Origin of the sequence: Clostridium chromiireducens, assembly GCF_003575225.1 — a bacterium.
In the GTDB taxonomy this organism is placed as follows: domain Bacteria; phylum Bacillota; class Clostridia; order Clostridiales; family Clostridiaceae; genus Clostridium; species Clostridium chromiireducens.
In genome coordinates, this window is record NZ_QXDJ01000007.1 from 173015 (window position 1) to 257118 (window position 84104).

Genomic DNA, 84104 nt, shown 5'->3' on the forward strand with positions numbered 1-84104 from the left:
TTGCTTGTAATGAAGTGATTTTTTTATCTGTTTCAACTTTCTTAGCTAAAGCTCTTTTAGCTAAATCTTCATTCCCTTTACTTAATGCTAATTTAACTTTTTGATCATAATCTTCAGATTCTTTTTTTGCAAGGATTAATTTTTTTTCGATTTCATGAGCGTTACCTAATATTTGAGCCGAGCTTAATTTAGCTTTGTTAAACTGCTCGTCCATATCTCTTAATTTTTGATCTAATAATTCAATTGGATTCTCCATTTCGTCCAAAGTGCTATTGACCTTTCCTTTTATCATATTTGACATTCTTGTAAAAATTCCCATATTAATACCTCCGAGTTTTTTATTATTTTCTTTTATTATTTAAATATTTTTTTATTATTATAATAGCTAGGATGAATATTCCAGCTAAAATTAAAGCATTTATTATAGAACTTGCCATGGAACCAAAATAAAATGGTCTATAAAAATATCCGCCTCCTCCACCGAAGAATGGCCAGAAAGAACTTCTGGATGAACCGGTATTATTATATGTTTGAGTAGTATTATTATTATTATTATTATTATCTTTTGTATTTGAAGAGTCATCAGTTTTGCTCTTATCGGTCGAAGAATACGAACCACTACTAAATCCTTTTGCAGCACCATTACTTGTGGACGATGTACTTGAATCAGATTTACTAGAGGTGCTATCACTACTGCTTGAAAAGTTTCCAGATTTAAAGCCCTCGCCACTTTTTGAACTAGTAGAATCTTTAGTTGTACTTGTAGAGGATTTGCCAGATGAACTAGAACCACTAAAAGATCCTGAACTAAATCCGCTACTCGATTTTGAACTGCTAGAACTAGATTTGCTACTACTAGAACTTGATTTACTGCTAGATTTAGCAAAAGCAATTGTATTATTAGTTGGTATATTCATGCCCATAAATGATAAGGCATCTAATGGTAAATTAGAAAATGTAAATATAAATGTTAGAAAAATAGTTAAAACATATTTTCTAGTAATCTTATGAATAGTGATCACCCCTTTAAAGATTATGTATTTATTATATTAAAAAGCGTCCTTATACACAATATGGAATAAGAACGAAAAAAGACTAAAAAAGATTACTAGAGTTATATATCCTTGCTAAAGGTTATAATATCTCTTCAATAATAGTTTTTTTAAACTTTTTAAAAGGTATTTAATACTATTTGTGTTTTGATATGATTAAATATATATCATAATTATATTCTAAGTAAAAGAACTATACTTGTATATTATTTTTTATTAGGCTAATATTGTAAGTAGAGTAAATTATATATTAAGGAGTGATTGTTAATGGCTAATGAAGAAATGAGCATGAGTGAACTTTTGAATAATTATGATGTAAAAAGGCTAAACAAAGGGGACATTTTAAAGGGAAAAGTCATCGATGTAAATGATAAGGAAGTTTCAGTTAATATAAACTATGCATTTGATGGATTGATATCTAAAGAAGAGTTGTCAGTAGATGAAAAAGATCCTAGAGAAGTAGTTAATAAGGATGATGAAATCGATGTATATGTATTATCCCCTAATGATGGAGAGGGATACGTTGAACTTTCATTAATAAGAGCAAGACAAATTAAAGAAAAAGAAGAATTGGTAAAATATTTCAAAGATCAAAAAAATATTACTGTTAAAATCAAGGAAGAAACTAAAGGTGGAGTAATTGCCTACTATGGAAATGTTAGAATTTTTATTCCTGGATCACTTGCAAGTAGAGAAAGAATTGAACTCAGCACTTTAATTGGAAAAGAACTTGATGTTAAAATTACAGAATTAGATTTCAGAAATAACAAGGTAGTAGCTTCGAGAAGAATAATTGAAGAAGAAGAATATAATAAAAATAAAAAAGTTGTTTGGGATAGCTTAGTTGAGGGCGAAAAGAAAAATGGTGTTGTTAAGAAGTTGGTTAAGTTTGGTGCATTTGTAGATATTGGAGGGTTAGAAGGTCTAATTCATATTTCAGATTTATCTTGGGAAAGAGTTAACAAGCCAGAAGATGTTGTTAAGGAAGGTGACAAAGTAGAAGTATTTATAGGTAAGGTAGATAAAAAGAATGAAAGATTATCATTAATATTAAAGGACGTAAATAAAGAGCCATGGACAGTGCATAGCAGCGATATAAAAGTAGGGGATATACTAGAAGGTAAAGTTGTACGTTTAACATCATTTGGCGCATTTATAGAATTATTTGATGGAGTAGAAGGTTTAGTACATATAACAGAGATAACTGACGACCATATTGCAAAATCTTCCGATGTTCTAGAGCTTAACCAAAAAGTAAAGGTTAAAGTATTAAACTTTAATAAAGAAGATAAAAGGATATCTTTAAGTATAAAAGAGGCTGTTGAAACTAATAATGAATATCTTAATTATGTTGATAATGCTGATAATTCAGGAACATCTCTTGGAGATTTACTTAAAGGATTTAAATTTGAATAATTATTTTGAACTATGTCATTTTTGTAATCAATAAAAAATAAGTATGGAAAAATCCATACTTATTTTCTATTACAAGATAGTTAAAAATTAAAGTTTTTCAATCTTTAACATATTAGTTCCACCTGTTTGAGTTGTTGGCATTCCAGCAGCAACAATAATATCATCTCCAGGCTGTGTGAAGTTTAAATCAAATACAGTATTTTTAGCTTCAGTTAATATTTCATCTGTAGAGTTAAACATTTTACAAGGCATTGGGAATATACCGAAGTTTAGGCTTAAGCTCTTACGTACTTGCTCGTAAGGTGTTATAGCTATGATCGGAGCTTTAGATCTATATCTTGAAAGTAATCTTGCTGTAGCTCCACTCTTAGTAGCAGCAACGATAGCTTTTGCGTGTAAAATGTTCGCAGTTCTACATGCAGAATAACTTATTGCAGCAGCATAATCAGTAAGAGAAGGTTCCCTTAATCTTGCTGTTAAATGATCGTAATCTAAATATTCTTCAGCCTCTTGAGCTATTTTAGACATTGTTTTTGCAGCTTCTATAGGGAAGCTTCCAGAAGCACTTTCACCACTTAGCATTATTGCATCAGTACCATCAAAGATAGCATTACAAACGTCACTTGCTTCAGCTCTAGTTGGAAGTGAATTTCTAATCATTGAATCAAGCATTTGAGTTGCAGTTATAACAACTTTACCTGCTTCATTACATTTTTTAATTATCATTTTTTGGATTATAGGAACTCTTTGAATTGGAATTTCAACTCCCATATCTCCTCTGGCAACCATTACAGCATCAGTAACATCGATGATTGAATCTATGTTATCCACACCTTCTTGGTTTTCTATCTTAGCAATTACTTTTATATGCTCACCATGATTTTCTTTTAAAACTTTTTTTACATCTAGTATGTCACTAGACTTTCTTATAAAAGAAGCAGCTATAAAGTCAACGCCCATTTTGCATCCGAATTTAATATCTTCAACATCTTTCTCAGTAATAGATGGTAATTTAATTACTACATTAGGAACATTAACGCCCTTATGATTTTTTATTTCTCCACCAACTACAACTTTAGTGTGAATTGTTTTACCCTCAACTCCAGTAACTTTAAACTTTAAAAGTCCATCATCAACTAGAATTTTTCCGCCAACTTTGATGTCTTGATAAAGAACATCATATGAAATAGAGCATCTTTTTTCATCTCCAAGGATTTCTTTCCCACAGATAAACTCAAAATCATCACCTTCGTGAAGAGTTACGCCATCATTTACGAAATTATGTGTTCTGATTTTAGGTCCTTTTATATCAAGAACTATAGCAGTTGCAGATTTCATTTCTTTACTTAAACGTTGGATTAATTCTATTTTCTCTTTGTGTGATTCATGTGTACCATGAGAGAAATTTAATCTTGCAGCGCTCATCCCGATTTCAATAAATTTTCTTAATGTTTCTTCGTTATCACTAGCTGGACCAATAGTAAAAATCATTTTTGTTTTTTGCATATAAACACCTCACATTAAAATTTTATACATTATACTTATAGTGTGTGAAATAATAAATCATAAAATAATAATAATATAAATATAGCAATATTTTATGATAAACTAAGAAAAAAGATATGTATAATGATATTTTATCACATAATTGGAGAAAGGAAGAGCAAAGTATGAAAATTTTAGAGAATATTACAGATGAGAGGATCTTCTATCACTTTAAGGAGATAAATAAAATACCTAGGGGATCGGGGAACGAAGAGCAAATAAGTAATTATTTAATTGAGTTTGGAAAGAAATTAGGATTAGAATGTATTCAGGATAAAGCTTTAAATGTCATTATAAAAAAGCCGGCTTCAAAGGGATATGAAAATTCACCAACGGTAATAATTCAAGGTCATATGGATATGGTATGTGAAAAGAATAATGATAAAGTTCATGATTTCACAAAAGATCCAATAGGTTTTATCGTTAAGGATGATTATATATATGCTGACAATACTACCCTTGGTGGAGATGACGGAATTGCGGTTGCATATGCAATGGCAATATTAGAAGATAATACAATAGAGCATCCATCCATTGAAGTATTAATAACTACAGATGAAGAATCTGGAATGAGTGGAGCTAGAGCTGTACAAAGTGAACATCTTAATGGAAAGATTGTATTAAACTTAGATTCAGAAGAGGAAGGAATGCTTTGGGTTAGTTGTGCAGGTGGAATCAGGACTCAATCTACATTACCAATTGAGTGGATAAATAAAAAAGGAAGCACAAAAGAATTTGTTCTTGAAGTTAAGGGATTAAAAGGTGGCCATTCAGGAGCAGAGATTCATTTAGGAAGAGGAAATGCTAATAAGATAATAGGAAGACTATTAAGAGAAATATCCAAAGAAGTTGATTTGAATTTAATTTCCTTAAATGGAGGGGCTAAAGATAATGCTATTCCAAGAGAGGCCACTGCTGTTCTTTCAATTGATGAATCAAAAGAAAAAGAATTAGTTGAAATCAAAACACGGGTATATGAAGAGCTTAAAAATGAATTTGGTAAAAAGGATCCAGGTTTGGAAGTAGTATTATTAGAAACTGATGTAAAGGCAGAAAAAGTATTTTCAGATGATACTACAAGTAAGGCAATCAGCCTATCTTATTTATATCCAAATGGAATAAATACAATTAGTGCTGAAATAGAAGGATTAACCGAAAGTTCAACTAATCTTGGAGTAGTTATAACCAATGATAATGATATAGAATATCACAGTGCAGTAAGAAGTTCTGTACTCTCGTTAAAAGCAGAGATAGTTGAAAGGAATAAATGTTTGACTGAAGTTTTAGGGGGAACATTTACATCTAGTTCAAGTTATCCGGAATGGCCATATAAAGCAGATTCAAAAATAAGAGATATATGTAAAGAAGTATATTCAAGAATGTATGGAAAAGAACCGGAGGTTGTTGCTATTCATGCTGGACTAGAATGCGGGATACTTAAAGAAAGATTAGGAGACCTTGACATGATTAGTTTTGGGCCAGATATATTCGATATTCATACACCAAATGAACATATGAGTATATCATCTGCTCTTAGATGCTTTGAATACTTGTTAGAGGTTCTAAAAGAAATAAGAGAATAAAATAGTCATATAGTGTATAAGAGTGTTATGGAATAAGAAAATGGTAATAAAGCTAACTATTGATTTTATCTATTAAGATAAGATTTATGGTTAGCTTATTATTTTGTGTGGAAGTACCATATAAAAGATATAAGGAATAGAAGAAAATATAGGGAAATGAACGAATTATGCATGGCAAAAAATAAACTAAAAAGTCTGAAAATTATAAATTTACAGTAAATTGGCATTATTAAGAGAAATAATGAGAATGATGAAGATAATTTATTGTAAATAAAGATAAAAAAGTGTTAATAATTTGACCTATATCCAACTTATTAATATACTAAGAACATGTTTGAAAAATTAGAGGCGATATATAAACAAAAATGAAAATGTTTTCTAAATAATATAAATTAGGTCATGGAGAGGAAATAGAGATGAAAAATAAAAAATATGTTCTTAAAAAATGCATGATTACAGCTTTTGTTTTTTTAGGATTTTGTTTTATTAACACTCAAAATGCTAAAGCGGATACTACGCTAACTACTAGCAAAGGAATTACTCTTAAGACTAGCGAACTTAAAACAACTAAAGTGATTCAAGCACCTTCTGATTCAGGAGTAACGTCAGATGATAATGATAAGGTTTCAAGGGGCGCTATTAGCAAAGGAACTGAGGTTGTTAATTATGCATATAAGTTTTTAGGAAAGCCATATGTTTATGGAGCGGCTGGCCCAAATGCTTTTGATTGTTCGGGATTAACGCAATTTATATATAATAAGTTTGGAGTTAACATATCTCGAACTACATATACTCAAGTAAATGAAGGAATTAAGGTTAATAGGAATGAACTTAGAGCAGGGGATTTAGTATTCTTCAATACAGAAGGGTCTATCAGTCATGTGGGAATTTATATTGGGAACGGGGAATTCATACATGCACCGAGATCTGGAAAGCCAGTAATGGTAAGCTCGTTATCTGATGGGTATTACTCTCAAAGGTACGCAACAGCAAGAAGAATATTAAATTAATCTATTAATAAATAATATTTTATATGAAGAGCAGATACTTGTATGTATTTGCTTTTTTTATTGATTATAAAAAGTACAATTTAGTAATAAATCTTAAATTATTTAACATAACTCATATATGTGTAACTTTTCGAATAAATATATTGTATAAGAGTATAAGAAGGAGGGATACTATGAGATACACAAGATATGAGTATAAAAGATCTAATAAGATAAAGTTTTTATGTAGTATTGCACTTATTGCGGGGGTATCAATAGGTGGCGGATTATATTTAAGTAACGTTATTTTTAATGGAAAAGAAATTCAAAGTAATAGTAGTAATTCAGGGTATTCAACTGATGTGAATTATGAAAGTAATATTCAAAATATTGTAGTATTACAATGTGGGTATTACTCTAAGGAGGAAAATGCCAAGGAATTAGTTAATTCAATTTCGAAATATTGTCAACCGTTTATAGTCGAGGAAGATGGAAAGTTTAGAGTGCTTGCAGGTATATATAAGGAAGATGATGGATTAAAAAAAATTGAAGAATTTAAAAATAATAATATTGATGTTGCTAAAGTGAGTTTAAATATATCCAAGGATAATGTTGATAATAAAAAAATACTTGAAATCATAGATGGCTTTCTTACAGTTAGAAATAAACTACAAGATAATGGGGTAAAAAGTATAAAAACAGCAGAATTTAAAGAATGGGCAGATAAAATTTTAAATGATAATGGTAGCAATAAATCTGAAAAGTTAAACTATATTGAGAGTTATATAAAGAATTTACCAGATGAAATAGATAAAACAAATAGTGACACTAACATTCAGCAATTATATAAATTAATTAAAAATTAAAGAAATAGATAAGAATTATTACAACTAAATTACATTTATATAAAAAAACTTATAACTTGGTGTAACACACTTGTTTAAGAACATCTTAAATGATAAACTATATGGTGTAGAAATGATTTATTTCAGTATGATTATTTCTATGCCTTTTTAATTAAATAAGTTTTTTAGTTAAAAAATTAACATGTCTATAATACATATAATTTGTCAATAATATATGTATATTCTTTATTTTAGGATGTGAATTTATGAAAATAGTATTAGCTTCTGCGTCTGAACGAAGAGTAGAACTTTTAAATAGGTTAATTAAAGAATTTGATATAATCGTTAGTGATTTCGATGAAGATAAGGTTCTTTTTGAAGGATCAATAGATAGATATGTTAAAGAGATAGCTTTAGGAAAGGCAATGCATGTTAAGAAGAAACTAAATGAGGATGCAATAATAATAGCTGCAGATACAATAGTTACACTAGATAATAAGTTACTTGGTAAACCAAAGGACGAAGAAGATGCCTTTAATATTATAAAATCACTCCAAGGCAGAAAACATTTAGTTTATTCAGGAATTGTTGTCATGAACACAGCTAAAAATGTAATCAAGGAGGAAAGTTTAGCTACTGAGGTTACTTTTTCTGAGATAAGTGATAATGAAATATTAGAATACATAAAAACAGGTGAGCCTTTAGATAAGGCAGGGGCTTATGGGATTCAAGGTATAGGTGGAATATTTGTTGAGGAAATAAAAGGATGTTATTATAATGTTGTTGGGCTTCCATTAAACAAATTAAAGTCTATGCTAAAAGCAGTACAATAAAGTTTAGGGGATAGGGTATCATATATGTGGAGGTAGTATATTAATGAATAATAGCCTTAAGATTAAGGATATACCACAACATGAAAGACCTAAGGAAAAATTATTAACATACGGGGCAGAGAGTTTAAGTAATTCTGAATTGCTAGCAATTATACTTAGAACTGGTACTCAAGGAGAAAATGTACTTCAATTAAGCAGCAGACTTTTATCGGAGCTAGAAGGATTAGATGGAATTTTAAATTCAAGCATTAATGATATTACATCAATTAAAGGAATTAAGGGAGGAAAAGCTTCACAAATTTTAGCTTTATCTGAACTGTTTAAAAGATTTAGAACATTAAAGGCGATTAAAAATGATATTAAGATTACATCACCGAAAGAACTAGCGGACCTTATTATGGGAGAAATGAACGATTTGACTCAGGAAGTATTAAAAGTTGTACTCCTAAATACAAAAAATGTGATTATTGGAACTAAGGATGTTTTCAAAGGCAGCTTAAATACATCGGTTGTTCATCCAAGAGAAATCTTCAAACAAGCAATAAATAAAAACAGTGCATCTATAATTATATGCCACAACCATCCATCAGGTGATCCAACACCTAGTAAAGAAGATATAAATATTACATTAAGAATTAAAGAATGTGGAAATATTATAGGAATTCAACTAATAGACCATATTATAATAGGAAATAATAAATTTGTTAGTCTCAAAGAACGAGGACTAATATAGAATTGGAAGGGGAAAAAAATAAATGGGATTTTTTGGATCAGGAAAAGATATGGGGATAGATTTAGGAACAGCAAATACTTTAGTGTTTGTAAAAGGTAAAGGAATAGTTTTAAGAGAACCATCTGTTGTTGCAATGAACACTATGACTAAAAAGACACTAGCAGTTGGATCAGAAGCTAAACTTATGATAGGTAGAACTCCTGGAAATATAGTAGCTATAAGGCCGTTAAAAGATGGAGTAATTGCAGATTTTGATACAGCTCAAACAATGATGAAGAGTCTAATAGAAAAAGTATCAACTAAAAATGCATTTAAAAATCCGAGAATAATAGTTTGTTATCCATCAGGAGTTACAGAAGTTGAGAAAAGAGCTATTGAAGAAGCTACAAAACTTTCAGGAGCTAGAGATGTTATTTTAATGGAAGAACCAATGGCAGCAGCTATTGGAGCTGGACTCCCAGTAAGTGAACCAACAGGAAGTATGATAGTTGATATTGGTGGTGGTACTACTGAAGTGGCTATTATTTCTTTAGGCGGTATAGTAACTAGTAAATCACTTAGAATAGCTGGCGATGAATTAGATCAATCTATAATATCTTATATTAAGAAGGAATTTAACTTAATGGTTGGAGAAAGAACCGCTGAGCAAGTTAAAATGGAGATTGGATCAGCTTATAGAACGTCAGAAGAGGAAATGGTTATGGAGATAAAAGGAAGAGATATGATAACAGGGCTTCCAAAAATCGTTGAAATATCAGAAACTCAAGTTAGAGAAGCGTTAAAAGAGCCTGTGTATGCTATTATAGAATCAATTAAGACTACATTGGAAAAAACACCACCAGAACTTGCGGCAGATATAATGGAAAAAGGAATTATGCTTGCGGGCGGTGGAGCTTATCTTAGAGGATTAGACGTATTAATAAACAAAGAAACAAACATGCCTGTACATATTGCGGAGGCACCTCTTGATTGCGTAGTACTTGGAGCAGGGAAGGCACTAGAAGATTTTGATAAAATTAGCAGAGATCAAAGAGGTTAGTATATGAAGCTTCTTAGAAATAAACTGGCAGTAACTATTATAGTACTGTCAGTTAGCTTTTTGGGATTAATAGTTTATACTGTAAAGAAAGAAAATAGAAGTATTATTGAAAGTGGTGCCGGTAGTACTTTAAACCCTGTACAAAGTCTACTATATAGTGGAACAAATAGAATAAAAGAAACCTTGGATTTTTTCTTAAACTTTTCAGAAGTGAAAGCTCAAAATAAAGAATTAATTGAAAAAAATCAAGAGCTTGAAAGTAAGTTAAGTACTTATTCAGATTTAAAAGAAGAAAATGATAGGCTAAGAGGAATACTAAATTTTACAGAAGAAAGAAACAATTATAATTATATACCATGTGACATTATAGGATACAGTGGCGGAAACTTTTTGGATGGGTATATAGTTAATAAGGGTAAAAATGCTAATATACAAAAAGGTATGATTGTTATAGCGGCACAAGGTCTGGTGGGACAAGTAACCAGTGTAGGAGAAAATTGGAGTATAGTTCAATCTTTGGTTAACGAGAATATAGCAGTAAGTGTTATGGTTGAAAGTACTAGAGATGCAACTGGTTATTTAAAGGGCTTTAAAGACAGTAAAAATAGAAACTTAGCCAAAGTATATGATTTACCAATGGATTCAGAAGTTAAAGAAGGCGACGTGATAATGACTTCTGGAGTAGGTATGCTTTATCCAAAAGAAATTAGAATTGGAGAAGTAATTTCGGTTGAAGAAGATAAGGTAAAAGTAATGAAGAGTGCAGTTGTAAAGCCATATGTTGATTTTAATAAATTAGAAGAATTATTTATTGTCTCTCCGAAAGATACGAGAGAAATTAAGTATAATTAGAGGTTTATAAATGGAAAAATTAATTATTATTTTAGTTTCTATTGGGTTAGTTATATTAGATAATTCTTTAGTTCCCTTTTTTTCAATTAAGGGCGCATATCCAAGCCTACTATTTACATTTGCTATCGCTTTTTCATTAATAAATGGTAAAGAAAAGGCAGTTTTTATAGGGGTTATAAGTGGAGTGCTTCAAGATATTTTCTTTTTCAATGGATTTGGGGTTAACTCTTTGCTAAATTTATTTTTATGTTTATTAGCGAGTCTTATTGGAGCGGGAATAATAAAGAATAAGAGATTGATACCTGTTGTTTCTATTTTTTTTATTACAATAATCAAATATATGGGTATACTCACAATATTTTATATATTAAGAATTAATATAGAATTCAGCAGATCTATAGCTATGGGTATATATAATTCAGTAGTAATGTTTTTTGTTTACAAGTTAGTAATGAATATTTATGATGATGAATATTCAAAACAAAGGTGGAGGTTTAAATGATAGTAAATAAACCAACAAATAAAAAGAAAAAGAAAATCTCTAGATATACTGTTTTATGTATTATTATGGGTATTATATTTGGAGCTATCACTTTACGGTTAGTATATATCCAAGTGTTTAATTATGAAGAATATAAGGAAAAGGCTAACGTAACATCAACAAGATTTGCAGCAGATAAAGCTCCACGTGGAAAAATATATGATGACAAAGGTAATATATTGGCGACCAATATTCAAACCTATACTCTTACATATACAAAGACAGATGATGCAGAAAAACAATTTTATACAACAATGAAAGAACTCTTTAAAATATTAGATGAGAATGGAGAAAAGATTCAAGATACATTACCATTAAAAATTGATAGCAATAATAATGTATATATTGAGTATAAAACTAACGATAAAGATTCCCAAAATGCAGAGGAGTTAAGGTTCAAAAAAGATAGAGGATTAAATGATACGCTAAAGAATAAAATGTTTAAGGATGTTGAAGAGCTATCTGATACTCAAAGTACAAAGTTAGATGAGGCGCTTTTAAAAATTACACCAGAAGAAGCATTTTATGAGCTAGTTAAAACCTATAATTTAATTGGGCTTGTTGACCCAGATTATAATGGGAAGGATAAAAAGAAGATCTATTTGAATATGTCTGGTAAAGAATTAACTGATCTGATTATAAAAGGTGGATATTCTTTAAATGATATTAGAGAATTTATGGTAATAAAAGATTCCATAAAAATGCAAAGTTTTAAAGGTTTTAGGACTGCTACAATTGCAGGAAATATTAAGAGAGATACATCACTGGTTGTAAGGCAAAAGCTTAGTGATTTTCCAGGAATAGATGTTAGTTTATCACCAATAAGATATTATCCATATAATAATTTAGCATCTTCTGTTTTAGGGTATGTAACTTCAATTAATGATACTCAAAAAGAAAAATATGAACTTAAAGGATATGATATTTCATCAGATCTAATAGGGGCGACTGGTATAGAATCAGCATTTGAAGAGCAGTTAAAGGGAGTTAAAGGTGGAACAACTGTTAAAGTTAACTCTCAAGGAAGAGTAACTCAGGAATTGTTTAAACTTGAATCTTACCCAGGAAATGATGTTCATCTTACAATAGATAGGGATGTCCAATATGCAGCAGAACAAGCTTTAGTTGATGGAATTACAAATATAAAAAATAATGTGATAGATGAGAATGGAAATAGGTTTTTAAATGCAACAAGAGGAGCTTTAGTTGCCGTTGAAGTTAAGACGGGAAGAATATTATCTTTAGTAAGTTATCCAAATTTTAATCCAAATTTATTTACTGTTCCGGGTCAATTAACGCCAGAAGAAAATAGGCAATATTTTAATCCTGACCTAGATTCATTTGGAAAAGAATTTATACAAAGGATGGGATTAAATAAGACTGTTGATGATTTATTTCCTCTAACTAAAAATGGTTCTAGAACAGACCAATATGATTTATATCCAAGTCAGTTTTATAATTATGCAACTATGTCACTAATTCCACCAGGTTCTACATTTAAACCACTTACTGCAGTTGCAGGAATAGAATCAGGTGCAATAGATGGTGGCACAGTCATTGTGGATAGAGGTAAGTTTACTGAACATCCAGAGGTTTTTGGTAAGAGTTTCGCACCAGGAGGGATAGAAGCTGCCACTGGGCCAACAACTTTAACAAGAGCCATAGCGGAATCAATTAACTATTATTTTTATGAAACTGCGTATAGGATGTATATGCAAAATGGCGGATTAGGTAGTATCGGAGCATTAGATTCTATTGCAAAGTATGCCTGGCAGTTTGGTCTTGGCGTTGATCCTAATAGTAAAGAAAAGGCTTCAACGGGTATAGAAACTGGAGAAAATTTTGGGCAGACTTATAATTTTAAGTCATGGAAAGATAAATCGATAGCATTTTCTAAATTCAATTTAGTAGATTTTTTAGAAAAAGGGAATTATAATGGTGCAACTTTTATACCATTTGATATAAGAACTTCAGATGATGATAATGAAGAAGTAAAAAAATCGAAACAAGCAATTAAAGATAAGGTTATTGAAAATCTGAATAAGGTTGGTACTGAAGAAAAGTTAACTGGTCATGACGCATTTGCCAAGGAAATTAAGGCAGATGTAAAAAATATAATGGAGCATTCTGAAAAATACAAAAAGAATGTTGCAGATTCAGGGCGTAATTTTAATATAGAAAATCAGATATCTATGGTAGCAGAAGTTATAGCTCAATTTACAATTAATGACCAACCAGGAGAAATAAAGTCACCTGCTCAACTTGTTTATGCATCAATAGGGCAAGGTATGAATAACTTTACACCATTACAGTTAGTATCATATATTTCAACACTTGCTAATGGAGGAACAAGATACAAACTTCATTTAGTTGATAAAATTACAGATAATGATGGAAAAGTAATACAAGAATTTAAACCAGAAGTATTAAATTCTGTATCAATTTCAAATGCAGCTCAAGAGGCAGTTAAGCAAGGTATGACAGCTGTTAATAATGAAGAAGGTGGTACGGCTAGTACTGCTTTTGCAGGATTTCCAATTAAGACAGCAGGTAAGACTGGTACAGCTGACTTTTCTACAGATCAAAGAGAAAAAGGGCGATCACCGTATGCAACATATGTGAGTTATGCTCCCGCTGATAATCCAGAAATAGCTGTGGTTGCTGTAGTATTTGATGGAGGACATGGAAGTGGTATTGCTTCTGCGGTAAAAGCTGTTTACGATGCTTATTTTAAGGATAAGTTATTAAAAGAGTATCCTAATTATACATCAGCATCAGAATCATTTAAAAAGTATGTTGTAGATAATCCATATAATAAAAATACAACTGGTTCTCAAGGAAATACTCAAACTGAAAAAGATGTAAATACAAGTGCCAATACTGGGATTAAAACAAACTAGAAATGAAATAATAAAAATATGGTTTATGTTAATTAGTAAAAGGTTAATAAATAATTAAATAGATATCTCTATTAGGCATACAACGAGTAAATGTTGTACAAATTAAGCCTGATAGAGATATTTTTATGAATAAAATTAGTTTAGTGGGAGGGAAGTAATGAAATACAATAACATTCTAAAAGGAAAATTTATATCAAGGCCCAATAGATTCATTGCTAACGTAGAAGTTAATGGGATAGTTGAAGTTTGTCATGTTAAAAATACGGGCAGGTGCAAAGAACTACTAACTCCTAATGCAACAGTTTTTGTACAGGAACATAACAGTGTTAAGAGGAAAACTAAGTTTTCTCTTATAGGAGTAATAAAAGAGAACAGAATAATTAATATGGATTCTCAGGTAACAAATAAGGTTGTTCATGAGTGGATATTAAAAGGCAATTTATTTTCAGAGGTTACTTTAATAAAACCAGAAGCTAAGTATGGTAACTCAAGGTTTGATTTTTATGTTGAAACGGAAACCCAAAAAGCTTTTATTGAGGTAAAAGGAGTGACGTTAGAAAATCGGGGGATTGTTAAATTTCCAGATGCACCTACAGAAAGAGGTGTTAAACATATTAAAGAACTTTGTGAGTGCATGACCGAAGGATATGAAGCTTATGTCATATTTGTAATACAAATGAAGGATGTTTTGCATTTTGAACCTAATGATGATACTCATAAAGAATTTGCAGAAGTGCTAAAATATGCAAAGGGATATGGTGTTAATATAATCGCTGTTGATTGCGATGTAGAAGAAGATAGCATTAATATAAGAGATTATGTTGAAGTTATTATATAGTTGTCCCAGGAATGGTATACATGGTTATCATATTGTTAGTTATTTATCTTCTTTTGTAAAATTTAATCAAAAATTATTGAAAGATATATACAAAAATAGTCAGTATAATGATATAATTTTAAAGAGGTTGCCATTTTCAAAAGAATTAACTATTTTAACCTGCAAAATTCATTGGAGGTAATCAATGTATAATAATGATGGTATTTTAATAAAAGGAAATAAAGATGGAATAAATACAACCATTAACATGAATAAATTTGCTTGCTTTGAAGATATGATGTTAGTGTTAATCAAAAAGCTTTCCAAAGGAAAGCATTTTTATAAAGGAACAACATTAATTTTAAGGATAGATTTAAAATCAATTAACAAGAAAGAAGTAGAAGTTCTTAAACAAGAATTGTTAACTAAAATAGGATTAAAAGATATTGTTTTGGAAGATTTAGAAAAAGAAATTGAACAAGTAGGCGAAAAAGAGGCTAGAGTATTTTTGGGAGTATATGAAGGAAAAACAAAATTTATAAGAAAAACAGTTAGAGGCGGAGAATGCATAAACTATCAAGGTAACATAGTTATTGTGGGAGATATAAATAGCGGGGCAGAAGTCTATGCCGCAGGAAATGTAATTGTTTTAGGACGTATAAAAGGCAAGGTAAGTGCAGGAACTAATGGAAATGCAAAAGCTGTAATAGCAGCATTTTTGTTACAGCCGGAAATGTTACGGATTGCTGATATTATAGCAATGCCTCCAGATGATATTGAAAAGCCAAGCTATCCAGAATTAGCAAAAATAAAGGATGGATTAATAATAGTTGAACCGTATTTGCCAAATAAATATATATATTAGAATGTCGGAGGGATTTATAAATGGGAGTATCTATTGTAGTAACGTCAGGTAAAGGTGGTGTTGGAAAAACAACTACTACAGCTAACATAGGAACAGCTTTAGCATCATTAGGAAAAAAAGTAGTTGTTATTGATGGTGATACAGGACTAAGAAATTTAGATGTATTACTAGGATTAGAGAATAGAATAGTTTATACAATAATTGATATTATAGAAGGAAGATGTAGATTAAAACAAGGGCTTATAAAAGATAAAAGAATTTCTAATCTATTTCTTTTACCTACTGCGCAAACTAAAGACAAAGATGATATAAGTGCTCAAGATATGCTAAAAATAGTGAATGAATTAAAAGAAGAATTCGATTATGTACTGATAGACTCGCCTGCTGGTATTGAGCAAGGATTTGAGAATGCTGTAATTGGTGCAGAAAAAGCAATAATAGTAGTAAATCCAGAAATCACATCGGTAAGAGACGCGGATAGAGTTATTGGCAAACTTGATGCAAAAGGGTTAGAAGATCATTCAGTAATTGTTAATAGATTAAATTATGAAATGACTAAAAATGGAGATATGCTTGATGTATCGGATATTATTGAAACTCTTTCAATAGAATTACTTGGAGTAGTACCAGATGATAAGAATGTAACTGTTTCAACGAACAAAGGGGAGCCAATCGTATTAGAGGAAGGGGCTTTTGCTGGACAGGCATTTAAAAATATTGCCAGAAGAATCATAGGAGAAGAAGTTCCTTTAATGAATTTACATATAGAAGATCATCAAGGATTTTTTAGCTCCTTAAAAAAGCTATTTAAGCGCAATTAGAGGAGGATAATAAGATGGGGTTTTTTAAAAGTTTAAATAGTAAGCCAACACCTAAAGAAGTTGCTAAAGATAGGTTGAAATTAATTCTTATTCATGATAGGGGAGAAATAGCTCCGGAAATTATTGAGAAGATAAGGGAAGAAATCCTTGAAGTTATTTCCAAGTATATTGATATACAGGTTGATGACGTTGAAATATCTGTAAATAAGAATGGCGATGAAGAGGGAGAAAATACGTCTGCACTTATTGCTAATATACCTATTAAAAACATTAGAGGAAGATAAGGTAGATTTACATAATATAAAGGTATTGAGAAGAACTTAAAGTGAGGTAATGAACAAAGAAAGAGAATACATATATGTATTCTCTTTCTTTGTTTGCTAGCGATTTCTTTAAGTGTTTCACAGATACACCTAAAGAATATATGAGCATTTCAGTATAAAGATGTAAATTATATTTCGGATGTTTTGCAACACATTTAAAAAGAAATATTTTGATGGATAATGATACTAGTATATTGCGAAATTATTACAAAATTATTATGTTTTATTTGTTATAAGTATTTGTTATGGAGAATGTAGTAATAATAATGTATAATTAAGATGAATTAAGTTATATAAAAATGTACTTTTAAATAATTCTTGGATATATAACTTGGAGGTGAGGTATTGTGTTTAGGCAGTTAAAATTGGATATTAGATTAATTAAGGAAATTGATAAAGGCATATTAATTTCTTTAATTCTGTTGATTTTATATGGTACATTAAATATATATCTGTGTACAAAGGGGGAATATGGATTAGCTTTTGCAGAAAAACAATTTTCTTGGTTTATGATATCTATGGTTGCTCTCTATTTTTTTATTGCTGTGGATTATGGAATTATATATAATTATGTGCCAATATTTTATTGGGGAATAGTTATACTACTTATATTAACTAAGGTACCTGGAATTGGTATTGTTGTCAATGGTGCCAGAGGATGGATTAACTTGGGAATAGGTAATATGCAACCATCAGAGTTTGCTAAACTTGGAATTATATTTATGATAGCTAAAACCCTTGAGGAGATGGACGGAAAGATAAATGAGGTGAAAAACTTCTTTATTTTAGCCTTTTATGCGATAGTGCCAGTAATATTTATTGTAACCCAACCTGATATGGGGATGAGTATGGTGTGTTTCTTTATAGTCTTGGGAATCTTTTTTACAATGGGACTGGATATGAAAATTATCGGTGGAGGACTAATGTCTTTAGTTCTAGCTATAGTAATAGTTTGGAACTCAGGACTTATAGAACCTTATCAGAAGGCAAGATTCACAGGATTCTTAAATCCAGCTGCTGATGATGCTAAGACAGGTTATCACTTAACTCAATCATTAATAGGAATAGGTTCAGGAGGGATTTTAGGAAGCAGACCATCATTAATGCTTGATGGGAATACAGGTTATGCATCACAAAATGTACCAGAAGTTCAGACAGATTTTATTTTTGCAGCAATAGCAGAACAATGGGGATTGTTAGGAGCGATATTGCTATTGGTTCTTTATGGATTTCTTATATATAGGATGATCTCTATAGCAAGAACTTCAAAAGATATTTTTGGATCAGTTATATGTACCGGAATAGTCTCATATTTTCTTTTTGCTATAATTCAGAATATAGGAATGACAATAGGCTTAGTTCCGATTACAGGTATAACATTGCCACTTATAAGTTATGGCGGCAGCTCGTTATTAACAACAGTTATTTCAATTGGATTTGTAATAAACATAGGAATGAGAAGAAAAAAAATAAATTTCTAGAATATCAGCAGCTTTTATTAAAGGCAGGATTGGAGAATTAATATATACTATGAAAAGTGTAAAGTAGAATTTCATAGTATGATGTTAAATACCAAGCCTGCTTTTATGCTTTTTATCATGCCATTTGTCACAATTTTACTCTCATAAATTTACTAGGCATAAAATATACTTTAATGATAATGAATTTAAAGGAGTGTATTATGAGCAGTTACAGAACAGCCTATGAAAATTATTATAAGAATATTAATAATACTTCAAAAGGAAAAAAAGATAAAAATAATAATAAACTTATGGGAAAAAAAGCTGATAATTATTTGGGGCCAAGATACGGCAATAGGATAAAAAATGATGAGCCATTTTCAAATATTATTATAAAAAGAGTGACTAGAGAATTAACAGGTGCTACAATCCTACTATTTTTTTTTGTGGGATTAAAATATGTTCCATCAGACCAAGTTAGAGATATGCATACTAAGTGTAAGCAATTATTGAGCCATAATTCTAACTATAATGAATATATTGAAGCATTTAATTCAGTACAAATAGGAAATATAAAAGGAAAAGATTTAAAGGTTGGAAGTCTCACTACAGAAGATTTGAAAATAGAAAATTTGAAAATAAAAGCTCAGAATTTTGTTGAGTATTTGAAAAATAATAATGATGATATATCTTAGTGAAAATCTTAAATTGTATATAAGTATTATAAGTTAATACATATAAATTAAATACTTTTAAAGAAAATCTTTGTTTTGATTTCCATTTTTACTTGTAAATTGCAAATTGTTTTTATAAAGCAATATTATAGGGGTTAAGAATGAAAAAATGGTATATAGTATTAGTCTTAGAATTATCAATATTGATGTGGCTTGGAGATTTCAGCAGCTATATAGCTATAAGTTTCCTATGGGTAATATTGCATGAATTTGCACATATAGTGGTTGCAAGTAAATTTGGGTGCAAATTTAGCAGTGTAAATATTAGCATATTAGGTGCTAAAGCTGAATTAAGCGATATTGATGAATTAAATGAGAAGAAAAAATTGATTTTATATTTAGCTGGACCGTTTTTCAATATTTTTATGGCTATAGTTGCAAATTTTTTCTACAACTATTTTAGTTATGAGTATATAAAAGATAGTATAGTTATAAATTTATGCTTAGGTACATTTAATTTGTTTCCAGCGTATCCTTTAGATGGATCAAGGGTGTGTGAAATTTTATTATCTAGGAAATTTTTATATAAAAAATCAAAGAAGATTACAGGAATATTTAGTTTCATCATTTCGGGAGTATTATTATTAATATTTATTATAATGATGTTGTTACATAAGGTGAATATAAGTTTGTTTCTTGCATCACTATTAATCATATACGCCACAATTCTCGAAGGGCAAAAAACCATGTATATAATAATGGGAGATATGATTAAGAAGGTAAGAAGGTTAAAAAAACATAATTACATAGAAAATAAATCTATTTCTGTGTATTATAAAAAAGGTTTAGTGAATGTATTAACATTAGTTGATAAGAATAAATTTAATAGTTTTTATGCTCTTAATGATGATATGGAACTACTCGGAATAATTCACGAGGATGAACTTATTAAAGCGTTAAAGGACTATGGAAATATAACACTCGAAGAATATATTAAAATAAGAAATATCGATAAGAAGAAAAACTTTTAGCTTTTAATTTTTTTATATATTGAGAAATATCAATATATTTTAATTTAGGCAGTATTTAAAAACAACTGAAAGACTATATAAATTACTTATAAAAGATAGAGTTAATAGTTATTATAAAAACGCCATTAACTCTATTTTTATTATATGGAAATCTATATATTTTTTATCAAAATTCAAGGAAAAATAATATCTTTATTACTATTTTAATCTGTATATAATCTGAAATATTTTAAGTATATTTTTAATTCAGTATTTCTATGATGGATAAGTAAACTGCATAATTTCCTTAATATTGTTTTTTTTGATAACATCCATGGTTTATCTCTGCCAGTAAAGTGAACTACTTTGATTAGGTTTCCTTTTTTATTATTAATATTTTTATTTGATAACTTAAAACCTAATTTTTTTACGTAATAATCCGTGTATATTGCAAACATATTGTATTGAGGATTAAGATGTAAGTTATACTTATACTTCCAATCACTATAGAATGAATTTAAGATATCTTGATCACCAAAAGAAGCTTTTTCTTTTGATACTTTTTCAATATGTTTTTCTATACCTATTAAAGCGTCTTTTTTTGGCTCTATTACCATTAAGCCTGAATTGAATTCTTCCCACTGCTCATTTCCCTTATATTCTTTTCCTGCGACAACAGCTGATATATGAGGTTTGTCAAATAACTCATCTATATTTTCAAAAATCATCATATCGGAATCTAAGTAAACAAGTTTTTCGAATTCTATAAGTTTAAATAAATCCAATTTTATAAATGTATTAGTCCAGTGAGATACACCATTTTTAGTATTACTTTCAAGTATGTTATTAGGTAATTCTATTTTATTTTTTTGAATTATATATTCTATATTATACTGTTGTAGTTTATCAAATGTTTCTTTTTTTAGGAATCTATCAACGTAAACGAATAAAGGATACTTGCTATTGACTGCCATTAAAGTTTTTTTTAGGTTAATTACTCCGGTAACGTAATTATCTGTGCTTAATGTTGTAATATATGCTTTCATAAAGAGTTCTCCTTTATCTAAATAAAAATATATAGTGAGAGATTATAAAGCAATGTTGATATTATTAACAGATATTTTATTTAAAAAATTATTATTATATCAATATTTTTATCTTAGTTATATATTTTATTCATGGCGGATTTACCCAACAAGGATTATAAATTCAAACTAGTTAATAAGCTTTATAATAAGAAACTTATCCCATAACTTTAGAATAAAAATAGCTATTTAAGGTATTTAATTTAATTAGGTTTTTTATGAACGAGCATTTAGGTGTAAATTAAAAGCTTATAATTTAGATTAAGTATAAATTTAAAAAATATATATATTAATGCAAAGTTTTCCTAATATAAATCGTATTAGTATTAGAAGGGGGATAGAGGAATAAAGTAAATTTTTTTTCAAGACAATTATGATGTGATTGATGTAAAATATAGGTAGAATAATATAAAGGCAGGTGTGCATTATGAAAAAACAGGGAACCTTAAGTTTAATACTGACAATTTGTTTAATGCTATCTAATATCTCTATTCAGGCTTTTGGAGCAGAAGAAGATAGTAAGGGGCTTGAAAAGGCAATAGTGGCGGCAAAAAATATTGTAACAGTACCGGATACTTATACTGAATTTACACATAGTTCGAGCGAACGTGAAACAAGCACTGGTAAAATGAGATTATGGAGACTTAACTGGACGGAAAAAGAAGGAAAGAATGGTTACGTAGCCGCATCTGTTGGAGAAGACGGTTTTTTATATGAATATAACAAGTATACAGGTATTGATAATAATTCGGGATTGGCTAAAGTTACGAAAGACCAAGCACAGATTTTAGCGGAAGAGTTTTTGAAGAAAGTAACTCCTAAATATGCAGCCCAAATGAAAAAAGTTGATAATAATAACAATATTATTTCAGGTGAAGAGTATAATTTTTCTTATCAAGAGTTCATGAATGAAGTTCCTGTTAATTTTATTAATATAAATATAGGTGTAAATAAATATAGTGGTGAAATCACTTATTTTAATGGAGAGAATCCAGAAATTAATGGAACTGAATATCCATCTTTAGAGGGAATAATTGATTCGGCAACAGCTGAAAAATCTTATTTAGAAAAGTTAGGAGTTAATTTAAAATACTACTCTTACTATGATTATAAAGAAAAGAAAATGAAGATTTTTGCTGGATATTCAATTGATAGCAATGTAAATAGTGCTATTGATGCAAAAACAGGACAGGCTATATCTCTTGTAAGAGGAAGTTTATTTCCAAATGGCAAAGGTGATTATGCAGGGATAGCTGCTTCAGATAATAATGTTATGAAAACAAATCAAGAATTAACTAAGGAAGAAACAGAAGCAGTTAATAATGTAGCAAATCTTATTTCAAAAGAGAAAGCAGAAAGTATCCTTAGAGGAACATCTGATATAATAACATCTGATATGAAAGTAAGGGATATATCTTTAAATAAAAATGAGATTAATCAAGGATATATATGGTATATTTCTCTTGATAATGCTTATGGTGCGGTAGATGCTAAATCCGGTGAAGTAATCTCAATACACTCATATAATCTTGAAAGTTCAAGTAATAAAGATATGACTAAAGACGAAGCGAAAAATATAGCAGAAAGCTTTTTAAAGAAAGTTACACCAGATAAATTTGCAAAAACAAAATATGAAGATATTGAAAATCCAATTTTAAAAATTAATGTTATTCAAGATGGAAATATTTATTCTTTAAATTATGTTCGTCTAGTAAACGGGATAGAGTTTTCAGGTAATTCATTGCGTGTTGAAGTTGATAAAACAAAAGGAAAAATTATTGGATATGATAGTAACTGGTATGATGACGCTTCGTTCCCAGATATAAGCCAAGCTATCAGTAAAGAACAAGCTTTTAACAAGATAAAGAATATCTCAGGTTTCTCATTACAATATACTATGATAGATAAAAACAAAATTGGATTAGTGTATAATTTCACTAGGTTAAATGAAGGCTATATCATAGATCCGATAAATGGCACAAGATTAGATTTCACAGGACAAGTATACAAGGAAAATAAAGTACCAAGTTATTCTGATATAGGTAGACATTGGTGCGAAAAAACAGTAAAAGAACTATTGGATAATGGATATTATCTTGAAGGAGATAAATTTAATCCTGATATGAATATCAATCAAATTAATTTTCTAAAATATTTATATTCTTCTTCGGTAAGTAATTTGAATGATGATGAATTTTACGATATGCTTATGCAAAGCGGTATAATAAAAAAAGAGGAAAAGTCTCCTAGTTCATTTGTTTCTAATCAAGATGCTGCAAAATATATAGTGAGGTTCCTCGGATATGATAAAGTAGCAGCTCATCCAGAAGTATTTATCAACCCATTTAAGGACAATGTACAAGAACAATATAAGGGTTATGCAGCAATGTGCTATGGACTTAATATAATTAGGGGAGATAATAATGGAAACTTTAATGGAACTCGAAATATAACTAACGCTCAAGCGGCCACAATTATATATAACCTAATAAAAAGTAACTCAAAATAAAGGTATCATGTATAACTGGAATATAAAAATACTGCAGTAAGAGATTGATTTAAGTTTACTGCTAAATAACCGAAAGTGACCATATGTGTTTACTCCGGTTCCTTGAAGATTTTGCTGGATGATTCTAAGAATATAAGTTGTGCCCAAAGTGCTTGCCTCAAAGACTACGCTTTGAACAAGCACATTTGGAACAACTTACATTCTAAGAATCATAGCCAGCAAAATCGTCTAATGAACGCTGCGTAAAAACATATAGTCACTTTCTTTATTTAGTAGAAAGCTTAAAGTAAGGCTATATTCATGCAAGTATTCTATTTCGGTTGTTCATTGCTTCACTTTAAGTTCTTCACAATACCTTTAATTTGTTAGTATGTAATTCTATATGATTGATTGGCTATACTATAGGTGTGGAAATAAAATTCATAAATTAGTATAATTATGATTAAAAGAAAAAATCAATTTGATATATTTAAAAAAATTAAATCATAATTGAGTAAACAAGGAGAGAGTAGTTCATGTTGACATCAATTTTACTATTAATCTTTCAAGGATTTTCAGGGGGAGTAGCAGGATATATTACTAATAAGTATGCTGTAGATATGCTATTTAAAGAGTATACTCCTTTAAAATTAGGGGGAGTAATTAAAAAGAAGAAAGAAAAATTCATAGAAGAAATCAGCGAGTTAGTGGAAAGAGATATAATAAATGCGGGAACTTTAAAAGCTGAAATTTTGAATAAAAATCTAAATCCGTATATTGAGCAGATCGCAGCAGTTTTTTTTGAAAGAGACTTAAAAGAGAGTTTTGGTAATACAAAGTTATATGAAATAGGTGATTTTTCAAATAGTATATTTAAGAGTGAAGAATTTGTAAGAAATAATTTAAATGAAGTTTTGCCGGAATTGTTAGAAAATTTAATGATGAATATTAATTTGAATGACATCCTAAGCGAAAATCAAATTTCTAAAATAGTAAATTCAAGTTATGATTTATTGGTTAATGAACTAGATAATACTAATTCATTAGATGATTTCATTTCTAATCTTTATAACGAAAATTCCAATATGACTTTAGCTGATATTTTTCCAGAGGAAGTTCAAAACAAATTAATTAATAATATTAGAGAATGCATTATAAAAATTATTAATGATGACATATTAGCAGATGACGAAGCGTGCAAGATATTTTTAGATAAGATTTTTTCGGCAATAAATATTGATTTGACTCTTACTAAATTGCAAGGTTTGCTTGGAGATTATGAAATTAATCAATTTATTTCTAGTGATGAACAAGATAAAATAGCTTTAAAATTATCTAATAAGGTTAGTGATTTCATCGATTCATCAAAAGGCAGGGAATTAATACTAAATATTATTAATGAGATTGTCTTAATTGGAAAAGGCATTGATTTTACAATTTATGAAATGCTTCCAGAAGAAACAGAAAAGTCACTTACCCATTTCATAAAAACAATCGTTCCGAAGGTTATGCCTTACATTTCAGAATGGATTTCAAGCAATAAGGAATCTTTTGATGAAATGATCGAGTCTGCTATTGACGAAGCAATTGATAATATGGATGAAAATATTAAGAAGCTTATAGTTTCAAAAGTTAGAGGCGCACTTATGGGAGATATCTCATCTAAAAATAATATTGTTAATAAAATTATAAGTTATATTAACAATAGTGTAGATGATGATTCATATGGTAAATTGGCTAATTCTATTATTGACTACTTAAAGAATAAAAAAGTTAAAGATATAGTAGAATCGTTGGAAAAACAAAGTTTATTAACATCTGAAGAAATAATTGAAATTATAGCTAAGCAATTTGCATCTCATGGAAAAGATATCTTAAGAGCTATAATAAAAGTCCAATTCTCAAAGAAAATACATAAGGTTGTTAATTTTGATTTAGTAGAATTATTTCATAGTAACTTTAAACCAAAGCTTTATAAAAATATTATTAAAAATAGAAATAAGCTTGGAGAAAAGCTCAATAATTTAGTTGCAGAATTTATAAATTCAAAAGTTAATGAATTATTTAGTAAAAAGCTATCTCAATTATTTACATACAACAATGTTTCTGGTTTTTCTCAAACATTTGGAAGAGTAACTAGTAAACTACTTAAAAAGAATAAAGATATATATAGTGAAAGCATAATAGAAACTATAGCTTTAAATATTAAAAATGTAAATTTAACAAGTGCATTAGCAAGTTATAAAGGGGATATATTAGAACTCTTTGTGGATAATTCGATATGTCTTTATAACGAATCTGTGGATAAATATAAAAATTATGAAGTTATAGAGTTAGTTAATAAGTATTTTAGTAGAGATCAACTAGCTGATATTTTAATTAATAAAGGCTATCCTATGTTGATTTCAAAGCTTCCAAATTTGTTAAATGGAAATATTAAAAAGTTTGCGAAGAATAATTTGAGTAAGTACGATGAAGATGAAATTTGTGATATTGTTCAAGATTTTATGGGAAATCAGCTTAAACCTCTTTCTGTTTTTGGAGCTGTTCTTGGAACAGTAGTAGGAGTAATATATCAATTAGCATTTCCAAATTCTATTGGAAGATATGGGTTTCCAAGTGACTTCTTTAATGGTGCATTATCACTTGCAGTTATGGCTTTTATAGGGTATATAACAAATGTGGTAGCTCTATGGATGATATTCCATCCATACAAAGAAAATAAAATTATAGCCAAAATACCATTCTTTAAGAAGTTCGCTTTAGGATATATACCTGCACATAAAAACCAATTTGCTATGGGAATGGCTAAATTAATTGATGAAGAATTATTAAACAGAGAAGAAATTAATAAAAGCTTTAATGCCCATAAAAATAATACTCAATCAGCATTAATGACTTTAGTTGCAAATAATAATTATCAGATTCTAATCAATTTTGTTAGAAGTAAGAAGGAAGATTTAACGAAATATATTTATGAGAAGATACTAAAATATTGTGATGATAGTTCAGAAGTGTCTAAAAGAATTTCAAGTAAATTATCGGAAAGTAAAGTTAATACTTTCATTAAGAAGGACTATATTTTGAATATGGTACCTAAGTTAATTGGCAGCATTAATAATACTATAACTCATTTTACACAGCTTGCACAAAGCAAACTCGCTTCAAATTATAAAGTTAATACTATTGTGCCAGAAGGAGCAGCTATCGAGATAAAAAAATATATTATAAAGGAAAATGATAAGCTGCTTCAAGATAAGCTCAATGATATTAGAAATATAGATTTTATTGATTTAATTATTCAGAGGTATGAAGAAGGTTATGCCCAAGGGATAAAGAAATCACTAAGCGAAATTTTTTGCGAAGATTCAATTAGAAAAATAAAATTTAATACTGAAGAGAAAGCTTATAGATATTTTTCTAATGACTTCAAAATGTATTTAAGTAACTTAATAAAAAAATCGTTACATGACCAATTAAATGAAGAGAATGACATTGGTTCAATGTTTAATGGAAAAGTTAAAAGAATTATTGACGATAATTTACATGTGCTAACAGCTTACCTTACAAAGAAACTAATAGTTTATTTACAAAATAAGCAGGATATCATTGCTGAAAATGTGCAAGAAACAATTAAAAGTGAACTTAATTTCTTTGAAAAGATAGCTTATTCAACTTTTGGTGGAGACGATATAGCCTATAAGGCTGTTGCTATTGTTCTAAATAAAAAGCTGCCAGCAATGCTTAATGATGAGACAGAGAAGGTTGTTAGTGCAGCAAGAGTAACGTTAAATGAAAGCATCTATCCTGTGAAGGTAAGTAATTTAAAGATAAAAGCAGAAGAAATTGATGTAGCAATGCTAATAGATAATATATTCGAAAAATTAAGTAAAAGCATGGATTCTAAAAGGTATATTTGCAATGCAAGTAATTTAATCTTAGATTCATTAATGGGAGCTCCGCTTATAGAATACCTTGAATTATGTAATTTAAGCAGCTTAAATTTGGTTCATAAAAAATTCTACAATGAGGTTAATAGTGTAAAGGAGGACATTTATAATAATATAAATGTCAATAGAGATGCTTTATCAAAAACTATAGGAGAGTTTTTAGATGAAAGAGTGATAAGCAAATTACTTGATTCATACAATTCTGTTATGTTTAAAGGAATTACTTGTGCAGAAATTGAAGCAAGCGTAAGTAACATATTAAATATAATTTCCAAAAGTGAAGAAACTGAAAAATATCTATCTTTATTCTTAGGAAGTTTTTATGATAATACACTTTCAGAATTGAAAGTTGAACAAATCTCTGATGAAAATATATTAAATCAAGATATCGATAGAATTATAAAATACACGCTTGCAAATGTAGAGTTTAATGAGAGAAATAGAAAATTAATTGCAAAAGTATTGGAAAATGCAATTAACAGTAACTTTGATTTCATATCAAAAGATACAAAAGATTACTTAACAAATAAAACGATGCATACAGGATTAAATTCAATTAGTGACTATATTGTTCCGATATTACAGGAAATAAATTTAAAGAATATTAGTAATAAACAAATTGATTTACTTAATCCAAAAGAAATTGATATATTGTTCAATTCCTTTGCAGGAGACTTTTTTGACAAACTACGTATTTATGGAATGTTTGGATTTATATTCGGTATTAATGCCGGATTGTCATTTGTTTTGTGGATAGTAGATTGGAGATATAGTAAGATAGCTTCGAAAAAAGATTTTGATACTCTCCATGATTTATAAAAAGAACCCATAATAAATTACTAAACATGAAAATGATACTTAAATTATCGTATTTTCATGTTTAGCAATGGTGTTAGGGGGGGATTATTGATAATAACAAGAATATTCCCAATAACAATTAATTGTGTTAGAATAGGGAGAGTAAATTAAGAAGTATGGCAGTAAAAGGTGTTTATACTTCTTTTTTATCTATATATAGCAAACACAAAACTATAAAATTATTAGTAAAAATTAATTTTTGGTTAAAGTTGAGTGATAATTACATTACATGGAATCTATCCTGGATAAAAGATTCTAAATTTTACTTATACAGAAGCTATAAAATTACTAAACTTAGAGATAAATCACTATATAAGAAAGTGTGTTTAAGGAGGAAATTTATTAATGAATAAAATTTCAGATGATATCTTATTTAAGGTTGAAAAGCCAAGTAGATATACTGGTGGAGAATTAAATGAGATTGTTAAAAACCCAAAAGAAGTCGACATAAGATTTGCGTTTTGTTTTCCAGATGTTTATGAAGTTGGAATGTCTCATTTAGGAAGCAGAATACTTTATCATACTATAAATCAAAGAAGCGATACATACTGCGAAAGATCATTTGCACCATGGCCAGATATGGAAGAGCAGCTTAGAAAGAATAACATACCTTTATTTGCATTGGAAACTAAGGATTCATTAAAAGAATTTGATATTTTAGGATTTACTCTACAATATGAAATGAGTTATACAAATATTTTAAATATGTTAGATATGTCAGGAATCACTATAAGAGCATCGGAAAGAGGCGAAGATGAACCTATAGTTATGGCCGGAGGTCCTTGTGCATATAATCCAGAGCCATTATACGATATTGTTGATTTCTTTGAAATTGGTGAAGGCGAAGAAATGATGAACGATGTTTTAGATGTCTATAAAAAGTACAAGGGAAATAAGAAGCAATTCTTAAGAGAGATATCTAAAATTCAAGGTATATACGTACCTTCATTATATGATGTTGTTTATAATGAAGATAATACAATTAAAGAATTTAAACCAAAGTATGATGATGTGCCTAAAACTGTAAGAAAGAGAATAATAAATGATTATACTAAAGTAGATTTTCCAACAAAGATAATAGTTCCATATTCAGAAATTGTTCATGACAGAATTGTTTTAGAATTATTTAGAGGATGTACAAATGGTTGTAGATTTTGCCAGGCTGGAATGATTTATAGACCAATTAGAGAAAAAACTAGAGAAGATTTAAAAAATCTGGCTAGAGAATTAGTTAAAAATACAGGCTATGAGGAAATTTCTCTTTCATCATTAAGTACTTGTGACTATTCAGACATAAAGGGACTAATTGAAGATTTAATGGAAGAGCATGAAGATAATAGAGTGGGAGTAGCTCTCCCATCAATAAGAGTAGATGCTTTTTCAGTTGATTTACTTAAAGATATTCAAAAAGTAAGAAAAACAGGCTTAACTTTTGCTCCGGAAGCAGGATCTCAAAGAATGAGAGATATAATAAATAAAGGATTAACTGAAGAGAGGATTTTAGAGGCTGCTACAAGTGCTTTTGAAGCTGGATGGAAGACTCTTAAGCTTTATTTTATGGTTGGGCTTCCTTATGAAGAACTTGAAGATTGCAGAGGTATTGGTGAATTAGCAGAAAAAATTGTATACAGATATAGACAAGTTCCTAATAAGATAAATAATAATAAAGGCTTAAGGCTTACAGTAAGTACATCAATACTTATACCTAAGCCATTTACTCCATTCCAGTGGGCACCTATGGCAAGATTTGAAGACGTTACTGAAAAAATTAAAGCTGTTAAGTCTTCAATTAAATCTAAATGTATAGTTTATAATTATCATGAACAAAAAACATCTGTAATGGAATCTATATTTGCAAGAGGCGATAGAAGATTATGTGAAGTTTTAATTAAGGCTTTTGAAAAAGGCGCTAGGTTTGATGGTTGGGATCAACACTTTAAGTTTGATGTATGGATGGAAGCAATGGAGGAATGTAATTTAACTGTAGACTTCTATGCATATAGAGAAAGAAGTTATGATGAAGTGTTACCATGGGATTTCATTGATATCGGAGTAAACAGAAAATATTTAGAAATAGAAAATGAGAAAGCTAAAAAGGTTGAGTTAACACAAAACTGTAGAGAAGGGTGTACAGGATGTGGATTTAATGTGAACTTTAAGAATGGGGAGTGTTTTGAAATTGCGTTACCTAACTAAATTTACTAAAGAGGAAAATATTAAGTTTATATCTCATTTAGATGTACTTAAAACTATTCAAAAAAATATTAGAAGAGCGGGATTACCTATAGAATATTCTCAAGGGTTTAATCCACATATGAATACATCAATAGCTCAGCCTCTATCAGTTGGAGTGTATTCAAGTGGCGAATATATGGATATGGTGTTAACAACTGAAATGAATGAAGAGGAAATTGTGGATGAATTAAATCAAACTGCACCAAGTGGGATAAAGTACATAAGTGCACTTGCAATTCCTTATAAAGAGGGAGAAAAGAAAGTTCCACAGGCTATGGCATTAATAGATGCAGCAAGATATACTATAAAAATTAAATATTCAGAAGTTTCAAATTTAGAAGAGGAAGTGAATAAACTTTTAGAATTTAACGAATGGAATACAGTAAAGAAAAGTAAAAAAGGCGAAAAAGAAGTAAATATAAGACCTTTGGTTAAAGAATTTAGCTTTTGGATTAAAGATGAATTTTTAATCTTAAATGTAGTTATAAGCACAGGTAGTAGAGAACATTTAAGTGCAGATTTACTTGTTAGCTATATTCAAGAAAAGACTTCAAATGCACTTTTGGATTCATTTGTTAATATAAAAAGAGAAGAAATGTATTTTTATAAAGGAAATAAACTTCTGCCACTATACAAATGTATATAAACTTTTACTGAATACAAATATTGAGTTGGATAATTTAATATATAAAGTATAATTCACAGCGATTAATGAACAATTATTGATTTTAGCCAATTTTTTGTATCATTAGCTGTGAATTGTGCAGTGACTAGGATGTGTTATAAAAATGAAAGAGATTTTTATTGAGAGAAGAGATAAACTTTTAAGAATAGCTGTTAAATCAAATAAAGAGTTGATTGAAAGTATTGTAGAGGAAAATAAAGATGAGCCTATAATAGGAGAAATTTATAAAGGAAGAATTAAAAATATACTTCCAGCAATAAATTCTATATTTGTGGATTTAGGTTTAGATAAAGAAGGCTACATGTATTACAGTGATGAATTAAAGGTTAAAGGGGTAAAAAAAGGTGATGAAATACTAGTAGAGGTTATAAAAGAACCTCTTAATGATAAGGGAGCTAAATTAAGTTCTAAAGTATCAATTCCCGGGAAACATGTTGTCTTAAATTGTTATGAAGAAGGAATAGAATTCTCTAAAAGAATAGAAGATAAAGAAAAGAAAAATAATATTTTGAATAATCTTGAACCATTAATAGGCGCAGGTATAACAGTTAGAACAGAAGGTGCTAATGTGGAGATAGATGTTCTTAAAAAAGAAATAGCTAAGCTTTATGAGGAATTTCAGGATATAGATAGAAAAATGAAGCATTCATTAGGTTTAAAGAAACTTTATGGCGAAGATTTAACATTAAAAAAGCTTTTAATGAATTCTTTTGGTGGAGAAATTACAAAAATTTATGTTAATAATGAGATTGATTATGAAAAAATATTTAATTTTATTAACGGTCAGGAAAATCTTGAGGTAGAAAAATATGAAGGATATAGAAATATTTTTGACTTCTATGGGATAGAAAAAGAATTACTAAAATTACGACATAATAAAGTTAATTTGCCCTGTGGAGGATATATAATAATTGATAGAACAGAAGCCATGTACGTAATTGATGTTAACAGTGGAAAGAATATAAAAGAAAGAAGTTTTAATAAGACTATTTTAGAGACTAACTTGGAAGCAGCAAAAGAAATTGGGAAACAAATAAGACTTAGAAATTTAAGTGGAATTATAGTTATAGACTTTATTGACATGCGAGATAAAAGTCAGAAGGATATTGTTATGGATGCGCTTAAGGAAAGTTTAAAACCAGATAAGGGTAATATAAGAATATTCCCGTTTACTCAATTGGATTTAGTTCAGATTGCTAGAAAGAGACAGGGAAAAAGCATATATGAGTATATGGAAGAAGAATGTTCTTTATGTAAAGGAAGAGGTATAATTTTAAAATTATCCTACATAGAAGGTCTTATAAGGAACGAAATAGTAAGAATGCAGGAAGAAAACTCAATAAATTGCTTTCATATTGAGGTAGATAGTGTTTATAAAGATAAAATTAAAGAAAATATCTTTGATTTCATAAAAGAAATAGATGCTTTGGATAAAGAAATATATTTAAATTATGTAGATAATATTGAAGGCTATAAGATTGAACCATTAATATTTCAGGCACAGAAAGACAATTTGAAGGATTATAAAGTTACGGCTATAGAGAAAGTCTAATTTATATAGGAACTTCATCAATAATTTCCTGTTATTTATTATTAATTATAAATTTATCATAAATTCTTCTTTACATGAGAGAAATTTTATGGTAAACTGGCTTTTGTAGACCGCGCACGTAAGGTTTTATTGTAAAACAAAGTTGAATCTTTGTACCAAAAGTGGCGAGACCGTTATGAGGAGGTGTTTTAATGTACGCAGTATTAGCAACAGGAGGAAAACAATACAGAGTTCAAGAAGGAGACGTAATATACGTTGAAAAACTTAACGCTGATGTTGACTCAACAGTTGAATTAAACGAAGTTTTAGCTGTAGGAACTGACGCAGGTATCAAAGTTGGTGCACCTGTAGTTGAAGGAGCTAAAGTTGTAGCTAAGGTTGCAGCACAAGGTAAGGCAAAGAAAGTTGTGGTTTTCAAGTATAAGTCTAAAAAGGACTATAGAAGAAAGAATGGACACAGACAACCTTACACTAAGCTAGTAATCGAAAAGATCGAAGCATAATAAAATTATGGTTAAAGTAAAAATCAAACAACATAATGACATCATTGTTGGATTCGTAATAAACGGTCATGCAATGGGTGGTGACAGAGATTTTTCAAATGATTCTGCTTTAGTAGGAGAGGCTTTTGATATGATATGTAATTCAGTCTCAGTTTTATCTCAAAGTGTAATTGTTGGATTGGATGAAGTTTTAAAGCTTAATTCAACTTACGAAATAAAAGATGGATACTTAAAATTAGATCTTCAAGATTTCAGTCTAGAAGAACTAAATCAAGCTCAAGTTTTATTAAAAACTTTTGAAAAAAGCTTGGAAAGTGTAATTTTAGGATTTGATCAATTGGTAGGGCAAAAGAAACGTAGAGAATATATAACTTTAATAAAAGAGGAGGTGTAGTCACATGCTAATCATGAACCTTCAATTATTCGCTCACAAAAAGGGAGTAGGTAGTTCTAAGAATGGTAGAGACTCTCAATCAAAGAGATTAGGAGCTAAATCTGCTGATGGAGAATTTGTTCTTGCAGGAAATATCCTTTATAGACAAAGAGGAACTAAGATCCACCCAGGTGAAAATGTTGGAAGAGGTAAAGACGATACTTTATTTGCTAAGATCGATGGAATTGTTAAATTCGAAAGACTTGGTAGAGATAAGAAAAAAGCAAGTGTTTACCCAGTAGACGTTGAAGCAATAGCTGAATAATTATTTTAGAAATAAAGCACTCTTAGTTTAAGAGTGCTTTTTTTAGGCATATGAAAGAAGATAACAAGTCAAGGATTGTATGGTTCACTTTTCCTCATAGTGAGCCTGATAGTTAAGGTACAACTTATTATGACATGAAATAAATTATCATTACTTGCTGCTATTTTTTTCATGTGCCTAATAAGATGAGATTTTTTAGGAAAGAATAGATTATATTGTAATAAGGTAAACTGTTATTAGTACAGCTATATTAAATGAAGCAAGAAATATGTAAAGAAAGGTGATTATATGTTTATAGATAAAGCCAAGGTCTTTGTTAAATCTGGAAAAGGTGGCGATGGTGCTATTTCATTTAGAAGAGAAAAGTATGTACCACTCGGCGGGCCAGATGGTGGTGATGGAGGTAAAGGTGGGAGTATCATTTTTCAAGTTGAAACTGGTATAACTACATTACTAGATTTTAAATATAAAAAGAAATTTATTGCAGAAGAAGGTCAAAATGGTGGTGGGCAGAAGTGCTATGGTAAAGATGGGAAAGATCTTTATATAAAAGTACCTATGGGAACTATTATAAGGGAAGCAGAATCAAATAAAGTCATTGCAGACCTTTCTCATAAGGGACAGGAATTAATTTTATTAAGAGGCGGAAAAGGCGGAAAAGGTAATGTTAAATTTGCTACTGCTACAAAACAAGCGCCTCATTATGCGGAACCAGGAATGCCAGGGGATGAATTAAACATAATATTAGAATTAAAATTACTTGCCGATGTTGGATTATTAGGATTCCCTAATGTAGGAAAGTCAACATTACTTTCTATGACAACAAAAGCAAAACCAAAGATAGCAAACTATCATTTTACTACTTTAAAGCCAAACCTAGGAGTTGTTGCAGTTGAAGGAATTGAACCTTTTGTAATGGCAGATATTCCAGGAATAATTGAAGGTGCAGCAGAAGGTGTTGGTCTTGGAATACAATTCTTAAAGCACATTGAAAGAACTAGACTTTTAATACACATAGTTGATATTTCAGGTATTGAAGGAAGAGATCCATTTGAAGACTTCGTTAAAATTAATGAAGAGTTAAAGAAATATTCAGTTAAACTTTGGGATAGACCTCAGATTGTAGTGGCAAATAAAACTGATATGCTTTATGATGAAGAAATATTTGAAGATTTTAAAAAGAGAGTTCAAGAAATGGGATTTGATAAAATATTTAAAATGTCAGCAGCCACAAATGAAGGTGTTGATGCTGTAATGAAAGAAGCAGCAAGAATGCTTAAAGAAATTCCAGTTAAAGAATTAGAAATATCAGAAGATGAAAGATATATACCAGAGGAAAAAAGATTTACTTATGATATCCATGTTGAAAACAATGCAGAGGAAGGATATGATGTTTACATAGTTGAAGGTACATTTGTAGATAGATTATTAAGTGCTGTTAATGTAAATGATGCAGATTCTCTAAGATATTTCCATAAGGTTCTTAGAAATAAGGGTATTCTTGATGAAATTAGAGAAATGGGAATTAAAGATGGAGACATGGTAAGATTAAATGATTTTGAATTTGAATATGTACTTTAAGCAGAGAACCAAAAGTGAGAGTCCAAATCTTGCATTTGGGTTCTCGAACTTTCACACAGTGCAATCTATGATTTTGTGTGAATCGGTTAAGCAGACATCTCAAATCTATGATTTGATGATGGTCGCTTACTCTGTGAGTACTCAGCGAACGTATGTGAGTTGAGTTTCCATTATAAATAAAGCCCCCAAGGATAATTAATACAACTTATGGGTTGAAAAAAAGATTTAGGAGGAATTAATAAAATGTTAACAGGAAAACAAAGAGCTTATCTAAGAGGTTTAGCAAACGATATGTCACCAATATTCCAAATTGGTAAAAATGGTGTTGAAGAAAACTTTCTAATACAAGTTTCACAAGCTTTAGAAGCTAGAGAATTAATCAAAATTAAAGTATTAGAAAATAGTGGTTTAGAAACTAGAGAAACTTCGGATATGATTTGTAAAGCAGTTAAATGCGAGGGAATACAAGCAATTGGAAATAAAATAGTCCTATATAAAAGATCAAGTAATGAAAAGAAAAGAAAAATCCAATTACCAACTAAATAAATCCAAAACTTTTGGGAATAATTAAGAAAGAGAAGCTTATATAAAGCTTCTCTTTTTATACGATAGCTAGCATCCGTAGCACTTCCTAAATATAGGAGGAAACTCCTTTTCCTAAATTCAGATTCACCTGAAAGGTTTCACTATATAAAATTTAAGATATTAAAAATTATATTTAACTATAGTTCATGTTATAATAAGAAAGGAATTTTTTATTTAAATCACCTTAGGCACATTGAGATTATATTTCCTTTGTGTGTCTTACTTTTGGAGGAAAGCTTATGAAACGTTATGGTATAATTGGTGGGACTTTTGATCCTATTCATTATGCACATTTATATATAGCCTATGAAGCTAAAGAACAATTGAATTTAGATAAAGTAATTTTCATGCCAGCTGGGAAGCAGCCACTTAAAGTTGATAATATAATTACAGATTCTGAACTGAGATATGAAATGGTAAAAGCAGCTATAGAGCCTTTTAAAGAATTCTCTATTTCAAGTTATGAAATAGAGAAAGGTGGGCTTAGTTTCACCTATGAAACATTGGAATACTTTAAAGGAAATTCTGTAGGTGAAGAAAAAGAATTGTTTTTTATAACAGGAGCAGATTGCTTATTTACCATTGAGAAATGGAAAGAAGCTAAAAAGATTTTTTCGTTAGCCACTCTTGTAGTTTTCTCAAGGGGAGGAATTAATAGGAAAGAAATGATTCAAAGAAAGCAATTAATAGAAGAAAGGTATTCTGGAAAAATAATATTTTTGGATTTAAAACAGCTTGAGATATCTTCAACAGAAATAAGGAGTTTGGTAGATAGGAATAAAAGGATAGATTTTTTTGTACCGCCAAAAGTTGTTGATATTATTTATGAAAAAGGGTTATATATTAATAAAAATAAGAATTTGTAAGTTAAAGTAAATAAAACTTTAACTATTTAATAAAAGGTTAAATCCTATTAGGAGGGAATAATTTTTGTTATCTATAGAAGAAATAAAAGTATATCTTAAGACAAATTTAATGGAGAAACGTTATACTCATATTTTAGGAGTTGCTGATACAGCTAAGAAGTTAGCTAAGCTAAATGGAATATCTGAAGAAAAAGCAGAAATTGCAGGTCTTTCACATGATGTTGCAAAAAATTTAAAAATAGATACGATGAAAGAAATAATGGAGAAAAATAATATAATTTTATCTGAAGTTGAACAAAACAATGCGAATTTATGGCATAGCATAATTGCGGATATAGTTGCTAAGGATAAACTCGGAATTGAAGATGAGGAGATATTAGATGCGGTAAGGTGGCATACAACAGGGAAAGAAGATATGTCTACTTTAACAAAAATAATTTATATTGCAGATATGATTGAACCAAGTAGAAAATTTGAAGGTGTTGAGGATATAAGAAAACTTACTTTTGAAGATTTAGACAGAGGGGTATATTATGGATTGACTCGTAGTATAGAATTTTTATTAACTAGAAATTTAATGATTGATGAAAATACTATGAAAGCAAGAAATTATTTTTTACTTGATTCTAAATTTAAAGGGTAATTTTTAGAATTTTAATTAAATATAAAGGTTAGCTAGGCTAAATAAGTTTTAAGAGTTATTTTATTAACTAGCTTTAGAGCATAAGAGGGGTGGGTACATGAGAAGAAGATCTAATAATAAAAAAAAGCAAAAATTGTTCTTGAAAATTTTTAGTAAAAATACTGATTCTACAACGATACCCGAAAAGGTAGTATTAGGTGCAATTGCTCTTATAGTGACTTTTATTATTGTCTCAATGGTATCAGGAGTTTCTGCCTTAATGAAAATAGGAAGTAAATCAATGCCAAGGAGTGTAGATGTGTCATTAAATGGACCAGTTAATATACTGTTACTAGGAATGGATATAGGGGATCCGAGCCAAGTTGATAATCAATCAATAAAAAGGACAGATACTATAATGGTTGCAAATTATAATCCACAAAATAAAAAAATGCATCTTGTATCAATTCCAAGAGACACGTTAATTAATGTTAACGGCAAAAATGCTAAAATAAATTCGCTTTATGCTATTGGTGGATATCCTAAAATAAAATCTGAGGTTGAAAAGTTACTAAATGTAAATATAAATTATATAGTTAAAATTGATTATAATGCCTTCCGAGAAATTATTGATGCAATCGGAGGGATTGAGATGAAGATAGATAGAAATATGATCTATGATGATGAAGGCCAAAATCTCCATATAAATTTTAAAGCGGGTGAAACAGTAACTCTAGACGGAAAAAAAGCAGAGGAATTTTTCAGATGGAGAAAGAATAATGATGGAAGCGGCTTTGCTAATGGGGATTTGGATAGAATAGAGAATCAACAAAAATTTATTTCAAAAGTTATAGAAAAATGTACAAGTCCTTTTATAATGTTTAGAGTTCCTAAGATTATGTCAGCTTTAGGTGATAATATAGAAACCAATATGTCAAGTTTTGAGGTTTTAAATTATGGATTAAAGTTTACTAATATAAAGAAAGAAAATACCATAATGGCAACTTCGGCTGGAACACCTAAAACAATAAATGGCGAATCATTTTTAATATTTGATAAGAGCGCAAATAAAGATATTTTATCATCACTTGTTTCGTCTGTATCTTCTAAAAGCTTACCAGAAAACATATCAAAGGATGATATTAGAATAAAAATATTGAATGCAACTAAGATTAATGGATTAGCGGCAAAAGAAGAAAAAGAATTAAACAGTATGGGCTATAAAAAAATTGATACAGGCAATACTGAACTTAGTGATAAAAGTGTCATACTTTCAAATAATAATGATAAATTACAGGTGATTCTACAAGATTTAAATATTAAAAATACTGATAGGAAAGAAAATAAAACAGAATACAATGATTATGATGTGATCATAATTTTAGGTAAAGATTTTGCAACACTTGATGAATAAGTTGTGGGTAAAATTAGGATACTAAATCAAAGTTTGTGGATAAAATAATAATTTATTCTGAATTTAGTTACATGAGGAGTAGAACAATCAAATGAGTATTTTAGAAAAACAAGTTGATAATATAGAAAAAGGAACTAAGATAAGAGAATATTTAAAAGTAGAGCTAGGACTATCAACCAGATTAATAAGAAGTGCTTCTCTTGATAAAAGGATCTTTGTTAATGGTGAAGTAGTAAAAATGAATAGAGTATTAAATTTAGGAGAAGTTATTAAAATTGATCTGGCTAAAGATGAAAGTCAAGATATAGCACCTGAAAAGATGGATATAGATATTGTTTATGAAGATGAAGATATTCTAGTAGTTAACAAGAAGCCATTTATGGTTGTTCATCCAACTAAAAGTTATCAAAGTGGGACACTTGCAAATGGAGTAATTTATTATTTTATGGAGAGCGGCCAAAATTGCATAGTTAGATTAGTTTCTAGATTAGATATGAATACATCAGGTCTTATTATAATTGCTAAAAATCAATTTTCTCATGGAATGCTATCTAAAGAAATGAGCGAAAATAAGGTAGAAAAAAAATATTTAGCATTAATTCATGGAATTATGAAAGAAAAACAAGGGACAATTGATTTACCAATATATAAGCCTGAAGGAATTGAAAATGGTATTAGGAGAGTTATTGATGAGAGAGGTCAAAGGAGTATAACTCATTATAAAGTTGTTGAGGAATACAATGAATCAAGTTTAGTAGAATGTAAACTTGAGACGGGAAGAACTCACCAAATTAGAGTTCATTTAAGTCATTTAGGGCATCCGATTTATGGAGATACTTTATATGGATATGGTGATGAAGAAGGCGATTTGATTAAAAGGCAGGCACTTCATGCTTATGGATTGGACTTTAAATCTCCTAGAAGTGGAGAAGTACTTTCATTAAGAGCAAATCTTCCAGATGATATGAATGAATTGATAAAGAAACTAAAATAATTAAAAAATAAACAAGTTATTATTAAGTGAGGACAATCTTAATAATAACTGTTTTTTTATGTTTATTATTATCTACCTGTGTATGGATATGATTAGATTGAATAGGTATCCATAAAATCTCGTGATAATTTAAGAAATTCTTTTAGTGCTGGAGAAATCCACTTGTTCTTGTGGTAAAGAACTTGAGAAATTATTTCAAAGTTTGGTCCGATCCAATTTAAAGGAATAAGTTTTTTTGTAGTTATTTCATCTTCTACAGCCACTTTTGGCAGAAGAGTTATGCCTAAACCACTCATTGTAAATTGCTTAATAGCTTGAACACTTCCTGTTTCCAGAGTTATATTCGGTTTTACGTTACAGGTATGTAGAATATTCTCTAACGCAGCTCTGTAACTACAGCCCATTTCTGTTAAAATGAGAGGCTCGGTTTCAATATCTTTTGGAAGTACTTCTTTTTTATTTATAAGAGGATGTCCGGGATAAGCTAAAAGTAACATAGGTTCTGGAACTTCGATTTCGGATATGAATTCCTCTGAATCTATTTTTATGCCTAAGGAAAAGGCTACATCTATAATATTATCATTTAGGAAATGTCTAAATTCAGCGCAGCTTCCAAACTTTAGAGATATTTCAACGCTCGGATAAAGCTTTTTATATTCTTTAAGAATTTCTGGAAGTCTTAATACACATAAAGATTCAGCGGCACCAATAGTCAAAGTTCCGCTTGGAGTTTCCGTGTTGAATACTGTATTTTTTATATCATTTGATAGCTTTAGCATTTGTTTTGCATATGGAAGGAGTTTTTTTCCATCATGCGTTAAAGTAATATTTTTACCTATTCGCTCGAATAGTTTTACTCCAAGTTCACTTTCCAAGAGTTTAATTTGTGTTGTTACACTAGATTGTGCATAGCCTAATATTTCAGCTGCTTTAGTAAAACTTTGAAGTTTGCTTATTGTTAAAAAAGCATTGAGCTGCTTAAAATCCATATAATCATCTCCATCAAAAAAATTGATTATGTTAATAGAAATTATCAATTTTACTAATATATGTATAGATGATATCATATCTATAATAGATAAGCAAAATAATTTTAAGAGGTGATTAATAATGGGGAATAAATTGAAAGTGGGAATAATAGGTGCTACAGGTATGGTTGGTCAAAGGTTTGCGTGTCTCTTAGAAAATCATCCTTGGTTCGAGGTGACAGTATTAGCAGCAAGTAAAAACTCCTCTGGAATGACATATGAGGAGGCTGTAAAAGATAGATGGAAAATGACTACTTCATTACCTGAAAAATATAAAGATATGGTCGTAAAAGATGCTTTTGAGGTAGAAGATATATGTAATAAGGTAGATTTTGTTTTTTGTGCGATTTCTTTGAACAAAAAACAAACAAAGTTACTCGAGGAGGAGTATGCTAAACACGAAACACCAGTTGTTTCTAATAATTCAGCTAATAGAAATGTAGAAGATGTGCCTGTCCTGATTCCAGAAATAAATGGAGCACATGCACAAATTATTGAAAGTCAAAAGAAACGTTTAGGAACTAAAAGAGGTTTTATAGCAGTAAAGCCTAATTGTTCAATTCAAAGTTATGTGCCTCCTGTTAATGCTCTTATGGAATATGAACCACAAACTATTCTTGCTTGTACTTATCAAGCTATATCGGGAGCTGGTAAGACTTTTAATGAATGTCCAGAAATCCTTGATAACGTTATCCCGTTTATTGATGGTGAAGAAGAAAAAAGTGAAAATGAGCCATTAAAAATATGGGGAAAGGTTGAAAACAATAAAATTATAAATGCTCAAAATCCAATTATCACAACACAATGTATACGGGTGCCGGTAACAAATGGACACTTAGCAGCAGTTTTTGTTAACTTTAAAAAGAAACCTTCAAAAGAAGAAATAATAAAGGCATGGGAAAGTTTTAAAGCACCTGAAATTGTTTTAAACCTTCCAAGTGCACCGAAACAATTCTTAAAATACTTCACTGAAGATAATAGACCACAAACTAATTTAGATAGAGATTATGAAAATGGTATGGGAATAACTATGGGAAGACTAAGGGAAGATAAAATATTCGATTATAAATTTGTATGCCTTTCTCATAATACCTTAAGAGGAGCAGCAGGTGGAGGAGTATTGTCAGCAGAATATCTAAAAGCTTGCGGGTATTTAACTGCAAAGTAAAAATATATAAGAAGTGAGTAGATTTCTGAACTGGTATGAGCCTTGAATATCAAGAGGCTCACATAATAAATTTTGGATGTGAAGATTTTAAAAAACCTAGCATAAATTAAAGGAAGCCGATGTTAGGCTTCCTTTAATTTATTTTTTACCATATTTGGCTTTTATAAGCTTTCTCAATCCAAAAAGTCCAGCCAATATGGTGGCGGATGCCCCTATTAAAATAGGAGTGTTATTATTTTGAGATAAAGAGTTAATAGAAATTGGAGACTCATAATGTCTAGAAGTTCCAGCCTTTAAATCAACTGATATATATTCTTTATTGTTAACATAAACTGTTCCTTTTATTATATTATCATCTTTATCAAATGATTGCTTACTCAAGTCTTTATCCTCTAACTTAATTTCAGAAGATATGGAGTTTTCCTTTCCCTTCGGAACTATATAATCAATATTTTTTGAGATTATAAGAGGTATAGTAAGATCATCATTTATTTTATACTCAGAAACTTTATCTCCTTCTTTATAAAGGTGCACAAGTGAATAATTATCAAAACCATAATTAAAAACTGTCTGCATGTCATGAAAGTTTTTGTCTTTATCAAGTGCGTTTAAGAAGGATGCTACAAGAACATGACCATCTTTTTCAGCGGCAGCAACATAAGTGTGGTTAGATTTTGTTGTATAGCCATTTTTACCGCATATGGCAAATGGATAATAATATTTTGAGTTTTTATTAATCATATAATTCTTATTGTTAATTAAAATTGTTTTTTGAGGGTTATTCTTTATGTTTATTGTGTAAGATGGAGTATTAGATATAGTCATGTAATCTTTATTATTTAAAGCTTCTCTCAAAAATAAAGCTAAATCATGAGCTGTTGTTGTATGTTCTGGGTCTGGGAGTCCACTAGGATTTTTAAAGTTAGTATGTAAAGCCCCGAGTTCCTTTGCTTTTGCATTCATAAGTTTAGCAAATTCAGATATATTTCCTGATATATGATCAGCTAGAGCGTTAGCACAATCGTTTCCAGATTCTAAAATAAGACCTAAGAGCAATTCGCGAACAGTTACCACATCGCCTTTTAATAAGCCAATAGCAGTTCCGTCTATTTTTGTGAAGTCTTCTTGAACTGTGACCTCATCATCTAATTTACATTTTTCTAAAGCTATAATTGCAGTCATTACCTTAGTGGTTGACGCAGGCTCTAATACCTTCTCTTCATTTTTTCCAAATAACACTTCACCAGTTGATGCGTCAATGAGGGCACAGCCTTCGGCATTAATTTGAGGTTGAGTAGTTTCGGCTTGTACAGTAGTATAGGTAAAAGAAAATAAAAATAAAAATAATATATTAAATATTTTCAAAAGTCGTTTCATAAAATTCTCCATATTATATTCAAATATTTTTAATTATACTCAAATTACATTGTACCAAAAAAAATATGATTACGCCATATAAAGTTCTATTAAATCCAATGGTGGTCTAAAATTGAATATTATTGGAAATGATAATAAAGAAATATATTATTAAGGAGAGAAAGATTTTTGGTGGAAGAATTTCTTAAAAATAAGAAAAGGATAGGAATATTTGTTATATTAGGAATTATAGTCATTGCGGCTAGTATTATATATATAAAATCGGGCTTTAAAGAATTAAAGAAAAATGATACAGAAAGTATATTTGTAGATGATACAGATACGATTAGTTCATTAGCTAATAAAAATAGTAAAGAAACAAAAGATAATAATGATAAGATGAATAATAAAGAGATAAGTATCCCAATAAAAGACAAAAGCATTGTGATAGAAATTAAAGGGGAAGTAAAAAAACCAGATGTATACATATTAGATGAGAATTCTATAATAAAAGATCTTATAGAAATGGCAGGAGGACTCACTGAAAATGCAGATGTAAGTAATATCAATAGAGCAAAAAAGCTACAAAATCATGAATTAGTTTATATTGCAAATAAAAATGAAAGAGATATAGAAGTCAAAAGTGTAGGTCCAAGTACAGATGTGGCAAATAAAGAAAGTGCTAACCAAAAAGTAAATATAAATAGTGCTACATTAGAGGAGCTTAAAACATTAAATGGTATAGGTGACTCTAAAGCTAAAAGTATAATTGAATACAGAGAGCAAAACGGAAATTTTAAATCAATAGAGGATATAAAAAATGTTACTGGGATAGGAGAAAAAATGTATCAAAGGATAATGGAGCAAATTGAAATTTAAAAATGTAGAGTTTATTTATAGATAAATTGGATATGATTGTAATTGCGTGCATGAGTAAAAAAATATATAATAAACATACATGTTGTATTAAAGTAAAAATACAAGACGAATTGGAATAATATTTAGAAAATAAACAAGAAAGTATATTATTGACACATTTTTGTAATACAAAAGTGTTACTATAGTAATAATCATTTATTACATATAAAATTAGACATGGAAACAATATCGATAAAACAAGGGGGAGAACTTGGTGTCTAAAAAGATTATAAGCATATTAATGAGCTTAATAGTTGCGGCTTCATTAATAGGATGTAAAACTGCAGAGGTGAATGTAGAAAAGAAAGCAGAGACAAAGACAGAGGATAAGGTTGATTCAAGTGATGAAAACTTAGAAGGGAAATGGGCTAAGAATTACACATTAGAAGAAACACAAAAACTTTATAAAGAAAAGTTATCAAAGATGGAGAGTATAACCAAAGAATTAGGGGTAAAATATGAAAAGGACGAAAAAATTAAAAAAGAAAAAGAAGAACCTATAAATGATAACTACATATATTTTGATAATAATAAACCTGAAACAAATAAAATCGAAAGCTTGTATTTTGGAATGAAAACATATGGAGAAAAACTCGAAACAGGTGACATAAGTTTACAGGTGAGCTTGAAATTTGATAGGGAAAGTGCTATAAAAAATAATGATTTCGATTTAGGAAAAACATCTGTCAAAAAATATATAGAAGCATTTACAGAACAAGAAGATATAGACTACACAGATATAAATAAACAAATAATTAGTAAATTAAAAGATGGAGAGAGTCAGGTAAAGATAAATAACACAATAGATGGCTTAAAAGAAGAGATTATAGCCACCAAAGATTGTATTATATATAAATTATCTACAAAGAAATACAAATTCGCAGATGGTGAAATGAGTATGAAGTAGATTAAAGGGGGAAACTTTGTTGGAAAATGAAAATATTAAAGAAAACAAAATAAGTAGTGAGGTTGAAGAAACAGAAATGGAAAACTTAAATCCAGGAACTGATGAGACAGCTATAAGTGCTGTGGCAGATGAAAAAACAAATGCTGAATATAGTAACACTCAGAATGAGTTGATTACCGGAGAAAAATCATCTATGAGAAGCATTGTGGCTAGTGCACTTGATCAATTATTAATAGTTGCAGGTTCTGCCTTACTGTTATTATTATGTGATTTAATATTAAAGCTATTTGGTTATATGTTCGTAAGAGAAAATGGAGCATTAATTCTAGCTGGAGGTATAATATACTTCATTATAAATTGCATCTATATTCCTATTATGGAAAGAAGTAAATTAGAAGTTACTATTGCGAAGAGAATATTAAATATAAACTAATTTTATTAGTAAACTATAGAATATAAATTTTTTTTATATTCTATAGTTTTGTTAGGGATGAAATACGTTAAAAATATGAATATATTTAGGAGTAAACGATGAAAAGAGGAAGCGATCTAAGCGTTAAAATAGAACAATTAAAATTTCCGTCAACTGGAATAGGGTATGCAGAAGATAAAACAATATACGTAAAAAATGCTTTCCCAGGTCAAACAGTTACAGGTAGAGTAAAAAAGAAGAAAGAAGATTATGCGGAGTTAAAATTAATAAGTGTAGATGAAAAAGCAGATTATGAAATTGAGACAGTATGTCCACATTTTGGGATTTGTGGAGGATGTTCATCACAAAGCATACCTTACGAGAAGCAATTGGAGTTTTTAAGTGAAGAAGTTAAAGCTTTATTTAAAGAAGCAGATGTTGATATGGGTGAATACTTAGGCATTAAAGGAAGTCCAGAACAGTGGGAATATAGAAATAAGATGGAGTTTACTTTTGGAGATGAAGCTAAAGGTGAACCACTTTCTCTTGGAATGCATATGAGAGGGAAATCTTTTGGAATATTAACTGTTGATGAATGTAAACTTGTTGATGAAGATTACAGAAAGATTATTAAATTAACTGTAGAGTATTTTAGAACAAAAGATCTGCCATACTACAGAATAATGAAAGCAGAGGGATATCTAAGACATTTAGTTATTAGAAAAGCTCAAAATACAGGTGAGATTTTAGTGAATATAGTAACTACAACTCAAGTAGATTTTGACCTAAATGAATATGTAAATTTGTTGAGAGAGCATAGCTATAAAGGAAGATTAGTATCAATATTACATACTGAAAATGATTCGAGATCTGATGCTGTTATTCCTGAAAAAGTTAATGTTCTATTTGGTAAGGATTATATAAGAGAAACATTACTTGGACTTCAATTTAATATATCTCCGTTCTCTTTCTTTCAAACAAATACAAAAGGTGCTGAAAGCCTTTATTCAATTGTTAAAGAATTTATGGGAGATAGTGAAGAAAAGATTGTATTTGACCTTTATTGTGGTACAGGAACAATAGGCCAAATAGTAGCTCCAAATGCAAAGAAAGTTATTGGAATTGAGCTTATAGAAGAAGCGGTTGAAGCAGCAAAAGAAAATGCAAAATTAAATGGATTAAATAACTGCGAATTTATAGCTGGGGATGTGGCTGAAATCATAAAAAGGGTAAAAGATAAGCCGGAGATAATAATCCTTGATCCACCGAGAACAGGGGTGCATCCTAAGGCGTTGGATTACGTGATTAAATTTAACGCGCCTGAAATAATATATGTTTCTTGTAATCCAAAGACATTAGTAGAAGATTTAAAAGTGCTTACAGAGAAGGGATATAAAGTAGTTAAGACCAAGGTGAAGGATATGTTCCCGAATACGCCTCACGTTGAAACTGTAGTGAAACTTATCAAGAAATAAAGCCATTTTAGAGAATATAATTAGATGAAAATCTTCCGACTTCCGACATTCTTCCGACCGTGGATTTATGTAGTCGGAAGATTCATTTTTAACATATTTTCAAAAATATTAACACTATCATTTGACATCTTTTTAGTAACGTGAGAATAAACATCCATGGTAATAGAAGATTTACTATGACCAAGTCTTTCTTGAATATCTTTTATATTGGCACCAGCTTCTAATAACATGGTTGCGTGAGTGTGTCTTAATGAATGAAATTTAAATGGTATATTTAATTCATAATTTACAATTCTGCTTAGGTACTTAATACTATCTGCAGTTAGGAGTTCACCATTTTCTTTTAGGCAAACAAAATCATAATCATTTTTAATGTAATATTCTCCATAACGTAATTTGTTTGCTTTTTGATCAGTATGAAATCTTTTTAATAAAGAAATTAATGTGCCTCCAATTTTTATAGTTCTATAACTGCTTTGAGTTTTGGGAGTGCCAAAAACCCATTGCTTAAATTCGTTTCTATACAATATTTTCTCAACTCTAATAGTATGAGCTTCAAGATCTATGCAGTCCCAAGTTAATGACATAACTTCTGCAACTCTCATTCCAGTATGAAAGCCTATCTGAAGTGGGATATGCATGTTACTGCCATAAGGGAATCTTCTCAGTATAGTTTTATACTGATCTAAGGTTATAATTTTTAAATCTTCTAGATTATTAATTAGTTTTTGATTGTACTTAGGCATTTTTACAAATGTCATAGGATTTTCTTTTATTAACTGATAGGGATATACAGCGTTTTTAAAAGCTCCACTTAAAACTCCATATAGATTGTTTAAGTAGTTTTTACTAAATCCATTTCTATACTTTGTATTAATTAATTCTTGTAATTTAGCAGGAGTTATTTTTTTAAGATGATATATACCTATTTGAGGTTTAATATGGTTTTGAATCAGTTGTTTATAACTAACTTGAGTATTAGGTTTGCAATTAAGCAAAACGTATTCTTTAAACCAATAGTCAAAGTAGTCACTAACGCTAATATTGCTTTCATCGATATAACTACCCGCATTTTCGAATTCGATAATTGCTTTTCTTAAAGCTTCTAGTGCTTCTTTCTTTGTAGAACCACCCGCACGTTCAATTTTTTTTCTTTTTCCATTCTCCCTTCCGACTTCGAAACTATAATACCATTTGCTACCTTTCTTTCTAACGCTTCCTTCCATGTTTTAACACCTCCACGTTAGCTAGTGTTTCGTAATTTGCATTATTTATACTTGATAATTCTCCATCATTTTTTTCTATGGAATTTTCCTTTTCGTCTATATCCCTTTTATAAACGATTTCATTATTGAGTCTTACCTTTAAAATATATTTCCATGGCATTAAAATTTCCCCCTAACATTAAGCGAACTGTTGTTCTAAGGGAAATTATAACATTATTTGATTTTAATTTCAATATTTTGTAATTAAGTTTTAAATTTTTTAAAAGAAAGTGTAAATATTTAATATGTTAAAGTCAAAAATAGTACGAAAGAGTAATAAAAAAAACCATAGATAAGAAATCTATAGTTTATTTGATGTATTATTTGTTTTTAAAGTTTTCAATTAATTTATTTACATCTAAACCTACGGCACCTAGCTGCTTAAGGATATTTTGAACATCTTCAGCAGTTAATTCATGTGGATATCCTTTGTCAATCTCAATTTCTATAGTTTGATTATGTAATGTCCCTGAGTATACTTTTGCAAGTTTATCATTAGTTCTACCTAGAAGATAATCAGTGCTGCAGTCAAAATAATCAGCTATTTTAACTAATACATCATCCTTAGGAAATCTATTTCCCTTTTCCCAATTAGTTACTGTCGCAGGTTCAACGCTCATAATTTTAGCGAACTCTTTACCTAATAATCCTTTTTCTTCGCGAAGCTCTTTAAGTCTAGTAGGAAATTTACTCATATTATCACCACCCTATATACGATACACAATTCACTAACTTATATTATAAACTATTTGCTAATTAATAAACACTAAATTAACTAAAAGAAAAAATATATTTTATTAAATTGGCTTAAATATGTTGAAATTATCTAAATGTTAATTTATAATAAAGCTAAATTAGCATTAGGATAATAATTTGAAAGTGGATTATCATAATGAAAATTTAAATGGATATCTATTAAGATTTAAATAATTATAAAGGAGAATGAGGGATGTATAGTAAATTAAAAGGCCTTATGGTAGAAAAAAGAGTTACTCAACTGGAGTTAGCAGAAATACTTAAAATAACTGGAAGTGCTTTAAATTATAAAATAAACGGCAAGTCGGATTTTAGTGTAACAGAGGCAAAATTGGTTTCAAGTTTTTTTGGAAAAACAATAGAAGAAATATTTGTTATTGATGAATCTAATAATATGAAAACTGGTAAGAATGCTTAACATAAGTGGAAAGTGAGAAATATGCAAGTAAAGAATTAGAGGTGAATTTCTAATTTAAACAAAGCACTTGGAATAATGGAAGATGAATTTATAAGGGAAGAATTATGGGGATGAGAGTAGGGGGATTAGTATGGAGCCAGTTTTATATACTGTATCTGAAGCAGCAGAGTTATTAAAAGTTAATAGGAATTCTGTATATGATCTATTAAAGAAGAATGTAATAAGAGGGTTAAAGCTTGGAAGTTTAAAAATAACCAGGACAGAATTAATGAAATTTTTAGAAGAGAGCAATGGAAAAGATTTATCAAATTTAGATGATATTAAAGAATTAACTTTTGATAGGGAGTAATAGTAGAATAAATTCATTTTCATGCATATAGTTAATCATTTTAGAAAGAAGGGATTTAGATTGATTAGAAAATTTGAAGGATTAACAGCCAATGATTTAATAGAAATATTAAAGAATTATCCAAGGGATACAAAAGTATGTAATCAAATGCTTGGAGAGAATTTCCCGGTTAAACAAGTTGAAGAATGTATTTATTATGACTTTGAAAAGGGTAAAAGAGGAGAGGGACATAAGGGAGTTTTGATAAAATAAGACATCATTAGATAAGGGGAGAAGAGTGAATTTAAAAATCTTAAAATGTTATATCTATGTATGTGATTCAATTGGAATAAATCCATCCTGGGATGGACTTGAAAGGTTTAGAAAATTTTATGTGTGGGAGCGTGAAAAATAATGGCAGATATTAAATGGATTAAGTTAGCTACTTGTATGCCTGATGATGAAAAAATGAAGTTAATAGATGCAATGCCTGAGAGGGATACAATTCATTATGTATGGATAAGAATACTCTTACTTGGTGGAAAGATTAATGCTGATGGAGAAATCTTTTTATCAGAGGGAAAACCCCTTACTGCAAATATGTTAGCTATATTATTTTCCAGACCAATAGATGCCATTAAACTTGCATTAAAAGTTTTATCTAGATTTGGCATGATAGAAATAGCTCCTGATAAAGTAATTAAAATTGTAAACTGGGACAAGTATCAAAATATAGAAGGAATGGAAAGAGTTCGTGAGCAAAATAGAAAAAGAGCTGAGAATCATAGGGAAAAGAAAAAAGAGGAGAAGAAAGCGGATAAAAGTAATAAAGAAGAAACTCAGAAAAATGAAGTCTTAGAAGAGAATCAAGATTTGGATGAAAATAAAACTATAAAAGAAAAGAAAAATTCAAAAGATAATGATGTTTTAGGAGAAAATAAAACTTTAAATAAAAATGAGGCATTGGAAATTAGTGAAAAAGCTTCTACAAATACTGTTAGTGATGATAAAACCAATACTGCTACTAGTGAAGAAGCTAGTAATATCAGTGCGGAAAATGCTAATAATAATGAAAATCACAGTAATAATAATGTAGAAACTACTGATAATAATTCTAATGTTACTAAAAATAATAGTAACGTTACGCAAAATGAAAGTAACGTTACAGTAACGGTACAGAATAAGAAAGAGATAGAGAATAAGAAAAAGAATAAGAAAGAGAAAAAAGAGATAGATAAAGATAAAAACATAGAGAGTAATAAAAATAATGCATGTGATTTAAATAATAAAAATTCAATTTGTGGTGAAGAAATAAATCAGCCTAATCTCTTTGAGGATAATAATACTAAAAGTGGATTGATAGAAGAGGGCGATATAAATTCTAAGGCAATGGAGCTTATGTTTTATCATGAGAAGGTAACTGGAAAACCAGGAGGATGTGAATATGTTGCACTTAGGGCAGCTATTGAAATTTACGGACAGCAATGGGTTAAAATGGCTATGGATGTAGGCTTTGAAAAGAACTGTCCTGATATAAAATATGCAATTGGGGTATTAAAAAACTGGAAGAGAGATGGGTATACGGAAAATGATATGGAGGTGAAAAGAAATGGCTTTAGAGGCACTGGAAAGAGTAACACAGCAGATAAAAATGAATTTGCAGGATTCAAGCCAAAGGAACCACGAAAACTTACAGAAGCTGAAAGAAGGAGGATTGAAGCAAAACTCATATAAGTGCAGTAAATGTGGTGATACTGGATGGATTTTAGTACCACAGGAGCATATGCAGCCTCTTGCTTTAGCCTGTGAATGCAGGAAAATAGAAAAGCTAAAAAGTGAGTGGAAGTATTCAGGAATCAATGTTGAACAAAGTAAACTTACGTTTTCTAGTTTTGTAGTTTGGAATAAGGCTTCTCAAAGGATGAAGGATACTGCAGGAGCTTATTGTACTGATTTTGATGAAATTAGAGATAAGAGAAGAAACAGTATTTTATTATGCGGCCAGGTTGGCAGCGGTAAAACTCATAGCAGCATTGCTGTTGCATTAAACTTTTTAAAACAAAGGATTAAAGTAGTGTACATGCCTTATCGTGATGTTATTACAAAGATAAAACAAAATATGATTGATGAAGAATATTATACTAAGACTATTTCAAAGTATCAATTATGTGAGGTACTTTTAATTGATGACCTCTTCAAAGGAAAAGTCAATGAAACAGACATAAATATTATGTTTGAAATCATTAATTACAGGTATCTTAATTTTCTGCCTATTATAGTCAGCAGTGAATTTTCTATTGATAGGTTATTAGCCTTTGATGAAGGTGTTGCCTCAAGGATCTATGAAATGGCCAAAGATTATGTAGTGGAAATTGAGAAGGATATTAGAAATAATTATAGACTAAAGTGAAGATGAAATTAACTATTTAAGCGTTTGAATATTTGAAATTTAATATAAATTAATGTATGAAGAGGAGTTGTTTTAAATGAAAGCATCAGGAATTATAAGAAATGTTGATCCATTAGGAAGAGTTGTAATACCTAAGGAAATAAGAAAAGTGTTGGGCATCAATGAAGGAGATCCAGTTGAAATAGTTAGGGTTAATAATGACATAGTTTTAAGGAAATATAGTAAGGGATGCATATTTTGTGGAAGTGATAAAGATGTTGTTGAATTCAATGGAGCTGTTGTTTGTGATGGATGCAGAAAGGCTTTAGGCCAGAATTAAAATGGACAGGCAAAAGGATTTACCTAGCCGCCTGGAATGTGCCCATTGCAAAAGGTGTTATAAGCATGGCGGAGAATGTCAGGGGAAAAGCATCAGTAGAAATGAAGAAGGTTGTCTTTATTTTAGTATGGATGAAAAAGGCTGTATAAGAAATTTAGATCAAAGTATACCTTTTAATCTATATAGTGATATTCCACCAGTTGGTATGTGGAAAGATGGATGGACTATATATAACCAAGATACTGAAATTAGAATAAATAAGATATATGCTTTAAGCTGGAATGAAAGAAAAGGGTTGCTTAATGTTAAATGTAATTTTGATTATTTTATTAATGAGTTTAGTGAAGATTATAAAAAAGAAGCTAATAAGCCAAATCTAAAAGTTATAAAATAGGTCATATTCTTAGGAAAGGGGAAAGGAAAATGGGAGGTTTACAAATTTTTAAAGATGAACAATTTGGAGTAATAAGATGGGTAAAAGTTAATAATAAAGATTATGCTGTTGGAATTGATATAGCAAAAGCTTTAGGATATAAAAAGCCAAATGATGCAATTTCAAGGCATTGCAGGGGGGCCCTGAAACACGGAGTGGGGGTAGTTACTGGAAAAAGGAAGGACGGAACAGATGCTATACAAAATATAGAAATGACTGTAATTCCAGAAGGTGATATTTTTAGGATGGTTGCAAAATCAGAATTGCCAGGTGCAGAAAAATTTGAAGCATGGATTTTTGATGAAATACTACCTTGTATACGAAAAACAGGAATGTATGCTACAGATGAATTATTAGATAATCCAGATTTATTAATTGCTGCAGCTACAAAGTTAAAAGAAGAAAGAGAAGGAAGATTAGAAGCTGAAAAGAGAGTAAAATTATTAGAACCAAAAGCACAATTCTATGATGATGTTGCAGGCTCCAAAGATGCAATTGAAATGGGACATGTTGCAAAAGTTCTTGGTATTAAGAGAATGGGAAGAAATAGACTATTTTCATTATTAAGAGATAAAAAAATCTTAGATAAAAATAATATTCCTTATCAGCAGTTTGTAGATTCTGGTTATTTTCGCATATTGGAACAAAAGTATACTGTACCTAGTGGAGAAACTAAAATTAATATAAAAACCATGGTATTTCAGAAGGGGATAGATTTTATAGGAAGAAAGATTAGAGAGTTATAAATTAAAGATTTGTATGAAAATTCATATATAAAAATGGAGGCTATCCTATTCATAAGGACAACCTCCATTTTTAAAAACCAGCGACTAAGCTACTTCATATTTAGTAACTTGTCTTTGAGTCAATTGAGCACCAGATTTCTTAACTAAATCGCCAGAATTAGTTTTGAAAATATTCTTGGCAATAACAACATCCATAAGTGCATTTACTTCATCTTTAGTGAGAGTAGATTTAACACCACTAACGCTTAAAGTAGTCTTTAAGCCAGCAGCAGTTAAAAAAGTCATAGCTAAAGTATATTCCATTTAACATACCTCCAATCTTAAAAATTTACTTAGGAATGCTATCCTAAGCATTTACTAAACTAGAAGATTCATTTATAAAGTAATCTCTAGTTGAAGCTTCCATAACGCCTTTTATTGCTTCAGCAACATCATAGACATTTTGAGGAGCAGCATCTGTTTTTACACCAGAAAAAGTCTTTTTGCTGAATATCGCGTCGCCCGCTTTATCAGTCCCACTTTGAACTTCAATGCTTAGGGATGCAGTTTGAATTGATTTTGTTACAGCCATAGTTTTTTACCTCCTTCATTTTGTTTTCATAAAGGATATATGAACAAATACTCGCTATTACATAAACAAATAAAATTTATTTGTTTTTTAATCAACAAAAGAACTAAAACAGATTAAAAGTATTGAAAGGATGATCATGAAAAGTGAATGTTTTATTGAAGGACAAATTAGCATATTTGATTTGCCTGCTATAGAGGTTGTAAAACCAAAGAAAATAATTATTAAAGAGGAAAATAAAGAAATAGATAAGTTTAATAGTATTATAAAATTATATTCTAATAGCTGCAGTAGAATAGTGAAAACACTTAGTGGAGCATTATTAGTTGAATTGAATGATAAAACCTTATATTTTAATTCAGATGAAGTAAATGAATTTAATTTACCTAAAGATGTGGGAATAATGCCTGGAGAAGAAATGCTTATTGTGAATATTGATAAGGAAATAAATGAAATACAAAGACAAAAGTTAAAAGATCTTAAGCCTAAGCAATATATCAAAAGAAAAGGTGATGCAAATTTAATAATACCTGGAGAGAAAACTATAGTTATAAATCCTAAGGGATGGATATTGGAATATATACAGAAGCCTAAATTCGAAGAAAACGAAATTTTTGAAACAGAAAAGCATTTTATAAATAAAGTTATTGAAGAAAATATAAGAGAATCAGATATAGATTATAAAGTTGGAAATAAAGTTTATATTGAGTATCAGGGAATCAAATCAATAGGAAAAATAGTTAGAATATATAATAATGGAGAAACCTTAAATGTAGTTTGGGATGGTAAACAAACTGCTTTTTACTATAAGAATGTTGAATTAGCAGAATAAAAGCAAGAAGCACAGGTTAGAAAATCTTTATATATGATTATAATTTTAGAAATAAGGCAAGTATTAAAATAAAAAGATTTTGGAGGCAGTTATGGCTTATATGATAAATGATTTATATAATTTAACACTAGTCTTATTGCGTGGATGTATAGTTACGGTGCTTGTTACGGGAGTATATATAATAGGAATAATAAAGTATACAAAAAAGTATAGAGTTCCTACTGTAGAGGCAGAGCGTATAAAAATTAATGATATATCTAACAAAGAAAATATTTAGGAAATTTAAAATGTAGCAGCATAAATAAGCGTTGCTGCATTTATTTTTTTGTAGAAGTAGATAATTATTCCATACGTGAAAAAATTGGATTATAATGGGTTATATAGTCTGATAGGTAATTATAAGATTTTATTCTTATAATGTGAACTTAGATAATCGCTAATGTACAGAAATTTTGTAAGATATCAAAAAAGTAAATAAAAAGAAATGTTGAATAACTTATATGATGTTAATGAATCGATTATATCAATGGAATTGAATGGAGGGTAAAGCGCAGTATTATGGGAACAAATTCAGAAAATGAATCTGTAAATAAACTCGGTAAAAACATTAAGCACTTGAGAAGTATTCATGGTGAAACTCTGAAGGAATTAGGAGAAGTCGTGCACTTTGGGAATACTACTATAAAAAATTATGAAAATGGAGAACGTAAGCCTGATCCGCAAACATTGCACATGTTAGCAAAACATTATGGAAAAACCGTTGATGAAATACTATGCTCAGATTTGACTGAATTAGGTCCTGTAAAGTTTTTAATTGACGGATCAGAAGATATTGCAAAAATGATGAAGATATTTTTTCCTCTTTCGTGCTCTGATAATGCGCTAAAAAGTCCTGCTTTCAAGAAAGGCTATGATTTATGTAGTCGTATTATAGATGCCTTTTCCAATAATGAGGGTATAAGTGGAAGAATAATACTTGAATGCTTCGAGGTGTTTGAGCAAGCAACTGATGAGGGGGAAATACCAGAAGCAACAGCTAACAATATATGGCTTATATTTGTGTTGTGGTCTCAAATAATAGATGAAGAGATGATGAAGGCTGCAGAATCATTACTGTATCCACGTAGAAATACACCTCCATTTGTTAAGTCATATTTGAATGCAAAAGCAAATGAAAGTGAAGAAACAAAAAAGAAACGTCAAGATTTTATTAATGACTTTGATGATATTATAGTTGAATTAATTAAGGATCTGAAATCATCTCTGAATTTGGCTGAGCTTGCAGATTACTATCTGGCATTGCGATATGTAGTTTCTATGATAGATACTGGATTAAGCTCAGAAATGAACACCGCAGTCGGCATGCAGATGATGTTATCTTTTTTGCAGTTAGGAAATCCTTATGCTTTGCATTTTGTTGAAATGTCTGTAAAGCCTTGAGGACGAATAATAATTTTAAGTATTCTTAAATAGGATTTAGCTAAATTGCCTTGGGTCTGATATGAGCTTCACATATTGTGAAAGCAAGCTTCCTGAGATTAGTGTAAGATATTATTGTAAGTAGATGATAATTATCATCAAGGATAGCATTGTAATGATACGAAAATTTGAAAGGAGATAGAAATGCAACAGACATTCAACTTGGATATGAAGATGACCCGGGATATAGAAAAAAAGAAAACACTCTTTGGTTTTGTAAAGGAGCATAAGAAAATAATTGCAATTGGAGCTATAACAACCTGTGCTGTGGTTGTGGGTATAGTTATCGTCAAAAACAGAACAGCGACCAATGTTCTAAATATTGAAGAAGTCGCGGCTAAGGGATTAAAAACACATGTTGATGTAATTTCAGTAGATTCAGTAGTTGTTGAGGCGTGCCATGAATCGAATCTGCCCAGCAATAAACTCATCAATGTGAACGAGCATTTGCGAAATCTTCCTGATGGGTGTAAGGCATCGCAAAGCAAGATTGAGTTGGCAGCACAGTATGGCATCTCCTTAGGAGATCATCAAACATGGGTCAACTCTTATGCAAAGACAGTAGTCTGAATAGAATCAAAATTTAGACCAAGAGGAAGAAAATCTATGGGTGAAAGATTTCCTAATGTTGATTGGTGGTGCAATCATTGCAACGCATATTTAAATGGTCAGTCAGGGTTTGATAACCATAAATATATTTAGGAATGTACACAATGTGGTAATGATTTGAACATCATTAAGTTACTGCTATTAAGTAGATCCGTTCAAGTTATAGGTTTCAGCACGCTTCAAAGTGAAATAATGGTAACACTAAGTAAATCTAAAAAAGCTTATTTCTTAATATATACAAGAATATATAGTGCATGTTAGGAAGGACAGTTGTAAATAAAAGCAACTATAGAGTTTTTTAAAGAAATTATAAGGAGGATAATAAAAATGAAAATAAAAAAACTGGCGATAATTAGCCTTTGTGTGGCTCTACTCATAACAATATTTACTGGGTGTAGTTCGGGCAATGGTGGTAAAAACACAGAAAAGCAAATACCTGACTTGATGGGTGAATGGAAACAAGAAAATAGTAAATCTGATAAGTCCTATCAAGCTGCAACAATAAGCGGGGATACGATTACAATTTATTGGATAAGTGATAACGGAGACACAAAATCACTTTATTGGGCTGGTTCTTTTGTCGCTCCAACAACCGCTGACGACCCTTATTCATGGACTTCGAAAAATGACCATAGTAAAACTGAGAGTGCTTTGCTCGCTTCGAGTGATGATACTAAAACTATGAAATACGAAAATGGTGTATTAAGCTATGAAGCTTCGGCTATGGGCACGACTACAACGGTTAAACTCAAAAAGCAACAATAATGACAACAAGAAGAGCGGAGGGCTTTCGTGCATAACCTCACCAAATAAGCATAATGAAACAGTTAAATTCCAATTTGCATGATTAAACAAAAAGAGAATAATGTAGGTTTTATTAATGTAAATAATTGCAATTGTAAATTATTTCAAATAATGAGCTAGTAGATAGATAAGCAGAAATATTCCATGGAACAAAATCATAAACGAAAGGAGAAAAACTTATGTGGACGGAGTACGATAATCACGGTTTTGCAAACGAGGAGGATTACATAAGATCACTAAAAAAAGATGACAGCTATGATTTTTCCTATTCTTTTGAGTATATTGCTAAGAATTATGGAAATGACAACTACGATATAGAAACAACTAACATGGAGGTAAGTGTTAATTGGAGTGATGCACAATTAGGATATGTTATTTCATTCAACATTCCTGAAATGTATAAAATTGACGCATCTCAAGGAAATGGTTCTGAAATGGAATTTTATGAGAATGATGTTTATTGGCGGTTAAAATTAGATCTTGAAAGTATTGGTATCGGCGCAGAAGCTATAGTAATTTAAGTAATTTCAACTTTATGTAATAGATGGTTCCAGTTGCAGAAAAGTGGAGAATGCCGATTGATATTATCCAAGCATATGTAAATTCCAATTTCGTAGAGTAAGTTATAAGTGCTATCAATTGCTATTGATACGATAAATTATTATAAATAGAATACAAATAAACATTATTCATACAACTAGGATTTAATATATCAGAATAAGTAAGTAATATGTTCAAGCCTAAATACATATATACTATGGCATTCTTCAAATGTATTATTTAGCTTTGTAATATGATTACTTAATAGATAAGAGCGAGTTTTAGATTTAGAAAATATTGAAGGAAGTTAATGTTTTCTGCTACAACTTAGCTCTAAATTCTCTTCTAATCTCAAAGGCCAGCTAAGTCACTTCAAGGCTTCGCCTTCAAGTCAAAGGAAGTAATAGACAAGCTTATCATTATTCCTGCAATAATTATTTAAAAGTATGTTGATATTGTATAGGTCCTGCTGCAGGTTATTTCATTAAAGCTAGCCTATTACCTTGATTTTAACTCGCTTATGCTCAAACAAAGGAAAAGAAGTACAAGCTAAAGAAAGACCTTTAAGCATTTTTTATAAGCTATATTAATGTGATATAGATTGCTTGAAAGTATTGTCTTATAGCTTGCACTTCTTATTGTTTTTATGGCCTGCGGCAGCAAGGAATAAATTTATTAAGGAGCACTGAGTGCTCCTTTGTGGCTGCGCCACTTCATAGTTTTTACGTAAGTAATTATTAATATATACATATAGTTAATTATAAGGACTTATTCATATATATACATCTGTTACTACTACATATGTGTTTTTTTTAAAGGACAAGTTATTTTATTGAATAATTATCTAGGCGCTTAATCCACCACCCAAAAAAGAGACAGGTCATCAGCAAGAATTCTAGAGACTTAGATGAATTTTCCGACAAGCTCCAACTTCATCTAAGTCAAGAATTGCTAAGCATTAGACTAGTCCTTTATTTGGGTACCCGGTGGGCGCAGAAGGCATGCACACTTCGCTAGAATAACCCGTTGTCCCGTAAATGATACAAGCCCACAAGGGGCTTGCACACTTCGGGAAACGTTATTTAGCTAAATGTACATGCCTTCTTTGTGGTATTAGGGTTTAATGTTTTAGATGGTGGAGAGGGTGTTAACATGGTTCTGGTGTATTGTGTTAATGAAGATAATGCTGCATGCGAAGATAAAGGATTTTGTAAAATGTTAGAGTGGGAATAAGAGGTAATGTTTTTCTTTTAAAAGAGGATCCATTAAATTTACTTCTAAATTCTAACTCCAGAAAGAGTCAATATGCAATACTAAGGAGCTTTGCTCCAAGTATTACATTGACACTTTCCTAAGCGGTTAATTTAGATGCAGTGATTGGATTAAAGGCTGCGCCTTAAATCCTATTAACCATAAAAAGTATATGAAATATAGATTATTCTAAAGATTATGGAGAGGTCCCATTGGTTTATTACATGATTTCTGGAAAAGTGATGCATATGCATAAAGAAAGGGCGCCTTGGACTTGCCCTCACAAGATGGAGATAAGATTTATTGAAAGGTGAGGGCAGGTCCATAATGTACATGCTTACCTGCTAGTCCTTTTTAGTAATAGCGTTATTTCTGCTTAAGAAATCCAATCACTAAAAATAATAGAAATAGATATTTAAAGGTAATTATTTTTAGTGATACGATTTCTTGCGCTCCAATAACACTCATTACTAATAGGGACAGGCAGAAAAGCGAGTACATTGACGGCGCCCAGCAAAAATAAAAGTAATTTGATACTAAGAACAGTAATTCATAAACTATAGAGATTTGACATAGTAGCTTAAAAAATAATATATAAAAATTTAACAGTGTGATATTTATAATTTGTATTATAATTGATTCAAAACAGACGATATTTCTGTATTAAGGCTAACTTAAATAAAAATAAAAGTAGAAATTAAAGTAGAAATTAAAAATTCTACTTTTTATGATAAATTTTATGATAAATAATAACTATAATCAAGGGTGTATGAGTATTCAGATTAGGTGAAAATTATGAAAATCCTAATAACTCGACTTTGATTATTTTCCAATTATTATCTACAACTTTAAAGTGAATTCTATAGTAAGAGGCCGCAAGGGAACCACCCCAATTATAACCCTCAATAAATATTCCTTGTGAATCATTTGATTGAATATTTGTTATCATTAATACGCGGGCAGATATTTTCAATCCACCTAGTTTATCTGCTAAACCAATTTGTTGTAATTTGAATAATGAAGCATTTAAAACAGTTTTATCATATTTCCTAAAGTATTCGATCATCTTCTCTCTATCCTCATGAGTTGTATCCTTAAAATAAAAAGACTCCATATCTAATATAATATAATCTGTTTCATAAGCTCTAGCATCAATATACATTGCATCGTAAGCTAAAATAAATGCATCTAATAATCTTGGGGGATTTTGTCTAGATAAATTAAAGGGGATACTGCTTAAAGTAATGCTTAAAGTAGTAAGTAAAGATACTAGCAGTTTCATACAAGACACATCCTTATTATAAATTTTACTAACTGATTTTTTTCTATAATCGGAACAATATTTTTAAATAATCATATATAAAGAAACGTAAGATCACAACATTCTAGATATTAAATTTGCTATTTTTACAATGCAATTTTAGTATAGGTTGCAAATAATACAAATATACATTTTGTCATATTACTGTCACAAATATTAAGTAATATATAAATATAAAGTAGTTAAACATTATTTACCCCTATTAAATAAATATTAACCAGTATTGAGAATGGTCTATACACCCTAGTAGATCATTCTTTTTTATTTATAGAGCTAGATAATTTATGGTATATATAAGTACCAAAAAGGGAATTTTAAACAAGCTCTATTAATAATGAAAATTTTAATAAATTAGATAATATAGAATAAAGAGCTGTCTGTATTTCAGATTTAAATAATAGAGCTTTTTTAAAATAATGTTTTTGGGGAGGGCGATTATACCAGTAGAAACTAAATATTGTAAAGGGGATTGCGAGCTCTCACCCCTGTACAATATTTAGTTTCTATGGAACTTAAGCATTTGCCCCAAAAAACAACAGAGGCTTGTCCTGTAATTTTGGAAGTTAATTTCGTAGTTTTTGGAGATATTAAAAGAAATAAAATAATCATGGAGAGGACCTCTCCATGATTATTTTATTTCAAGTTCAAGTTGTATTGGTCTTGTATCAAGGTAATGTTTATATTCTATTTTATAGTATAGGATTAATTTTCTTCTCCCCTCATAAGGTAATGTACTTACAAGTGAATAGAATTGAGTTTTTGATACAAAGCCTTTTTCTTTTATAAGCCATGTTGTAAAGGTCATTCAATCAAATCCTTTCGTGTATATATTTTTATATAGGAGATGGGGAAGCATATGCTGCTAATCCCATTCTGTCTGTAGGTAGTTCACAAAATATTTGTATTTCTCGTGATAATATAAATCAGTTTTATTGGACTCGTCTTTTGATAAAATAGAAAGCCATTCTTTATAGTGTCCATATGAATTAAAAGATTCTTTAGTAGTAAGCCATTTGGTAAATGAAAAGTATCTCATATATATGTAAAACCCTTTCTTAAGTTGATATTATAATTATTGCCAATTATGAGAACGAATATTCGTAATAACTTGTACTTATTTGTATAAATTTTAAAGGAATTTAAGTATAAGAATTTTCATTATTGGCTAGACTATTTGACAGGAAAGGAGTGGGAGAACATTGGAACATAAAAAGAAAATTAAAAAAGTAAAACCGCCCACAAAACAGTTACATGTGGAATGTGAAATCAAGTTGTATGAAGACTTTGAAGCATATTGTCATAGAAATGGAAAAGACGTTAGTAAGGCAATAAGAGGATATATGAAATTATGTATTGGAGAATAAATTATAAAAATGAAAGTGCCTAAAAAGGTGCTTTTTTGTACATAAATAATGTCTAAAATTTCTGTAAGTGGGCATAATAAAAATATGGGAGGAGAGGAATTAGGAAGAAAAGGTGGTTTTAAAATGGATAAGAGAAAATATGAGTCAAAAACATTAATTGCAGAGTACAGATACTTAAGTGAAAATGAAAATTTTAGATTTTCAGAAACAGCCTATAGATTAAAAGATAATTCAATAATTATTGAATTTGATGGTGCTTGTTTAAGTCTTTATGGATTAAAATTAAGTTTCAAAAAGAACATAGGAAGAAAAGGGCTTTATAGTATTGATGATAAAGAATATAAGTTCTGGAAGGCAGTTAGAAGTGATATTGAGAATGGTCATTTTGTAGATTGGGAAGAAGAATGTAATAATCAATATGAGGAAATATGGCAGGAGCAATATAACAAGCAGATAAGTATAGAGCATGAAAATATACTAGAAAAAGTATCAGGTGATGAGTTGCCATTTTAAGTACATAGGGGGGAACAATCCCCCACAAATAAATATTAGAATATAGATAAGACCAGGTGCAGCATTAAAAGGTAGACAAGCTTCACGATGATAAGGACTAGTAACATTCATAGGAAAAGTTATTTATTTTTCTATATATACAATATCTAATGATAGCGTGTCCAACCGAGCAGCATACTATCACATAGAGTTTTTCATAATGACCATACATATTTATTTAAAATTATTGTCAAGATCAAAAGCGAAGCGTGTCTTGATAATGATTTTAAATAAATATACCCTAACTTATGAAAAAATACAGTTAATACCTTATCTATAGTTTCAACAGGGGGCGTTCTTGTACTAGCTTTTCTGCCTGTCATTTTTAGGAATGAGTGTTATTGAAGCAAAAATAAACCGAATAATTAAAAATAATTTCACTCACGAATAAGATTTGATTATTTTTAGTTATTGGATTTATTTGAGCGTAAATAACTCCATTTCTAAAAAGGATTAGCAGGCAAGCCAGTACAAGATGGAACTGCCATCACCTTTTCAAACTTTATTCAGTATTGGTGATGGCAAGTCCAAGCCCCCGAAATCCATTGCCAGCTTGTCTGGCCTACTTTCTTTAGTTTTACCATTTCCTCATACATAGAACCCCAATATATCATGTACTATAAATAATACAAATACTATAGTTTAAAATAAATGCGCCCCACCGGGAACCCAAACAAAGGACTAGTCTAATGCATAGAGATACTTAGTTTATAAAAGGCTCAGATTTTTGAGGAGACTTTTATAAGCTTTAGTATCTCATGCTGATGACATGTCCTTTTTTGGGTGGTGGTTAAGGCGCCCAAATAACTATCTAATAAAGAAACTTGTCCTTTAGAAAATACGTATATAGTAATACTAACTGTAAATAGTGTAAGAGTAATAAAGGTATTTAATTATAAGATTATATAACTATAGATACTATCAGATAATAATTATGTAGATTTACATATAAGAGTAATACTTGGAGTGGCGTAGCCACAAGGAACACTAGTGCTCCTATATATTTATTACTTGCTGCCGCAGGCTACAACAATTAATGAGAAGTTCAAGATATAGAGAGTTTAGAATGTTTTAAAATATACTACCATAACATCTATGTTCTTAAAATAGAGAAATCTATGAAATAGCTTGAACTTATCTTCCTTAGGAGCGAAGTGACGTTATTGGATTACAAAAGATGGACTGAATAAAGCTATAGCTAAACTTTAAAATATATCATAACTATAAATAGCTTTATTATGTCCATCTTAACTCCTTTTACGTAGAGAAACATTAACTATGGGATTGAAGGCGCAGCCTTTAATCCTGACTCCAAACTTAAAGTAATTGCTGAAGAAAGTGTCAATGTAATGCCAAGGGAGCAGAGCGTATTGGTATTATGTATTGACTCTTTCTGGATTTAGAGTTTAAAAGTGAATTTAAAGTAAGCTGGGATGGATGAGGGAAACATTAATTTACGAGTGTAACGAGCATAATCAAAAGATATTAATTAGTTCAAGCGGAAAGGAATATAGGAGAGATAGAAACTTTATTAAATGGAGTTTTTTAAAACGTAGATTTTCTTTTGCTTGAAGTATATTAATATCTTCTTTTTTAATATATAAATTTATTACATAATAATATTGATATAGGAATATGAAAAACTTGTAAAGAAATACAGTTATAATATAATAATATATGGCGATAATGATGTGGAATAGTAAATTGAGATGAATTAAGAAAAAGAAATTATAAGGAATAGTTAAAAATACTATGATTATAAAAATTGTACTAAAAGTATACAATTTATGCAGTTAGGAGAAAGTTTATGGAAATTAATTATATGACGCTAATTATGAATTGGATTAATTTTGGTTTAATAATTTTAGTAGTAATAGGAATATATAAAGGAATAAAAGCATTAAGAAATTTTATAAAAAAGAATAAACAAATGGATGAAAAGTTAGATATCATTTTAGATGAACTAGAAAAAAATAAGAAGTGAGTAATATTTATAATTTGCTTTACTAAATAATACATTATTCAGAAGTGAATTTGCGGTAGTTTTTAAAAAAGTATTTCCTGATAGTAAATTATGACGACTTAACTATAGTTAGTATTAGTTTATATATTATGAAGAAAAAGAACTGTCTTCATTGATTCCCTTTAACAAACAAAGGAGGTCAAAGACACTAACTTAAATATGAGAAAAATATGTCGTGGCAATGAGATGCATTACATTTATTTATAAATGATACTATTAAAAATCTAGGGAAGTGGGGCGCATTATGCCAAAAAATGATAATATGCTAGCAATTTTATGGATGCTGAATTCAGGTACAAAAATAACTGCAAAGCAAATATCCGAAAGGTTAGAAATAAACATAAGGTCAGTTTATCGTTATATGGATGCATTGTGTGTTAGTGGAGTGCCAATAATATCGGAGCCTGGTCATAACGGCGGATATAGTTTGCTTAACAATTTTATCCGAACACCCCTGTTTTTTGACCTTGAAGAGAAAAAATCACTTTTACATGCTGCCATTTTTGCAATGGAAGCAGGATATCCTTTTATGGAAGCACTAAATAGTGCAACATCAAAGTTAAAGATGTTCTCGAATCAAGAACAAGAAAAAGTCCTTAATCGTCATTTAGTTGGATTTGAAGTGGTGAGCCGTATTTGCGATCCAGCTGTCAAACCTATATTAATGGAACTCGAGCAAGCTGTTGCTAATGAATGCTCTATGGAAATTGAATACTGTTCAGGTTATGAAGGACATCTTAAGCATAGGGTTGTTGACCCCTATGGTATGCTTTATTGGAACAATAAATGGTATGCTATTGCATTTTGCCATCTTAGGAATGAAATTCGCAGTTTTAGGGTAGACAGAATAGTAAATATTATAAGCACTAAAAATTCGTTTAAGCGTCCTGAAGCTTTTTCGGCACGTGAGTTTTTTACAAAAAACTTATTATCCAATGGGGAAAGCAAAGTAGGACTTTGCACTTTAGTAATCGAGGGCAAAGCAGAAGCGTTGAATGATCTTTGCGCACATTGGTTTTTAGGATATCATCTGATAGAACGAACTGATTGCAGAGCTAATTTTTTAATGGATGAAGACTCAATCCATACCTATGTTCCTCATATTCTACTTCAATATGGTAAATCAATAAAGGTGCTTGAACCAAATAGTTTTAAAGATGCTATGGCAGCAATTCTTAGAGATTTGATGGCCCATTATCTTCACTGACTGAATTTGTCAGTGAAGATAATATACAATAGATCGAGATGGAGTTTGAGACCATCCTGCAACAAATAGCAACAATGAAATGAATGTGGAGGAATAGAAAATGAAGAATACAGTATATCTTTATGTATTTGATACAATGGCAGACTGGGAAATAGGTTATTTAAGCACTGAAATCAATTCGGGAAGGTACTACAAAAAGGGATTAATGCCGCTAAAAGTAGTAACTGTAGGAATTACCAAGACCCCTATTACTACAATGGGAGGTCTGAAAATATTGCCAGAAATTGAACTTAAGGAGTGTAGTGTTAAAGATACTGCTGCTTTGATTCTACCTGGTGGGAATACATGGACAGAAGCAATTCATGCTCCCATTATAAGAATGGCTGAAAAATATTTAGAGAAAGGTATTGTTGTAGGGGCAATTTGTGGTGCTACAATAGGACTTGCTATGGGGGGAGTATTGAATCAACGAGCTCATACAAGCAATGACTTGGGGTATCTTAAAATGGTCTGCCCAAGCTATGATGGAGAAAAGTATTATAAGCAGGAATGTGTAGTAACTGATGGAAGTTTGATTACTGCTTCTGGAATAGCTCCCCTTGAATTTGCTTTGCATATATTGAAAATTTTAGATGTATTCTTACCGCAAACCCTAGATTCCTGGTACAATCTTTATAAAACCCAAGAGTCAAAATATTTCTTTGAGTTGATGAACTCAATTCAATAAAATGGATTAAAGTGGGTAAGATAGCTACTTTTCACCACCTTTTACTTTAGCATGGGTTTTGTCGGCAATGTCGGCGACACCCCTCCAAGGAATCAAGAGTATCTCATTGTTTATGATTATAATACTTCGATAATCAGCTATGGTGCCGAAGGAAGAATCCATTAATCTTTGGAACTGCTTGGAGGAGAAAATCCAATGACTAAAGTTAATAAGTATAATTATTAGTACGCATTCTTCTTAACTTGTGTATCACTTTATAATTTAAATTGAACTACTTAGTTATGAGTTCACATATAAGCAAATTTAAAGGCGATAAACAATTAAAACAAAATGTTTATCGCCTTTATTCAAGCTACTTTATGAGAGTCATCACTAGAATCTACATCTAGAGCAACCCCAAGTTTTGCTGATATTATGGTATTTAGTTTGTTAATTGAATTTGATAAGCTAACAATTTGTTTCTCTAAGCGTATTAGCAAATATGCAGAAACTGCCACGGGAAAACCATTATTAACAATTAGATTTATTAATTGATTTACTTCCATAAACTCATCACCTCCTATAAAAGATATATGAGGGAAAAGAGATGATTTTATTTTTAGAAAAAATAATTATATTGAAAATAATTAACAGAATAATTATTGAGTGCCGCCTTCATTTACAATGTAGTTATGATACTGATCTATGGCAATATCAACGATAGTGCTGACACATACATTTATATCAGGATGTAGATGTTTTAATTCATTTATTTTTCTTATTGTAGAGTTTCTAAGAGTATAGCTTCTTTTAATAGTTGGAGTCTCCCCATCAATAGCAGGGGTAGCACCATTAGGAAGGGGAGTCTTTCTATTATCAAATATGTCTTTTGTAGAGCTTAACGTATTTTTTGTTTCTGCAGAATCAGTTGTATTATCTTTAGTATTGTCAGTATTACCAAAAGTAATAGTTGATTTTGTATTAGTTTTAGGAGATTCTTGAATAGCAGTTTTATTATTTGATTCAAATTTATAATCAGTCTGAATCTTATCAGCATCAGAATCATCAAAAGAGAAGGAAGAGATACAGTCACCAGCTATAGGAGCTTCACTAGTAAATCCACATACTTCACCTTCATCATATTCAAAATCATTTTTAGGAACCTTTGATATTCTTTTTCTAGCCATAAATTATCCTCCATTCAGTAAGTTATATTAGGTTAATCTTTATGTAATTTAGTCTCTTAATAAAGATATATGGTTCTTCATATTAGGATTCTAAAATTCTAAGGAATTTTAGAATAAGTATTCTTGAGAACTTTAGAATAATAGAATTTTAGAACTTAAGAATTTGCTTGTAAAATGCAGGTTAAGAGGCTGGGTATGCAAATTTAATTATAATTTTAATGTTATGGTACAGCATAAAACATATATCCATAATAGCAGTAGCTAAATCTTTAGAGCTGTGAATAAATTAATGGTAGGTGTTTAAAAATGATTAGAGATGAAATTAAGATTAGTTCAGAAGAAGGAGAGTGCTTTGATAAAAAGCAAATAGCATTGGCAATTAGAAATTCTACTTTTCAGGATGATTTGAAATGTTCTTTGTTAGAGGACGGAATATTAGATAAATGCTTAGGATGTAGTTTAAAATATATTTGTGATGGAATAGATCAGGTAGTTGATAATTATGTGGACAAAACTACTGAGGTTGTGAATAATTTTAATTTTGATTAGGCAAATGAAATATTGATATTATTATATTAAAGATAACAGCCCCAAGGATCACATTGAACCTTGAAGCTGTTAGATTTTTTTGCTTAATAATACAATGAAATATTATTAAGAATTTTCATTAAAATAGTTTTCTTTTTTAGAATAGCAGTAGAGTAACACATATCTTTTATATTAGCATAATCCAGAACTGTATAATTTTTAAAGAATACAAAATCTATAAATTGTTTTTCCTCTTCATTTAAATTTATTAGAGCCAGTCTTAAATCTTCATAATCGCACATTTCACATAATGAAGTTTCAGTGGAGACTTCAAGTGAAGGAAAGTCTTTTTCAACATCATCATGTAAGCTTAATGCATCATTACCCTCAGTAGAACTTTTAGTCTTAATTCTCTTGATTAAATCATTCATATTATTTTTAATTGCATTAGTAGCATAGGCAACAAATCTATGCTTTTCTAGATTGTACATCGAAACAGATTTAAAAAGTGACTGATAACATTCCTGGATAATATCATGTTGGTTATACCCATCAACGAAAGTTCTTTTAGAAATATTATAAATTAAAGGTCTAAATTCATAAGCTAATTTTTCTTTTGCTTTTTCATCATTATTTTTGCATCTGGTAACTAAAGTTTCAATATAATCAAAATCCATATAAACCTCCTTCTTCAACTAAGAGTTAGGAATTAAATCAATCAATTAATTTACATATATTGTGTTTAGTATTAAATTTACCTCTACATATAGTATATATGGTTAATAGACATATAACGTATAAGAGAAATTAATATTAAGCATAAAATTTTGAAGGATGGTGTAAAAAATGATTGATTTTATAATTGCTGTTGGTCATACTGCAAGTGGAAATATTGGATGTGGTGTTGTTGATAGAGTTGATGAAAGTAACTGTGTAAGAGAAATTGGAGCTTTGGTTGCAGAGTATTTACAAGAAAAAGGTCATTGTGCTAATTTACTTAGAATAGATAAAAGCAATAGTTATAATTGTGAAGATTGTTATCTTAGAGCAAACCAAGCTAATGAAATTGCAAAGACAGCAAATGTGGAGTTATATGTTGAGATTCATATTAATGCAGGGGGAGGAACTGGTCCAGAAGTATTGGTTACTGGAAAATCAGAAGTGGCTAATCAATATGCAGTGAAGGTAACTAATGCTTTAGCTAGTACTTTAAATTTACCAAATAGAGGTGTAAGGACAAGGAGTCTTATTGTTTTAAATAGAACCGTTATGCCTGCAATTTTAGTTGAGTGTTTGTTTGCTGATAGTTCAGATGTATCTATGTATAATCCAGAAGTTATTGCAAGAGCTATTGTTAATGCATTAGTTGGATTAGATGGTTCTAGTAATGGAGAATGGAAAGCGGGATGGAATAAAAATGATATTGGGTGGTGGTTTTGCACCAATACGGAAAATAAATATTATTATACAGCAGAAAATGGTTGGAAAAATATTGATGGGGAATGGTATATATTTGATGGTAGAGGATATGCATTACAAAATTCCTGGTATTATGATGAAGGTGATAGGGCTTGGTATTACTTAGATGAAAGCTGTAAGATGGTTAGGGGAAATAAGGAGAAGCCTTTGTGGTTGTGGATTGATGATGGTTGTTATGCTTTTAATGTATATGGACAAATGCATTGTGATTGTGTTACTTCTGACGGATGGAAAGTTGATAAGCACGGAGTTTGGATTGATAATTAAATCTTCTACATGGCTTTTTTGTATAAAAATCTGTTTTACTATATAATTTGCGTATTATTATGAAGATAAATTTTAAATATCCATAAATAATAATTAATGACTTCTTATCCATTGGGGGATAATACTTATAATTTTATATTGTGCGTTAATTTAATAGTATAATATTTATTCATATACAAATAATAGTTTAGGTATTTAAAATATCTAAATCATTATTTTAGGAGGAAAATAAAATGAGTATGGCTGTAATGACTCAAAACAAATATCAAGTATGTATAGATGAATGTAACAGATGTGCGCAAGCGTGTTATGAATGTTTTAAAGCATGCTTAAATGAAGCAGACGTCCAAGCAAGAAAAAATTGTATAAGTCTTCTTGTTGAATGTGCGCAAATGTGTGAAATGTCTTCATCAATGATGGCAATGGATAGTCAATTTTCAAAACAACATTGTCAATTATGTGCTACAGTTTGTGATAAATGTGCACAAGAATGTGAAATGTTTAAAGATGATCATTGTCAACAATGTGCTTCTGAATGTCGCACATGCGCTGATGAATGTAGAAAAATGGGCAATATGTAATACAAAAAAATAAGTAATTAATAATATAATTAAGTTATTAATTGCTTATTTACATTAATACCTAAGTAAATGTAATTACGTGCAATAAGCTTGTAATTTGATATAATCTACTGAAATATAACTGAATATATTTAGGATTTCATAATTAAATTTAGACATAACAAAATAAATGTATCTATTAAAAGGAAGTGAATTACAATGAGAACAATAACATGGGTATTAGTTATTGCAGCTGCTATAAGATTAGGAATAATAGGTTTTTTTGGAGCTGACTTCATAGGCTCTTTATTAGGATCTGCACCTGTAGCAATGTCTTGGGTGGATAGAGTAGTTTGCGGGATAGTCGGTGTAGCGGGAGTATATGTAGTTTATTTATTATTCAAGGGTACAAATACTGAAGTTGTTTAAAAAGTTATTTTAAAATAAATATATTATAAAAATATAATGAAAAGAGTTGGCTTTTTTAGTTACAATGATTTTAAGGCAACTCTTTTTTTATTTAACTTCTATTAATTTTCATAGATTATTGTTCTATTCATATTGAATAATACAGACTGTACCAAGACATTAAAAATATATTGGCACAGTTCTAAAATCATGCTGAATCTGTATATATTTTGATTAAGTAATATTGAGCAATCTTAATTTCTCTTTACTTTTAAATATCTAATAATATTTATACAAGTTATTATAATGGCTAACGTTGATAAATTTATATTATATGTAAATGCTGGATTAACAGTAAGCACTAAATAAACAACTAATACCTGATAAGCATACCAAGATATTATACCAGTAGCAATTACAGAATATCTATTTGGATGTCCTTTAAAAAGTGAAGTTAAACCTAATTGTAAGAAATCAATAATCGATAACATAACAATTGAAGTTAATATTAACTTAGTAATTGCTATTTTTGCAAGCGAAGCTGTAGTGCTTAATAAATGGCTAGAAAACATATTCATAGATAGAATTATAATTGGTAGTGTAAAAATTATTGATATTACCATATTTTCTTCAAAAGTATTAACAACAACACTATTTTTTTTGGGTTTAATTGTTAGCTTTTCGTTTACTAAAAAATTATTTTTAAACTTAGTTCTATCATAAGATATAGATTTTTGAGGACATTCATACACACATTTTCTACACTGAATACAATCAGGTGAATTGATTTTATTATCTTTAAAATCAGATGGAGAAACGCCCATAGGACAATTATCTGAGCACTTTCCACAATTTATACAATCTGCAGATACTTCGAGTACCTTCTTATTTTTGCTGAACTTTGCCATTAATGATCCCATACTTCCCATGGGGCAGAAATGACACCAAACTCTATGATTGTATAAAAGAGATAACAGAGTCCCAATAATAATAGATTCCATTATCATTTCGAAGTAAATAAAACCAACTCGATTACCATTTCCCCAGGCTGATTTCATATCATAGATAAACATGATTATCATAGTAATTGCTATGATAATTTTCAGAAAAGTGGATTTGAAAATTTTGGGAACTTTATGACCTCTACTTGTTTTAATGGTTACTTTATCAAAGAAATTACCAATTGGACATATGCTACCACACCAAAAACGCCCGGTAAAAAAACCAACAACGGCAGGTCCCATCATACATATGGTAAATATTAGCGCAACCATGGGGTGTATAAGACCTATTAAAAGATTGGATAGCATAATTAAATAAGAGTACTTCTTCCAGAATACTAAAACTTTGTTTTTCATTTTGATTTAACCCTCCTTGTTCTGAGTTGCTTCTAGCCTGTGAATTATTTTGTCACATCATTATAAAGAGGTATGAGATAATTAAAATACTAACTATGTATATTATCATCTAGACTCCGGTTAGTATCTAATACAACTTCAGATTTTGGTAGACATAAAAATGAAGTTTTTAAAAATTACAAAGTCAGTAATTTTTATATTACCATTATCAAAATTTCAAAAGTATGATATCTTCATAAGTGTTTCAAATGTAATTATATCAAAATAAATTATATAATTTAACTATGAAGTTTTTATGAAGAAAAATGTCATTTTTTAAGAATTTCTTTTAACCATTCATTTCCATATTCTAGTACTTTATCTCTACTATCTTGATTTCTTTTATTTTTGCAATAAGGACAAAAGTTCCAGGTAGGGTTTAAATCATTTTTGCAGAATATACATTTAACCTTTACTTGTTTAACTTTACAATAAGGGCAATAATCCCATTTTTCATCAATGATTTTTCCGCAGGATTTACATTTTTTTTGTACAAATTTATTATTTATCATAAACAACAACTCCAATGCCATAATATATAAAATTATATACATTTATTGGGAAAAAGTCAAAAGTATCTAATTGGCGAAAATGAGTGAATAATAAATATTTATGAAATATGATTTATTTAACAAATATTGTAAGAAATATTGAAGTTCTATGTTTGATGCTGTATAATTTTACTAGTGATTTACAAAAATGGTAGTAATCGAGGGTTATCAGATGAGGAGGATTAGTATGGAAAACAATATATTGTCAATAGGTGTGGATATGGGAAATGACGCTTTTAAAATTATAGGGCCAACTAAGAAGGAATTGTTAGTATTAAATTTAACATCTCCATGGTATGTTAGAAGAGTTATAAATGAGGATACAAGATATCCATTAAACTTATTAGAAGTAGATATTAAAAGTAAAAATGAAAATATAGGAAAATACTTTGTTGGTGGGATGGCCTATAATTTTAATAGAGGTATAATAAAAGAAAAAACTGTGGTAGATAGACATAATGGAAAAGCTGAAGATAAAAATAGTCTTATTGTACTTTTAACTTCTATTGCATTATCTTTAATTACACCTAATAAGACACGAATTAAAGAGAAAGTTGTTTTAGGAACAATGTTACCTACAGAAGAATATTTCAAGAATAACAAAGAAAATGTTAGAATTCTTCAGGACAAACTAATGGGAATTCATCATGTAAAATTTTTAAATCCTATATTTAATGGGATTGAAGTAGAATTCGATATAGTAGGAGTAACTGTTGAGCCAGAGGGACTAAGCGCAATAAATGCAGTAATGTATGATGATGAGGGTGAACTTCTTAACGAATATGTAGAGAAGTATTCAGAACGTACAATACTAGGTTTTGATATTGGTGCTTTAACTACAGATATAACAGTTATGCAAAATTTTGAACTCAGAACTTTCTTTGGAATGGAGAAAGGAACCATAGATCCATTAAATAGAGTAGTTGATTATCTAAAGACAGAACATAAAGTCACTGTCCCAAGACACAAGATAGATAATACTATTATTAAAAATGAGAAATTACTGGTATATGGTAATGAAATACCAGGATTTAAAGATCTTTGCAGTGAGATTATAGAATTTGAAGGGCGCCAATTAGTAGATGAGTTTTCAGCCAAAGCAGCTGCCGCAGGTGTACAACTTCCTGATATAGGCTTATTAATTTTTAATGGCGGAGGATCACTTTTATTTAAACATATTTTAGAAAGTGAGTTAGGAAGAATACCAATGATATTTAGTCAAAATGCTATTATGCTAAATGCACTTGGCGGATGGAAAAATGCCAATAAATATAAAACAGGTTTAAGAGATGCACAACATGACTCATTTGATTATGCAGCAATCACATTGTAGAGTTAAGTAAATGTAAATATAAGTATTATAAAGTGAATTAAAAAAGGATTACCTAAAGCTAGTTTCTTGGGTAATCCTTTTTTATTATTTTAACTTTACCTAAATATACTCAATTTGAATTTAAATCAAATTGAATATCTACTTTTTTTAACGCAATAATACTGATAATATTATATGTATAAGTGTAGAAATAATATTTGTTAAAATATAGGCTTTGAATTTTTATTTTATATAAGCATGCTATAAAAATATGTAATATAAGTATGTGTGTTAAATATTTTGGCACAATAATTGCTTGTATAAAATTAGTAAGGAATAAAATTTACGGAGGTATACAACTATGAAGAATAATAAAATAATTATATATTTATTGTTAGGTGTTATATTAATTATATTTGCATATAATTTCATTTTACCAGGAACTTTCAATAATTATAATAGCGGCATGCATATGGGGATGGGAATGCACATGGGCGGATATAGAAATTCAAATAATTCCCTTAATTATTATTCATACTTACCATATATTATTTTTATCTTTATTTCAGTTATTTTAGGGTTGATGGTATTTAATTATATATTTGCCAATGTAAGTGATAATAAATGTAAAAAATGTGGTTATAAAATTGATAGTGAAACATGGAAGGTTTGTCCTAAATGCGGAACAAAGCTACTTGATAGAGGTGGTGATAAGAAATGACATTATTCTTTTTAATTATATTAGCGATAATTATTTACTACACTCTAATTTATGGGAAAAATCACAAAAATATATTAAAAATAGATGAGAGTAAGAAGTGCCCTAATTGTGGGAATCCTGTAGAAAAGAATTTTAATGTATGCCCAATTTGTAAAGAAACATTGAAAAAGAAGTGTTTTAATTGTGGTGAGATAGTTGATGCATCTTGGAAATATTGCCCTTATTGCGAAGCTAATTTGAGAAAAGGTGAAGAAAAATGAAGCAAAAACTAAAGTATAAGTTATTGATTATTATATTAATTACAATAATATCAATACTGCACTATATGTCAGATACAGTTAATTCTCCCCTTCATCAATTTTATAGGTTATTATATTTTATCCCAATTATTATTGCAGCTTTTAATTTTGGATTTAAAGGCTCTATAGTCATAACTCTTTTAGTTAGTTTAATATATTCACCTCAAAGGTTATTATTTATAGGTTTTAAATTTGAGGCTATTACTGAATTGCTAGATATATTATTATTTTTTGCAGTGGGTGCCATTTCAGGAATTTTAATTGAAAAGAGAAACTTGGCCTTTTTAGAAGTAGATAGTCAATTAAAGAAATATATGATCCTTGAAAATTATACAAATTCAATAATTCAAAGTATAAAGAGTGGAGTTGTTGCTATAAATAATGATTTTTTTATAACTTCAATAAATAATAGTGCTAAAGAGATTTTAAATATGCCAGGTGATGTCATAGGACAGAACTTTTTTGATTTAAATATATGGGACGAAGTTATTAAAAAGCAAATGATAAATGCTGTAGAGAATGAAAGGTTTGTAAAAGATATAGAAATAGAATTATCAAATAATGATAAGAATATTGTTATTAAAGTAGATGTATATCCACTAAGTTTAGAGAATAGAAATAAAGGTCTAGTTCTGATTATTGATGATATAACAGAAATCAAGAAGATTAAGCATCAAATGCAGAGAAATGATAAATTAGCTTCTGTAGGGCAATTAGCAACAGGCATTGCTCATGAAATAAGAAATCCATTAGCTATTATTAAAATGATAGAGCAAACCATGGTAAGTGAACTGAAGGACAATAAAGAGGTTGTAAAAGAATTAGAGATAATTGATGAAGAAATAGAAAGAGCAAATAAGGTTATAAAGTCGCTAATGGAATTTGGAAAACCAAGTAAGAATGAAAGAAATCTATACTCTCTAAATCAAGTAATAGAAGATGTTTTAATTATAGTAAATAAATATACTGATCAGCACAATGTTGAGGTTAATTTGTTAACGTCTGATATTCCTATAATAGAGCTTGATAAGGAACAATTAAAACAGGCTTTTGTAAACTTAATGTTTAATGCTGTAGATGCGATGCCAAATGGAGGAATTGTTAATATATCAACAGAGATATATGAAGATAAATGGATTAGAATAATTTTTGAAGATACAGGGCAAGGAATAAGTGAAGAAAGCATTGAAAAGATATTTGATCCGTTTTATACAACAAAAGATGAAGGAACAGGTTTGGGACTTCCAATAGTACACAGAATTATAGAGGATCATGGCGGGATAATTAATGTTTACAGTAAAATTGGAGAGGGAACTAGGTTTGAAATACTTTTTCCACGAAATTTGGAAGGAGGAATATAGTTGAAAATATTAATTGCAGACGATGAGAAAAATATGAGATGGATATTAGAAAAGAATCTTAAAGAAGATGGCTTTATACCTGTGCAAGCAGAAGACGGGGAAGAAGCTTTTAATAAATTTTTAGATGAAGAGCCTGACATAGTAATACTAGATTATAAAATGCCAAAGCTTGATGGCATGGAGGTTTTAAAAAGAATTAAGAAAATCAATGAAAAAGTGCCTGTAATAATGATAACAGCTCATGGAAGTACAGATGCTGCAGTAGAAGCCATGAAAGTAGGGGCATCAGATTATATTTCAAAGCCTTTTGATATTAAAGAATTGAAATTATCAATTGCCAAAGCTTTAAATCTTGATAAATTAAATAAAGAAATTGATTACTTAAAAGAAACAGTATCTCAAAGTTTTGATGATAAGATAATTGGTAATAGTAAAAGGCTACATGAGGTATTTGAAGTTGTTGATAAAGTGGCAGATACAAATGCTACTGTTTTAATAATTGGTGAAAGTGGAACTGGTAAAGAAGGAATAGCAGCTTCCATTCATAAAAAAAGTATTAGAAAAGATAACCCTTATATAAAAGTTAATTGTGGTGCTATTCCAGAAACTCTAATAGAAAGTGAATTGTTTGGATATGAAAAAGGTGCCTTTACAGGAGCTGCTAGCAGAAAGTTAGGTAGATTTGATAGGGCACAGGGAGGAACTTTATTTTTAGATGAAATTGGAGAGCTTAGTCTTGCACTTCAGGTAAAAATATTAAGAGTACTGCAGGAAAAAGAATTTGAGCGTGTAGGTGGTACAGAAGTTATTAAATCAAATGTTAGGATAATTGCTGCTACCAATAGGGATTTAGAAAAAATGGCTGAGAAAGGGGAATTTAGAGAGGATTTACTATATAGACTTAAGGTTATACCAATAAACATGCCTGCTTTAAGGGAAAGAAAAGAGGATATTCCTTTATTAGCTGATTTTTTCATAGATAAATATTCAAGTGAAATAAATAAAGGAAAAATTCACATTGAAAAAGATGTAATAGAACTATTAATGGCTTATGATTTTCCAGGAAATATAAGAGAGCTGGAAAACCTAATAGAAAGACTAGTTATTTTATCAGTCGATGGAGTAATAAAAGCATCAATGTTGCCTAAGGAAATAGTAAAAGGTGCATACTCAAATAAAAAAGACATTTTCGTATTACCGGAAGATGGAGTTAATCTAGAAGAAGTAGAAGAAAGTCTTGTAAGACAGGCGCTAGAGAGATCTAAAGGAAATCAAACCCATGCAGCAAAATTATTAGGAATGTCAAGGCATGCTCTTATATATAGAATGGATAAATATAATTTAAAATAAATAATCTTTAAATGCAGATGCTGCAGGTATCTGCACTTGAATTTTTAGGAAGCAATCGTATATTATGACGATTGCTTTTTTGTAAGCGAATAATTAAATGCAGGTGTTCAAAATTCTACAGTTATGTGTAAAAATATGAACAGTATTTATAATCCTTATTAGATAAAGTTCTCTTAATAAAAATATAATAGTTTTTATTTATCTAATATTAAATGCGATAAATCCCAAGGATATCATAATGAAGAATAAATATCTAAAAGAATATATATCTTCATAATATCTACATAATAAAATCGTAAAATAAAATAAAGATAAAACAATATTAAAAGTTGGCATACTTTTTGCTAGTTAATATGAGTATAGATAAAAATAATTATTTTGAGAAGGTGAAAATGTATGAAGAAAGATGCAACTTTAAAAGTTATTGTTTTCTCAGTATTAGGATTACTAATTCTATGGCTAGCAAGTTCCTTATTATTTTCAACTGGAAATGGAATTAGTGTTAATTTTAGAGGATATTATGGAGGTGAACATATGTATATGGGAAATGGTTATGGTTTTGGATTTGGAGGAACAATATCAGTATTATTAATGTTTCTTATAAAGATTCTACTTTTTGTATTTGTAGTAGCGTTAATAATAGGTTTAATCTTAGTTGTAAAGAATAGTATTTTTACACCAGAAGATATAGCAACTATAAAAGGTGCTTTTACTTCAAAAAATCAATTACCTAAAAAGGTATGTGATGCTTGTGGTAAAGAATTAGATACAAAGTGGAAAGTTTGTCCATACTGTGGAAAAGAAGTTCACAATACAATAGAAGTATAAAAAAATAAAAGTAATAATTAAGGTCATTACGAAAAGATAAATATGGGGAGGAATTAAAATGAATAAAAATCCATGGTTAAAATTAGCTGGAGTATCGCTTGCAGGTATAGTATTGAGTTTTGGTATACTTTTTAGTTTACAACAATTCAATACGTATAGTAATTATAATGGTTACCAAATGCAAAATGGTATGAACAATGGAAATAACAATATGCAAATGCAAGGTAATATGAATACACAAGGTGGAATGAACATGCAAGGAAACATGGGCATGATGGGTGGAATGAATGGTAATATGCCAATGCAAGGAGGCATGAATGCACAAGGCGGTATGAATATGCAAGGTAATATGAATTCCCAAGGTGGTATGTCACAAGGTGGCGGCATGATGGGTGGCATGATGAGTATGATGAATGGAATGATGTAATAAAATAATATTTTTAGTAAATAATAAATATATAGTTGGGAGTGACAAGTTATGAATAAAAAATTATTAATAGCAGCAGGAGTAGTTGCACTTGCAGTAGTAGGATATTTAATTTATATGTACGTGTTAATGCCACCAGGATCAATGTAATAATTTATATAACTGAAATAAGGCTGTCAATTTTACATAAAACAATTTGACGGCATTTTATTAATATTAAATAATTTAAAAAGATAGTTGGGAGTGACAGAATATGAATAAAAAACTATTAATAGCAGCAGGAATAGTTGCACTTGCAGTAATAGGATATTTAATTTACATGTATGTATTGATGCCACCAGGATCAATGTAATAATTATGATAATTAAAAAATGCTGTCAATTTTATATACAACAACTTGACGGCGCTGTATTAATGTTGAATATTCTGAAAAAATAGTGGGAGTGATGTAGTATGAATAAAAAATTATTAATAGCGGCAGGAATAGTTGCACTTGCAGTAGTAGGATATCTAATTTACATGTACGTATTAATGCCACCAGGATCAATGTAATAACATATAATGTTCAAGTTAAGCTGCTAATTTTGTATAAAACAAGTTAGCAGCTTTTATTATGTACTGAATACCAACATCTATAAGTTATTTTGATTAAAATTAAAGGAATCGATATTTAAGTACAAATAAATCAATTTATAGAGTGAGATAAGTGATTTAGAGTAAAATTAAATATATTTAATTAAGACTAAATTTGTGGAAATCCTATTATATATGACTTATTCTTACTGTTTTTATGCTACGATACTTTAAAAATATATACTATTATAACAAATCTTATGTATATGGTGGCATGATAATTGCCTATATAAAAATTAATAATAATTTAAAAATTATAGAGGTGTTCGTCATGAAGAATAATAAAATAATTTTACATTTATTAGCATGTTGCAAATTATTAGCTGCTTTAGTTGTCCATTTTTTATAGCATCTTCTTTCATTCTCATAAATTATAGCATCAACAGCAGTTTTTGAATAACTGTTATGGCTAACGCAAGTGTATACTTTTTTGTGTATTTTTTTAATTTTTCAAGATATCCTTCAAGAGTTTCAATTGAACGTTGTAATGTAGTCTTTCTTTTCCCACATCTGTAGACGAATTCTATGCCTTCAGACTTTTTCAGTGCATAAAGTTTTTTTCTAAGCTTTTTTACATGTTTCATTTGAACTGTATTTTTATAAATAACTTAATATCATAAATGAAGTTAGTCATCTCTGCAAGAATTTATTCTGCACATAGAGCAAAATGTAAGCTTCTAAATATTGCAAATGTGGCATGATCCGGAGCAGTGAAACCCTCAAGTAAAAACATAAAATTAATATCTCTAATGCATGCATTTTCAATGTCTCTATATGAATATAGTTTATTCATATAAGCATAAATAAAAATATTTTATCATAAATCTTAGATTCGTAGAATCTGAGATTTATTTTTTTATGCAAAAAGAGCCGTGCACAAATTTTAGTGCGACAACCTCTTTTATCTTTCGAAAGTAAATTGAATTAGTGAGCATTTTATGTTGTAAGCCAGAGATTAGATAAAAGTTGTACAAGATTCAACAGTTAATTGTAAAAATATGAACAGTTCATATAAATATAAGATAAGATTTATTTATGTATAAATAGTAGCTTATATTAAATGGAGCAGCGAAATGAAATTAGAGTGGATTATATTTATAAAGTAATGATAAAAAATTAAAAAACATGGATAACTTCATGAAATCAACATAAATAAGTTTTAATATATGAAAAGATAAAATAACATTAAAAGTTGGCATGGTTTTTGCTAAATATATAAGTGTGAAGAAAAATAATAATTTTAGAAGGAAGAAGGGAAATTATGAAAGAAGTAAATTTTAAGCTTATTATTTTCAGCAGGAAATGGAATTAATATAAATTTTAGAGGAAATTATGGAGGTGGGCATATGTATGTCGGAAATGTTTATGGTGTTGGAGTTGGTGGAACAATATCAGTATTATTAATGTTCTTTATAAAAATTCTATTCTTTGTATTTGTGGCAGCACTAATAATAGGGTTAATTATAGTAGTAAAAAATAATATTTTTACTACTGATGATATTGAAACTATAAAAGGTACTTTCAATTTAAAGAATAAAACAACTAAGAAAATCTGTGATGATTGTGGAAAAGATTTAGATTTAATATGGGAGTTTTGTCCATATTGTAGAAAAGAAGCTAAAAGTATAAATATAGAAGCTGAAAGTGTAGATACAGAAATCGTAAATATAAAAAAGGAAACTGAAAATACAAAAACAGAAATTGAAAGTATAAATATAAAAGCCGAGAGTGTAAATACAGAAATTGTAAATTTGAAAAAGGAAACTAAAAACATAAATGTACAAGATGATAATATAAATAAAGAAACTCAAAATACGAAAAAGAAGCTAAAAAAACAACCAAAGTATAAAATTAAAAATAATAATTAAAAGTATTATAATCAAAATAACAAATATGGGGAGGAATATAAAATGATAAATAGAAATCCATGGTTTAAATTAGCAGGTGTATCGATTGCAGGTATAGTATTAAGTTTTGGTGTGCTTTTTGGATTACAAGAATATAACACGTATAAGTATACTAATGGCTATCAAATGCAAGGTAATATGAATACTCAAGGCGGAATGCAAATGCAAGGTAATATGAATGCTGGGGGCGGAATGAACATGCAAGGCAATATGCCAATGCAAGGAAGCATGAATACTCAAGGCGGAATGAACATGCAAGGCAATATGCCAATGCAAGGAAGCATGAATGCTCAAGGCGGAATGAATATGCAAGGCAATATGCCAATGCAAGGAAGCATGAATACTCAAGGCGGAATGAATATGCAAGGAAGCATGAATTCTCAAGGTGGTATGTCACAAGGTGGCGGCATGATGGGAATGATGAATGGGATGATGGGAATGATGAATGGGATGATGTAAAAAGAATCTTGTTAGAAAGAATATAATAATTTATATAACTGAATAAGGCTGTCAATTTCATGTATAACAATTTGGCAGCTGTACATTAATTTAAGATAATTTAAAGGAGGAGTTACTATGGGAATAGGAGCAGTATTATTGCTTTATTTAATTAAAATACTATTTATAGTATTTGTTGTTAGTTTACTAGGAGGAATAGCGTTAATAGTAAAAAATAATATATTTACACCAGAAGATATTGAAATTTTGAAAGGAACTTTCAAAAATAAAAAATCGAATGGTCAAGAAGAAATTAAAACAGTTCAATATGAAGAAGTTTAATTATGGATTATTAAACTTATGGTTTTAAAATAATTACCAAGAAGTTCATATGATAATCTTCAAATCAGGCTTGCAAATATAAGAAACTATATTAGGAGGGATATATTTTGAACGGAACAGAAGAGATACATGTATTAAAAGAAGAAGTAGAAAAATTGAGAGACAAGCTCAATAAAGATGTTACTATAAATTTTAAATATATGAGCAAGGATAAATATAAAAATTTATTAGCTATAAGTGAAAAGCTTGATTACGCTATAGTTAATTATATAAAAAGTTCTAGCAGATAAGTCCAAAATTATCTATCAAGCAAGAGTGTCATTCTAATATAGTATGTCTATATTGCAAGCTTGTTTATAGAACGTTAAAGTTCTTATTATGTAAGTGTTAATGATGTAGAAAATAATTTTTATAGCTATGATAAAAATATAGAATTAATAGAAAATAAAACAAATCAGGAGGAGAAGTAATTATGAAAAATAATGCATGGTTTAAATTAG

90 protein-coding genes and 1 pseudogene (1 of these 91 cut by a window edge) are annotated in these 84104 nt (G+C 29.5%); 71 read left to right on the top strand and 20 right to left on the bottom strand.

The window, feature by feature from the left end:
- Both D2A34_RS22905 and D2A34_RS22910 read right to left on the bottom strand, forming a co-directional pair.
- On the bottom strand, positions 1-319 hold the start of the coding sequence (locus D2A34_RS22905) for a PspA/IM30 family protein (protein ID WP_079439823.1). It extends 332 nt beyond the left edge of the window; only the first 319 of its 651 coding nucleotides appear in the window; the start codon lies at positions 317-319; its stop codon lies beyond the left edge, outside the window.
- Positions 320-341: 22 nt separating this feature from the next.
- Positions 342-923, bottom strand: coding sequence for a hypothetical protein (locus D2A34_RS22910; RefSeq protein WP_423243130.1), 582 nt, complete (start codon positions 921-923; stop codon positions 342-344).
- Positions 924-1319: 396 nt separating this feature from the next.
- On the opposite strand from D2A34_RS22910, the gene rpsA reads away from it, so the two are divergent.
- Positions 1320-2468, top strand: a complete 1149-nt coding sequence (gene rpsA, locus D2A34_RS22915; RefSeq protein ID WP_119368023.1) for a 30S ribosomal protein S1 — start codon at positions 1320-1322, stop codon at positions 2466-2468.
- 87 nt (positions 2469-2555) lie between these two features.
- Here rpsA and pyk read toward each other — a convergent pair whose 3' ends face one another.
- Entirely contained in the window at positions 2556-3974 is a 1419-nt protein-coding gene (gene pyk / locus D2A34_RS22920; RefSeq protein ID WP_079439820.1) for a pyruvate kinase, read from the bottom strand.
- Positions 3975-4138: 164 nt separating this feature from the next.
- Here pyk and D2A34_RS22925 point away from each other — a divergent pair, with 164 nt between their 5' ends.
- The 16 genes from D2A34_RS22925 to D2A34_RS23000 all read left to right on the top strand — a co-directional run bounded on the left by D2A34_RS22925 (position 4139) and on the right by D2A34_RS23000 (position 20319).
- Entirely contained in the window at positions 4139-5596 is a 1458-nt protein-coding gene (locus D2A34_RS22925) for an aminoacyl-histidine dipeptidase (protein ID WP_119368024.1), read from the top strand.
- A gap of 416 nt (positions 5597-6012) precedes the next feature.
- The gene (locus D2A34_RS22930) at positions 6013-6606 is read left to right on the top strand and encodes a C40 family peptidase (protein ID WP_119368025.1); all 594 of its coding nucleotides are present in this window, start codon (positions 6013-6015) and stop codon (positions 6604-6606) included.
- A gap of 173 nt (positions 6607-6779) precedes the next feature.
- Positions 6780-7451: a sporulation-associated protein gene (locus D2A34_RS22935; protein ID WP_079439817.1), complete on the top strand. Its 672-nt coding sequence runs from the start codon at positions 6780-6782 to the stop codon at positions 7449-7451.
- Between the two features lie 245 nt (positions 7452-7696).
- Complete coding sequence (locus tag D2A34_RS22940; protein ID WP_079439816.1) at positions 7697-8263, top strand: Maf-like protein; 567 nt, start codon at positions 7697-7699, stop codon at positions 8261-8263.
- Positions 8264-8306: 43 nt separating this feature from the next.
- A complete protein-coding gene (radC, locus tag D2A34_RS22945; protein WP_079439815.1) occupies positions 8307-8996 on the top strand; it encodes a RadC family protein in 690 nt (229 codons plus the stop codon).
- A gap of 22 nt (positions 8997-9018) precedes the next feature.
- A complete protein-coding gene (locus D2A34_RS22950) occupies positions 9019-10035 on the top strand; it encodes a rod shape-determining protein (protein ID WP_079439814.1) in 1017 nt (338 codons plus the stop codon).
- Positions 10036-10038: 3 nt separating this feature from the next.
- Complete coding sequence (gene mreC, locus D2A34_RS22955) at positions 10039-10887, top strand: rod shape-determining protein MreC (RefSeq protein WP_079439813.1); 849 nt, start codon at positions 10039-10041, stop codon at positions 10885-10887.
- Positions 10888-10897: 10 nt separating this feature from the next.
- Positions 10898-11389, top strand: a complete 492-nt coding sequence (gene mreD / locus D2A34_RS22960) for a rod shape-determining protein MreD (protein WP_079439812.1) — start codon at positions 10898-10900, stop codon at positions 11387-11389.
- Entirely contained in the window at positions 11386-14328 is a 2943-nt protein-coding gene (locus D2A34_RS22965; protein ID WP_119368026.1) for a penicillin-binding transpeptidase domain-containing protein, read from the top strand. The genes mreD and D2A34_RS22965 overlap by 4 nt, the downstream gene beginning before the upstream one ends.
- Positions 14329-14485: 157 nt before the next feature.
- A complete protein-coding gene (gene sfsA / locus D2A34_RS22970; RefSeq protein ID WP_119368027.1) occupies positions 14486-15166 on the top strand; it encodes a DNA/RNA nuclease SfsA in 681 nt (226 codons plus the stop codon).
- A gap of 184 nt (positions 15167-15350) precedes the next feature.
- Positions 15351-16010 (top strand): septum site-determining protein MinC, encoded by a 660-nt coding sequence (gene minC / locus D2A34_RS22975; protein ID WP_079439795.1) that lies wholly within the window; start codon positions 15351-15353, stop codon positions 16008-16010.
- 20 nt (positions 16011-16030) lie between these two features.
- Positions 16031-16831, top strand: coding sequence for a septum site-determining protein MinD (gene minD / locus D2A34_RS22980; protein WP_079439793.1), 801 nt, complete (start codon positions 16031-16033; stop codon positions 16829-16831).
- A gap of 14 nt (positions 16832-16845) precedes the next feature.
- Positions 16846-17115 carry a cell division topological specificity factor MinE gene (gene minE, locus D2A34_RS22985; protein WP_079439791.1) on the top strand — a complete coding sequence of 90 codons (270 nt, stop codon included), beginning with the start codon at positions 16846-16848 and terminating at the stop codon, positions 17113-17115.
- 386 nt (positions 17116-17501) lie between these two features.
- On the top strand, positions 17502-18635 hold the full coding sequence (rodA, locus tag D2A34_RS22990) for a rod shape-determining protein RodA (RefSeq protein WP_079439790.1): 1134 nt from the start codon (positions 17502-17504) through the stop codon (positions 18633-18635).
- Between the two features lie 200 nt (positions 18636-18835).
- The gene (locus D2A34_RS22995) at positions 18836-19309 is read left to right on the top strand and encodes a hypothetical protein (RefSeq protein ID WP_119368028.1); all 474 of its coding nucleotides are present in this window, start codon (positions 18836-18838) and stop codon (positions 19307-19309) included.
- A 140-nt stretch (positions 19310-19449) separates the two neighbouring features.
- Positions 19450-20319 (top strand): M50 family metallopeptidase, encoded by an 870-nt coding sequence (locus tag D2A34_RS23000; RefSeq protein ID WP_119368029.1) that lies wholly within the window; start codon positions 19450-19452, stop codon positions 20317-20319.
- 203 nt (positions 20320-20522) lie between these two features.
- On the opposite strand, the gene D2A34_RS23005 is transcribed toward D2A34_RS23000, so the two are convergent.
- On the bottom strand, positions 20523-21344 hold the full coding sequence (locus D2A34_RS23005) for a glycosyltransferase (RefSeq protein ID WP_119368030.1): 822 nt from the start codon (positions 21342-21344) through the stop codon (positions 20523-20525).
- Between the two features lie 466 nt (positions 21345-21810).
- Between D2A34_RS23005 and D2A34_RS23010 the strand changes: the two genes are divergently transcribed.
- The 14 genes from D2A34_RS23010 to D2A34_RS23080 all read left to right on the top strand — a co-directional run bounded on the left by D2A34_RS23010 (position 21811) and on the right by D2A34_RS23080 (position 40414).
- Complete coding sequence (locus D2A34_RS23010) at positions 21811-23892, top strand: YcdB/YcdC domain-containing protein (protein WP_119368031.1); 2082 nt, start codon at positions 21811-21813, stop codon at positions 23890-23892.
- A gap of 515 nt (positions 23893-24407) precedes the next feature.
- Complete coding sequence (locus tag D2A34_RS23015; RefSeq protein ID WP_119368032.1) at positions 24408-28640, top strand: DUF445 family protein; 4233 nt, start codon at positions 24408-24410, stop codon at positions 28638-28640.
- A gap of 384 nt (positions 28641-29024) precedes the next feature.
- Positions 29025-30875 (top strand): TIGR03960 family B12-binding radical SAM protein, encoded by a 1851-nt coding sequence (locus D2A34_RS23025; protein WP_119368033.1) that lies wholly within the window; start codon positions 29025-29027, stop codon positions 30873-30875.
- Positions 30859-31560 carry a TIGR03936 family radical SAM-associated protein gene (locus tag D2A34_RS23030; RefSeq protein ID WP_079441360.1) on the top strand — a complete coding sequence of 234 codons (702 nt, stop codon included), beginning with the start codon at positions 30859-30861 and terminating at the stop codon, positions 31558-31560. The genes D2A34_RS23025 and D2A34_RS23030 overlap by 17 nt, the downstream gene beginning before the upstream one ends.
- 142 nt (positions 31561-31702) lie before the next feature.
- Complete coding sequence (locus D2A34_RS23035) at positions 31703-33151, top strand: Rne/Rng family ribonuclease (protein ID WP_119368034.1); 1449 nt, start codon at positions 31703-31705, stop codon at positions 33149-33151.
- A gap of 191 nt (positions 33152-33342) precedes the next feature.
- A complete protein-coding gene (gene rplU, locus D2A34_RS23040) occupies positions 33343-33654 on the top strand; it encodes a 50S ribosomal protein L21 (protein ID WP_008423722.1) in 312 nt (103 codons plus the stop codon).
- A gap of 7 nt (positions 33655-33661) precedes the next feature.
- On the top strand, positions 33662-34048 hold the full coding sequence (locus D2A34_RS23045; protein WP_079441341.1) for a ribosomal-processing cysteine protease Prp: 387 nt from the start codon (positions 33662-33664) through the stop codon (positions 34046-34048).
- A gap of 4 nt (positions 34049-34052) precedes the next feature.
- A complete protein-coding gene (gene rpmA / locus D2A34_RS23050; RefSeq protein WP_079441342.1) occupies positions 34053-34352 on the top strand; it encodes a 50S ribosomal protein L27 in 300 nt (99 codons plus the stop codon).
- Positions 34353-34640: 288 nt separating this feature from the next.
- Positions 34641-35933 carry a GTPase ObgE gene (gene obgE, locus D2A34_RS23055; protein ID WP_079441343.1) on the top strand — a complete coding sequence of 431 codons (1293 nt, stop codon included), beginning with the start codon at positions 34641-34643 and terminating at the stop codon, positions 35931-35933.
- 243 nt (positions 35934-36176) lie between these two features.
- The gene (yhbY, locus tag D2A34_RS23060) at positions 36177-36479 is read left to right on the top strand and encodes a ribosome assembly RNA-binding protein YhbY (RefSeq protein WP_079441344.1); all 303 of its coding nucleotides are present in this window, start codon (positions 36177-36179) and stop codon (positions 36477-36479) included.
- Between the two features lie 278 nt (positions 36480-36757).
- Positions 36758-37384, top strand: a complete 627-nt coding sequence (gene nadD / locus D2A34_RS23065) for a nicotinate-nucleotide adenylyltransferase (RefSeq protein WP_119368035.1) — start codon at positions 36758-36760, stop codon at positions 37382-37384.
- Between the two features lie 64 nt (positions 37385-37448).
- Positions 37449-38027, top strand: coding sequence for a bis(5'-nucleosyl)-tetraphosphatase (symmetrical) YqeK (gene yqeK / locus D2A34_RS23070; protein WP_119368036.1), 579 nt, complete (start codon positions 37449-37451; stop codon positions 38025-38027).
- Positions 38028-38124: 97 nt separating this feature from the next.
- Entirely contained in the window at positions 38125-39420 is a 1296-nt protein-coding gene (locus D2A34_RS23075; RefSeq protein WP_119368037.1) for an LCP family protein, read from the top strand.
- A gap of 91 nt (positions 39421-39511) precedes the next feature.
- On the top strand, positions 39512-40414 hold the full coding sequence (locus tag D2A34_RS23080; protein WP_119368038.1) for an RluA family pseudouridine synthase: 903 nt from the start codon (positions 39512-39514) through the stop codon (positions 40412-40414).
- A gap of 92 nt (positions 40415-40506) precedes the next feature.
- Here D2A34_RS23080 and D2A34_RS23085 read toward each other — a convergent pair whose 3' ends face one another.
- Positions 40507-41403 carry a LysR family transcriptional regulator gene (locus D2A34_RS23085; protein WP_119368039.1) on the bottom strand — a complete coding sequence of 299 codons (897 nt, stop codon included), beginning with the start codon at positions 41401-41403 and terminating at the stop codon, positions 40507-40509.
- Between the two features lie 121 nt (positions 41404-41524).
- Between D2A34_RS23085 and asd the strand changes: the two genes are divergently transcribed.
- The gene (gene asd / locus D2A34_RS23090) at positions 41525-42610 is read left to right on the top strand and encodes an aspartate-semialdehyde dehydrogenase (protein WP_079441350.1); all 1086 of its coding nucleotides are present in this window, start codon (positions 41525-41527) and stop codon (positions 42608-42610) included.
- Positions 42611-42748: 138 nt separating this feature from the next.
- Here the strand turns inward: asd and D2A34_RS23095 are convergent, their stop codons facing one another.
- Positions 42749-43987 carry a D-alanyl-D-alanine carboxypeptidase family protein gene (locus D2A34_RS23095; RefSeq protein WP_119368040.1) on the bottom strand — a complete coding sequence of 413 codons (1239 nt, stop codon included), beginning with the start codon at positions 43985-43987 and terminating at the stop codon, positions 42749-42751.
- A 168-nt stretch (positions 43988-44155) separates the two neighbouring features.
- Between D2A34_RS23095 and D2A34_RS23100 the strand changes: the two genes are divergently transcribed.
- The 4 genes from D2A34_RS23100 to rlmD all read left to right on the top strand — a co-directional run bounded on the left by D2A34_RS23100 (position 44156) and on the right by rlmD (position 47678).
- The gene (locus D2A34_RS23100) at positions 44156-44845 is read left to right on the top strand and encodes a helix-hairpin-helix domain-containing protein (RefSeq protein ID WP_079441352.1); all 690 of its coding nucleotides are present in this window, start codon (positions 44156-44158) and stop codon (positions 44843-44845) included.
- 253 nt (positions 44846-45098) lie between these two features.
- Positions 45099-45791, top strand: coding sequence for a hypothetical protein (locus D2A34_RS23105; RefSeq protein ID WP_079441353.1), 693 nt, complete (start codon positions 45099-45101; stop codon positions 45789-45791).
- 19 nt (positions 45792-45810) lie between these two features.
- Positions 45811-46224 (top strand): RDD family protein, encoded by a 414-nt coding sequence (locus D2A34_RS23110; RefSeq protein ID WP_079441354.1) that lies wholly within the window; start codon positions 45811-45813, stop codon positions 46222-46224.
- Positions 46225-46322: 98 nt separating this feature from the next.
- On the top strand, positions 46323-47678 hold the full coding sequence (rlmD, locus tag D2A34_RS23115) for a 23S rRNA (uracil(1939)-C(5))-methyltransferase RlmD (protein WP_119368041.1): 1356 nt from the start codon (positions 46323-46325) through the stop codon (positions 47676-47678).
- Positions 47679-47743: 65 nt separating this feature from the next.
- On the opposite strand, the gene D2A34_RS23120 is transcribed toward rlmD, so the two are convergent.
- From D2A34_RS23120 to D2A34_RS23125, 3 genes are all read right to left on the bottom strand, one after another.
- Positions 47744-48904 (bottom strand): tyrosine-type recombinase/integrase, encoded by a 1161-nt coding sequence (locus D2A34_RS23120; protein WP_119368042.1) that lies wholly within the window; start codon positions 48902-48904, stop codon positions 47744-47746.
- Positions 48888-49064, bottom strand: a complete 177-nt coding sequence (locus tag D2A34_RS26910; protein WP_182629445.1) for a hypothetical protein — start codon at positions 49062-49064, stop codon at positions 48888-48890. The genes D2A34_RS23120 and D2A34_RS26910 overlap by 17 nt, the downstream gene beginning before the upstream one ends.
- A 199-nt stretch (positions 49065-49263) precedes the next feature.
- The gene (locus D2A34_RS23125) at positions 49264-49638 is read right to left on the bottom strand and encodes a helix-turn-helix domain-containing protein (RefSeq protein WP_119368043.1); all 375 of its coding nucleotides are present in this window, start codon (positions 49636-49638) and stop codon (positions 49264-49266) included.
- A 254-nt stretch (positions 49639-49892) separates the two neighbouring features.
- Here D2A34_RS23125 and D2A34_RS23130 point away from each other — a divergent pair, with 254 nt between their 5' ends.
- From D2A34_RS23130 to D2A34_RS23165, 8 genes are all read left to right on the top strand, one after another.
- Positions 49893-50117: a helix-turn-helix transcriptional regulator gene (locus D2A34_RS23130; protein WP_119368044.1), complete on the top strand. Its 225-nt coding sequence runs from the start codon at positions 49893-49895 to the stop codon at positions 50115-50117.
- Between the two features lie 130 nt (positions 50118-50247).
- Entirely contained in the window at positions 50248-50466 is a 219-nt protein-coding gene (locus D2A34_RS23135) for a helix-turn-helix domain-containing protein (RefSeq protein WP_119368045.1), read from the top strand.
- 60 nt (positions 50467-50526) lie between these two features.
- On the top strand, positions 50527-50718 hold the full coding sequence (locus D2A34_RS23140; protein ID WP_243128387.1) for a hypothetical protein: 192 nt from the start codon (positions 50527-50529) through the stop codon (positions 50716-50718).
- Positions 50719-50859: 141 nt separating this feature from the next.
- Positions 50860-52179, top strand: coding sequence for a phage replisome organizer N-terminal domain-containing protein (locus tag D2A34_RS23145; protein ID WP_119368047.1), 1320 nt, complete (start codon positions 50860-50862; stop codon positions 52177-52179).
- Positions 52180-52228: 49 nt separating this feature from the next.
- Positions 52229-52855 (top strand): ATP-binding protein, encoded by a 627-nt coding sequence (locus D2A34_RS23150; protein ID WP_119368084.1) that lies wholly within the window; start codon positions 52229-52231, stop codon positions 52853-52855.
- A 76-nt stretch (positions 52856-52931) separates the two neighbouring features.
- Positions 52932-53174 (top strand): AbrB/MazE/SpoVT family DNA-binding domain-containing protein, encoded by a 243-nt coding sequence (locus tag D2A34_RS23155; RefSeq protein ID WP_119368048.1) that lies wholly within the window; start codon positions 52932-52934, stop codon positions 53172-53174.
- Between the two features lies 1 nt (position 53175).
- Positions 53176-53568, top strand: coding sequence for a hypothetical protein (locus tag D2A34_RS23160; protein ID WP_119368049.1), 393 nt, complete (start codon positions 53176-53178; stop codon positions 53566-53568).
- A 29-nt stretch (positions 53569-53597) separates the two neighbouring features.
- Positions 53598-54353, top strand: a complete 756-nt coding sequence (locus D2A34_RS23165; RefSeq protein WP_182629446.1) for a phage antirepressor KilAC domain-containing protein — start codon at positions 53598-53600, stop codon at positions 54351-54353.
- 84 nt (positions 54354-54437) lie between these two features.
- Here the strand turns inward: D2A34_RS23165 and D2A34_RS23170 are convergent, their stop codons facing one another.
- Entirely contained in the window at positions 54438-54656 is a 219-nt protein-coding gene (locus D2A34_RS23170; RefSeq protein WP_119368050.1) for a DUF2922 domain-containing protein, read from the bottom strand.
- 43 nt (positions 54657-54699) lie between these two features.
- The gene (locus D2A34_RS23175; RefSeq protein WP_119368051.1) at positions 54700-54924 is read right to left on the bottom strand and encodes a DUF1659 domain-containing protein; all 225 of its coding nucleotides are present in this window, start codon (positions 54922-54924) and stop codon (positions 54700-54702) included.
- A gap of 136 nt (positions 54925-55060) precedes the next feature.
- Between D2A34_RS23175 and D2A34_RS23180 the strand changes: the two genes are divergently transcribed.
- From D2A34_RS23180 to D2A34_RS27530, 7 genes are all read left to right on the top strand, one after another.
- Complete coding sequence (locus tag D2A34_RS23180; protein ID WP_182629447.1) at positions 55061-55753, top strand: hypothetical protein; 693 nt, start codon at positions 55061-55063, stop codon at positions 55751-55753.
- 91 nt (positions 55754-55844) lie between these two features.
- Entirely contained in the window at positions 55845-56030 is a 186-nt protein-coding gene (locus D2A34_RS23185; RefSeq protein ID WP_119368053.1) for a hypothetical protein, read from the top strand.
- Positions 56031-56311: 281 nt separating this feature from the next.
- Complete coding sequence (locus D2A34_RS23190; protein WP_119368054.1) at positions 56312-57193, top strand: helix-turn-helix domain-containing protein; 882 nt, start codon at positions 56312-56314, stop codon at positions 57191-57193.
- 183 nt (positions 57194-57376) lie between these two features.
- A complete protein-coding gene (locus tag D2A34_RS23195) occupies positions 57377-57802 on the top strand; it encodes a hypothetical protein (protein ID WP_119368055.1) in 426 nt (141 codons plus the stop codon).
- Between the two features lie 366 nt (positions 57803-58168).
- Positions 58169-58606, top strand: a complete 438-nt coding sequence (locus D2A34_RS23200; protein WP_119368056.1) for a hypothetical protein — start codon at positions 58169-58171, stop codon at positions 58604-58606.
- A 218-nt stretch (positions 58607-58824) separates the two neighbouring features.
- Positions 58825-59166 (top strand): hypothetical protein, encoded by a 342-nt coding sequence (locus D2A34_RS23205; RefSeq protein WP_119368057.1) that lies wholly within the window; start codon positions 58825-58827, stop codon positions 59164-59166.
- A gap of 1126 nt (positions 59167-60292) precedes the next feature.
- On the top strand, positions 60293-60418 hold the full coding sequence (locus D2A34_RS27530; RefSeq protein WP_279221649.1) for a hypothetical protein: 126 nt from the start codon (positions 60293-60295) through the stop codon (positions 60416-60418).
- Positions 60419-61229: 811 nt separating this feature from the next.
- Here D2A34_RS27530 and D2A34_RS23210 read toward each other — a convergent pair.
- Positions 61230-61718: a hypothetical protein gene (locus tag D2A34_RS23210; protein ID WP_119368058.1), complete on the bottom strand. Its 489-nt coding sequence runs from the start codon at positions 61716-61718 to the stop codon at positions 61230-61232.
- A 667-nt stretch (positions 61719-62385) separates the two neighbouring features.
- Complete coding sequence (locus tag D2A34_RS26915; RefSeq protein ID WP_182629448.1) at positions 62386-62562, bottom strand: hypothetical protein; 177 nt, start codon at positions 62560-62562, stop codon at positions 62386-62388.
- A gap of 394 nt (positions 62563-62956) precedes the next feature.
- Here D2A34_RS26915 and D2A34_RS26920 point away from each other — a divergent pair, with 394 nt between their 5' ends.
- The 5 genes from D2A34_RS26920 to D2A34_RS23225 all read left to right on the top strand — a co-directional run bounded on the left by D2A34_RS26920 (position 62957) and on the right by D2A34_RS23225 (position 67630).
- Positions 62957-63121, top strand: a complete 165-nt coding sequence (locus D2A34_RS26920) for a hypothetical protein (protein WP_182629449.1) — start codon at positions 62957-62959, stop codon at positions 63119-63121.
- A gap of 123 nt (positions 63122-63244) precedes the next feature.
- The gene (locus D2A34_RS23215; protein ID WP_119368085.1) at positions 63245-63634 is read left to right on the top strand and encodes a hypothetical protein; all 390 of its coding nucleotides are present in this window, start codon (positions 63245-63247) and stop codon (positions 63632-63634) included.
- Between the two features lie 1846 nt (positions 63635-65480).
- Complete coding sequence (locus D2A34_RS26925; protein WP_182629450.1) at positions 65481-65657, top strand: hypothetical protein; 177 nt, start codon at positions 65481-65483, stop codon at positions 65655-65657.
- A gap of 283 nt (positions 65658-65940) precedes the next feature.
- Positions 65941-66903 carry a helix-turn-helix transcriptional regulator gene (locus tag D2A34_RS23220; protein WP_119368059.1) on the top strand — a complete coding sequence of 321 codons (963 nt, stop codon included), beginning with the start codon at positions 65941-65943 and terminating at the stop codon, positions 66901-66903.
- A gap of 100 nt (positions 66904-67003) precedes the next feature.
- On the top strand, positions 67004-67630 hold the full coding sequence (locus tag D2A34_RS23225) for a type 1 glutamine amidotransferase family protein (protein ID WP_119368060.1): 627 nt from the start codon (positions 67004-67006) through the stop codon (positions 67628-67630).
- Between the two features lie 347 nt (positions 67631-67977).
- Here D2A34_RS23225 and D2A34_RS23230 read toward each other — a convergent pair whose 3' ends face one another.
- Both D2A34_RS23230 and D2A34_RS23235 read right to left on the bottom strand, forming a co-directional pair.
- Entirely contained in the window at positions 67978-68175 is a 198-nt protein-coding gene (locus tag D2A34_RS23230; RefSeq protein ID WP_119368061.1) for a YvrJ family protein, read from the bottom strand.
- Between the two features lie 93 nt (positions 68176-68268).
- Entirely contained in the window at positions 68269-68796 is a 528-nt protein-coding gene (locus tag D2A34_RS23235; RefSeq protein WP_119368062.1) for a hypothetical protein, read from the bottom strand.
- A 306-nt stretch (positions 68797-69102) separates the two neighbouring features.
- On the opposite strand from D2A34_RS23235, the gene D2A34_RS23240 reads away from it, so the two are divergent.
- Positions 69103-69345, top strand: a complete 243-nt coding sequence (locus D2A34_RS23240) for a hypothetical protein (protein WP_119368063.1) — start codon at positions 69103-69105, stop codon at positions 69343-69345.
- Positions 69346-69428: 83 nt separating this feature from the next.
- On the opposite strand, the gene D2A34_RS23245 is transcribed toward D2A34_RS23240, so the two are convergent.
- The gene (locus tag D2A34_RS23245) at positions 69429-70001 is read right to left on the bottom strand and encodes a sigma-70 family RNA polymerase sigma factor (protein ID WP_119368064.1); all 573 of its coding nucleotides are present in this window, start codon (positions 69999-70001) and stop codon (positions 69429-69431) included.
- A gap of 169 nt (positions 70002-70170) precedes the next feature.
- Between D2A34_RS23245 and D2A34_RS23250 the strand changes: the two genes are divergently transcribed.
- The 3 genes from D2A34_RS23250 to D2A34_RS23260 all read left to right on the top strand — a co-directional run bounded on the left by D2A34_RS23250 (position 70171) and on the right by D2A34_RS23260 (position 72059).
- Positions 70171-71070 (top strand): N-acetylmuramoyl-L-alanine amidase, encoded by a 900-nt coding sequence (locus D2A34_RS23250; RefSeq protein ID WP_119368065.1) that lies wholly within the window; start codon positions 70171-70173, stop codon positions 71068-71070.
- Between the two features lie 233 nt (positions 71071-71303).
- Positions 71304-71651: a four-helix bundle copper-binding protein gene (locus tag D2A34_RS23255; protein ID WP_119368066.1), complete on the top strand. Its 348-nt coding sequence runs from the start codon at positions 71304-71306 to the stop codon at positions 71649-71651.
- 198 nt (positions 71652-71849) lie between these two features.
- Positions 71850-72059 carry a DUF378 domain-containing protein gene (locus tag D2A34_RS23260; RefSeq protein ID WP_119368067.1) on the top strand — a complete coding sequence of 70 codons (210 nt, stop codon included), beginning with the start codon at positions 71850-71852 and terminating at the stop codon, positions 72057-72059.
- A gap of 233 nt (positions 72060-72292) precedes the next feature.
- On the opposite strand, the gene D2A34_RS23265 is transcribed toward D2A34_RS23260, so the two are convergent.
- Positions 72293-73396, bottom strand: coding sequence for a 4Fe-4S binding protein (locus D2A34_RS23265; protein WP_119368068.1), 1104 nt, complete (start codon positions 73394-73396; stop codon positions 72293-72295).
- Between the two features lie 308 nt (positions 73397-73704).
- Positions 73705-73947, bottom strand: coding sequence for a zinc ribbon domain-containing protein (locus D2A34_RS23270; RefSeq protein WP_182629451.1), 243 nt, complete (start codon positions 73945-73947; stop codon positions 73705-73707).
- Between the two features lie 226 nt (positions 73948-74173).
- On the opposite strand from D2A34_RS23270, the gene D2A34_RS23275 reads away from it, so the two are divergent.
- The 7 genes from D2A34_RS23275 (at position 74174) to D2A34_RS23305 (ending at position 80284) form a co-directional block, all read left to right on the top strand.
- Complete coding sequence (locus tag D2A34_RS23275) at positions 74174-75319, top strand: ParM/StbA family protein (protein WP_119368070.1); 1146 nt, start codon at positions 74174-74176, stop codon at positions 75317-75319.
- Positions 75320-75659: 340 nt separating this feature from the next.
- Complete coding sequence (locus D2A34_RS23280) at positions 75660-76019, top strand: zinc-ribbon domain-containing protein (protein WP_119368071.1); 360 nt, start codon at positions 75660-75662, stop codon at positions 76017-76019.
- A complete protein-coding gene (locus D2A34_RS23285; RefSeq protein WP_119368072.1) occupies positions 76016-76279 on the top strand; it encodes a zinc ribbon domain-containing protein in 264 nt (87 codons plus the stop codon). Before D2A34_RS23280 ends, D2A34_RS23285 begins: the two co-directional genes overlap by 4 nt.
- A complete protein-coding gene (locus tag D2A34_RS23290; protein WP_119368073.1) occupies positions 76276-77679 on the top strand; it encodes a two-component system sensor histidine kinase NtrB in 1404 nt (467 codons plus the stop codon). Before D2A34_RS23285 ends, D2A34_RS23290 begins: the two co-directional genes overlap by 4 nt.
- A complete protein-coding gene (locus D2A34_RS23295; protein WP_279221650.1) occupies positions 77680-79029 on the top strand; it encodes a sigma-54-dependent transcriptional regulator in 1350 nt (449 codons plus the stop codon).
- 396 nt (positions 79030-79425) lie between these two features.
- Complete coding sequence (locus D2A34_RS23300) at positions 79426-79857, top strand: zinc ribbon domain-containing protein (RefSeq protein WP_119368074.1); 432 nt, start codon at positions 79426-79428, stop codon at positions 79855-79857.
- A gap of 58 nt (positions 79858-79915) precedes the next feature.
- Positions 79916-80284, top strand: coding sequence for a hypothetical protein (locus D2A34_RS23305; protein ID WP_119368075.1), 369 nt, complete (start codon positions 79916-79918; stop codon positions 80282-80284).
- A 1004-nt stretch (positions 80285-81288) separates the two neighbouring features.
- On the opposite strand, the gene D2A34_RS27710 is transcribed toward D2A34_RS23305, so the two are convergent.
- Positions 81289-81501 (bottom strand): hypothetical protein, encoded by a 213-nt coding sequence (locus D2A34_RS27710; protein WP_147357754.1) that lies wholly within the window; start codon positions 81499-81501, stop codon positions 81289-81291.
- 70 nt (positions 81502-81571) lie between these two features.
- A pseudogene (locus D2A34_RS27715) lies at positions 81572-81728 on the bottom strand (transposase); the annotation flags it as partial.
- A 535-nt stretch (positions 81729-82263) separates the two neighbouring features.
- On the opposite strand from D2A34_RS27715, the gene D2A34_RS23315 reads away from it, so the two are divergent.
- From D2A34_RS23315 to D2A34_RS23330, 4 genes are all read left to right on the top strand, one after another.
- Positions 82264-82785, top strand: a complete 522-nt coding sequence (locus D2A34_RS23315; protein ID WP_119368077.1) for a zinc ribbon domain-containing protein — start codon at positions 82264-82266, stop codon at positions 82783-82785.
- A 42-nt stretch (positions 82786-82827) separates the two neighbouring features.
- Positions 82828-83283 (top strand): hypothetical protein, encoded by a 456-nt coding sequence (locus D2A34_RS23320; protein ID WP_119368078.1) that lies wholly within the window; start codon positions 82828-82830, stop codon positions 83281-83283.
- Positions 83284-83400: 117 nt separating this feature from the next.
- A complete protein-coding gene (locus D2A34_RS23325; RefSeq protein WP_119368079.1) occupies positions 83401-83604 on the top strand; it encodes a hypothetical protein in 204 nt (67 codons plus the stop codon).
- A 107-nt stretch (positions 83605-83711) separates the two neighbouring features.
- Positions 83712-83894 carry a hypothetical protein gene (locus D2A34_RS23330; protein ID WP_119368080.1) on the top strand — a complete coding sequence of 61 codons (183 nt, stop codon included), beginning with the start codon at positions 83712-83714 and terminating at the stop codon, positions 83892-83894.
- The last annotated feature ends 210 nt before the right edge of the window (positions 83895-84104 follow it).

Bases quoted from the DNA above. Each gene is read 5' to 3' on its own strand.
- D2A34_RS26915 (WP_182629448.1), bottom strand. From the start codon at position 62,562: ATGACCTTTACAACATGGCTTATAAAAGAAAAAGGCTTTGTATCAAAA.
- pyk (WP_079439820.1), bottom strand. From the start codon at position 3,974: ATGCAAAAAACAAAAATGATTTTTACTATTGGTCCAGCTAGTGATAAC.
- D2A34_RS23215 (WP_119368085.1), top strand. From the start codon at position 63,245: ATGGATAAGAGAAAATATGAGTCAAAAACATTAATTGCAGAGTACAGA.
- asd (WP_079441350.1), top strand. From the start codon at position 41,525: ATGGGGAATAAATTGAAAGTGGGAATAATAGGTGCTACAGGTATGGTT.
- D2A34_RS23010 (WP_119368031.1), top strand. From the start codon at position 21,811: ATGAAAAAACAGGGAACCTTAAGTTTAATACTGACAATTTGTTTAATG.
- D2A34_RS23045 (WP_079441341.1), top strand. From the start codon at position 33,662: ATGGTTAAAGTAAAAATCAAACAACATAATGACATCATTGTTGGATTC.
- minE (WP_079439791.1), top strand. From the start codon at position 16,846: ATGGGGTTTTTTAAAAGTTTAAATAGTAAGCCAACACCTAAAGAAGTT.
- rpmA (WP_079441342.1), top strand. From the start codon at position 34,053: ATGCTAATCATGAACCTTCAATTATTCGCTCACAAAAAGGGAGTAGGT.
- D2A34_RS23205 (WP_119368057.1), top strand. From the start codon at position 58,825: ATGTGGACGGAGTACGATAATCACGGTTTTGCAAACGAGGAGGATTAC.
- D2A34_RS23245 (WP_119368064.1), bottom strand. From the start codon at position 70,001: ATGGATTTTGATTATATTGAAACTTTAGTTACCAGATGCAAAAATAAT.
- D2A34_RS23270 (WP_182629451.1), bottom strand. From the start codon at position 73,947: ATGATAAATAATAAATTTGTACAAAAAAAATGTAAATCCTGCGGAAAA.
- D2A34_RS23320 (WP_119368078.1), top strand. From the start codon at position 82,828: ATGATAAATAGAAATCCATGGTTTAAATTAGCAGGTGTATCGATTGCA.
- D2A34_RS23280 (WP_119368071.1), top strand. From the start codon at position 75,660: ATGAAGAATAATAAAATAATTATATATTTATTGTTAGGTGTTATATTA.
- D2A34_RS23145 (WP_119368047.1), top strand. From the start codon at position 50,860: ATGGCAGATATTAAATGGATTAAGTTAGCTACTTGTATGCCTGATGAT.
- D2A34_RS23300 (WP_119368074.1), top strand. From the start codon at position 79,426: ATGAAGAAAGATGCAACTTTAAAAGTTATTGTTTTCTCAGTATTAGGA.
- D2A34_RS23225 (WP_119368060.1), top strand. From the start codon at position 67,004: ATGAAGAATACAGTATATCTTTATGTATTTGATACAATGGCAGACTGG.
- D2A34_RS22950 (WP_079439814.1), top strand. From the start codon at position 9,019: ATGGGATTTTTTGGATCAGGAAAAGATATGGGGATAGATTTAGGAACA.
- D2A34_RS23120 (WP_119368042.1), bottom strand. From the start codon at position 48,904: ATGGAAGGAAGCGTTAGAAAGAAAGGTAGCAAATGGTATTATAGTTTC.
- D2A34_RS23170 (WP_119368050.1), bottom strand. From the start codon at position 54,656: ATGGAATATACTTTAGCTATGACTTTTTTAACTGCTGCTGGCTTAAAG.
- D2A34_RS26910 (WP_182629445.1), bottom strand. From the start codon at position 49,064: ATGCCATGGAAATATATTTTAAAGGTAAGACTCAATAATGAAATCGTT.
- D2A34_RS23125 (WP_119368043.1), bottom strand. From the start codon at position 49,638: ATGAGTAAATTTCCTACTAGACTTAAAGAGCTTCGCGAAGAAAAAGGA.
- D2A34_RS23315 (WP_119368077.1), top strand. From the start codon at position 82,264: ATGTATGTCGGAAATGTTTATGGTGTTGGAGTTGGTGGAACAATATCA.
- D2A34_RS23155 (WP_119368048.1), top strand. From the start codon at position 52,932: ATGAAAGCATCAGGAATTATAAGAAATGTTGATCCATTAGGAAGAGTT.
- D2A34_RS23180 (WP_182629447.1), top strand. From the start codon at position 55,061: ATGAAAAGTGAATGTTTTATTGAAGGACAAATTAGCATATTTGATTTG.
- radC (WP_079439815.1), top strand. From the start codon at position 8,307: ATGAATAATAGCCTTAAGATTAAGGATATACCACAACATGAAAGACCT.
- D2A34_RS23165 (WP_182629446.1), top strand. From the start codon at position 53,598: ATGGGAGGTTTACAAATTTTTAAAGATGAACAATTTGGAGTAATAAGA.
- D2A34_RS23325 (WP_119368079.1), top strand. From the start codon at position 83,401: ATGGGAATAGGAGCAGTATTATTGCTTTATTTAATTAAAATACTATTT.
- sfsA (WP_119368027.1), top strand. From the start codon at position 14,486: ATGAAATACAATAACATTCTAAAAGGAAAATTTATATCAAGGCCCAAT.
- D2A34_RS23000 (WP_119368029.1), top strand. From the start codon at position 19,450: ATGAAAAAATGGTATATAGTATTAGTCTTAGAATTATCAATATTGATG.
- rpsA (WP_119368023.1), top strand. From the start codon at position 1,320: ATGGCTAATGAAGAAATGAGCATGAGTGAACTTTTGAATAATTATGAT.
- D2A34_RS23005 (WP_119368030.1), bottom strand. From the start codon at position 21,344: ATGAAAGCATATATTACAACATTAAGCACAGATAATTACGTTACCGGA.
- D2A34_RS23185 (WP_119368053.1), top strand. From the start codon at position 55,845: ATGGCTTATATGATAAATGATTTATATAATTTAACACTAGTCTTATTG.
- D2A34_RS23200 (WP_119368056.1), top strand. From the start codon at position 58,169: ATGAAAATAAAAAAACTGGCGATAATTAGCCTTTGTGTGGCTCTACTC.
- mreD (WP_079439812.1), top strand. From the start codon at position 10,898: ATGGAAAAATTAATTATTATTTTAGTTTCTATTGGGTTAGTTATATTA.
- D2A34_RS23195 (WP_119368055.1), top strand. From the start codon at position 57,377: ATGCAACAGACATTCAACTTGGATATGAAGATGACCCGGGATATAGAA.
- D2A34_RS26925 (WP_182629450.1), top strand. From the start codon at position 65,481: ATGGAAATTAATTATATGACGCTAATTATGAATTGGATTAATTTTGGT.
- D2A34_RS23175 (WP_119368051.1), bottom strand. From the start codon at position 54,924: ATGGCTGTAACAAAATCAATTCAAACTGCATCCCTAAGCATTGAAGTT.
- D2A34_RS23260 (WP_119368067.1), top strand. From the start codon at position 71,850: ATGAGAACAATAACATGGGTATTAGTTATTGCAGCTGCTATAAGATTA.
- D2A34_RS23220 (WP_119368059.1), top strand. From the start codon at position 65,941: ATGCCAAAAAATGATAATATGCTAGCAATTTTATGGATGCTGAATTCA.
- D2A34_RS23150 (WP_119368084.1), top strand. From the start codon at position 52,229: ATGCAGCCTCTTGCTTTAGCCTGTGAATGCAGGAAAATAGAAAAGCTA.
- minD (WP_079439793.1), top strand. From the start codon at position 16,031: ATGGGAGTATCTATTGTAGTAACGTCAGGTAAAGGTGGTGTTGGAAAA.
- D2A34_RS22930 (WP_119368025.1), top strand. From the start codon at position 6,013: ATGAAAAATAAAAAATATGTTCTTAAAAAATGCATGATTACAGCTTTT.
- mreC (WP_079439813.1), top strand. From the start codon at position 10,039: ATGAAGCTTCTTAGAAATAAACTGGCAGTAACTATTATAGTACTGTCA.
- D2A34_RS23095 (WP_119368040.1), bottom strand. From the start codon at position 43,987: ATGAAACGACTTTTGAAAATATTTAATATATTATTTTTATTTTTATTT.
- D2A34_RS23190 (WP_119368054.1), top strand. From the start codon at position 56,312: ATGGGAACAAATTCAGAAAATGAATCTGTAAATAAACTCGGTAAAAAC.
- D2A34_RS23210 (WP_119368058.1), bottom strand. From the start codon at position 61,718: ATGAAACTGCTAGTATCTTTACTTACTACTTTAAGCATTACTTTAAGC.
- D2A34_RS22925 (WP_119368024.1), top strand. From the start codon at position 4,139: ATGAAAATTTTAGAGAATATTACAGATGAGAGGATCTTCTATCACTTT.
- D2A34_RS23285 (WP_119368072.1), top strand. From the start codon at position 76,016: ATGACATTATTCTTTTTAATTATATTAGCGATAATTATTTACTACACT.
- rplU (WP_008423722.1), top strand. From the start codon at position 33,343: ATGTACGCAGTATTAGCAACAGGAGGAAAACAATACAGAGTTCAAGAA.
- D2A34_RS22910 (WP_423243130.1), bottom strand. From the start codon at position 923: ATGGGCATGAATATACCAACTAATAATACAATTGCTTTTGCTAAATCT.
- D2A34_RS23025 (WP_119368033.1), top strand. From the start codon at position 29,025: ATGAATAAAATTTCAGATGATATCTTATTTAAGGTTGAAAAGCCAAGT.
- D2A34_RS23135 (WP_119368045.1), top strand. From the start codon at position 50,248: ATGGAGCCAGTTTTATATACTGTATCTGAAGCAGCAGAGTTATTAAAA.
- D2A34_RS23085 (WP_119368039.1), bottom strand. From the start codon at position 41,403: ATGGATTTTAAGCAGCTCAATGCTTTTTTAACAATAAGCAAACTTCAA.
- D2A34_RS22965 (WP_119368026.1), top strand. From the start codon at position 11,386: ATGATAGTAAATAAACCAACAAATAAAAAGAAAAAGAAAATCTCTAGA.
- D2A34_RS23235 (WP_119368062.1), bottom strand. From the start codon at position 68,796: ATGGCTAGAAAAAGAATATCAAAGGTTCCTAAAAATGATTTTGAATAT.
- D2A34_RS23240 (WP_119368063.1), top strand. From the start codon at position 69,103: ATGATTAGAGATGAAATTAAGATTAGTTCAGAAGAAGGAGAGTGCTTT.
- D2A34_RS22995 (WP_119368028.1), top strand. From the start codon at position 18,836: ATGAGCAGTTACAGAACAGCCTATGAAAATTATTATAAGAATATTAAT.
- D2A34_RS23290 (WP_119368073.1), top strand. From the start codon at position 76,276: ATGAAGCAAAAACTAAAGTATAAGTTATTGATTATTATATTAATTACA.
- D2A34_RS22935 (WP_079439817.1), top strand. From the start codon at position 6,780: ATGAGATACACAAGATATGAGTATAAAAGATCTAATAAGATAAAGTTT.
- D2A34_RS23250 (WP_119368065.1), top strand. From the start codon at position 70,171: ATGATTGATTTTATAATTGCTGTTGGTCATACTGCAAGTGGAAATATT.
- minC (WP_079439795.1), top strand. From the start codon at position 15,351: ATGTATAATAATGATGGTATTTTAATAAAAGGAAATAAAGATGGAATA.
- D2A34_RS27710 (WP_147357754.1), bottom strand. From the start codon at position 81,501: ATGAAACATGTAAAAAAGCTTAGAAAAAAACTTTATGCACTGAAAAAG.
- D2A34_RS23080 (WP_119368038.1), top strand. From the start codon at position 39,512: ATGAGTATTTTAGAAAAACAAGTTGATAATATAGAAAAAGGAACTAAG.
- D2A34_RS23130 (WP_119368044.1), top strand. From the start codon at position 49,893: ATGTATAGTAAATTAAAAGGCCTTATGGTAGAAAAAAGAGTTACTCAA.
- D2A34_RS23015 (WP_119368032.1), top strand. From the start codon at position 24,408: ATGTTGACATCAATTTTACTATTAATCTTTCAAGGATTTTCAGGGGGA.
- D2A34_RS23230 (WP_119368061.1), bottom strand. From the start codon at position 68,175: ATGGAAGTAAATCAATTAATAAATCTAATTGTTAATAATGGTTTTCCC.
- D2A34_RS23160 (WP_119368049.1), top strand. From the start codon at position 53,176: ATGGACAGGCAAAAGGATTTACCTAGCCGCCTGGAATGTGCCCATTGC.
- D2A34_RS23305 (WP_119368075.1), top strand. From the start codon at position 79,916: ATGAATAAAAATCCATGGTTAAAATTAGCTGGAGTATCGCTTGCAGGT.
- D2A34_RS23265 (WP_119368068.1), bottom strand. From the start codon at position 73,396: ATGAAAAACAAAGTTTTAGTATTCTGGAAGAAGTACTCTTATTTAATT.
- D2A34_RS23275 (WP_119368070.1), top strand. From the start codon at position 74,174: ATGGAAAACAATATATTGTCAATAGGTGTGGATATGGGAAATGACGCT.
- nadD (WP_119368035.1), top strand. From the start codon at position 36,758: ATGAAACGTTATGGTATAATTGGTGGGACTTTTGATCCTATTCATTAT.
- rlmD (WP_119368041.1), top strand. From the start codon at position 46,323: ATGAAAAGAGGAAGCGATCTAAGCGTTAAAATAGAACAATTAAAATTT.
- obgE (WP_079441343.1), top strand. From the start codon at position 34,641: ATGTTTATAGATAAAGCCAAGGTCTTTGTTAAATCTGGAAAAGGTGGC.
- D2A34_RS23075 (WP_119368037.1), top strand. From the start codon at position 38,125: ATGAGAAGAAGATCTAATAATAAAAAAAAGCAAAAATTGTTCTTGAAA.
- D2A34_RS22940 (WP_079439816.1), top strand. From the start codon at position 7,697: ATGAAAATAGTATTAGCTTCTGCGTCTGAACGAAGAGTAGAACTTTTA.
- D2A34_RS23255 (WP_119368066.1), top strand. From the start codon at position 71,304: ATGAGTATGGCTGTAATGACTCAAAACAAATATCAAGTATGTATAGAT.
- yhbY (WP_079441344.1), top strand. From the start codon at position 36,177: ATGTTAACAGGAAAACAAAGAGCTTATCTAAGAGGTTTAGCAAACGAT.
- D2A34_RS23035 (WP_119368034.1), top strand. From the start codon at position 31,703: ATGAAAGAGATTTTTATTGAGAGAAGAGATAAACTTTTAAGAATAGCT.